The sequence below is a fragment of the Halomicrococcus pelagicus genome (assembly GCF_051917725.1).
In the GTDB taxonomy this organism is placed as follows: Archaea; Halobacteriota; Halobacteria; order Halobacteriales; family Haladaptataceae; genus Halomicrococcus.
The window spans coordinates 1-108,923 of record NZ_JBQBLX010000005.1; the positions used below are offsets into that span (position 1 = coordinate 1).

General features: G+C 67.6%; 117 protein-coding genes, 2 tRNA genes and 1 pseudogene (1 of these 120 running past the window's edge). 61 read left to right on the plus strand and 59 right to left on the minus strand.

What is annotated here, in order from left to right:
* Both ACTF4R_RS13950 and ACTF4R_RS13955 read left to right on the plus strand, forming a co-directional pair.
* Positions 1-927, plus strand: a 927-nt coding sequence (locus ACTF4R_RS13950; protein WP_440008499.1) for a (Fe-S)-binding protein, incomplete at its 5' end; no start/stop codon positions are given.
* A 224-nt stretch (positions 928-1,151) separates the two neighbouring features.
* A complete protein-coding gene (locus ACTF4R_RS13955; RefSeq protein ID WP_113277200.1) occupies positions 1,152-1,472 on the plus strand; it encodes a 2Fe-2S iron-sulfur cluster-binding protein in 321 nt (106 codons plus the stop codon).
* Between the two features lie 46 nt (positions 1,473-1,518).
* On the opposite strand, the gene ACTF4R_RS13960 is transcribed toward ACTF4R_RS13955, so the two are convergent.
* The 9 genes from ACTF4R_RS13960 to ACTF4R_RS14000 form a co-directional block, all read right to left on the minus strand.
* Entirely contained in the window at positions 1,519-1,752 is a 234-nt protein-coding gene (locus ACTF4R_RS13960) for a hypothetical protein (protein ID WP_440008500.1), read from the minus strand.
* Complete coding sequence (locus ACTF4R_RS13965; protein ID WP_440008501.1) at positions 1,749-1,895, minus strand: hypothetical protein; 147 nt, start codon at positions 1,893-1,895, stop codon at positions 1,749-1,751. Before ACTF4R_RS13965 ends, ACTF4R_RS13960 begins: the two co-directional genes overlap by 4 nt.
* A gap of 68 nt (positions 1,896-1,963) precedes the next feature.
* Positions 1,964-2,938 (minus strand): magnesium/cobalt transporter CorA, encoded by a 975-nt coding sequence (corA, locus tag ACTF4R_RS13970; RefSeq protein WP_440008502.1) that lies wholly within the window; start codon positions 2,936-2,938, stop codon positions 1,964-1,966.
* Positions 2,935-3,090: a hypothetical protein gene (locus ACTF4R_RS13975; protein ID WP_433633179.1), complete on the minus strand. Its 156-nt coding sequence runs from the start codon at positions 3,088-3,090 to the stop codon at positions 2,935-2,937. Before ACTF4R_RS13975 ends, corA begins: the two co-directional genes overlap by 4 nt.
* A 77-nt stretch (positions 3,091-3,167) precedes the next feature.
* Positions 3,168-3,800, minus strand: a complete 633-nt coding sequence (locus ACTF4R_RS13980) for a DUF6517 family protein (RefSeq protein WP_440008503.1) — start codon at positions 3,798-3,800, stop codon at positions 3,168-3,170.
* A 114-nt stretch (positions 3,801-3,914) separates the two neighbouring features.
* Complete coding sequence (cysS, locus tag ACTF4R_RS13985) at positions 3,915-5,402, minus strand: cysteine--tRNA ligase (RefSeq protein ID WP_440008504.1); 1,488 nt, start codon at positions 5,400-5,402, stop codon at positions 3,915-3,917.
* 69 nt (positions 5,403-5,471) lie between these two features.
* The gene (locus tag ACTF4R_RS13990; RefSeq protein WP_440008505.1) at positions 5,472-5,987 is read right to left on the minus strand and encodes a DUF7523 family protein; all 516 of its coding nucleotides are present in this window, start codon (positions 5,985-5,987) and stop codon (positions 5,472-5,474) included.
* Between the two features lie 39 nt (positions 5,988-6,026).
* On the minus strand, positions 6,027-6,581 hold the full coding sequence (locus ACTF4R_RS13995) for a DUF7524 family protein (RefSeq protein ID WP_440008506.1): 555 nt from the start codon (positions 6,579-6,581) through the stop codon (positions 6,027-6,029).
* A 25-nt stretch (positions 6,582-6,606) separates the two neighbouring features.
* Positions 6,607-6,792: a methytransferase partner Trm112 gene (locus ACTF4R_RS14000; protein ID WP_433633188.1), complete on the minus strand. Its 186-nt coding sequence runs from the start codon at positions 6,790-6,792 to the stop codon at positions 6,607-6,609.
* 243 nt (positions 6,793-7,035) lie between these two features.
* Here ACTF4R_RS14000 and ACTF4R_RS14005 point away from each other — a divergent pair, with 243 nt between their 5' ends.
* Together ACTF4R_RS14005 and ACTF4R_RS14010 are read left to right on the plus strand one after the other, a co-directional pair.
* Positions 7,036-7,989, plus strand: coding sequence for a TIGR03557 family F420-dependent LLM class oxidoreductase (locus tag ACTF4R_RS14005; protein ID WP_440008507.1), 954 nt, complete (start codon positions 7,036-7,038; stop codon positions 7,987-7,989).
* A gap of 216 nt (positions 7,990-8,205) precedes the next feature.
* Positions 8,206-9,117 carry a DUF4349 domain-containing protein gene (locus ACTF4R_RS14010; RefSeq protein ID WP_440008508.1) on the plus strand — a complete coding sequence of 304 codons (912 nt, stop codon included), beginning with the start codon at positions 8,206-8,208 and terminating at the stop codon, positions 9,115-9,117.
* A gap of 1 nt (position 9,118) precedes the next feature.
* Here ACTF4R_RS14010 and ACTF4R_RS14015 read toward each other — a convergent pair whose 3' ends face one another.
* Entirely contained in the window at positions 9,119-10,750 is a 1,632-nt protein-coding gene (locus tag ACTF4R_RS14015; protein WP_440008509.1) for a GMC family oxidoreductase, read from the minus strand.
* The gene (locus ACTF4R_RS14020; RefSeq protein ID WP_440008510.1) at positions 10,747-11,295 is read right to left on the minus strand and encodes a gluconate 2-dehydrogenase subunit 3 family protein; all 549 of its coding nucleotides are present in this window, start codon (positions 11,293-11,295) and stop codon (positions 10,747-10,749) included. Before ACTF4R_RS14020 ends, ACTF4R_RS14015 begins: the two co-directional genes overlap by 4 nt.
* A 114-nt stretch (positions 11,296-11,409) precedes the next feature.
* On the opposite strand from ACTF4R_RS14020, the gene tpiA reads away from it, so the two are divergent.
* On the plus strand, positions 11,410-12,054 hold the full coding sequence (tpiA, locus tag ACTF4R_RS14025; protein WP_440008511.1) for a triose-phosphate isomerase: 645 nt from the start codon (positions 11,410-11,412) through the stop codon (positions 12,052-12,054).
* A 1-nt stretch (position 12,055) separates the two neighbouring features.
* On the opposite strand, the gene ACTF4R_RS14030 is transcribed toward tpiA, so the two are convergent.
* Complete coding sequence (locus ACTF4R_RS14030; RefSeq protein ID WP_433633200.1) at positions 12,056-12,331, minus strand: hypothetical protein; 276 nt, start codon at positions 12,329-12,331, stop codon at positions 12,056-12,058.
* Between the two features lie 289 nt (positions 12,332-12,620).
* Positions 12,621-13,904, minus strand: coding sequence for a DNA polymerase IV (gene dinB / locus ACTF4R_RS14035; RefSeq protein ID WP_440008512.1), 1,284 nt, complete (start codon positions 13,902-13,904; stop codon positions 12,621-12,623).
* A 447-nt stretch (positions 13,905-14,351) separates the two neighbouring features.
* Here dinB and ACTF4R_RS14040 point away from each other — a divergent pair, with 447 nt between their 5' ends.
* The 3 genes from ACTF4R_RS14040 to ACTF4R_RS14050 all read left to right on the plus strand — a co-directional run bounded on the left by ACTF4R_RS14040 (position 14,352) and on the right by ACTF4R_RS14050 (position 16,022).
* Positions 14,352-14,633, plus strand: coding sequence for a DdfA family disk-determining factor (locus tag ACTF4R_RS14040; protein ID WP_440008513.1), 282 nt, complete (start codon positions 14,352-14,354; stop codon positions 14,631-14,633).
* Between the two features lie 213 nt (positions 14,634-14,846).
* Complete coding sequence (locus tag ACTF4R_RS14045) at positions 14,847-15,161, plus strand: HalOD1 output domain-containing protein (protein ID WP_113277215.1); 315 nt, start codon at positions 14,847-14,849, stop codon at positions 15,159-15,161.
* Positions 15,162-15,332: 171 nt separating this feature from the next.
* Positions 15,333-16,022: a class I SAM-dependent methyltransferase gene (locus tag ACTF4R_RS14050; RefSeq protein ID WP_440008514.1), complete on the plus strand. Its 690-nt coding sequence runs from the start codon at positions 15,333-15,335 to the stop codon at positions 16,020-16,022.
* Positions 16,023-16,039: 17 nt separating this feature from the next.
* Here the strand turns inward: ACTF4R_RS14050 and ACTF4R_RS14055 are convergent, their stop codons facing one another.
* Entirely contained in the window at positions 16,040-17,404 is a 1,365-nt protein-coding gene (locus ACTF4R_RS14055) for an adenylosuccinate synthase (RefSeq protein WP_440008515.1), read from the minus strand.
* A gap of 266 nt (positions 17,405-17,670) precedes the next feature.
* On the opposite strand from ACTF4R_RS14055, the gene ACTF4R_RS14060 reads away from it, so the two are divergent.
* Positions 17,671-17,976 carry a hypothetical protein gene (locus ACTF4R_RS14060; RefSeq protein ID WP_433633215.1) on the plus strand — a complete coding sequence of 102 codons (306 nt, stop codon included), beginning with the start codon at positions 17,671-17,673 and terminating at the stop codon, positions 17,974-17,976.
* On the opposite strand, the gene ACTF4R_RS14065 is transcribed toward ACTF4R_RS14060, so the two are convergent.
* Both ACTF4R_RS14065 and ACTF4R_RS14070 read right to left on the minus strand, forming a co-directional pair.
* The gene (locus tag ACTF4R_RS14065; RefSeq protein WP_440008516.1) at positions 17,973-20,078 is read right to left on the minus strand and encodes a DUF7527 domain-containing protein; all 2,106 of its coding nucleotides are present in this window, start codon (positions 20,076-20,078) and stop codon (positions 17,973-17,975) included. The genes ACTF4R_RS14060 and ACTF4R_RS14065 overlap by 4 nt on opposite strands.
* Before the next feature lie 280 nt (positions 20,079-20,358).
* The gene (locus ACTF4R_RS14070) at positions 20,359-21,597 is read right to left on the minus strand and encodes an RNA-guided endonuclease TnpB family protein (protein ID WP_440008517.1); all 1,239 of its coding nucleotides are present in this window, start codon (positions 21,595-21,597) and stop codon (positions 20,359-20,361) included.
* A gap of 197 nt (positions 21,598-21,794) precedes the next feature.
* On the opposite strand from ACTF4R_RS14070, the gene ACTF4R_RS14075 reads away from it, so the two are divergent.
* On the plus strand, positions 21,795-22,559 hold the full coding sequence (locus ACTF4R_RS14075) for a PHP-associated domain-containing protein (RefSeq protein ID WP_440008518.1): 765 nt from the start codon (positions 21,795-21,797) through the stop codon (positions 22,557-22,559).
* Positions 22,560-22,582: 23 nt separating this feature from the next.
* Here ACTF4R_RS14075 and ACTF4R_RS14080 read toward each other — a convergent pair whose 3' ends face one another.
* From ACTF4R_RS14080 to ACTF4R_RS14090, 3 genes are all read right to left on the minus strand, one after another.
* Complete coding sequence (locus ACTF4R_RS14080; RefSeq protein ID WP_440008519.1) at positions 22,583-23,062, minus strand: metal-dependent hydrolase; 480 nt, start codon at positions 23,060-23,062, stop codon at positions 22,583-22,585.
* A gap of 148 nt (positions 23,063-23,210) precedes the next feature.
* Positions 23,211-23,690 carry a 50S ribosomal protein L11 gene (locus tag ACTF4R_RS14085; protein WP_440008520.1) on the minus strand — a complete coding sequence of 160 codons (480 nt, stop codon included), beginning with the start codon at positions 23,688-23,690 and terminating at the stop codon, positions 23,211-23,213.
* 252 nt (positions 23,691-23,942) lie between these two features.
* Positions 23,943-24,146: a VNG_1110C family protein gene (locus ACTF4R_RS14090; RefSeq protein ID WP_113277222.1), complete on the minus strand. Its 204-nt coding sequence runs from the start codon at positions 24,144-24,146 to the stop codon at positions 23,943-23,945.
* Between the two features lie 110 nt (positions 24,147-24,256).
* On the opposite strand from ACTF4R_RS14090, the gene ACTF4R_RS14095 reads away from it, so the two are divergent.
* Positions 24,257-25,366 carry an OBG GTPase family GTP-binding protein gene (locus ACTF4R_RS14095; RefSeq protein WP_440008521.1) on the plus strand — a complete coding sequence of 370 codons (1,110 nt, stop codon included), beginning with the start codon at positions 24,257-24,259 and terminating at the stop codon, positions 25,364-25,366.
* On the plus strand, positions 25,363-25,776 hold the full coding sequence (locus tag ACTF4R_RS14100) for a TIGR04206 family protein (protein ID WP_440008522.1): 414 nt from the start codon (positions 25,363-25,365) through the stop codon (positions 25,774-25,776). Before ACTF4R_RS14095 ends, ACTF4R_RS14100 begins: the two co-directional genes overlap by 4 nt.
* Positions 25,777-26,224: 448 nt before the next feature.
* Here the strand turns inward: ACTF4R_RS14100 and ACTF4R_RS14105 are convergent, their stop codons facing one another.
* A complete protein-coding gene (locus ACTF4R_RS14105) occupies positions 26,225-27,607 on the minus strand; it encodes an ATP-binding protein (protein WP_440008523.1) in 1,383 nt (460 codons plus the stop codon).
* Between the two features lie 261 nt (positions 27,608-27,868).
* On the opposite strand from ACTF4R_RS14105, the gene ACTF4R_RS14110 reads away from it, so the two are divergent.
* The 3 genes and pseudogenes from ACTF4R_RS14110 (at position 27,869) to ACTF4R_RS14120 (ending at position 31,527) form a co-directional block, all read left to right on the plus strand.
* Entirely contained in the window at positions 27,869-28,627 is a 759-nt protein-coding gene (locus ACTF4R_RS14110) for a VOC family protein (protein ID WP_440008524.1), read from the plus strand.
* Positions 28,628-29,229: 602 nt separating this feature from the next.
* Positions 29,230-29,322: pseudogene (locus tag ACTF4R_RS14115) on the plus strand (surface glycoprotein); the annotation flags it as partial.
* Positions 29,323-29,499: 177 nt separating this feature from the next.
* Positions 29,500-31,527: a DUF7827 domain-containing protein gene (locus ACTF4R_RS14120; protein ID WP_440008869.1), complete on the plus strand. Its 2,028-nt coding sequence runs from the start codon at positions 29,500-29,502 to the stop codon at positions 31,525-31,527.
* A gap of 313 nt (positions 31,528-31,840) precedes the next feature.
* Here the strand turns inward: ACTF4R_RS14120 and dph5 are convergent, their stop codons facing one another.
* The gene (gene dph5 / locus ACTF4R_RS14125) at positions 31,841-32,620 is read right to left on the minus strand and encodes a diphthine synthase (RefSeq protein WP_440008525.1); all 780 of its coding nucleotides are present in this window, start codon (positions 32,618-32,620) and stop codon (positions 31,841-31,843) included.
* 1,217 nt (positions 32,621-33,837) lie between these two features.
* Here dph5 and ACTF4R_RS14130 point away from each other — a divergent pair.
* Together ACTF4R_RS14130 and ACTF4R_RS14135 are read left to right on the plus strand one after the other, a co-directional pair.
* Positions 33,838-34,827, plus strand: a complete 990-nt coding sequence (locus ACTF4R_RS14130; protein WP_440008526.1) for a class I SAM-dependent methyltransferase — start codon at positions 33,838-33,840, stop codon at positions 34,825-34,827.
* 101 nt (positions 34,828-34,928) lie between these two features.
* A tRNA-Thr gene (locus ACTF4R_RS14135) sits at positions 34,929-35,003 on the plus strand.
* Between the two features lie 465 nt (positions 35,004-35,468).
* On the opposite strand, the gene ACTF4R_RS14140 is transcribed toward ACTF4R_RS14135, so the two are convergent.
* A complete protein-coding gene (locus ACTF4R_RS14140) occupies positions 35,469-36,353 on the minus strand; it encodes a DUF8172 family protein (RefSeq protein ID WP_440008527.1) in 885 nt (294 codons plus the stop codon).
* A gap of 183 nt (positions 36,354-36,536) precedes the next feature.
* Here ACTF4R_RS14140 and ACTF4R_RS21195 point away from each other — a divergent pair, with 183 nt between their 5' ends.
* Complete coding sequence (locus ACTF4R_RS21195; protein ID WP_473965266.1) at positions 36,537-36,908, plus strand: DUF8118 domain-containing protein; 372 nt, start codon at positions 36,537-36,539, stop codon at positions 36,906-36,908.
* A 200-nt stretch (positions 36,909-37,108) separates the two neighbouring features.
* A complete protein-coding gene (gene katG / locus ACTF4R_RS14145; protein WP_440008528.1) occupies positions 37,109-39,286 on the plus strand; it encodes a catalase/peroxidase HPI in 2,178 nt (725 codons plus the stop codon).
* A gap of 141 nt (positions 39,287-39,427) precedes the next feature.
* Here the strand turns inward: katG and ACTF4R_RS14150 are convergent, their stop codons facing one another.
* Positions 39,428-39,721, minus strand: a complete 294-nt coding sequence (locus ACTF4R_RS14150; RefSeq protein ID WP_440008529.1) for a hypothetical protein — start codon at positions 39,719-39,721, stop codon at positions 39,428-39,430.
* A 228-nt stretch (positions 39,722-39,949) separates the two neighbouring features.
* On the opposite strand from ACTF4R_RS14150, the gene ACTF4R_RS14155 reads away from it, so the two are divergent.
* Positions 39,950-40,255: a cupin domain-containing protein gene (locus ACTF4R_RS14155; RefSeq protein WP_440008530.1), complete on the plus strand. Its 306-nt coding sequence runs from the start codon at positions 39,950-39,952 to the stop codon at positions 40,253-40,255.
* 57 nt (positions 40,256-40,312) lie between these two features.
* Here the strand turns inward: ACTF4R_RS14155 and ACTF4R_RS14160 are convergent, their stop codons facing one another.
* The 5 genes from ACTF4R_RS14160 to ACTF4R_RS14180 all read right to left on the minus strand — a co-directional run bounded on the left by ACTF4R_RS14160 (position 40,313) and on the right by ACTF4R_RS14180 (position 43,293).
* The gene (locus ACTF4R_RS14160; protein WP_440008531.1) at positions 40,313-41,092 is read right to left on the minus strand and encodes a GHMP family kinase ATP-binding protein; all 780 of its coding nucleotides are present in this window, start codon (positions 41,090-41,092) and stop codon (positions 40,313-40,315) included.
* A gap of 45 nt (positions 41,093-41,137) precedes the next feature.
* Positions 41,138-41,650, minus strand: a complete 513-nt coding sequence (locus ACTF4R_RS14165) for a hypothetical protein (RefSeq protein ID WP_440008532.1) — start codon at positions 41,648-41,650, stop codon at positions 41,138-41,140.
* Positions 41,650-42,153: a DUF7342 family protein gene (locus ACTF4R_RS14170; RefSeq protein ID WP_440008533.1), complete on the minus strand. Its 504-nt coding sequence runs from the start codon at positions 42,151-42,153 to the stop codon at positions 41,650-41,652. Before ACTF4R_RS14170 ends, ACTF4R_RS14165 begins: the two co-directional genes overlap by 1 nt.
* A gap of 236 nt (positions 42,154-42,389) precedes the next feature.
* Entirely contained in the window at positions 42,390-42,869 is a 480-nt protein-coding gene (locus tag ACTF4R_RS14175) for a hypothetical protein (RefSeq protein WP_440008534.1), read from the minus strand.
* 79 nt (positions 42,870-42,948) lie between these two features.
* Entirely contained in the window at positions 42,949-43,293 is a 345-nt protein-coding gene (locus tag ACTF4R_RS14180; protein WP_440008535.1) for a DUF7344 domain-containing protein, read from the minus strand.
* A 225-nt stretch (positions 43,294-43,518) separates the two neighbouring features.
* Here ACTF4R_RS14180 and ACTF4R_RS14185 point away from each other — a divergent pair, with 225 nt between their 5' ends.
* Positions 43,519-44,418, plus strand: coding sequence for an ArsR/SmtB family transcription factor (locus ACTF4R_RS14185; RefSeq protein WP_440008536.1), 900 nt, complete (start codon positions 43,519-43,521; stop codon positions 44,416-44,418).
* A gap of 27 nt (positions 44,419-44,445) precedes the next feature.
* Entirely contained in the window at positions 44,446-44,736 is a 291-nt protein-coding gene (locus ACTF4R_RS14190) for a hypothetical protein (protein WP_440008537.1), read from the plus strand.
* A gap of 139 nt (positions 44,737-44,875) precedes the next feature.
* Here ACTF4R_RS14190 and ACTF4R_RS14195 read toward each other — a convergent pair whose 3' ends face one another.
* Positions 44,876-46,132 carry a threonine synthase gene (locus ACTF4R_RS14195; RefSeq protein ID WP_440008538.1) on the minus strand — a complete coding sequence of 419 codons (1,257 nt, stop codon included), beginning with the start codon at positions 46,130-46,132 and terminating at the stop codon, positions 44,876-44,878.
* 112 nt (positions 46,133-46,244) lie between these two features.
* Between ACTF4R_RS14195 and ACTF4R_RS14200 the strand changes: the two genes are divergently transcribed.
* Positions 46,245-46,574 (plus strand): GerW family sporulation protein, encoded by a 330-nt coding sequence (locus ACTF4R_RS14200; RefSeq protein ID WP_440008539.1) that lies wholly within the window; start codon positions 46,245-46,247, stop codon positions 46,572-46,574.
* 81 nt (positions 46,575-46,655) lie between these two features.
* Complete coding sequence (locus tag ACTF4R_RS14205) at positions 46,656-47,609, plus strand: phytoene/squalene synthase family protein (RefSeq protein ID WP_440008540.1); 954 nt, start codon at positions 46,656-46,658, stop codon at positions 47,607-47,609.
* Here the strand turns inward: ACTF4R_RS14205 and cruF are convergent.
* The 3 genes from cruF to ACTF4R_RS14220 are packed head-to-tail and all read right to left on the minus strand — an operon-like array spanning position 47,606 to position 50,791.
* On the minus strand, positions 47,606-48,460 hold the full coding sequence (gene cruF / locus ACTF4R_RS14210; protein WP_440008541.1) for a bisanhydrobacterioruberin hydratase: 855 nt from the start codon (positions 48,458-48,460) through the stop codon (positions 47,606-47,608). The two genes, ACTF4R_RS14205 and cruF, sit on opposite strands and share 4 nt — an antisense overlap.
* Positions 48,453-49,313: a prenyltransferase gene (locus ACTF4R_RS14215; protein WP_440008542.1), complete on the minus strand. Its 861-nt coding sequence runs from the start codon at positions 49,311-49,313 to the stop codon at positions 48,453-48,455. Before ACTF4R_RS14215 ends, cruF begins: the two co-directional genes overlap by 8 nt.
* Complete coding sequence (locus ACTF4R_RS14220) at positions 49,310-50,791, minus strand: phytoene desaturase family protein (RefSeq protein ID WP_440008543.1); 1,482 nt, start codon at positions 50,789-50,791, stop codon at positions 49,310-49,312. The genes ACTF4R_RS14215 and ACTF4R_RS14220 overlap by 4 nt, the downstream gene beginning before the upstream one ends.
* A gap of 333 nt (positions 50,792-51,124) precedes the next feature.
* On the opposite strand from ACTF4R_RS14220, the gene ACTF4R_RS14225 reads away from it, so the two are divergent.
* Entirely contained in the window at positions 51,125-51,469 is a 345-nt protein-coding gene (locus ACTF4R_RS14225; protein ID WP_440008544.1) for a hypothetical protein, read from the plus strand.
* An 11-nt stretch (positions 51,470-51,480) separates the two neighbouring features.
* Here ACTF4R_RS14225 and ACTF4R_RS14230 read toward each other — a convergent pair whose 3' ends face one another.
* Both ACTF4R_RS14230 and btuC read right to left on the minus strand, forming a co-directional pair.
* Positions 51,481-52,746 (minus strand): heme ABC transporter ATP-binding protein, encoded by a 1,266-nt coding sequence (locus tag ACTF4R_RS14230; protein WP_440008870.1) that lies wholly within the window; start codon positions 52,744-52,746, stop codon positions 51,481-51,483.
* 23 nt (positions 52,747-52,769) lie between these two features.
* Positions 52,770-53,786 carry a vitamin B12 ABC transporter permease BtuC gene (btuC, locus tag ACTF4R_RS14235; protein ID WP_440008545.1) on the minus strand — a complete coding sequence of 339 codons (1,017 nt, stop codon included), beginning with the start codon at positions 53,784-53,786 and terminating at the stop codon, positions 52,770-52,772.
* Between the two features lie 61 nt (positions 53,787-53,847).
* Here btuC and ACTF4R_RS14240 point away from each other — a divergent pair, with 61 nt between their 5' ends.
* Positions 53,848-54,930: a PGF-CTERM-anchored ABC transporter substrate-binding protein gene (locus tag ACTF4R_RS14240; protein ID WP_440008546.1), complete on the plus strand. Its 1,083-nt coding sequence runs from the start codon at positions 53,848-53,850 to the stop codon at positions 54,928-54,930.
* A 9-nt stretch (positions 54,931-54,939) separates the two neighbouring features.
* On the opposite strand, the gene ACTF4R_RS14245 is transcribed toward ACTF4R_RS14240, so the two are convergent.
* Positions 54,940-55,512, minus strand: a complete 573-nt coding sequence (locus tag ACTF4R_RS14245) for a GNAT family N-acetyltransferase (RefSeq protein WP_440008547.1) — start codon at positions 55,510-55,512, stop codon at positions 54,940-54,942.
* A 90-nt stretch (positions 55,513-55,602) separates the two neighbouring features.
* Here ACTF4R_RS14245 and ACTF4R_RS14250 point away from each other — a divergent pair, with 90 nt between their 5' ends.
* Positions 55,603-56,172, plus strand: a complete 570-nt coding sequence (locus ACTF4R_RS14250; RefSeq protein ID WP_440008548.1) for a class I SAM-dependent methyltransferase — start codon at positions 55,603-55,605, stop codon at positions 56,170-56,172.
* Positions 56,173-56,222: 50 nt separating this feature from the next.
* Positions 56,223-56,636: a DUF3054 domain-containing protein gene (locus ACTF4R_RS14255; protein ID WP_440008549.1), complete on the plus strand. Its 414-nt coding sequence runs from the start codon at positions 56,223-56,225 to the stop codon at positions 56,634-56,636.
* On the opposite strand, the gene ACTF4R_RS14260 is transcribed toward ACTF4R_RS14255, so the two are convergent.
* Positions 56,633-57,274 carry an SdpI family protein gene (locus tag ACTF4R_RS14260; RefSeq protein WP_440008550.1) on the minus strand — a complete coding sequence of 214 codons (642 nt, stop codon included), beginning with the start codon at positions 57,272-57,274 and terminating at the stop codon, positions 56,633-56,635. The two genes, ACTF4R_RS14255 and ACTF4R_RS14260, sit on opposite strands and share 4 nt — an antisense overlap.
* 142 nt (positions 57,275-57,416) lie before the next feature.
* Between ACTF4R_RS14260 and ACTF4R_RS14265 the strand changes: the two genes are divergently transcribed.
* Together ACTF4R_RS14265 and nucS are read left to right on the plus strand one after the other, a co-directional pair.
* Positions 57,417-57,920, plus strand: coding sequence for a DUF6735 family protein (locus ACTF4R_RS14265; protein WP_440008551.1), 504 nt, complete (start codon positions 57,417-57,419; stop codon positions 57,918-57,920).
* Between the two features lie 78 nt (positions 57,921-57,998).
* Positions 57,999-58,751, plus strand: coding sequence for an endonuclease NucS (gene nucS / locus ACTF4R_RS14270; protein ID WP_433633793.1), 753 nt, complete (start codon positions 57,999-58,001; stop codon positions 58,749-58,751).
* A gap of 54 nt (positions 58,752-58,805) precedes the next feature.
* On the opposite strand, the gene ACTF4R_RS14275 is transcribed toward nucS, so the two are convergent.
* Positions 58,806-59,390, minus strand: coding sequence for a DUF420 domain-containing protein (locus ACTF4R_RS14275; RefSeq protein ID WP_440008552.1), 585 nt, complete (start codon positions 59,388-59,390; stop codon positions 58,806-58,808).
* A gap of 173 nt (positions 59,391-59,563) precedes the next feature.
* Here ACTF4R_RS14275 and mutS point away from each other — a divergent pair, with 173 nt between their 5' ends.
* The gene (mutS, locus tag ACTF4R_RS14280; protein ID WP_440008553.1) at positions 59,564-62,242 is read left to right on the plus strand and encodes a DNA mismatch repair protein MutS; all 2,679 of its coding nucleotides are present in this window, start codon (positions 59,564-59,566) and stop codon (positions 62,240-62,242) included.
* A 115-nt stretch (positions 62,243-62,357) separates the two neighbouring features.
* Here mutS and ACTF4R_RS14285 read toward each other — a convergent pair whose 3' ends face one another.
* Positions 62,358-62,627 (minus strand): HAH_0734 family protein, encoded by a 270-nt coding sequence (locus ACTF4R_RS14285; RefSeq protein ID WP_113277254.1) that lies wholly within the window; start codon positions 62,625-62,627, stop codon positions 62,358-62,360.
* A gap of 180 nt (positions 62,628-62,807) precedes the next feature.
* On the opposite strand from ACTF4R_RS14285, the gene ACTF4R_RS14290 reads away from it, so the two are divergent.
* From ACTF4R_RS14290 to ACTF4R_RS14310, 5 genes are read left to right on the plus strand one after another with little or no spacing between them, the layout of a single operon-like run.
* The gene (locus ACTF4R_RS14290; protein ID WP_113277256.1) at positions 62,808-63,089 is read left to right on the plus strand and encodes a 50S ribosomal protein L44e; all 282 of its coding nucleotides are present in this window, start codon (positions 62,808-62,810) and stop codon (positions 63,087-63,089) included.
* A 2-nt stretch (positions 63,090-63,091) separates the two neighbouring features.
* Entirely contained in the window at positions 63,092-63,265 is a 174-nt protein-coding gene (locus ACTF4R_RS14295; protein WP_113277257.1) for a 30S ribosomal protein S27e, read from the plus strand.
* Complete coding sequence (locus tag ACTF4R_RS14300) at positions 63,262-64,062, plus strand: translation initiation factor IF-2 subunit alpha (RefSeq protein WP_440008554.1); 801 nt, start codon at positions 63,262-63,264, stop codon at positions 64,060-64,062. Before ACTF4R_RS14295 ends, ACTF4R_RS14300 begins: the two co-directional genes overlap by 4 nt.
* Positions 64,059-64,241: an RNA-protein complex protein Nop10 gene (locus tag ACTF4R_RS14305; RefSeq protein ID WP_113277259.1), complete on the plus strand. Its 183-nt coding sequence runs from the start codon at positions 64,059-64,061 to the stop codon at positions 64,239-64,241. The genes ACTF4R_RS14300 and ACTF4R_RS14305 overlap by 4 nt, the downstream gene beginning before the upstream one ends.
* Before the next feature lie 5 nt (positions 64,242-64,246).
* Positions 64,247-65,008, plus strand: a complete 762-nt coding sequence (locus tag ACTF4R_RS14310; RefSeq protein WP_440008555.1) for a proteasome assembly chaperone family protein — start codon at positions 64,247-64,249, stop codon at positions 65,006-65,008.
* Positions 65,009-65,018: 10 nt separating this feature from the next.
* Here the strand turns inward: ACTF4R_RS14310 and ACTF4R_RS14315 are convergent, their stop codons facing one another.
* From ACTF4R_RS14315 to ACTF4R_RS14325, 3 genes are all read right to left on the minus strand, one after another.
* A complete protein-coding gene (locus tag ACTF4R_RS14315) occupies positions 65,019-65,555 on the minus strand; it encodes a DUF7344 domain-containing protein (RefSeq protein ID WP_433633803.1) in 537 nt (178 codons plus the stop codon).
* Positions 65,556-65,720: 165 nt separating this feature from the next.
* Positions 65,721-66,032 (minus strand): hypothetical protein, encoded by a 312-nt coding sequence (locus tag ACTF4R_RS14320; protein ID WP_440008556.1) that lies wholly within the window; start codon positions 66,030-66,032, stop codon positions 65,721-65,723.
* Positions 66,029-66,838, minus strand: a complete 810-nt coding sequence (locus ACTF4R_RS14325; protein ID WP_440008557.1) for a succinylglutamate desuccinylase/aspartoacylase family protein — start codon at positions 66,836-66,838, stop codon at positions 66,029-66,031. The genes ACTF4R_RS14320 and ACTF4R_RS14325 overlap by 4 nt, the downstream gene beginning before the upstream one ends.
* A gap of 131 nt (positions 66,839-66,969) precedes the next feature.
* Between ACTF4R_RS14325 and coaBC the strand changes: the two genes are divergently transcribed.
* Positions 66,970-68,139 (plus strand): bifunctional phosphopantothenoylcysteine decarboxylase/phosphopantothenate--cysteine ligase CoaBC, encoded by a 1,170-nt coding sequence (gene coaBC / locus ACTF4R_RS14330; RefSeq protein WP_440008558.1) that lies wholly within the window; start codon positions 66,970-66,972, stop codon positions 68,137-68,139.
* Positions 68,140-68,165: 26 nt separating this feature from the next.
* On the opposite strand, the gene ACTF4R_RS14335 is transcribed toward coaBC, so the two are convergent.
* Positions 68,166-69,644, minus strand: a complete 1,479-nt coding sequence (locus ACTF4R_RS14335; protein WP_440008559.1) for a DHH family phosphoesterase — start codon at positions 69,642-69,644, stop codon at positions 68,166-68,168.
* A gap of 168 nt (positions 69,645-69,812) precedes the next feature.
* On the opposite strand from ACTF4R_RS14335, the gene mvaD reads away from it, so the two are divergent.
* From mvaD to leuD, 8 genes are all read left to right on the plus strand, one after another.
* Positions 69,813-70,787 carry a phosphomevalonate decarboxylase MvaD gene (gene mvaD / locus ACTF4R_RS14340; RefSeq protein WP_440008560.1) on the plus strand — a complete coding sequence of 325 codons (975 nt, stop codon included), beginning with the start codon at positions 69,813-69,815 and terminating at the stop codon, positions 70,785-70,787.
* A 370-nt stretch (positions 70,788-71,157) separates the two neighbouring features.
* Positions 71,158-72,369, plus strand: coding sequence for a LeuA family protein (locus ACTF4R_RS14345; RefSeq protein WP_440008871.1), 1,212 nt, complete (start codon positions 71,158-71,160; stop codon positions 72,367-72,369).
* Between the two features lie 406 nt (positions 72,370-72,775).
* On the plus strand, positions 72,776-74,596 hold the full coding sequence (gene ilvB, locus ACTF4R_RS14350) for a biosynthetic-type acetolactate synthase large subunit (RefSeq protein WP_440008561.1): 1,821 nt from the start codon (positions 72,776-72,778) through the stop codon (positions 74,594-74,596).
* Positions 74,593-75,294, plus strand: a complete 702-nt coding sequence (gene ilvN, locus ACTF4R_RS14355) for an acetolactate synthase small subunit (protein WP_440008562.1) — start codon at positions 74,593-74,595, stop codon at positions 75,292-75,294. Before ilvB ends, ilvN begins: the two co-directional genes overlap by 4 nt.
* A gap of 7 nt (positions 75,295-75,301) precedes the next feature.
* On the plus strand, positions 75,302-76,348 hold the full coding sequence (gene ilvC / locus ACTF4R_RS14360; protein ID WP_440008563.1) for a ketol-acid reductoisomerase: 1,047 nt from the start codon (positions 75,302-75,304) through the stop codon (positions 76,346-76,348).
* Positions 76,341-76,646, plus strand: a complete 306-nt coding sequence (locus ACTF4R_RS14365) for a DUF7989 family protein (protein WP_440008564.1) — start codon at positions 76,341-76,343, stop codon at positions 76,644-76,646. Before ilvC ends, ACTF4R_RS14365 begins: the two co-directional genes overlap by 8 nt.
* Entirely contained in the window at positions 76,643-78,061 is a 1,419-nt protein-coding gene (leuC, locus tag ACTF4R_RS14370) for a 3-isopropylmalate dehydratase large subunit (protein ID WP_440008565.1), read from the plus strand. The genes ACTF4R_RS14365 and leuC overlap by 4 nt, the downstream gene beginning before the upstream one ends.
* Positions 78,058-78,675 carry a 3-isopropylmalate dehydratase small subunit gene (gene leuD / locus ACTF4R_RS14375; RefSeq protein WP_440008566.1) on the plus strand — a complete coding sequence of 206 codons (618 nt, stop codon included), beginning with the start codon at positions 78,058-78,060 and terminating at the stop codon, positions 78,673-78,675. The genes leuC and leuD overlap by 4 nt, the downstream gene beginning before the upstream one ends.
* A gap of 120 nt (positions 78,676-78,795) precedes the next feature.
* Here the strand turns inward: leuD and ACTF4R_RS14380 are convergent, their stop codons facing one another.
* A complete protein-coding gene (locus ACTF4R_RS14380) occupies positions 78,796-79,497 on the minus strand; it encodes a class I SAM-dependent methyltransferase (protein WP_440008567.1) in 702 nt (233 codons plus the stop codon).
* 86 nt (positions 79,498-79,583) lie between these two features.
* Positions 79,584-80,132 (minus strand): NUDIX hydrolase, encoded by a 549-nt coding sequence (locus ACTF4R_RS14385; RefSeq protein WP_440008568.1) that lies wholly within the window; start codon positions 80,130-80,132, stop codon positions 79,584-79,586.
* Between the two features lie 389 nt (positions 80,133-80,521).
* Between ACTF4R_RS14385 and ACTF4R_RS14390 the strand changes: the two genes are divergently transcribed.
* Positions 80,522-81,502 (plus strand): isocitrate/isopropylmalate dehydrogenase family protein, encoded by a 981-nt coding sequence (locus tag ACTF4R_RS14390; protein WP_440008569.1) that lies wholly within the window; start codon positions 80,522-80,524, stop codon positions 81,500-81,502.
* 347 nt (positions 81,503-81,849) lie between these two features.
* Here the strand turns inward: ACTF4R_RS14390 and ACTF4R_RS14395 are convergent, their stop codons facing one another.
* The 7 genes from ACTF4R_RS14395 to ACTF4R_RS14425 all read right to left on the minus strand — a co-directional run bounded on the left by ACTF4R_RS14395 (position 81,850) and on the right by ACTF4R_RS14425 (position 90,941).
* Positions 81,850-83,160 (minus strand): aspartate aminotransferase family protein, encoded by a 1,311-nt coding sequence (locus tag ACTF4R_RS14395; protein WP_440008570.1) that lies wholly within the window; start codon positions 83,158-83,160, stop codon positions 81,850-81,852.
* 24 nt (positions 83,161-83,184) lie between these two features.
* Complete coding sequence (locus ACTF4R_RS14400) at positions 83,185-84,519, minus strand: dicarboxylate/amino acid:cation symporter (RefSeq protein WP_440008571.1); 1,335 nt, start codon at positions 84,517-84,519, stop codon at positions 83,185-83,187.
* 333 nt (positions 84,520-84,852) lie between these two features.
* A complete protein-coding gene (gene ilvD, locus ACTF4R_RS14405) occupies positions 84,853-86,568 on the minus strand; it encodes a dihydroxy-acid dehydratase (RefSeq protein WP_440008572.1) in 1,716 nt (571 codons plus the stop codon).
* A gap of 66 nt (positions 86,569-86,634) precedes the next feature.
* Complete coding sequence (locus ACTF4R_RS14410; RefSeq protein WP_440008573.1) at positions 86,635-86,925, minus strand: DUF8152 family protein; 291 nt, start codon at positions 86,923-86,925, stop codon at positions 86,635-86,637.
* A 401-nt stretch (positions 86,926-87,326) separates the two neighbouring features.
* Positions 87,327-88,838 (minus strand): Hvo_1808 family surface protein, encoded by a 1,512-nt coding sequence (locus ACTF4R_RS14415; protein ID WP_440008574.1) that lies wholly within the window; start codon positions 88,836-88,838, stop codon positions 87,327-87,329.
* 160 nt (positions 88,839-88,998) lie between these two features.
* On the minus strand, positions 88,999-90,006 hold the full coding sequence (sppA, locus tag ACTF4R_RS14420; RefSeq protein WP_440008575.1) for a signal peptide peptidase SppA: 1,008 nt from the start codon (positions 90,004-90,006) through the stop codon (positions 88,999-89,001).
* A gap of 71 nt (positions 90,007-90,077) precedes the next feature.
* Positions 90,078-90,941 (minus strand): coiled-coil protein, encoded by an 864-nt coding sequence (locus tag ACTF4R_RS14425; RefSeq protein WP_113277283.1) that lies wholly within the window; start codon positions 90,939-90,941, stop codon positions 90,078-90,080.
* A 361-nt stretch (positions 90,942-91,302) separates the two neighbouring features.
* Here ACTF4R_RS14425 and ACTF4R_RS14430 point away from each other — a divergent pair, with 361 nt between their 5' ends.
* From ACTF4R_RS14430 to ACTF4R_RS14445, 4 genes are read left to right on the plus strand one after another with little or no spacing between them, the layout of a single operon-like run.
* Positions 91,303-91,455, plus strand: coding sequence for a hypothetical protein (locus ACTF4R_RS14430; protein WP_433633845.1), 153 nt, complete (start codon positions 91,303-91,305; stop codon positions 91,453-91,455).
* A gap of 52 nt (positions 91,456-91,507) precedes the next feature.
* Positions 91,508-91,930: a DUF371 domain-containing protein gene (locus tag ACTF4R_RS14435; RefSeq protein WP_440008576.1), complete on the plus strand. Its 423-nt coding sequence runs from the start codon at positions 91,508-91,510 to the stop codon at positions 91,928-91,930.
* A 47-nt stretch (positions 91,931-91,977) separates the two neighbouring features.
* Positions 91,978-92,475 (plus strand): hypothetical protein, encoded by a 498-nt coding sequence (locus tag ACTF4R_RS14440; protein ID WP_440008577.1) that lies wholly within the window; start codon positions 91,978-91,980, stop codon positions 92,473-92,475.
* Positions 92,476-92,513: 38 nt separating this feature from the next.
* On the plus strand, positions 92,514-93,317 hold the full coding sequence (locus ACTF4R_RS14445) for an endonuclease III domain-containing protein (protein ID WP_440008578.1): 804 nt from the start codon (positions 92,514-92,516) through the stop codon (positions 93,315-93,317).
* Between the two features lies 1 nt (position 93,318).
* On the opposite strand, the gene ACTF4R_RS14450 is transcribed toward ACTF4R_RS14445, so the two are convergent.
* The gene (locus ACTF4R_RS14450; RefSeq protein WP_440008579.1) at positions 93,319-93,645 is read right to left on the minus strand and encodes a hypothetical protein; all 327 of its coding nucleotides are present in this window, start codon (positions 93,643-93,645) and stop codon (positions 93,319-93,321) included.
* Positions 93,646-93,789: 144 nt separating this feature from the next.
* Here ACTF4R_RS14450 and ACTF4R_RS14455 point away from each other — a divergent pair, with 144 nt between their 5' ends.
* Positions 93,790-94,698, plus strand: a complete 909-nt coding sequence (locus ACTF4R_RS14455) for a beta propeller repeat protein (protein ID WP_440008580.1) — start codon at positions 93,790-93,792, stop codon at positions 94,696-94,698.
* A 42-nt stretch (positions 94,699-94,740) separates the two neighbouring features.
* On the opposite strand, the gene ACTF4R_RS14460 is transcribed toward ACTF4R_RS14455, so the two are convergent.
* The 3 genes from ACTF4R_RS14460 to ACTF4R_RS14470 all read right to left on the minus strand — a co-directional run bounded on the left by ACTF4R_RS14460 (position 94,741) and on the right by ACTF4R_RS14470 (position 97,995).
* The gene (locus tag ACTF4R_RS14460) at positions 94,741-95,904 is read right to left on the minus strand and encodes a sialidase family protein (RefSeq protein ID WP_440008581.1); all 1,164 of its coding nucleotides are present in this window, start codon (positions 95,902-95,904) and stop codon (positions 94,741-94,743) included.
* Between the two features lie 71 nt (positions 95,905-95,975).
* Complete coding sequence (locus tag ACTF4R_RS14465; protein ID WP_440008582.1) at positions 95,976-97,373, minus strand: NAD-dependent succinate-semialdehyde dehydrogenase; 1,398 nt, start codon at positions 97,371-97,373, stop codon at positions 95,976-95,978.
* An 82-nt stretch (positions 97,374-97,455) separates the two neighbouring features.
* Complete coding sequence (locus ACTF4R_RS14470; RefSeq protein ID WP_440008584.1) at positions 97,456-97,995, minus strand: DUF7097 family protein; 540 nt, start codon at positions 97,993-97,995, stop codon at positions 97,456-97,458.
* A 61-nt stretch (positions 97,996-98,056) separates the two neighbouring features.
* On the opposite strand from ACTF4R_RS14470, the gene ACTF4R_RS14475 reads away from it, so the two are divergent.
* Positions 98,057-98,398 (plus strand): DUF192 domain-containing protein, encoded by a 342-nt coding sequence (locus tag ACTF4R_RS14475; protein ID WP_440008585.1) that lies wholly within the window; start codon positions 98,057-98,059, stop codon positions 98,396-98,398.
* On the opposite strand, the gene nikR is transcribed toward ACTF4R_RS14475, so the two are convergent.
* Positions 98,395-98,823: a nickel-responsive transcriptional regulator NikR gene (nikR, locus tag ACTF4R_RS14480; protein ID WP_440008586.1), complete on the minus strand. Its 429-nt coding sequence runs from the start codon at positions 98,821-98,823 to the stop codon at positions 98,395-98,397. The genes ACTF4R_RS14475 and nikR overlap by 4 nt on opposite strands.
* A 184-nt stretch (positions 98,824-99,007) precedes the next feature.
* Here nikR and ACTF4R_RS14485 point away from each other — a divergent pair, with 184 nt between their 5' ends.
* The 5 genes from ACTF4R_RS14485 to ACTF4R_RS14505 all read left to right on the plus strand — a co-directional run bounded on the left by ACTF4R_RS14485 (position 99,008) and on the right by ACTF4R_RS14505 (position 103,086).
* Positions 99,008-99,994: a DUF4129 domain-containing protein gene (locus tag ACTF4R_RS14485; RefSeq protein WP_440008587.1), complete on the plus strand. Its 987-nt coding sequence runs from the start codon at positions 99,008-99,010 to the stop codon at positions 99,992-99,994.
* Complete coding sequence (locus ACTF4R_RS14490; RefSeq protein WP_440008588.1) at positions 99,991-100,560, plus strand: DUF7269 family protein; 570 nt, start codon at positions 99,991-99,993, stop codon at positions 100,558-100,560. The genes ACTF4R_RS14485 and ACTF4R_RS14490 overlap by 4 nt, the downstream gene beginning before the upstream one ends.
* Positions 100,557-101,828, plus strand: a complete 1,272-nt coding sequence (locus tag ACTF4R_RS14495) for a DUF58 domain-containing protein (protein WP_440008589.1) — start codon at positions 100,557-100,559, stop codon at positions 101,826-101,828. Before ACTF4R_RS14490 ends, ACTF4R_RS14495 begins: the two co-directional genes overlap by 4 nt.
* A complete protein-coding gene (locus tag ACTF4R_RS14500; RefSeq protein WP_440008591.1) occupies positions 101,825-102,328 on the plus strand; it encodes a DUF7519 family protein in 504 nt (167 codons plus the stop codon). Before ACTF4R_RS14495 ends, ACTF4R_RS14500 begins: the two co-directional genes overlap by 4 nt.
* A 161-nt stretch (positions 102,329-102,489) precedes the next feature.
* Positions 102,490-103,086 carry a class I SAM-dependent DNA methyltransferase gene (locus tag ACTF4R_RS14505; RefSeq protein ID WP_440008593.1) on the plus strand — a complete coding sequence of 199 codons (597 nt, stop codon included), beginning with the start codon at positions 102,490-102,492 and terminating at the stop codon, positions 103,084-103,086.
* A gap of 15 nt (positions 103,087-103,101) precedes the next feature.
* Here ACTF4R_RS14505 and ACTF4R_RS14510 read toward each other — a convergent pair whose 3' ends face one another.
* Together ACTF4R_RS14510 and ACTF4R_RS14515 are read right to left on the minus strand one after the other, a co-directional pair.
* Complete coding sequence (locus ACTF4R_RS14510) at positions 103,102-103,281, minus strand: hypothetical protein (protein ID WP_440008594.1); 180 nt, start codon at positions 103,279-103,281, stop codon at positions 103,102-103,104.
* A 1-nt stretch (position 103,282) separates the two neighbouring features.
* Positions 103,283-104,233 (minus strand): AAA family ATPase, encoded by a 951-nt coding sequence (locus tag ACTF4R_RS14515; RefSeq protein WP_433633877.1) that lies wholly within the window; start codon positions 104,231-104,233, stop codon positions 103,283-103,285.
* Between the two features lie 102 nt (positions 104,234-104,335).
* Here ACTF4R_RS14515 and ACTF4R_RS14520 point away from each other — a divergent pair.
* Together ACTF4R_RS14520 and ACTF4R_RS14525 are read left to right on the plus strand one after the other, a co-directional pair.
* Positions 104,336-104,420 (plus strand) — tRNA-Ser (locus tag ACTF4R_RS14520).
* Positions 104,421-104,757: 337 nt separating this feature from the next.
* Entirely contained in the window at positions 104,758-105,159 is a 402-nt protein-coding gene (locus tag ACTF4R_RS14525; RefSeq protein WP_433633879.1) for a CBS domain-containing protein, read from the plus strand.
* A 27-nt stretch (positions 105,160-105,186) separates the two neighbouring features.
* Here ACTF4R_RS14525 and ACTF4R_RS14530 read toward each other — a convergent pair whose 3' ends face one another.
* Positions 105,187-105,585: a hypothetical protein gene (locus ACTF4R_RS14530; RefSeq protein WP_440008597.1), complete on the minus strand. Its 399-nt coding sequence runs from the start codon at positions 105,583-105,585 to the stop codon at positions 105,187-105,189.
* 174 nt (positions 105,586-105,759) lie between these two features.
* On the opposite strand from ACTF4R_RS14530, the gene ACTF4R_RS14535 reads away from it, so the two are divergent.
* Together ACTF4R_RS14535 and mbhE are read left to right on the plus strand one after the other, a co-directional pair.
* Positions 105,760-106,812: a S66 family peptidase gene (locus ACTF4R_RS14535; RefSeq protein ID WP_440008598.1), complete on the plus strand. Its 1,053-nt coding sequence runs from the start codon at positions 105,760-105,762 to the stop codon at positions 106,810-106,812.
* Positions 106,813-106,930: 118 nt separating this feature from the next.
* A protein-coding gene (gene mbhE, locus ACTF4R_RS14540; protein ID WP_440008599.1) for a hydrogen gas-evolving membrane-bound hydrogenase subunit E crosses the window boundary here: on the plus strand, positions 106,931-108,923 show its 5' portion. Its footprint extends 395 nt past the window's final position; 1,993 of the gene's 2,388 nt are visible here — the first part of the coding sequence; it begins with the start codon at positions 106,931-106,933; the stop codon falls past the right edge of the window.

Consider the following 108,923-nt stretch of genomic DNA (forward strand, 5'->3'; position numbering starts at 1 on the left):
TGGGCGTCGAAGGTGCCGGGGGCCCGCGCCGTCATGGAGAAAGCAGTCGGCGTCGCCCGCGAGCGCTCGCTGCCCACGTTCCACCGCGAGAGCCTGGAGGACTGGTTCGACGCCCGCGGGGGCTGTCGGGTTCAGGCCGGCGACGCCGACCGCCGCGTCCTGCTCTTTCCCGACACGTACACGAACTACAACCACCCCGACGCGGGCAAGGCCGCGGTTCGCGTGCTCGAGGCCGCGAACGTCCACGTCGCGATTCCCGACGGGGTCACCGCCAGCGGTCGTCCGGCCCACTCGAAGGGCTTTCTCGACGTGTCCCGCGAGCGCGCCCGGCGGAACGTCGAGGCGCTCGTCCCCCGCGTCCGGGACGGCTGGGACGTGGTCGTGGTCGAACCCTCCGACGCCGTCATGCTCCAGTCGGACTACCTCGACCTCCTGGGCGCGTCGGAGCCGTCGGGTCGGTCCAGCGGGCAGTACGACGAACCGCGAAGCGCCGACCCCGACGCCGGCGGGATTCGGACCGCTGCGGAACGCCTCGCCGCGAACACCTACGGCGTCTGCGAGTACCTCGACGCCTTCGAGTTCGACCTCTCGCTCGACGGCCGGGGGTCGCTGACCTACCACGGCCACTGCCACCAGAAGGCGACGAAGAAGGACCACCACGCGGTCCGCGTCCTCCGGACGGCGGGCTACGACGTGGACGAACTCGACTCCGGGTGCTGTGGCATGGCGGGCAGTTTCGGGTACGAGGCCGAACACTACTCGATGAGCCGCGCCGTCGGCTCGATACTGTTCGACCAGGTCGCGGCCAGCGACGGCGAGGAAGTCGTCGCGCCCGGCGCGTCCTGTCGGACGCAACTGGACGACAGCGAGGTGGTCGGCGAGGAGCCACCACATCCCATCGAGAAGGTCGCCGCGGCGCTGGAGTAGCCGTCCTCGACGGCCGACCAGGACCCGAAGTACGACGTCGACGCCCACGTCGACCCGAGCGACCTGGAGGTGTACGCCTGCGGAATCAACGTGATGGTCGGGACGCTCGTCGACACGGTCGCTGGGAGTGCCCGACGAGCACGTCGAGTTCGAGGGGGTCGGGTAGTCGGCGGTCCGGCCTCGACGTGGGAACGCATATCCCCTCACGGACCGTAGCGCGTTCCATGCCGACAGTCCACTTCCGCGGGCGCGAACTCGACTGCGAGGAGGGAATGATACTCCGGGACGTGCTGCTCGAAGCGGGCGAGTCGCCACACAACGGGACGTCGAACTACCTCAACTGCCGCGGCCACGCGACCTGCGGCACGTGCGCGGTCGAGGTCGACGGCGAGGTGGGCGAACCGACGAGCGACGAACGGCGCCGCCTCCAGATGCCGCCCCACGACCCCGACGCCGGCCTGCGACTGGCCTGCCAGACCGCCGTGTACGGCGACGTCTCCGTCGAGAAACACGACGGATTCTGGGGCCAGAAGGTGAACCGCTGAGCGCCGGCGCCGGCCGCGCCGTCGGGTCGCCGGCGACGACCCGGCGTCAGTCGCTCTCGGCCCACTCGATGGCCCGTTCGACGGCGTCCGCCTTCGAGTCCGTCTCGGCGACGGTGGTCCACTCGTCCGCGCTCACGTCGTACTGGTAGACGGCGTACCCCTCGTCGCGGTACGTGAGGTTCTCGACGTACAGTTCCACGTCATCGTCCTCGCCGAGCCAGACGCGAATCTGCTTGCCGCCTTCGAGGTCCTCGCGGCGTCGCCACCCCGAGACGCTCACGTGCTGGACCCCCAGTCCGAGATTCCCAGGACCGAGTCACAGTCCGGGCAGGTCCACACCTTCGGCGTGCTCGCCGCGGACGCCTGTTCGAGTCGCTCCGCCCACTCCGTGATGTTCGATTCGCAGTGCGGGCACGTGGCCATGGGACGGTGTGACGAGGGGACGGAGTTTGTAGTTTCGGGCCATCCCCCTGCCGGCCGGCGACGGGTCCCTACAGCCAGCCCGACTCGCGGAAGTACGCCACGAGGACGACGGTCACGCAGAGCATCCCCAGCATCACCGCGGGATAGCCGAACTGCCAGCCGAGCTCCGGCATGTTGTACGGGCTCCCCTCGAAGTTCATCCCGTACACGCCGGCGACGAAGGTCAGCGGAAGGACGATGGTGGCGACGACGGTCAGCCTCTTCATCACCTCGTTGGTCGACATCGACAGGGAGTTGAGGTAGATGTCGCGCGCGCCGCTGGCCAGGTCCCGGTACGTCTCGGTCAGGTCGACGAGCTGGACGACGTGGTCGTACGCGTCCCGGAAGTACTTCTCCGTCTCGGTCCGCACCTGGTCGGGGTCGCCGCGAGCGAGGACGCCGACCGCCTCCCGCGTCGGCCACAGGAGCTTCCGGAACGACAGCAGCTCCCGACGGACCCCGTTTATCGCCTCCAGGGTGGCGACGTCGATGTCGTCGATGATGGAGTCCTCGACCTCCTCGATTCGGGTCTCGATCTGGTCCAGTTCCTCGAAGTACGCGTCGACGATTCCGTCGACGATGCGGTAGGCGGCGAAGTCCGGGCCGTACGAACGCAGACGACCGTCCCGTTCGACCGCGTTCCACGCCCGGTCGACCGTCGCTATCTCGTGCTTCGAGAGGGTGACCAGCCAGTCGTCGCCCACGAACAGGCCGACCGATTCGGTGCGTATCTCCTCGTCGAACGTCGTTTCGCCCAGTACCAGGTCGGCGGTCTTCAGCAGGACGAACGCGTGGTCGTCGAACTCCTCGGTCTTCGCCCGGACGCCGTTGCGCACGTCCTCGACGGAGAGGGGGTGGATGCCGAAGACGTCTGCGACGCGGTCGAGTTCCTCCGGGGTCGCCTTGGTCGCGCGCACCCACGCGGTCCCGGGCGCGTCGCGGGCCGCCGCCGGGTCGTCGAACCGCCGGACCTCGTCGGCGGTGTACGTCAACGCCGTTATCATCGCTTGCCGCTCCCGACGGCGACGAGCGTGACGCCGACCATGACGCCGGTGACGGACAGCGCGCGGCCCGAGTACGGTGCGACGATTCCCGCGACGTAGCCCGCCAGCCCCGCGAGCGTGAGCGCGAGACCGGCGGCGAGCGTGCGATTCATACGGGACCTGCGGCGGGGGCGAGAAATAAACGTTGGTGCGCTCGCGAGCGTTCCGCGGTCGACGACGCCATCGTCGCTCAGGACCCGTGCTGGACGCCCTCTATCAGGCGGAAGACGTCGTCTTCCATGTCGGCGAGCGACGGGTAGACGCCCATCGCCACGACCACGTCGTCACCGTGTTCGACCTTGGCGACGTGGATGGTCACGTCGACCTCGCGGCCGGCGACGGTCGCGGTCGCCTCGAACTTCGAGACGGAGGTCTCCTTGCCGAGCATCGTCGCGTTGCGTCCCCCGACCTTCCGGACGTCCTTGACGCCGTCGTACCGCTGGACGAACTTCTCGACGAGCTTTCGGTCGCTGTACCGGGCCAGCGGGTTCACGGACTCGCCGGCGATCTCGAACCGCGGGCTGCTGAGCGTGGCGAACGAGGCGACCGTCTTCTGTCCGGTGCCCTCGACGCTGAGCCCCTTCTCGTACTCGGCGACCCAGTTCGTCACCTTCACCTTCCGCGACTGGCCGCCGGCCTCGAACGTCCGGTTCTCGACCACCTTGTCGACCCGCTTCTGTTCGTACCCGGCGTCCGAGAGCGCCGCGTCGCTCACCGTCGCCTTCGACGCGCTGAACGCGAGCGTGTCGCCGAGCAGAAAGCCGACGCAACCGCTCGTGAGGACGACGACGAGCACCGCGACCGTGAGGGACTTCCGTCGCATACAGCCCCCCGGTTTACCCCGCCAAGGGATAAAAGCGACGGCCCGGAGCGACGAAAACGAGTGGGGCCGCGCCCGGAAGAAAACGGCAGCGCGACGACCGGAACGGAGACCGCGCTACGGCAGGCGGAACTCCGGTCCGGAGTCGGTGTCCTGGACGTCGACGCCGACGGCCTCGAGTTCGTCCCGGAGTTCGTCGGCCCGCTCGTAGTTCCCCGCCTCGCGCTCCCGTTCGCGCACGTCGAGGACGAGTTCGACGAGGTTCTCGGCGAGGCGCACGTCGCCCTCCGTCTCCCCGCCGAACGCGAACCCGAGGACGCCACTGCCGAACGCGTCGAACGTCTCCACGGTCCGCCGGAGGCCGACGTAGTCGAACGCCTCGCGGTCGTCGAGGTGACGGTTGGCCGCGGTCACGAGGTCGAGCAGCGCGGCGAGTGCCCGGCGCGTGTTGAAGTTGTCGTTCATGGCGTCCGCGAACGCCTCGCGGGCGTCCTCGACCGCCGCCCGGAGGTCGGTGTCCTCGACCTTCGTGCCGGCGTCGGGGCCGTCGAGCGCGTCCACCGCCCGGTCGTAGCCGGCCGAGAGGCGCTGCCAGCGGTCCTCGGCCTCCGCCACGGTGTCGTCGCTGTACGTCTGGCGGTTGTCGTAGGCGGTCGACAGCAGGAACATCCGGACGACGTTCGCGCCGAGTTCGGCGACTGCGTCCCGGACCGTGAAGAAGTTCTGCAGGCTGGAGGACATCTTCTCGCCCTCCGTCTCGAGCAGGCGGACGTGCAACCAGTAGCGGACGAACTGCTGGCCGGTCGCGGCCTCGCTCTGGGCCACCTCGTTCTCGTGGTGCGGGAAGACGAGGTCCTGGCCGCCGACGTGGACGTCGATGGTCTCGTCCAGGTGCGTCATGCTCATCGCCGAGCACTCGATGTGCCATCCGGGGCGGCCCTCGCCCCAGGGCGAGTCCCACGTCTCGCCCTCCGGGTGGTCGACGGCGTAGTCGGTGTCCGGGTCGCGGTGCTCCTCGACGGACCCTTCGTCCACGCCGTCGGCCTTCCAGAGCGCGAAGTCCGCGGGGTGGCGCTTCTCGGCCAGTTCGCCGTCCGCGCCCTGGGCCTCCATCTCCTCGACGTCCTGGTTCGATAGCTTGCCGTAGTCGTCGAACGCCGTCACGTCGAAGTACACCGAACCGTTCGACTCGTAGGCGTAGCCCTTCTCGACGAGCGTCTCCACGAGGTCGATTATCTCGGGGACGTGCTCGCTGACCCGGGGGTACACCTCGGCGCGCCTGAGGTTCAGCGACCGCATGTCCCGGATGGTCTCGGTGACGAAGCTACGGGCGACCTCGCTCTCGCTGTCACCGAGGTCGTCCTCGCCGACCCGGGCGGTTATCTTCTCGTTCACGTCCGTGATGTTCTCGACGTGGTGGACGTCGTAGCCCAGGTGTTCCAGCCAGCGATGCATCACGTCGACGTGCACCCAGCCGCGAGCGTGGCCGAGGTGGGCGAAATCGGAGACCGTCAATCCGCAGTAGTAGAGCAGGACCGAGTCGGGGTCCTGGGGCTCGAACGGTTCCCGCTCGCCCGTGAGCGTGTTCGTCACCGAGAGTGTCATGGACAAGGGTAGTAGCACCGGCTGTTTTAAACCGTCGGAAGCGTCACTCGTCGCCTCCGACGGGGCGAGCTACCCCGTCGCCGGCACTGCCGAGAGCGCGTCCTCGACCACGCGGACGGCGTCCGCCCCGTCCCGGCGCTCGACCACCACGACCAGCGCGTCGCCGCCGACCGCCGCCGCGACGACGGCGACGCCCGCGGCGTCGAGCCGCGAGAGCGCGTGGGAGAGCGCCACCGCGTCCACCTCGCCCGTGGCGACGACGCCCGTGAGCGATCCGGCCCCGGGTTCGAACGCCGCGTCACCGACCGCGAGCAGGGCGTCACCGGCGCGCTCGGACGTCCCGTCGACCGCCCCCAGGCCGCTCTCCATGGCGACCCGGACCGACCGCGACTCGGAGTCTTCGTCCGGAAGCTCCTCGGCGTACCGCCGGAGGGCAGTCGCGATGGCCTCGGTGTCCCCCGTCAGGTCGGTCGTCGACTCGAGATATCGGGCGGCGGCGGTGTAGTTCACCACGCCGGCGCGCAGCGCCGCGAGCAGGAACGGCCTGCTGTCCGCCGCCTCACGGGTGACTGCTGCGAGTGACATCACCCGGGGAGACGGCGAGTCGCGTGAAAAGGGATGCGGTTACTCCAGGAGGAAGTAGGCCGCGACGCCGACCCCCACGAGGACGACGAGCGTCCCGAACAGGGCGGCGAGACCGTTCACGAGCAGACCGGCGGTGACGGCCAGCGCCAGGGCCGCGACGCCGAGCGCGACGAGCGGGAGGTTGCGCCGGAGTTCGCCGGGGTCGTCGTTCCGTTCGGTCGTCCGTCGCCGTGGCGTGGTGAGGTCGTCGTCCACCGGGATGGCGTCGCTGCGTTCCTCGGGTTCGACGACGTTCACGTCGACGTACGCGCTCTCGGCGCCGTACCCCGTGACGACCTTGAGCCGGCCGCTCGCCGGCAGGTCCCCGTGGAGTTCGACCCCGACCGACCGAGTCGAGCCCTCCTCGACGTAGTGGTTGCTCGCCTCGAGCGTGGCGACCTCGCCCAGTTCGTCGTCTAACCGGAGGTGGACGTGAACCGGTGCGCCGTGGTTCTCCAGCGTGACTGCGAACGAGCCGTCGGCCTCGAACGACGCCGGCACGTCGACGTCGTGGAGGCCGTCGCGGTTGAGGTCGACGGGAAGGGTCTCCGACACGGTGTCCTCCTGTCAGTGTCTACCGTCAGGCCTCACGCATGTCCGGCGGCAGGAGGTTCGGGATGCCGTCCTCGATGGGGTAGCGCTCGCCGCACTCCGTGCAGGTGAGCGTACCTTCGAGGACCTCCTCGTCGTCTTCGACGTCAACGTCGAGTTCGAGTTCCTGCTTGTCCAGCGGACAGCAGACGATGTCCATCAGGGACTGCTTCATGTCCGGGGGGACGGAATCGGAGGGCAAAAGCCTACGGATTCGACGCCGCCGTTCGCGCCACACGCGCCCTTCCGGCCGTTCGCACCGTCCGCGTCGACCGCCGGGACGGTAGTGCGACCGCTTTCGCGCCGACCGAACCGGCCGCCGGCGGCCGACGTTCCGTCGCGGCCACAGCGTTGATGCGCGCAGTGACGGAACAACGGGTGTGCGGATGACAGAACAGACGACCACCAGGAGGGACGGATGAGCCAGATCGGCTACACGCTGTCCAGCGAGGAGCACGGCCCGATGGAACTCGCGGACTACGCCGCCCACGCCGAGGAGGTCGGCTTCGACTTCGCGTCCATCTCGGACCACTTCCACCCCTGGACCAGCCAGCAGGGGGAAGCGCCGTTCGTCTGGTCGACGCTCGGGGCGGTGGCGCGCGCGACCGACGACCTGCCGGTCGGCGTCGGCGTCAACTGCCCGATCATGCGCATCCATCCGGTCAACGTCGCGCAGGCCGCCGCGACGACCGCGGAGATGTTCGACGGGCAGTTCTTCTTCGGCGTCGGCACCGGCGAACGCCTGAACGAGCACGTCACCGGCGAGCACTGGCCGGAACACAGCGTTCGCATGGAGATGCTCGAAGAGGCGGTCGAGATAATCCGGAAGCTCTGGCAGGGCGGCCAGCAGAGCTACTACGGCGACCACTTCACCGTCGAGAACGCGCGGCTGTTCACCCTGCCCGACGAACTGCCACCCATCGTCGTCTCGGCGTTCGGCGAGAAGGCGGCGAAGGCGGCGGCCGACATCGGCGACGGCTTCTGGAGCGTCGGCCCGCAGGACGTGGTCGAGACGTACGAGGAAGCCGGCGGCGAGGGGCCGCGCTACAGCCAGATGACGGTGTGCTACGCCGAGGACGAGGAGGAGGCCATCGACACCGCCCACGAGTGGTGGCCGAACTCGGCGCTGTCCGGCGAACTCAACTCCCAGTTGCCGACGACGACCCACTTCGAGCAGGCCTGCGAGATGGTCTCCCGAGAGGACATCGCCGAGGGCAGCATCGTCACCGACCCCGACCCACAGACCCACGTCGAGAACCTCCGCGAGTTCGTCGACGCGGGCTACGACCACGTCTACGTCCACCAGATCGGTCCCGACCAGGAGTCGTTCTTCGACTTCTACGAGGAGAACGTTCTGCCCGCGTTCGACTGAACTCGCGGAGTTCGCCGACGACGCGACGCTTCGCGTCGGACGACCCGCCACGAAGCTATCCCACTCACGGCGTCCGCGCGACCGCGACCGGACGTCGGTCCGTCGGCCTCTCTCGGCGGACCCACGGTCGAACGCCCGCGTCTCCCGCCCCGGAAGGGTGAAACGATTCTTTCATCCTACCGAACAATTTTGTCATCTGTCGTACCAGATGGCTGCATGCCGACTCGCAACCGACGACTCCTTCTCGCGCTCGCGCTGGCGAGCCTCGTCGTCCTGGCGGGCTGTTCGGGCGGGAGCAACGACGCGGCGGCCCCGGCGAACGGCGACGGGGCCGCAACCGATGGGGCCGGCGCACCGCAGAACGAGGACGACCGGGCCGGCGACGAGACGCGGTCGGCGCTCGACGTACGGCAGCGCGCGCTCGTCCGGACGGGGAACGTGACGCTCCGAGTCCAGTCGTTCGACGCCGCCCACGACAATCTGACGGAGGTGGCACGCTCGCGAGGTGGCTTCGTGAGCGACTCCAGCGAACAGGTTCACCAGCGCGAGAACCGGACCTGGACCTCCGGGACGCTCGTCCTCCGGGTGCCGTCGGAGAACTTCTCGACCGCGTTCCGACGGGTCGAACGCGAGGGGAACGTGACGAAGTCGAACACGGCGACGACGGACGTGACCGACAGGCTGGTCGACCTGAACGCGAGACTGAAGAACCTGCGCTCCCAGCGCGAGCGCCTCCGAGCCCTCTACGAGAACGCGAGCGACACCGGAGCGGTGCTCGAAGTCCAGAAGCGCCTCTCGACGGTCCAGTCCGACATCGAACGCCTCGAAGCGAAAAAGCAGTCCCTGGAGCGGCGGGTCGCCTACTCGACGATAACGGTAGAACTCGCGGAGCCGAAACCCGATCCCGAGCCGACCGCGACCGGCGACGAGCGAGCGTGGTACGAGACGGATGTCGTCGCCGCGTTCGTCGACTCCGCAGGGGGAACGCTGGTCGTTCTCCGGGCACTCGTCGTCGGCGGTGCGTACCTCCTGCCGTACGCCGTCGTGTTCGGCGTCCCGGTCGCTGGCACGGTGGTCCTGTGGCGGCGACGGCGGACGGCCACCGAGGCGGCGACGGAAGAGAACTGACTCACAGACGCTCGTCGACGTGGTCCGCGGCCTTCAGCGCGAGCGCGGCGATGGTGAGCGTGGGGTTCAACGCGCCGCTCGTGACGAAGACGCTGCTCGAGGCCACCGAGAGGTTCTGCAGGTCGTGCGTCCGGAGTTGGGGATTCACGACGCTAGACGTCGGGTCGGTGCCCATCCGGGTCGTGCCCATGTGGTGGAACGCCGGCCCCGTGTTCCCGGGACCGACCCGCCAGGTCACGTCGGCCCCGAGTTCGTCCAGTATCGCGCGTTGAATCTCGTTCGCGCGTCGCAGGGTGGCCAGCGTCCGGTCGTCGACGCGCCAGTGAATCGCCGGAACGGGGTTGCCGTGGTCGTCCGTGGTCGAGGGGTCGAGTTCCACGCGGTTCTCCTTCCGGGGACGCTGTCCCGCGAGTGCGCCCATGCCGACGCTGTTGCCGTACGCCTCTCGCATCGACGCCAGCAACGAGTCGCCCCACTCGTCGGCGTCGAGCGCGAGGCCGACCGGCGTCGGGCCGGCGTAGTTCAGGAACTCCAGTTTCAGCGATCCCGGTTCCGGCCCGTCGCCGGACCACGCCGGGATTCCGCCCTCGGTGCCCGAAGTGGCCCGCGTCGGGTCCTCGTAGAACTGGTGGCACTCGCTGGTCATGAACCCGACGTGGTGCTGGCGCGTCCGCCGGTCGACGGTGCCGCCCATCCCCGCGAACAGGTGGTCCATGAAGTAGCGTCCCACGGCACCGCTCCGGTTGGCGAGACCGTCCGGATACCGCTCGGAGCGCGAGAGGAGGAGGAGGCGAGGAATCTCGACGCCGCCGGCGGCGAGCACGAACTCGCGGGCCGTCTGGCGGTGCGTCCGGCCGTCCGGCGTGGCGTAGACCGCCGCCGTCACGCGGTCGCCCGCGTCGTCGTGGACGAGTCGCTGTACCGGGGCGCGGTCGACGACCCGTGCCCCCTCCGCCTCGGCCTTGCGGACGTGGACGTCGGCGCTGTACTTCGCGCCGGAGGGACAGACCGGTTTGCAGGTGCCGTAGCCGACGCACTGGCCCCGGCCGTCGTTCGGTTCCGAGTTGCGAGCGTTCGGCACCGAGTGCATCGCGACGCCGAGGCGCTCGCACGCGTCTGCGAAGACGGAGTCGCTGTGCGAGGGCGGAAACGCGGGGAGGGGAAACGGCTCCTCGCGCGGCGGTGCGAAGGGGTTGTCGTCCGCGCCCGCGACGCCCATCTCCCGTTCCGCCTTGCCGTAGTACGGCCGGAGGTCGGCGTAGTCGAGCGGCCACGACGCGAAGTCCGACTCGTGGAACCGGAACACCATCCCCTGCCAGTGCAGCGTCGTCCCGCCGACGCCCTTGACCCGGGCGGCGTTGAGCGGGTAGTGGCGCTCCCCCGGAGCCGTGTAGGCGTCTCGCGGCCCGCCCATGTCCCAGACGGAGAGCGGACCGTAGCCCGGCCGGAGGTGGCGTTCCATGCGTCGCTCCTCGCTCGCGGGGTCGAACCGCTCGCCCGCTTCGAGGACGACGACGTCGTGTCCGCGGCGCGCCAGCGAGTGAGCGACCAGCGCGCCCGCCGGCCCGGCCCCGACGACGCAGACGTCCGCGCGTTCGCCGGGCGTGCGGTCGGTCGTCGCGCTCTCGCTCACGACTCCGGCCCCCGCTGGTAGCTGTCGAGTCCGCCGGGGTGGCCGGGCGGGTTCTCGGTTCCGACGAGTTTCCCGCCCGTCGGAGACGTGTAGAGGGCGTACAGCAGGTCGTCGACGAGGAAATGACGGATTCGCTCGGCGTCGGTGCCCTCGGGGTCCGGGTCGGCGGTGTGGACCGCCATGTCGTGCAGGAGGTCGTCGCGTCCGCCGGGCGAGAGCGCCGCGAACTCGGCGTCCTCCCACGTGGTCGCGTAGTCGTCGAGCGTGGCGAGCGCGTCGCTCATCCCGCGACGGTACGCCTCGCGGTTCTCGACGCGACCGACGGAGTAGGTCTGGACGAACGCCGGGATTCCAGTCACGTCGGAGGGGTAGAGGACCCCCGCGAGCGCGACGAGCGTCTCGACGTCGGCGTCGCCCAGCGGTGGTTCCTCCGCGTTCCAGGGTGCGCGATCGAGCAAGGCGGTCCCCGCGCCGGCCCCCGCCGCGGCCCCGACGGTGGCGAGCGCGGCCAGCGCGTCCCGGCGCGTCAACTCCCTTTCGCCCATCTCGACGATGGTTAGGCAAGCCTAAAACTTCAGGCTTGCCTTCATCGCCGAGCCGGAACCACCGGACGACCGCTTCTCACAATCTATTTGGGTGCACGGACAGTCGCTCCGGGTATGTTCGTCCTTGTCAACCTGAAAGCGTACCCCTGTGACCCCGTGGAAATCGCCGAGGCCGCCCGCGACGTGAGCGAGAACAGCGACGCGGACGTCGCCGTCGCACCGCAGGCCGCCCACCTCCAGCGCGTCGCCGAGACGGGAGTCGAGACCTGGGGACAACACGTCTCCCCCGTCGAGCACGGCAGCCACACCGGGTCGACGCTCGCGGAGGCGGTCGCGGACGCTGGCGCGACCGGAACGCTACTGAACCACTCCGAGCGCCGCCTCAAGCTCGCGGACATCGACGCTGCGCTCGATGCCGCCGAGCGCGCCGGCCTGGGAACGACCGTCTGTGCGAACAACCCCGACCAGATAGCGTCGGCCGCCGCGCTCGGTCCGGACGCCGTCGCCGTGGAACCGCCGGAGCTCATCGGCACCGGGACGCCGGTCTGCGAGGCCGATCCGGACGTGGTGACGGACGCCGTCGACGCGGCCGCCGGCGTCGACGACGACGTGGACGTCTTCTGTGGCGCAGGCATCAGCACCGGGGAGGACCTGGTCGCCGCACGGGAACTCGGTGCGGACGGCGTCCTGCTCGCCAGCGGCGTCGCCAAGGCCGACGACCCTCGCGCCGCCCTCGAAGCGCTCGTCGAACCGCTGTAGCTCACTCCGGAACGACGACGAAGTGGTCCTCGTCCTGGGCTTCGAGCACCGAGCGTTCGCGCATGCTGAGAACGTAGCCCGTCACCGTGTGCTCCTGCTCGTGGTCCGCGCGAACGCGGACGAGATTCCCGATTAACTGCGCCGACGGCGACTTCTGGGCGGCCCCGCAGTCGTAGATGGTGAGTAGTTCGTCGCCCCGCCCGGACTCGTAGACGACGACGTGCGCGTGTCGGGGGAGGTGCCAGCGACCCTCGCCGGCCTCGGCGAGCTTGTTCATGCTCGACGGTCGGGGTGGCGGTCTCTTAGCGGTTGTGGGGCGGCAGGGACGACGCCCTGGTCGACGCGTTCGCCGGATACGGAAGAGCGAACAGGCGACGCCCGGGTGTGATTCGGTCGCGAGGGGGTGCGTCGCGCTCCAGCCTCGGCCCCGTCGCGACGGTCGGTCAGGTCACGGCGGGAGGTGGCCGCGTCCTCCGTTTTAAATGCTCGCGTCGACGGGCCGTCGGGAGGGACCCGCGTCGTGCGAGGGGGACGACGGGCGTCGACTGGCTGGCCGTTCGTCGGTCTCAGAAGTCGGAGAGCGACACCTGCCCCGAGGGGTCCGGGTCGTCTCCGGCGCTCCCCTGCCTCGCGTCGTCCGGTTCGGTCGCCGCGTCGGCGTCGCCGGCCCCGTCCGTCCTGCTCGCGTCGAACCCGTCCAGACTGGCCTGATCGTTCTCGGTGAACTGGAGGTTCGAGACGCGCACCCCGACCTTCCGGACGGGGTCGTCCCGGAACTCTTCGAGCAGTTCGAGCGCGACGTCCTCGACGAGGTCGGGGTCGTCGACGGGGCCGGGAAGGGAGCGCTCCCGGGTGTTCACGTCGTACGGCGGCGTCACGACCTTGATGCCGATGGTGCGGTACATCGCGTCCTTGCTCTTCGCGCGCTCGGCGACCGCCGCGGCGAGCGTCGTCACGCGCTGGCGCGTCTCCGCCGCGTCGGTCGTGGGGTCGGTGAACGCGGATTCCCGGGAGAGGCTCTTCGGGCGGCCCCTCGGGGTCACGTCGCGCTCGTCTGCGCCGCGAGCGCGCCGGTGGAGCTCGCGGCCGCGCTCGCCGAACTCGTCCTCGAGTTCCCGGGGGTCGGCGTCGGCGAGGTCGCCGGCCGTCTCGACGCCCATCTCGCGGAGCGTCCGGGCGGTGACGGGGCCGACGCCGTGGACCTCCTCAACGTCGAGCGGCGCGAGAAACGTCTGGACCTCGTCGGGGTCGACGACGACTAGTCCGTCGGGCTTGTCGTAGTCGCTGGCGATCTTCGCGGCGCTCATGTTCGGCGCGACGCCGACGCTGGCGGTGACGCCCACCTCGCGGTCGATGCGCTGCTTGACGTGGCGGGCGAACCCCTCCGCGACCTCCCACGCGGTGCGGTCGGTGACGTCCAGGTACGCCTCGTCGACGCTCACCTCCCGGACCGTCCCGGCCGAGTCGTGGAGTATCTCGCGAACGTCCTCGCTGACCGACTGGTAGTACTCCATGTCGACCGGGCGGTAGTAGCCCGCCTCCGCCGGGTCGTGGTCGGTGTCGGGGACGTCGGCGGTCGCCTTGCGCGGGAGACGCTCCAGCGCGGTCGAGATGGCCTGGGCGCTCTCGACGCCGTACTCGCGGGCCTCGTAGCTCGCGGTTGCGACGGCACCGTGGGTCGCACCGTCCTCGTAGCCCATACCGACGACGACCGGTTCGCCCCGCAGTTCGGGCTCTCGCAGGCGCTCGCAGGCAGCGTAGAAACAGTCGACGTCGACGTGGAGGACGATGCGGTCCTCCTCGTCCTCGTCGTCGAGCCCCGGCAGATTCGAACCGCCGTGGTCCGTCATCGTCCGTACCTGTCGCGCCGGGCGGATTAAACTGTCCGAACCGCGGTGAAAGTGACGTCGGCGTCAGACGTTGTTTTCTCTCCGTGAAAAGTTTGAAATAGATGGTGTGTGAACGGTCGGCCATGAGCCGCTTCAATCGGCGGTGGGTCTGTGCGGACTGCGGGAAGAAGTACAAGACGCGCCGAACCCGGTGCAAGATGTGCGGCAGCACCGACTTCGAACGGCCCCACATGCGGAGTTGACCGCGGCGCTGGTACGCGATGGCTCGGCGCTGGACTGCCACCGCCGACGCGGCGCTTCCGTTCGTCTCGGCGGAGTCACTGCCGACGGAGCGCCGTCTCGGCGAAAACGCCGGTCGGGAGTCGGGTGCTCGGCCGTACTCGTCGGACGAGGTATGCGACATCGTTCGACATATTTATTTGAGGAGGTGTGAAAGAGCCGGGTGAGATGGGCTCACACGTCTCGGGCGGCGACCGGCTCAGCATCGCCGTGATCGAAGCCGTCGCCGAGTTCGAAGGGACAAGTCCGACCGACGTTCGGCCCGTGCTGTACGAACTCGTCGACCCCGACGCGCTCGACGCGCTGTTCGGGCCGACTCGTTGCGGGACGCCGCGAGCGGAGGGTCACGTCGCCTTCGACTACGGTGAACACGAGGTCACCGTCTACAGCGACGGACGAGTCGAGATAGAGGGCGTCGGCGAGTCGCAGGTCGACGCCGGCAGCGACTGACCGGACGAGATTCCTCCGGCCCGCTTCCGGAAGTGCGTTCGACCGACGCGGGTGCGCTCGCGAGCGGACCGGTTCGTCACGAGCCCTCGCTGGGGAGGTCGAAACCGTGCGACCGTCGTACCATCGGGTTGTACTTCCAGCTTGCGACAGCTATATGAATCTCTCCCTCTGAATGAGAGTAGCAATCACCGGAATCGTCCGGGCTGATACCGAATGGACATCGAAATCGAATCCCAGAGCGACGAAAACCCAGCGGAGTCAACGAAGACGTACGTGTTCGACATCGAGCGAGAGATGCGCAACGGGCAGACCTGCGCGGGCGTCGTCCGAGCGCTTTCCACCGTGATGGACGCCGCCCCGAACGAGATGAAACCACTGCACTCCGTCGTCAACTGTGACGCTCTCGACGCCCTGTTCCGCGCTCGCCGGTACGGGGAGTCGCGCGACAACGTCTCGGTCACCTTCACCTACGAGATTTACGACGTGACGGTCGACGCCAGCGGACAGGTCGTCGTCAGCGAAGAGTAACGAGCGTCGACGGTTTCCTTTTCCGCAGCGTTCGCGAGACCGTGCGAGCAGGGCGACGTGGCGACGAGCGGTTGCCGTGATCTCTCTCCCGGCCATGCACCGCGAGCATAGATGGTCCGACTGGCATAATCGCCGACAAAGCATTACTCCGTTTGGCTCCTACAGCGGTCCATGACGAAGCCAGGCGAGGTGTTCGAAGACTCCCGCGTGTACGACCCCGGCATCGAGGCCATCGTCCCGCGGTACGACGAACTCCACGACGCCATCCTGAACGCACCTCCGCAGGAGCGCTCGGCCTCGGTTCGCGTTCTCGAACTCGGCGCGGGCACGGGGGAACTCACGGCGAAGCTCCTGACGCGGTTCCCCGAGAGCACGGTGCTCGCGGTCGACCACAGCGAGAACATGCTGACGGAAGCCGAACGCAAACTGGAGACGTTCGGCGACCGTTTCGAGATCGCCCGGGGCGCGTTCCCGGACGACTACCCGACCGAGCGTGCGGAGTACGACCTCGTCGTCTCCTCGCTGGCGGTTCACCACCTCGACGGCGAGGAGAAGCGGGCGCTGTTCGACGCGGTCTACGACGCGCTCGTTCCCGGCGGCTGGTTCGTCAACGGTGACGTGGTGCGGTTCGACGCCGACCACCTGGAGACGCTCGCCGACACCATGATACAGAACTGGGTGCGCTCGAAGGGGTGGGAGGAAGAGGAGTTCATGGACCGCTGGGAGGCGAGCGACGACTACGACGACCCCGACACGCTGACCGACCAGCTGGTCTGGCTGCGGGAGGCCGGCTTCGAGTCCGTCACCCCCGTCTGGCAGTACTACAACTTCGCGGTGTTCGGCGGCGGCAAGCCGCAGTAGGAAGCGCGAGAACGGAGTTACTCGAAGGGGTCTTCGAGCACGACGGTCTGCTCGCGGCCCGGCCCGACGCCGACGGCGTAGACGTCCGTGTCGAGCTGGTCGCTCACGTAGTCGAGATAGCGTCGGGCGTTCGCCGGGATGGCGTCGTACCCTTGCTCGGCGACCGCGTCCCAGTCGACGTCCTCCCAGCCGTCGAAGCTGCGGAGGTTGGGTTCACAGCGTCCCCAGCGCTCGGTGGTCGCGGGCATCGTGAACAGTTCCTCGCCGTCGAGGTCGTAGCTGTGGCCGACCTTCACCTCGTCGAGGCCGGCCAGCACGTCGACGTGGTTGACGGCGAGGCCGGTGAAGCCGTTGGTGCGCGCGGCGTGACGCAGCATCGGGACGTCGAGCCAGCCGACTCGCCGTGGGCGACCGGTGACGGTGCCGTACTCCCCGCCCTCCTCGCGGATGTACTCGGCGAGTTCCTCGTTCTCGCCCTCTCCCTGCTCGTCGTAGCCGGGCGTGTCGCCGGCGACGCCGCCGAGTTCGGTCGGCAGCGGGCCGCTGCCGACCCGAGTGAGGTAGGCCTTGACGATGCCGATGACCTCGCCGCCGCCGACGACGCCGGGGCTGACGCCGGTTCCCGTGGCGGCCCCGCCCGCGGTGGGGTTCGAGGACGTTACGTAGGGGTAGTTGCCGTGGTCGATGTCGATGACGGTGCCCTGTGCGCCCTCGAACATGACGTTCTTTCCTGAATCGATGCGGTCGCCGAGGAAGTCGCCGGCGTCGACGGTCATGTCCTCCTCGGCCAGGCGCTCGCCGTACTCGCGGTACTGCTCGTAGAGGGCGTCGACGTCGAACTCCTCGCCCGTCTCGACGCCGTACACCTCCTCGGCGAGCGCGCGCTTCTGCGGGACGACGTACTCCAGTTTCTCCCGGAGGACGTCCGGGTCGAGGAGGTCGCCGACGCGGACGCCGCGCCGGCCGACCTTGTCCTCGTAGGTCGGGCCGATGCCTCGTCCGGTCGTCCCGACTTCGGCGTCCGAGTCGCTCTTGGCCTCCTCCTCGATGCCGTCGAGCGCGCGGTGATAGGGAAAGATGACGTGCGCGCGACGGGCGAGACGGACGTCGGGGTCCAGCCCCCGCTCGCGGAGCGCGTCCATCTCGTCGAACAGCGTCTCGGGATTGACGACGCAGCCGTTGCCGAGCACGCCGACCTTGTCGCGGACGGCCCCGCTCGGAACGAGCGAGAGCTTGTACTCCTCGTCGCCTTCGACGACGGTGTGGCCGGCGTTGTCGCCGCCCTGGTACCGGACGACGACGTCGGCGGCGTCGCCGTAGAGATCGACGACGCCCCCCTTGCCCTCGTCGCCGAGTTGCGAACCGACGATGGTTACGGTCATACCGACGGTGGATTCTCCCGCACTTCCTAAACCGGTTACGGTATCTCGCCCCGAATGATGCACGGACGTGTACAACTTCGGAACGTCGCCGACGGAATACCGACACGGCCGAGGATATTCCGGCGCTCTGACGACCGGCGCTTCTCCGGTGACTCCGTCCGCCAGCCGCAAGTGTTAACCCGTCCCACTTCGAAAGCTCGACTCACTGTCGATTTTGAGCCCGGACAATAACATTTAAAAGCCTCTAAGACAAGTTAACAAGTGCCATGATAGACCGACTTGAAAAGGAAGTCGATATGCTCGAACGGCACTTGCAGGTGCTGAAGATGGTCATCGAGAACGAACCCATCGGCATCGTGAAGATGTCGAACGAGACCGGCTACCCGCACCACAAGGTCCGGTACTCCCTCCGCGTCCTCGAAGAAGAGAACCTCATCTCCCCCTCCAACCAGGGCGCTATCACCACCGACCGCACCCAGGAGTTCGTCGCCGAACTCGACGAGAAGCTCTCCGAGATCACCGACAAGCTCGACTCGATGAAAATCGGCGACATGGCGGAAGCCGAAAGCTAGAGTTCGGGAACGTTCAGGTGGAACTCGCCGTCGCGCGACTCCACGAGGCAGAGATGATACCCTCGTTTGCGCGATAGTTTCACGAAGCTCTTGCGCTTTTCTCTGGTCAACAGACCGCCGCTCGTCACGTCTTCCGTCGTCTCCAGCGCCGCCGGTTCGAAGAAGCTTCGCGTGACCTCGAACGCCCCGCAGAGTTCGTCGTTGGCCTGGCCGACCGCGGACGCGGCGTCGACGAGCGACCCCAGCATCTCGCCGGTGGCCGGGTCGCGGGAGTCGTTGAGGTTCGCCACCGCGAGCGGATTCCCCATCCGGTCGCGGAACACCACGTCGAACGTCTCCTCGTAGACCTCGCCGTCGTCGTCGGCCGCTTCGACCATGCCGCGAAGCTCCACGCGGTCCACGTCCGGGATGGCCTCGAAGACGTCGTTCATGCCACGTTCGTTCCCCGTATCGACGATCTCGTACAGGAGGTCGGACACCAGCCAGTTCGCGAACTCGTACTCCATGGAGTCGGAGAGGAACTCCTCGAACGGTTCGCCGTCGACCGTGACCGAGTCCGCGTCGAACTGGGTGTGGTGTTCGAGTTTCAGGTTGGCGGCGACCTCCTCGCGACTCGCTTCGCCGACCGCCGCGTCCTCGAGCGTCCCCTTGCCTTTCGAGCCGTACCGGACGAACAGGTTCGTCCCGTCGAGCGCCTGCTGGCGCGTCAGGTCGCGGTCGGCGGTCGGTGCGCTCTCGCCCGCCGCCCGCGCTGTCTCGAGTTGCTCGCGGAGACGCTCGACCTCCGCCTGGAGGTCGTCGCGCTCCTCGCGGAGGCTGTCGCGCTCGTCTTCGACCGTCGAGAGGCGCTCGCGCAACTGCTGTATCTTCTCGCCGCGCGACTCCAGTTCCGCCTTCAGTTCCTGCGGGCTCGGGCCGTCGCCGCCCTGACTCTCGGAACTGGCCGCCTTCGACGGCTGCCGCTTGGACCCCCGAGGCTGGCGCTGAGACGCCGGTCGGGACTGTCCCTTCGACCGCGACCCGGCCTGCTTGCCCGCGGTCCTCGCTCCCTTCGGGTGTTCGCTGCTCCGTTCGGGGTCGAGCGAGGGGATGGTGGTGGTCTCGCGCCACTGCTGTTCGTCGGCGAGCGGCCCCTCCTGGTCCGCTCCGTCGGCCTCCTGGGACGCCGCCGGTCCGCCCTCGTCGGGAACCTGGCGCTGCTTTCCGGCCGTCTCCCCGGCTGCGTCTCGGGTCCGCTGGCCGTCCGGCCGGTCGCGGTCGACGTCCGCCGACGCGGACTCGCCGGGTGACCGTCCAGTGTCGACTCCACCCGCCGCGGCGTCGGACGGGGGCGTCTCCGACGGCTGGGACGCCGCCGCGTCGGTCGCTCCGGCGTCCGGACCGCCACCAGCCTCCGCCGCTCCCGCGTCGGTCGCGGCCGTCCCGGTCGCTTCCGGAGAGCCGCCGTCGTCGCCCGCGTCGCGAGACGCCGGCGTCGACTCCTGGCGGTCCCGGAACCCGGAGTCGTCTCGCGCGTCGGCGGCCGCCCCCGCGGCGGCCCCGCCGTCGTCCGTCGACGATTCGGGTTCCGGAATCTCGGTCACCTCCACGTCCACGTCGACGACCTCGTAGATGCCGACCTCGTCGTTGGCGCGCTCGAAGGCCTCCTCGCCAGCGATGAGTTGTTCGCTCTCGCCGACGAAGGCGACGCTCATGGAGCGTCCGCCGTGGTAGACGACGTAGTAGTCCCCGCTCAGGACGTTCTCGCTGAGTTCGACGTAGCCGGTGAACCCCTTCTCGGAGAGGGTGTCACTGGCCTCCGAGAGCGGCGTGTCGTTCGTGTAGTACTTCGCCTGCGTCCGCCCGCCCCGTTCCTGCATCGCGTAGAGCAGCGGCAGCGACGGATGGGGTGCCTCGAACGCCGTTCCGTCCGCGGCGTCGAAGTCGGCGAGTTCGCCGTCGAAGACGCCGACGACTCGACCGTTGAGCATGAACAGCCACGACCCGCCGGCGCGAACCGCCCCGGCGAACTCCGAGTCGGCCAGGTCCCGGAGTGCGTCGAAACCTCCCGAGAACGGGCGGGAATCCCAATCTTTCACCTGTTCGACTGTACGCGCATCCATGTTACGTCAAAGCCGCAACCCATTCAAATACTTTCGGGTTGGCGTAATCGAATGCGAGAGCGCCGTCGAGTCGCGCTGACTCCCCGCGGGCGCGACGTTGCCGGACCGGAACCGGGTGTGAGATATTTTATACGTCGGGGTGTCTGTCGACGCCGACGTCCGTCACTGCGTGTGAAACGACGGGGAGTCGAACAGTGTCGGATTGACCTCCTTCCGCGTCAAAAGACGCGGGAGTCCCACCACGGGATGTTAGGCCGAGCGTTTACCCGACCCTGTGGTTTCAAGACGCATACGTTCCACGCGTCTCCTGCTGGATTTCAGCATCGGCGTGGCTGTCTTGTGGCGCGGTCAAACGCGCCCCATCCGCAGCCGAGTCATCGTCGTTCTCGTGTTCTCTGGAACGACTCTCTCCGCTACGGTAGCGGTCTGCAATGTTTATTGCCCCGTTCACGTCCGCCTGGTATTCGCCCATCCAGCAAGCGTCGTTCGAGCATTTGAACGTTGCCTGTCGCGGACGATACCCTACCTCACCGCAAACATGACACTCCTTCGACGTGTTATGCGGGTTCACCGTCTCGACGGGAATCCCTTTCTCGACGGCCTTGTAGCGTATCTGAGCGTGGAGTTTGGCGAAACCCCACCCGTGGAGACGGCGGTTCATATACTCCCCATAGTCTATCGATTCTCGGATGTACGTCAGGTCTTCCAAAACTAGCACTGGGTTCTCGACGGACTCAGCGTATTCCACTACTTCACGAGTCACACGGTGGAAGACATCGTCAATCTGTGTCCACAAGTCATCTCCGAACGACTCTGCGATACGCTCGCCTCTGCGTCTCTGGAGTCGCCGTTTGGCGGTGAAATAGGTCTTGCGGAGCCGACGAACGGTCTTGCCGTCGTCGGCCCACAGTTCGGGAGCGGTCGGGCAACCGTAGTCGTCGCGGTGACACACCGTGACGAGCGACGCTTCCCCGATATCGACACCGATGGGTGTCCGTTCCTCGGCGGACACCTCGGAACCGTCCTCCACGTTGCGGGTCGCGGTGACGTGGAGATACCACGTCCCATTCCGCTTGAACAGCCGACTCTCGCCCATTTCCGCGTCACCAGCATGTAACGCTTCCAGCCAGTCCCGCTGTTCGGGATTCGGTTGTGCTGGCATCCAGAGGTGGTAGTCCTCATGGTGCGGAATTTTGATGTACCACTCGATTTCGTTCTCGGGCTTGTGATCGAGACGTAGCCCCTCGTTCGTGAAGCGGACGGGGTGGTCGTCGTGAAGCTCGTCCGCGTCGTAGGTCGTCGTCAACTGCGGAATGTACTTCTTGAGTGCGTTTTTTGCGTACCCGCTCAAGTCGTAGTTGACCACCACGTCGTTCGCTTCAGTTTGACTTGTACAGCCAGCGTCGAAGGCGTCGTGAAGGGCGTGCTGGTACGCCTCTCGCGTTTCTCGGAGTTTCTGTCGCTTGTGGGCGTTCGGCGCGACCAGTTTCAGTTCTAGTGTCTTCGTGAATTCGGTCACGATCCGCTCTCCCTTCCGTGTTGTACACTATATTGTTCACGTATTTTAATACTATTGGTGTGGTGTAAGGAATCTATCAATGCCGAGATTAGCGGGACATCACACCATTTTACTGCTAGACCTCCGCCTGAAGACGGAAGTATACGCTACTGGTCTGTATCAGAACCCCTAAATTCCGACCGTGGAAACGAGATATCGTGACCGCGCGTGACGAGTTCCGGGTCGACATGCACGTGAAAGTGCTCGACGAGCGCGCAGTCGAGCGCGCGAAGGCCCGCGGCATCGACGTCCTGGTGTACGCCCCCCACTTCGTTCCCTACCCGGAGATAGAGCGACGAGCCGACGAGTTCTCCGACGACGACCTGCTCGTCGTGCCGGCCCGGGAGGTGTTCACGGGGACCTGGCGCAACCGCAAACACCTGCTCGCGGTCGGTCTCGACGACCCGATTCCCGACTTCATCTCCCTGGCCGGCGCGATGGCCGAACTGAAGCGACAGGACGCCGCCGTGCTCGTTCCGCATCCCGAGTTCATCAACGTCGGCGTTTCGGAGGCCGACATCAGGGTGCACGCCGACGTGGTCGACGCCGTCGAGACGTACAACCTGAAGAACCTCGAACGACACAACCGCCGGGCGAAGGAGATCGCCCGCGACACGCGCAAGCCGACGTTCGCCTCGTCGTACGCCCACACGCGGTGGGCCATCGGGGAGGCCTGGACGGAGCTGGCCGAGCCGGTCGCGTCGACGGACGAATTCGTGGACAGCATCCAGTCCGGCGACCTCGGGCGGGTCGTCCACCGGACGGGCCGCTCGCACGAACTGCTCCGCAAGTCCGAGTTCGCCCACATCGGCTGGGAGAACACGTGGAAGAAACTCGACCGCATCGTCCTCTCGGGGACGGAACCCACCCATCCCGACGCCGAGACGTACGACGGGCGGTTCGACGACGTGAGCGTCTACTGACGCGGTCGACGCGGTCGAACTGATTACTGGATTCCGAGCGCCGCGAGCCCCGCGTCGACGACGAGTCCGCGATAGACGACGAGCGCTGCGACGGCCAGTTCGACGCCCGTCACCACGAGCGTGACCGTCGTCGCCAGGGAGCTACTGACGGAGACACCGAGGGGCGCGCCGAACTCCTTCTCGTAGGGGTAGAACAGCGCGAGTCCGCGCTTGCTCCCGAGCATGTCCAGCGCGTAGTGGGTCAGCACGCCGATCCAGACGAACTGGAGGTTGCCGAAGTAGAAGGGGAAGACGTAGAACAGCGCCAGCACGGGCAGGTTGTGCAGCGTCTTCCGATGTTTGCCGAAGGCGGTGTCGACGTCCGGAAACAGCGCGCCCAGCACGACGGGGACGCCGACCTCGACGATGCTGACGAACGTTTCGACGTCGCCCGAGGGGTGGAGGACGTACCCCAGGCCGATGCTCAGAAGTGCCGCGTTGAGGACGTGTTCCTTCCGATTCATCCGGTCGGAACTCACACCGTCGCGTATCAAGGCTTTCCTTTTCTGTCGAGCGACGGTCAGATGGAGCCCGGCCGTGGTGCGCGTCCGGAGCGCCGCGGGCGGACGCATCGCTCGGCGGTGGTCGCGAATCGACAGGAGGAACTCCGCGTTAGGCTTCCGCGAGCTCGTCGTCGTACTCGCCGTCGTCGACCTTCTTCTTGAACTCGCGGGGGTCTTCGCCCTCGATGGTGACCCCGAGCGAGGTGCAGGTGCCGACGACTTCCTTCGCGGCGTTCTTCGTGTCGTAGGCCAGCAGGTCCGGCTTCTTCTGTTCGGCTATCTTCTTGATCTGGTCGACCGAGAGGTCGGCGACGAACTCCTCGTGGGGTTCGCCGCTGCCCGTGTCGAACCCGGCCTCGTCCTTGACGAGCGCCGCCGTCGGCGGAACGCCGACCTCGATCTCGAAGCCACCGTCGTCTTCGACGGTGATGGTGACGGGCACCTCGGTGCCGTCGAACGCCTCGGTCTGGTCGTTGATCTCGGTGACGACCTCCTGTACGTTGACCGCGGTCGGCCCGAGTTCGGGGCCGAGCGGCGGCCCGGGGTTCGCCTCTCCACCCGGAACCAGCACTTCTATCGTATCAGCCATAGGTGAACGAAGTCCCGCGGCAGTTTTAAGGATTTTCTTTTGGTGCCTCGCCGTAGACCCGCCGGGACCGCGGACCGGCGAAACGTCGCGACTTCGACGAGTCGAGGGTCGACTACCGCCTCGTCCGGGCCCGCGACGACCGGGCGTCGCCGGCGAGGAGGTCTCGGCGGAGGCATCGGCGTCGTCGGCGAGGGCGTCGACAGCGGGCGTCGCCACCGACCGTCGGGTCACCTCGGCGGCGACGCGGTCACGTCACGGCAGGTTGACGCCGTGTCGTCCGAGAAACTGGCTGACGTCCTGTATCTCCACCGGGCTGCCGACGATGCGGAGATACTCCTCCTCGACCGGCACGATGGTCACCGTGAACTGTCGTTCGAGCTCCTCTCGTACCCCAGCGAGCGCCTCGTCTGGAAGGACGATCTGTGTGCTGTCACGTAACGTCGCGGGGTCCGGCATCTCTCGTCGTCCGTTCGAAGGCCAGTAACTATTAACGTATCGAAACCGGAGGACCGCCCCGCTCGAACGAAGGAAAGGCTTTTTCGGCAGTCGTAGCGGAGTTTCCCGTGATGGGACTGGAGGAGGAGATAGAGGACCTCCGCGAGGAGATCGCCGAGACGCCGTACAACAAGTCGACCGAGGAGCACGTCGGACGGCTGAAGGCGAAGCTCGCGGAGAAAAAGGAGAAGCTGGAGAACCAGTCCTCCGCTGGCGGCGGTCAGGGCTACGCCGTCGAGAAGACCGGCGACGCGACCGTGGCGTTCGTCGGGTTCCCCAGCGTCGGGAAGTCCACGCTGCTGAACGCCCTGACCGCCGCGGAGAGCGAGGTCGGGGAGTACGAGTTCACGACGCTCGACGTCAACCCCGGCATGCTGCAGTACAACGGCGCGAACATCCAGGTGCTCGACGTGCCGGGGCTCATCGAGGGCGCGGCCAGCGGACGCGGCGGCGGCCAGGAGGTGCTGTCGGTCGTCCGCGCGGCCGACCTCGTAGTCTTCGTCCTCTCGGTGTTCGAGATCGACCAGTACGACCGCCTCAAGGAGGAACTGTACAAGAACAAGATTCGACTCGACCAGGAGCCGCCGAGCATCCACATCTCCAAGAAGGGGAAAGGCGGTATCAGGGTCACCTCCAGCGTCGACCAGGACCTCTCGGAGAACGTCATCAAGGAAGTGCTGCGCGAGCAGGGGTACGTCAACGCCGACGTCACCCTCCGGGAGCAGATCGACATCGACCGCCTCGTCGATGGCGTGATGGACAACCGGGAGTACCTCCCCTCGATGGTCACCGTGAACAAGGTCGACCTCATCGAACCGGACTACGCAGAGAAGGTGCGCGATGAACTGCGCGACCGCGACATCGACCCCGACGAGGCCGTGTTCATCAGCGCCGAGAAGGAGAAGGGCCTGGAGTCGCTGAAGGAGAGGATCTGGTCGGAACTCGGCATGATGCGGATATACATGGACAAGCCGGGTCGCGGCGTCGACTACGAGGAACCGCTCGTCGTCCCACAGGGCAGCACCATCGAGGACGCCTGCGAGCGACTCGGCGGCGACCTCAAGCAGCGGTTCCGGTTCGCGCGCGTCTCCGGCTCGAGCGCGAAACACGACGAACAGCAGGTCGGCATGGACCACGAACTCGCGGACGAGGACGTGCTCCGGCTCATCGTCCGGAAGTGAGACGACTCGCGCTGCTGGCGCTACTCGCCGTCCCGTGGACCGTCCTCCTCGCGCCCGGCGGGACGACGCTCGTCTTCCCCTGGGGGCTGGTGAACCCCGCGACGGGCCACGTCACGACCCTCGCCGACTACCTCCTCGTCTACACCGCCGGCCTCCCGCAACGACTGCTGGCGTGGCCCGTCTCCGTCCTGCTGTACCTCGCCGGCGTGGTCAGCGCGTTCGCCGGCCGGTTCGAGGACCGCCGGGTGACGGGCGGCCTGCTCGTCATCGCCGGCGCGAGCAACGCCGTCTTCGCCTCCGGGTTCGTGCGCCGCGGCGGCCCGGTGGTGCCGCTCGGAACCCTGCTGCTCTGGGCCGCCGCCTGGTGGTTCTACCGGTCGGACCTTCGCGAGTCACTCGACAGAAGGTAGTGTAGTTTCGCTCGTTTCACAGCGCACGCACGCAACGCGTGCATAATGTGAAGTACCTCGGGGACAAGCCCCCGAGGCTTCACCGTTTTGTCCGTGTCGTCCAAAAATGGACGAACGGACGCAGGCGAATTCAATTCCCCTCGACCTCTCTCTTGCGAGGTCGGCTGGAAGTAACACCCGAACACCTCGCTGGTGTCCGTGAGGGTCGGTCGCTCCACCACGACCCGACAACTCCCGTCTCACCACGCCACGGACGCGGATTTTGAGAGGAGTCGCATTTCCAAACCTTCGAACGACCACTTCGGGTTAAGGTCTTTAACCCGCGTCACGGTCGTTAAACCACGATACGAAACGTGGAATGTTAAGCCTTTTCACGGGCTTCACCCTCGGGGTCGAGCCCCGAGGCACTCACCCTGCTCCGCCTGTAGACTAAACTACGGCAGGGACGTCAGGCCGGTTCGACGATTCGTTCGAGGTCGAACAACTGTAGGTCGTCGCGATCGGTCGCCGCTTCACGAACCGACTGCGTAAACCCGTTGCGAGCGAAAAGTGCGTACTCATGCGTCACCTCATTGCCGTCTGGTGACCACCGAATCTCTTCCGTGTGCTTCTCGAGCGAGTCGAGGGCACTGTAATCGAGTGGGGCCGTCGTGAACTTGCACTCGCCAGTTACCATCGTTCCATCTGCGGTGAATCCGACGACGTCCACCTCGTACTCGTTGTACCACCACCGACCGATATCGACGAACGTCTTGTCGGGATACAGGTCGGGAAGGACATCCTGACACCGGGTTTCGAACTCCTGGCTCACAAAGTCAGCCATCTCCGGTTGAATAACAGTCTCATAGGCGTCGTCACCCAATCGCTCGTACCGGTCTTCGTTTCCGTAGACGAACCGGAACCAGAACCGAAACAGTGGATCGAGGATTCGGTACCGACCCCGGCGCGACTTCGTCTTGTCCTCCGTGATCGGCACCTCACGTTCGACCAGTCGCAGTCGCTCTAGCTTCTGCGTATACGTCGAGATCTGCTTTCCGTCGATTCCGACCGTTTGCGCAATTTCGTTCGCGGTGGTGTTTCCGGCAGCAATTGCTTTCAGGATGCCGAAGTACCTGTTCGGCTCGGTTAGCTCGGTGCGGAGGACGTACTCCGGTTCGTCGTGCAGAAACCCTTGTCGTGATAGAATCGATTGCTGAACGACTCGTCCCAGATCGCCGTCCAGATCGATACCGTCCAGATAGTATGGTGTCCCCCCGAACACGCCCCACGCGAATATCAGCTGTTCGGGCGAGTAGGAATCGGGGAAGAACTTGCGCGCAGCGTCAAAGTCTAGCTGTCGAAGGTCGATTTGCTCGGTGAACCGGCCGTAGAGCGGACTGTTCCCGAGGAGGGTCGCCTCCTCCATCATACTGATCGAGGAGCCAACGAGCACGAGCGTTACCGCAGTGTCGCGTAGCTCCTGGTCCCAGAGTCGCTGAATGACCGAGGGGAGACTGCTATCTGCATCGATGAGGTACGGGAACTCGTCCAGTACGATGATTGCATCTTGTTCGGCGAGATACCCCAGGACCGACTCCCACTCGGTTTCGATTCGGTCGATACCGGGAAACGATTCCGACGCGACCTCGACGAACTCGTTCAGTTGTATCTGTCGCGTGGTTTCGGTCGCCTGGTACAGCACAGCGTCATCAGGGTCGGACAACGACTCTCGGACGAGTTCGGTTTTCCCAAGCCGTCGACGTCCGAAGACGACGACTATTTCGGCGGTACTCGACCCGTAACAGTCCCGGAGCCGCCCAATCTCGTCCGCACGGTTCACGAATCGCTCCATAGTCCGTAGCTATCGCGAATCCAGATAAAACTCCCGAGTAGTAAAATCTGAAATAGGCTAATTCAGAATTGGCTATTTTGAGGTAGTCTCGTAGACCGAGTGTCCGTGAGGAGGCCTTGCCTTTGAAGCGTCACCAATGGACGAATCACTCGGAAAGGAAGTTCACGGCCTGAAGCCGTGGGAGGAAGTCACCTCGTCGCCCAGTCTCGGCGTTCCGCGAGCGGTAGCCTTAACGCTCCGGAGGGGATGCCCTAGAACGCAATGAGCGGGACACTCGACCACGTCATGATGCGCGTGGAGGACCTGGAGGAGACGCTGGACTGGTACCAGGGACACCTGGACTACGAGGAGACGGGTCGGTGGGAGGCGGACACCTTCACCAACGTCTACCTCGGCCCCGAGGACCTCCACGAGGAGGGGGCGGTCCTCGAGATCACCTACAACCACGACGACCGCTCGTACGACCTGGGCGACGGCTGGGGGCACATCGCCGTGCGCGTCGACGACGTGTACGACGCCTACGAGCAGTTGATGGACGAGGGCGTGGAGGACTACCGCGACCCCGACTCCTGCGGCGGTAGCTACGCCTTCGTGAAGGACCCCGACGGTCACGAGGTCGAGATCGTCGAGCGCGACCACGGCGCGCCGTGGAGCCTCGACCACACGATGATCCGCGTCGAGGACGCCGACGAGGCGCTCGGCTTCTGGACGCGGAAGTTCGAGTACCAGCACACCGGCCGCTGGGAGTCGGACACGTTCGCCAACTACTTCGTGAAGCCCGAGGACGCCGCCGAGGAGGCGATGGCGGTCGAGCTGACCTACAACTACGACGGGCGCTCCTACGACCTGGGCGACGCCTGGGGGCACCTCGCCGTGCGCGCGGACGACCTCCACGACTACTGGGAGACGCTGCTGGAGCGCGAGGCCGAGGACTACCGCGACCCCGAATCCTGCGACGACCGCTACGCCTTCACCAAGGACCAGGACGGCCACGAGATAGAGATCATCTCGCGGGACTGACCGCGCTCGCCCACCCACTGTTCTTCACGCGCGAATCGACCGTCGCGTCTCACGCGAGCTGACCAGTTGCGTCTCGCGCGAACGGACCGCCGTTTTCTCGTTCGAACCGACCTCCGGCTCGCGCGCTAATCGCCCGTAACGTCTCAACCAGATTGACTCTTTCAATTACAATTCCCTGCCGAGATAGCGCGGCCGAGGTCGAACTACCACTTTATAATCATACCTGAACGCATCCTCCCATAACCTATCTTAGAACTTCGGGGCGGAGAGAACTACTTAAAGGCTGTCGATGTGAACCGGCGTCTTGAAGCCCCGAACGAAATTTCCGTCCCGGGAGGGTTCGGCGGTAGTGGTCCGTAGGATTACGTATCACCTATACGCCACTGAATCCAGGATTAGCTGTATTTCGGCGATTGAGGCCGTGAGATGGCGTTTCAGACCACAAAGCATATATAACGAGGGCATAACGTTTTCAGTGTACCCCTACCCATGGTGGCAGGACGAGTACCGCTTCCCTGCTCGGTCGGTCCGAGTTACACAAAGTATTCAAAGGGTCGTGGGAAAGATGCTGTCGCCGAACAACAACCAAAGAAAGACAAACTATGACAGGAAACGCAGACAAAATCCGCAGCCTGTTCCTGACAGCGCTGATGGTCATGTCGGTTTTCGCCGGCGCGACCGCATTCGCAGGGTCGTCCGTCGCAGCTAGCGACGACCCCGCGTCCAGCGTTGCCCAGGGACCTGTGGAATACTACAACGGTAGCAGCGACACTAACAATATCAGCGTGGTATTCGCCAATAAGATTGATACCCCGGGTGACTACAGTTTCAAGGTTTATAATCGATCTGGGTCGCCTGACGGTAACTACGTAGTGAAGTCTCACAACGTTGACGCCGACTCGGGGACGACACAGTTCAACCTCGCAGGTGGCGCCGACCTGAGTGGTGAGGCAACTCTCGCAGTCTACAACGGGACTGCCAGTGAGGACAACCACGTCAAGAACTTCACGGTGACGACGACGTCCACGACCATCTCCGGTAGCACGACTGCGTACGCCGGTGAGAAGGTCGCTGTGCTTGCTGACAGTACCGACACGGACTACGACATCAACGGTGTCGATAGCGACTACTCCCGCTCGTTCAGTACGGGCGCTAACAGCAAGGTCGCAGTCTTCGACACTGCGGACCTCAACTCCGATGTCGACTACAACTTCACCATTGGCACTAACGACCCGGTGACGCTCGACATCAAGGACCTTGGTCTGGACATCAGCGCCGGGAACGTCTCGAACGCAGAGAACGCCACGGCAACGGCCACGGCGTTCAAAAGCAGTCGCACTGTCGACGTGACGCTGTTCGACAGCAGTGGTAGCGAAGTCGAGACGAAGAGCGGTGTTGAACTCAACAGTCAGGGTGAACTGACTGTCGACTTCGGCGAACTGGACACCGGTTCCTACACCGTCGAAGTGACTGACGTCAACACGGGTATCACCGCCGAGACGTCCATCGACGTCGAGGATGCTGCCGATAGCACGTCCTCGTTCACGGACAGCGTGTACAACGTCGAGCGCGGTGACATCGCCGCTATCACGGTGAACCTCGACAACAGCAAGGAAGCGGAAGTCGAAATCGGTACGAAGTCGTCCGACTTCTTCCAGGTCAACGCGACCGTTTCGGACGATGACGAAGACGGTCAGGTTACGGTTTACCTGAACACCTACCGCACGGACCAGGACAGCATCAGCGCTGACGATAGCGAGGTCGTGTACGCCTCCGAGGGTGACTCCATCAGCCTCGACAGCGACAACGAGAAGATCTCCGGCCCGCTCGGTCAGGGCGACTACGAGATTCGTACGTGGGTGAACAACGAGAACGACAAGGCAGTCTCCGCACTGTCCGTCGGTCCGCGTAGCCTCGACAGCGCCCAGACGTGGGTCCAGTCGGGTGACGTCGACTCCGGGGGCAACCTCGCCGACCTCACCGACTCGATCAACCAGCGCAACACCGTCGCGAAGGGCGACGACAAGGTCGTCGTGCAGGTCAAAGGTAACGGCATCTTCGGCGCACTGTACGACGGCAGTGACGTTCCGATCGATTCCGTGCCTAGCGAAACTAACGCTAGCGGCATGACGATGACGGTCACCGAGACCGGCTCCAACGTCGAAGCCAACACCGACGCCGACTCGTTCAACTCGAGCGAGTTCGACCTCGTGAAGGACGGCGAGAACGGTACGTTCTACGCCGTCATCCCGGTCGATACGCTCGAACAGATGGACGACCACGGCGATGCCACTGGTGAGTGGGAAGTCGCCTTCACGCTCTCCGAGGACTACGCTCTCGTTGACGAAGAGCAGTCCGTCTCGACCACCGTCACGGTCGAAGAGGCAGAGACCGAGCTGAACGGTGGAGACAGCGTTCAGGTCTCGGGTGAAGAAGGCACCATCTCCGGCGAGACGAACCTCGCCCCCGGCACCGAGCTGACTGTGGTTGCCAAGAGTACTGGTGTCTTCTACATGAACCAGGACGTTACGGTTCAGGAAGACGGTACGTTCTCGGCCACCTTCGACTTCACCGACTACGAGGAAGGCACTGAGTTCAAGGCCAGCCTTCAGAACTCCGACATCTCTGTCGACGGTGTCGTGAAGGCCCAGGACGACGACCCGACGACGACGACGACGTCGACCACGACGACGACGACGTCGACCACCTCGACGACATCGACCACGTCGACCACCTCGACGACGTCGACCACGTCGACCACGTCCTCGGACCCGTCCGAGACGAGCACGACGTCGACCACCAGCACGACCACCAGTGACGGTCAGCCTGGCTTCGGCGTCGCCGTCGCCCTCGTCGCGCTGATGGCCGCCGCGCTCCTCGCACTCCGCCGCGAGAACTAAATCGGAGTAGCTGACTCCGATTCCACACGATACTGACTTTTCTTTCGCGCTCGACCGGTGAGCGACAGCTGTAGCGATACGGACTACTCCGCGTACCGCAACGGACTGTTCTAACCCGAGCGGAGACAGAACCGCTTGACCCACGACGTGACAGAACCGTTCTACCCCGCGACGAGACGAACCGTTCTAATCCGAGACGGAACTGCTCCGCGCTGAGAAAGAGCAAGACACGTCCCACCGCTGCACCGAGTACTGCAGAGAAGGAGCGGACGCGGACGATTCTACTCGACGACGACCTATCGAGAGCCGCGGGCTACGCCAGCTTCTCGTCGAGCAGGTCCGGCGGCGCGTCGGCGAGCGTCGCCAACGCGTCGCGTTCGACGTGATGCAGGTCGCCGGGGACGACGAGCAGGTGGAGCGGGTCGCCGAAGTCCCGCGTCGCCAGTTCCGACACCGGGGCGGCCTCGACCACCGGACTCGGACTGCCAGCGCGCACGACGGCAACGGCGAGGACGTCCTCATAGCCGGACGCGAGCATGTCGGCGGCGGTGCTGGCGGTCATGTAGTCGCCGCGGTCTTCCTTGATGTCGAGGTAGACGAGCGTGTGGAGGCCGCGCTCACGGTTCTGGTCGAGCGTGTCGGTGACGCTGGCCGGGAGGCCGTCCGCGCCGTGGGCGTAGTCGAATGGAAGCGTCGTCGCCTTACCGAACCGGTAGTTCTGGAGGCCGGTCAGGCCGGCGGCTGCGGACTGGGCGGTCGGCGCGTGGACGACCCGGGTGTCGATGCCGCGCTCCTCCCCGCGCAGTCGCAGGTCGACGTGGGTCGTCGATATCATGCTGTCCCCAGCGGTGACGAACGCGGCATCGCCGTCCTCCGCGGCCGCGAGGATCTCCTCGGGGTCCTGCTCGACGCCGGCACGGTCCCGGACCTCGATGTCGGCGTCGTGATACCGTTCGAGGTCGTCGACAGTCGCGCCGACGAGATGGCTGGTGTAGAACTCCGCGAAGACGCGGTCGGCCGACCGGAGCGCGTCGCGGCCCTCGACCGTGATCGAGCGCTCGTCGTACAGGCCGAGCCCGATGAAGGTGAGCATACCCGCCTCTCGTCACGCACGGGAGTTAAGCGGCGCGCTTGACCTCCTCCCGCGCTTGAAGACACGGGAATCCCGCCACGGGATTGCAGTCCGAACTACCGACCCGTTGCGGTTCCAAGACCAATACGGGCCACGTGTCCGCTGCTGGGTATCAGCATCGGCCAGACTGTCTCGAGGTCCGGTCAACGAGGCCCCGTCCTCAACAGAGTCATCGCCACCCTTTCCGACCGGAATCTCCGACCGGAATCCCGGTCGCTTCGGGACCGACGCTCTCCACGACGGTAGCGACCGTCGATGCCGGCTCGGTTCATAATCGAAACCGCGGGACGAGAACCGATTATGAGAGCTCTCCCCCGACATCGGGGCGTCGAACCGGGTTCATAATCGGCCCAGATGCCCGGTAATAGATTGTGAGAAGAGGGTGAAAAACGGAGTTAGGGAAAGGAATGAGAGGCGTCGCGAATCGGTTGAAGCCGCGCGTATCGCGGGATAGACCGCCGTTCTACGGGTTCAGCGCCCACCGGATGTGAGCGGACCGCCTCCGATTTAGCCCGTCTCATTCTTCATAATCGGTTCCCGTCTGGCGATTACGCGGTCGTAAACTCCCTATCACTCGGAGCGACTACTCCCCACGGAAATCACCAGACGCAACTGCATTCGCTCGCTCCGAATCGCTCGTCCACCCTGCTCGCAGACTCCTTTCGCGTACTCTCGCCTCATACTCCGCTCACGAACACCACTCTCACTCCTCCTTGCGGGCTTTGACGCCGATTATGAACCGGAATCGAGGCCCGCTCGCCGCTGGACGGGCGCTTTCGTCGCACGAGCAACCGTCTTCGCGATCATGATTCGGACTCCGCGTCGAGGCGGTCACGCGACCACTCGGCCGGATACGTCGCAGTCATCCCGGGCGTATCGGGACGGAACTGCTGTGGTGGCGTCGTCTTGCAATCGGTCCTCTCAACGCGTGGCCCGCTCTCGCTGTCGGCACCTGGTTCCCGAACCCAATCGGAAAACTCCTGGCACGGATGCTCGGGTTGCGCTTCGGCGGTGATTTCGACAGCGCGGACCGGGTGGACCAGAATTCTGTCGGCCCGAACCGAGAGCTCGATTCGTCTCTCGACGCTCTGTGCCCGAGCGGTCATCTCGATCAGCTATCCGGTCGCCGCGGTCCCCAAAGCGTCAGGGTTAACGCCCGCTCGGGGGAACAGGGAACCATGGAGACGCCGTGCGTGCGCGTCGAGCGCGAACGCGGGGAGGCGACGCGCCGCGAACTCGCGGACGCCAACCTGGTGGCCGAGAACCGCGAGATAGTGGTCGAGGACGGATGGCTGTACGTCCCCGTAACGGATCCTGAGGCGGTCCCCGACGGATTCGAGGTGGTCGAACGCGACGTCCCCGCTCGCGAGACCCAGACGATGCCCGCGGATCTGCTCGGCGAGGAGCCGAGCTACGAGCGCCTGGGGGACATCGTCATCGTCGACGAGGACGACCCGGAGCGCGCCCGCGAGGTCGCCGACGCAATCGCGAACTCCGACCTGCCGGTGAAGACGGTGCTCGACCGGGCGTCGAAGGTGAAAGGCGACCGGCGCGTTCGCGACTGGACCGTGCTCGCGGGCGACGGCACCGAGACGGTCCACCGCGAGTACGGCTGTGAGTTCCTGCTCGACGTCGCGCAGGTGTACTTCTCCCCCAGGCTCGCCACGGAACGCCACCGCGTCGCGGAACAGGTCGGGGCGGACGAACGCACGTTCGACATGTTCGCGGGCGTCGGCCCGTTCGTCGTCCCGTTCGCGAAGCGGGGAGCCGAAGCCGTCGGCGTCGACATCAACGAGGCGGCCATCGAGTACCTCCGGGAGAACGCACGCCGGAACGGTGTTGCGGACCGCGTGACCGCGATTCACGGGGACGTCCGAGACGTCGCGTCGGACTACGGGAACTGGGCTGACCGCATCGTCATGAACCTCCCACACAGCGCCGACGAGTTCCTCGACACCGCGGTCCTGCTCGCGAGCGACGACTGCACACTCCACTACTACGACATCCAGCACGAGGACGACCCGTTCGGTCCGGGCGAGGACGCGATTCGCGCAGCGGCGGAGTCGGGAGACCACGCGTACGACGTGACGGTCGAGAACCGCCGCGTCGTGCGCTCGTACGCACCCCACGAACTGAACGTCTGTCTCGACGTTCGCCTCTCGCGGTAGCTCTCCCTCTGGTTTCGCGTAGCCCGGCGGCGATTCCGCAACCCTTAAGCCGTTTCTGGCGAGAACATTCGAGTGCAGAGAGCGCAGGTGACCCTGAGCGTGCCGGTGTAGCTCAGACTGGCTAGAGCGATTCCTTCGTAAGGAATAGGCCGAGGGTTCAAATCCCTCCACCGGCTTTTCCTTCGCAATAGTCCAACTGGACAGATTTCTTCAACCGACGTTACTGCACACATCTCATAACCAGACAACAAGAAAGGACAGCCGGCCGTGGTGAGTGGGCCTGATATCGGTGTAATCGAGGAGCAACACCGTGTCATTCGCCGGTGATACTCTCGGTAACAGTCAGGCTGGCGAAAGCACCGGCGAGACGACTGACGACCGAGATGATGTGGTGACGCGTTGGAAAGAGACGGGTCTTCTCGACTCACGGCGAAGGCCGACTGTCGTCTCTCCCGACAGCAAGTGCGGTGATACGATATTGCGGGCCATCTCGTCTCTGCAGTAGGTTTATACTGCTCGATCGGCTTTCTTCATGTATGAGCCTCGAAGAGACCGTTGACCATCTCGCTGAGGAGCTTGATCTTGAGCGCAGTGAGCATGTGCGCGAGGTTGGCCACTCGGTTGCGAAGCTTCGCGACTGATTAGAGTTCACTGAAGTCCCGTTCGACGAGACCTGTCTCTAAATATTCGACGAAGGCGGCTTTTGACGGGCCAGGCTGTTCTGTGAAATCCGCCTGATCTGTACGGCTGAGTACTGCCTGGGCAAAGTCAATACAGTGTTGTTCATGCCGTATCACATACGTCGAGAGAGCGTCTCGCCAATGCATATCCAACTCAAACTCGGCTAGCGCGATCTGGATCCCATCCTTCCGTTCAACGATATCAACATCAAGCTCTCGAAGCTGCTTGAATCGGACGTTGTTGCGGCGGACCGTGATCAAGCGCTTTGAGTCAACAATGTATGGGTCAACCCAGTCACGCCACGTATGGTCGTCAACGTGAGTGCGTGGCATTTCGAAGTCTGGAGCGACACTTTCGATACAGAACTGCAGCATTGCAATCGCCGTCCGATGATTTGCATTCGGAAGTGAATGGCGCAGAATCAGGTTCGACATCAACTCACCAGCAACCTGCGATAGCCCTGTCCCCCACGAGACGTGATCAAGCGCCTGCTGGATTTTCTGCGGTTCGAACTCTTTGTATAGACGAAACTCTTCGTTATCGTGTGCGTCAACGGCCGCCTCAAGCAACTCGACTAATCGGAAGGCAGTCACTTGTCCAGCACGCGGAAGATCGCTAATCCGCTCGCTAAGCCACTCACTATTGAATTCGACATCACTTGTAGCTTCGATTCCCGTCTCCCCTTCATAGAGAATGTAGACTGGTTCATCAAATGGATAGCCGATGAACTTCGTAGCCCCCTCTACCTCTTCTTGGCGGGAAAGAAGGTCTGCTGGAGAGACTGAGCTATATTTGAGCGAGAACTGCTCAGCCTGGGGATGATGGTAGTGGACGACACGAGCCATTTGCAAATACTATTCGCTTAGCAGGGTTAAAACCCGCTTTTCGTGACTCGTGTAACTGCTCTTTCTATACTTTCATTACGTCCGCTACACGCACATGGCTGCTGTTGAATCGCGTCCGCTGACGGCTCGACTGGGGCCTTCCCCGCTGACGACACTGAGAGCGACGACGCCGCTGAGACGCACGTGACTTGGCCGCACGTCGGCCAGGACAAGTACGGCAAGGTTGACCATAGTTGCTGGCGATGTGAGCACTGTGGGGCGGAGACGACCGTCAAACGCGCTCAATCACTGCTGCTAACCTCGCCCTCCTCTAGTTATGGCTCGTCAACAGACCCTAACGCAAGTCGCCGAACAGGCCACGCTCGCGACCGCCGGCCGATGTCCGCACTGCAAAACGGCGGTTACGGCGACGACTGTCCGGGGTCCCTCAACGATGGTGTTGCATTCGTGCAGACGTGCAATCGCGTCAGAACCGCTGCTGCTCGAATTCGGCGTCCTCTCGCCCAACGCCCGACGAGTGGCTTATGGCCTTCCTCCGATACTGCCTACGACTGACGGCCGCTGATGCATTTGACTCTCCATCTTTGCTCTCTTGAAACCTTCAATCAGTGATGATTTGGCGAGGGCGTGCTGAATACAGGGCGCGAATCCATCACCGTCGAGAGTTCATAGATTAATAAGAATATTTCGGATATAGCGAAGCTTCATCGCTGGATTAGAAAAACTTAATATGCGAAAGTGGCAACTGCCCGTAGATGAACGGGTCCAACCAAGACTGGTGGCCGAATCGATTGAACCTGGAAATTCTCGACCAGAACGCTCGCCACGCCGATCCGATGGGCGAGGAGTTCGACTACGCGGAGGAGTTCGAGACACTCGACTTCGAAGCCGTAAAGGCGGACATCGAAGAGGTGATGACGACGTCGCAGGAGTGGTGGCCGGCTGACTACGGCCACTACGGGCCGCTCTTCATTCGGATGGCGTGGCACAGCGCCGGCACGTACCGCACCAGCGACGGCCGCGGCGGCGCGTCCGGCGGCACGCAACGCTTCGCGCCCCTCAACAGCTGGCCCGACAACGCGAACCTCGACAAGGCGCGCCGGCTGCTCTGGCCGGTCAAGCAGAAGTACGGCCGCAAACTCTCGTGGGCCGATCTGATAGTCCTGGCCGGGAACGTCGCCCTGGAGTCGATGGGATTCGAGACGTTCGGGTTCGCCGGCGGACGCGAGGACGACTTCGAGCCCGACGAGGCCGTCGACTGGGGTCCCGAGGACGAGTGGGAAGCGTCCGAGCGCTTCGACGAGGACGAGGAACTCGAGAATCCGCTCGCCGCCACCGTGATGGGGCTCATCTACGTGAACCCAGAGGGACCGGACAGCGAGCCGGACCCGATGGGGTCGGCGGAACGAATTCGAGAGTCGTTCAGCCGGATGGCGATGAACGACGAGGAGACGGCCGCGCTCATCGCCGGCGGACACACCTTCGGGAAGGTCCACGGCGCCGACGACCCCGACGAGCACGTCGGTCCCGAGCCCGAGGCGGCCCCCATCGACCAGCAGGGTCTCGGCTGGGAGAGCAGCCACGGCTCCGGCAAAGGGTCCGACGCGATCACCAGCGGGATAGAGGGGCCGTGGAACGCCACGCCGACCCAGTGGGACATGGGCTACCTCGACAACCTGCTCGAGCACGAGTGGGAGCCCGAGAAGGGTCCCGGCGGTGCGTGGCAGTGGACCACGAAGGACGACGCGCTCGATGGCGTCGCACCCGGCACCGAGGACCCGTCGGAGAAGGAAGACGTGATGATGTTGACGACGGACGTCGCCCTGAAGCGTGACCCGGACTACCGGGAGATCATCGAGCGCTTCCAGGAGAACCCACGCGAGTTCCAGGAAGCCTTCGCGAAGGCGTGGTACAAGCTGATCCACCGCGACATGGGCCCGCCGTCCCGATTCCTCGGCCCGGAGGTTCCGGACGAGGAGATGCTGTGGCAGGACCCCATCCCCGACGTCGACCACGGACTGATCGGGGACGAGGAAATCGCCATGCTGAAAGAGGAGATTCTCGCTTCGGACCTCTCCGTCTCCCAGCTGGTCAAGACCGCCTGGGCGTCCGCGTCGACGTACCGCGACAGCGACAAGCGCGGCGGAGCGAACGGAGCCCGCGTTCGCCTCGAACCGCAGAAGAGCTGGGAGGTGAACGAGCCGGAGCAGCTGGAGACGGTGCTTTCGACCCTCGAAGAGATTCAGGAGGAGTTCAACGGCTCGCGATCCGACGGGACGAGAGTCTCGCTGGCCGACCTGATCGTTCTGGGCGGCAACGCGGCCATCGAGAAGGCCGCGGCGGACGCCGGGTACGACGTGGAGGTTCCGTTCGAGCCGGGCCGTACCGACGCCTCGCAGGCACAGACCGACGTCGAGTCCTTCGAGGCGCTCGAACCGGAAGCCGACGGGTTCCGTAACTACCTCGGGGACGGTCACGACCAATCGGCGGAGGAGCTGTTGGTCGACAAGGCCGACCTCCTGGATCTGACGGCCGACGAGATGACGGTTCTGGTCGGCGGCATGCGCGCGCTGAACGCGAACTACCAGGATACCGATCTCGGCGTCTTCACCGACCGGCCGGAGACGCTGACCAACGATTTCTTCGTCAACCTCCTCGACATGGACTACGAGTGGGAAGCGTCCTCGGAGTCCAAGGACATCCTGGAGCAGGAAGCGTCCTCGGAAGCCCACGATATCTACGACCTGCGCGACCGTGAGACGGGCGAAATCGAGTGGACGGGTACCCGCGTCGATCTCGTCTTCGGTTCGAACGCCCGGCTTCGAGCCATCGCGGAAGTCTACGGCAGTGACGACGCGGAGGAGACGTTCGTGCGTGACTTCGTGGACGCGTGGCACAAAGTGATGACCCTCGATCGCTTCGACCTCGAGTGATCTGAGCCGAGAGTCCGGGCCGGTGACCGTGTCCGACGTCTCGACGGCGTGTGGCCACGGTCCCCGTCCGGTCTCGCAAACGTGTCGCGAAGAAGTGCCGAACGCAGTGGGGTACGACTGTTTCCTTGGCGACTCGCGCTACTACAGGTGAGTCCCGCTCTGGAGCTTCTTCGGCAGATTGGCGAAGAAGACGCCGGCGATGACGAGCATCAGCCCCGGTACGCCGGCGGCGATTCCGTTCTGGAGAAGGATAGAGAGCGGATGGCCCTTCGGCAGTGCTATCGGTATCGAGACGAGGAACAGCACCACGGAGATGGCGCACAGCCCTGCTCCGGCGGCGTACAGCCCTCTGACGATCTGATACCTGGACACCGAGCGAAGCGACACCCGTCGATGCGTCCCCGATTTGAGCGATGTCCTGTTGCGGTCAAGCATACCGCACGTCGTCCTCCGGTTCACGTAATAGTATCTGATAAAAGATGATACTTCGACCGGCCTCGACGACCTCACCTGTCGAGTCCGGTCCAAATGCCCCTCGCCCTCGGAGGTCCTTCCGTCACGATTCCGCGGTCCTTGCATCACGATTCCACGGCCCTTCCTTTCGGCGAACGACCGACTGCACCCGCCGAAACCGTTCTGGGGTCGCCGGGCGAACGTCCGGACATGGAGCGAACGCAGGCGTCCTCCGACCGCTGGTTCGACGTGGTGCTGACGAACGACGACGCGCAGGCGGCGGTGATGACGCTCGACCCCGGGGAGTCGACCGGCGGGCCGGACAACTACCACGCGGACAGCGACCAGTGGTGCTACGTCGTCGACGGCGAGGGCCGGGCGACGGTCGACGACCGCGACGTCACCCTCGCGGCGGGCGACCTGGTTCTCATCGAGGCGGGCGAGACCCACGAGATAGAGTGTACCGGCGAGCGAGCGCTGGAGACGCTGAACCTCTACGTGCCGCCCGAGTACTGACCGACGGGGACGGCGCGTCCGACCGTCGGGACGTCGGCTCTCGGGGTCACGCCCCCGTCAGCGGAGCCGAGCGCCCTCGGACGCGACCCGCGTTCGCTCGTCGAGCACGCCCTCGACGCCGACGGCGAACACCGTCTCGCCGAGCATCGCCATGCTGGCGGCCCCGCCCGCGGCCTCCACCTCGGCGACGGCGTCGCGGACCCGGTCCGTCGGCAGGCCGATCTCCCGGGCGAACTCCCAGGCGCGGGTGGTGAGATAGGGGAGCGACGGGTCGGCGGGCAGGTCGTCGAGCACCGTCCCGCCGACGCGTTCGACGTCGGCCATCAGGTCGGCGTCGCCGAGCGCGTCGCTCGTCGCCATCCCGCCGAACGAGACGTACTCGACGGGGTCGTCGCGGTCGTGACGCTCGATACCGTCGCCGTAACTCGTCACCAGTCCGCCCATCGACTGGATGAACACGTCGCCGAGACCGGTGCCCGCTGCGACCTCCGCTCGGTGGGCGGCCTCGACGAGTTCCTCGCGCGCGTGTCCGAGACCGAACCGCTCGTCGACGGCGAGCGCGGTGGCGAGCGTCGCGGCCCCGCTCGCGCCGAAGCCGCAGCCGACCGGTACCTGAGCGGTGAGGTCGACCCGCGCCGTCACGTCGAGGTCCTCTAGCAGCAACTCGACCGGTTCGAACGACGTCTCGTCGCCGTCGAGGGTGACGACCCGTCGGTCGGCCGACGCCACGCTGGCGACGACGCCGTCCTCGATTGCCACGCTCGCACCCCTCGACTCGTCGCCGGACTCCGCGGGCGCGAAGACGGCGGTCACGCTTCCCGGAGCGTACGCCTCCATGCGGGAAACCAGACGCGAGACGACCTTCAATGCTGGGAGACGGCATCAGTACTCGACGACAGACGCAGATGTATCGAGTCCAACGGGCCGTCCCTGCTCCCACTCGACGCCCAATACTACCTCTTGGAGAGATGCGAGTCTGCGTTCGACGACGTCGAGCGGATGCGAGTCGATGAACTTGGCTGGCTGATGGTCGATAGCCGTCGAGCCATCGTTCACTTGCAGATGTACCGGGCCGAGATCGCCGTGCGTATCGTCTCGATGCCACCCGACGAGCAGACTGCGGTCTGGCTCGATCCAATTGAACCAGTAATACTCGTACGGATCACTCGTTCGCAGTTGGAAGCCGATCTCAACCCGGGCAGTCGTCACTGAGTACTCGTCGTCGCCAAGGAACTGTCGCGGGTTCACGTCACCAACGACCCGGTGTGAGCCGGCTTCGCGCGGCTCGGCACGCCGTCGACGGACGTCGTTGAACTCAGCGCTGAGTTTGTTCTGGATGCGGTCGTGGAGCCGTTTGCTCTGCAAGTTCGTCCGGTTAGCGAGAAAGACGACCATCAGGCGAGCGTCGAGTGCGAGTCAGTCCGTGGTGAGGAGAGTTCCACCACATCCCTGTACAGCTGAAGAGCATGCTTCACGAGTCCGAGTTCCGTGTTGATCGCCTCCCACGTGGCGATCACGTTGCGACGCTCGCGGAGTTCTTTCGCCGATAACTCGTCTTCGACGAGTCGTTCTCGGAACTCGTCGAGCGAACTGACGTCGTACTCCGCAGCCAGTTCCTCTTGTTCCTCCTTTAGCTCCGTGAGCCGGTTCTCTAACTCGTCGCGTGAATGCTCCTCAATTAGGTCAGTCACTTCGTCGAAGAGCATCCGCACCGGATTCAGATCGTACGCTTTCGTCCCGTCGACGGTCGTCTCGGTGACCCAGTCGTCACTCTGCAGTCGCTGGAGCTCATCGTCGGCCGTTGCGCGCGAGACATCTGCCCGGTCTGCGATATCCTGCACCGGCGTGGGCTCCTCCAGCAACTCCACGACGTGTCGGACACGCTCACGCCCGCTCATACTCTCCGTCCACGATCCCGAATTCGATTCAGCCATCGTACTAGCTCTTGCACTGCGTGGTTCAAATAATTTGGTCTCGTTCAAATATTCAAACAGCAGTAGCGGTAGCAGGGCGACGTGTCGTTCAGGAGACAGGGTAGAAACACGGCTTGAGAAGATGTAACCCCAAAGGATAGCCGGACGTGGTTCAATGCCGGGGTTCGGCAATTCAGCGCCCCCGTCCGACGACATCGCCGTCACAGGACGAGAGAGTCGTCGTTCCCCCGACCCGGATTGCCGTCCCCCTCGCCGTTGCCGAGACCCTCGTCGTCGTCCTCGTCATCGCTTTCGTCGTCGTTCTCCCCTTCGTCTTCGTCCTCACCCTCGCCGCCGTTCTCGTCGTCACCCTCGGAGTCCTCCTCGCTCTCATCTCCCTCGTCTTCGTCCCCGTCACCCGCCTCGCCTTCGCCCTCGCTCTCGCCTCCCTCGTCTTCGCCGGCGTCACCGTCGTTTCCTCCACCGTCGTCCGAACTCGCCGATTCGGCGGTCGCCCGCCCGGCGTCACCGTCTTCGGAGTCAGTTGCGCCGCCGTCCTCCGGGACGACCGTGGTCGAGAGCTGGTCGGACGACGGAGTCGTCGATTCCACGCCGGTGTCGAACACGCCCGCGATAGTCGACATGCCGAGGAGGAAGAACACGATCCCGACGACGACCAGCGTCCGCTGCAACTGCTCCATTGCAGCCGCCAGTTCACCCGGTAGGGCCTTAATTAGTAAGCGATTAAACCGCGAGACGAACCCCGATTGACGGCACAGGTCAGGTCTGACTGGAGTCGAACTCCAGGGTCACGTCGAGCAGCTTCTCGAAGACGTCGGGAAACTCCGCCGTCTCGACGCGCTCCTCGTCCTCGTCGTACCGTATCAGCCCCGCGGCGGACAGTTTCGGGACGTCGGTGTGGTGGAGGTCGGTGTAGATTCGGACGTGTCTCTCGGCGGGGAGCGGCTCCGACCGGTCCGCGTTCATCCAGCCGGCGACGTTGTCCGCCAGCCGCGTGACCGTCGCCGTCTCGTGGCGGCGGAGGTGGTAGAGCGCGTACCGACGGCGAGGCTCGGCGAGTATTTCGAGGAGGATGCGCAACGAGTCTGGAGCCGTATCGGCCATCGTGGGGGACTGCGAGAGCGTTGGCATTCTGCTGTCTTAAAACGACTGATTGGCGGCTGCGAGCCGCTTCTCGTCTCTCCGTCGACCGGCGCGACGCTCGGCCGTGGCGTCGAGAACGCGCCAACATCGGGCAATTCTGGCGTCGCCCGAACCGGTCGTTCGGGTCCCGGTAGCGTCGGCGACGTCGAGGGAGAGGTTTATGTTCTCCGTCCGGTATGTTCGGGCATGGTCGACTTTCTGCCCTCCAGCGTCGACCCGGGGGACGCGGCGGACCGCGACCCGCGGGTGGTCGGTGTCGACAGCGAGGACGCCGACGACCTGATGGCCGCGCTGTCCTCGGACACCAGCCGCGAGGTCCTCGCCGCGCTGTACGAGGAGCCGGCGTCGCCCGCCGCACTCGCCGACCGCGTCGACACCTCGCTCCAGAACGTCCAGTATCACCTCGGAAAACTGGAGGACGGCGACCTCGTCGAGGTCGTCGACACGGTGTACTCCGAGAAGGGCCGCGAGATGGACGTGTACGGTCCGGCGGCGGAGCCGCTGGTCCTGTTCGCCGGCAACGAGGAGCGGACGGTCGGTCTCCGGTCCGCGCTGACGAACCTCCTCGGCGGCGTCGGCGTGCTCGGCCTCGCCAGCCTCGTCGTCCAGCGCCTCTCGACGGGCGAACTGCTCCCGTTCGGCGCGACGTCGAACGGGGGCGGTGACGGTGCGCCGGTCGACTACGACGGAGGCTCGAACGCGGCCGACGGCGGCGCGAACTCGACGACCGAATCTCCCAGTACCGCGCTCGGCGGCAACGACTCGGGCGGAACGGAGGTGAGCACGACGGTCGACTCGTCTCGACCGAGCGAGACCGTCACCGCGTCCGTCGACACCGCGGAGAGCACGACGTCGGCGGCGTCGACCACGACGGCCGAGCAGGTCCGGACGACCGCCGACGCGGCGTCGACCGCGGCGACCGACGTCGCGCGGACCACCACGGAGGCCGTCACGACGGTCGGTTCGGACGGAGCGGCGGCCGTCGCGGGGCTGCCGCCCGGCCTGGTCTTCTTCGCCGGGGGTGCGCTGGTGCTCCTCCTCGGGTTCGCGGTCTGGTACGCCCGGGCGCGGCCCGGACAGGTCTAAGGTCCGGGCTGCCGAACCTCGACGGGAATGGAGCCCGGACGACTCCACGCGCTCGGGACGGCCTCGCTCGCGGCCGGAACGACGCTGCTCGTCCTCTCGCTGCCGGTCATCGTCGCCAGCGTCGCGGGAATCGCCGACGGCGCGCCGACCGTCGACAGCGCGATCCGGACGCTGACGAGCGTGCTGTCGACCGAGTACGCCGGGCTGGACGGAACGAAGCGACTGCTGTACCTCGGCGTCGTCGGCGTCGGCGTCTCGCTGTGGCTGCTCGGGGCGGGACTCCTGTTGCAGGCCCGGGCCGAACGCCGGGAACGATAGCGGAGAGCGGGGACGTGGCGTGTGCTCTGACTGGCGGTCGAGGGACGGCCGACACTGCGGTGGCGTCGCCGGTTCGCACGCCGCGTGCCCGACGAGCGTCCGAACCGTGAAAAGCGGTGCTAATCGCGGTACGGAGGTCTCAAGAGCGCTCCCCCGACTCCGCGACGTCCACCGGCAACGCGTCCAGTCGCGGTTCGACCCGCGGCGTCTCGCCCACGACGTCGGTGACGATGTCGGGCCACTTGCTGCCGGGACCGGTCGCGACGGCGACGACCGTCTCGTCTGGGGCGACGACGCCGTCGGCGACCGCCGGCGGGACGGCCGCCGCGGAGAGCGCCCCGGCGGGTTCGACGAAGACCCCGTCGCGGCCGCAGCATTTGAGCGCCCGCTCGACGCCGGACTGTTCGACGGCGTACGCCGCCCCGCCCGAGGCGCGAACGGCGTCCAGCGCGTGGGACCCCGACCACGACCCCTTCGTGGAGACGCTGATGGGCATCGGACCGTCGTCCCGGCCGACCGTCTCCGCGCCGGACTCGTAGGCTCGCGTCAGCGGCGCGCGCTCGGCCGTCTCGCCCGCGACCATCGCCGGCAGACCGTCTATGACGCCGGCCTCGCGGAGTTCGCGGAAGCCCTTCCAGATGCCGTAGAGGCCGTCGCCGGACCCGACCGGCACAGCGACGGCGTCCGGGACGCCGTGGCGTTCGACGACCTCGAACGCGATGGTCTTGTACGCCTCGTAGACGTACGGCTGGGCGGCGTAGGCGTCCGCGACCTGGTAGGTCGGGAACCAGCCGCGGTCGGCGAGGGCCGCCAGCAGGTCGAGGCGGCGGTCCTCGGTCAGCGTCACCGCCTCGGCCCCGTGAGCGCGAATCTGGGCGAGATGCGGGCGGTCGCTCTCGTCGGCGACGAGCACGAGCGTCTCCTCGACGTCCGCGGCGCTGGCGTAGGCGGCGACGCTCGCGCCGTGATTGCCCGTGCTCGAACAGGCGATACGGTCGTGGCCGAACGCGGCGACGTGCGAGAGCACGACCGCGTTCAGGCGGTCCTTCCACGACCACGTCGGGGCGACCGTCTCGTTCTTCAGGAGGACGGTCGGTCCGGACGCCCCGTCGGCGGCGGCCGCCGAGCAGTGCTCGCCCTCGACCAACGGCGTCCACCCCTCGCCGAGCGTGAGCGGTTCGAACGCCGCGTCTTCGGGCGCGTCGGTCGGCAACCAGTCGCCGTACCGCCAGACGTCGTATCGGTCGGCGTCGGTCGGCAGGTCGGCCGGCGAACCGACGTCGGTCGGCGGGTCCAGCGCGACTTCGAGGCGGCCGTCGCAGGCGGGACACCTCGGCGGCTGTCGGGCCGGCGAGACGCGCTCGCCGCAGTTCCGGCAGACGAACTCGTGGTCCATGTCGCCCGGTTCGTTCGACCACCGAAAAGTCGTTGGGGAACCGGCTCGGACCGCTGGAATCCGGGGAGTAGGTCCCCGAAGGACTTTACGCGGCGTCGTCGTCGGTCGGCCCATGGACGCCATCGAGCAGTTCGAGGACCTCGTCGAACGGCTTCGCCAGAGCGCGACCGTCGAGACGGTGTACGGCGAACAGATAGAACGCGAGGGGAAGACGGTCGTCCCCGTGGCGACCGTGGGCTACGGCTTCGGCGGCGGCTGGGAGATGGAGGAGGACGAGACCGGCGGCGGCCTGGGCGGTGGCGTCAGGGCGACGCCCGTCGGCGCGCTCGAGGTCACCGACGAGGAGACGCAGTTCGTCCGCTTCGACGAGGACTCGCGCGCCGGGGCGGGACTCGTCCTGTTCGCCGGCCTCGTGCTGGGATTCCTCCTCGGCCGTCGATGACAGCCGTCCCGACTTTCTCGCGCTCCAACGATTTATGCGCCCCCGCGTCGTAAGGGTATGGAAGCGTCGGGCGATTCACGAATGGTCACCGAACGGCAACTCTCCACCAGCAAGACGATTCAGCGGCAGACGGGGCGGACGTTCTACGTAGCCACGCGGCTGCTGCCGGAGCGAGTCCGTCACCCGACGTACGTGCTCTACGGGTTCTTCCGGGTCTGCGACGACGTGGTCGACCACCCGGGCGAGGCGACGCCCACCGAACAGCGCGAGCGCCTCGCCGCGTTGCAGGCGCAGGCGCTGGGCGAGCAACCGGCGGACGGTCCAGTACTCTCGGCGTTCCGGGAGGTGGCCGACCGACACGGCATCGCCGACGCGGAGGTCGAGACGTTCGTAGCGGCGATGGCGACCGACGTCGACAAGCGCCGGTACGCCGATTACGCCGAACTGGAGGCGTACATGGACGGGTCGGCCGCCGCCGTCGGTCGGATGATGCTCGCGGTGATGGGCGGCGACGACCCCGAGCGTGCCCGGCCGCACGCGACGGCGCTGGGGGAGGCGTTCCAGCTGACGAACTTCCTGCGGGACGTCCGCGAGGACGTCGTCGACCGCGACCGCATCTACCTCCCCGCGACCACCCTCGCCCGTCACGGCGTCACCCACGACCAGATAATCCGGTTGGAGTTCTCGGAGGGGTTCGCGGCGGCGATGCGCGAGGAACTCCGGCGCGCGGAGACCCTGTATCGCGAGGGCGTCGCCGGCATCCGATATCTCCCCGAGGACTGCCAGTTCGCCGTCCTGCTCGCCGCCGTCCTCTACGCCGAGCACCACCGGCTGATTCGGGCGGTGGACTACGACGTGCTGTCGACGACGCCCGAACTGGGGACGCTCCGGAAGCTACGGCTGGTCGCCCGGACGTGGTGGGAGTGGCGGCGGACCCGCGACCCCGAGACGGTGTTCCGGCGCGTCAGTGCCGTCGGCGAGGGCGACCGCGCGCCCGCCGGCGCGGGAACGCCGGCACCGACGCAGTCGGACTAGCGTTCGGCCGCGCCGGCCGGCCCGAACACGTCGAAGTCGAAGCGGTCGGTCCACAGCAGGCCGCCGCCGAGCAGTCCGGCGACCGCCACCGGCACCCAGTTGCCGAAGTAGGCGTTCATCGCGCCCCAGAGGAGGACGAAGCTCACCATGTCGTCGAGCATGAACTCACAGCGCCGGAGTCTGGTCCGGAGCGTCCGCCAGTCGAACCCGAGTTCCACGAGGGAGACGGCGACCGCGCCGCTGAGAATCCAGCCGAGGAAGTTAGAGAGCGGCACGCCGTAGTACGCGCCGCCGTCGGCGTACGCCCAGAACCCCAGCGCGACGGCGGCCGGGTCGAGCACGAGGTCGACGACGAGCACGACGGCGAGCGACGCCAGCAGGCGCGCCGGCAGCGAGTCGGTCCGGGGGCCGAGCAACAGCAGACAGAGCAGGTAGCTGTTCAGCACGAGCGGGAAGAAGAAGACGGGCAGGCCGATGGGGACGGTCCCGAACAGCATCGGCCCGAGCTCCAGCAGGTAGCGAAACTCGCCGTAGGGGAAGCCGGTCGTCACGCCGACGAACTCGACGGCGTACGTGTAGGCCGTCAGCGCGAGCAGGGCGATGCCGGCCCGCCGGTCGACGAGCGGCGCGAGTCCGGCGACCAGCGGCGACCGCATCACCAGCGTCCCGAAGAGGATGAGAGCGGGATTGCGCGCCAGCCACGCCGGTAGCCAGGCCTCGTGGCCCGCGACGAACAGCAGCGCGCCGACGAGCGGGAAGACGACGGCGATGGTGAACCGGTTCTCGCGGACGACCCGCGACAGGGTCGCCTCCACCTCGCGGCGGGAGACGGCAGGGAGGGGACTACCCACGGACGACCCTCCAGAGGCCGCCCAGGGTCAGCACCATCCCGACGACGGCGTTGATGGCGGGATACCACCAGTACGCGCGGTCGACGGCCACGCCGGTCGCGCGCCAGACGACGACGAGCGCGGGATAGACCAGCAGGAGCGCACCTGCCCGCGGGTCGAGCAGTCCGAAGGTCGCCGCGGCGAGCAACCAGACGACGCCGCAGTACGCGAGCGTCCTGCCCTCGCCGAGCACGGTCGCCGTGGTCCGGATGCCCGCCTCGCGGTCCGGTTCGACGTCGGGGATGGCGGAGAAGGTGTGCATCGCCATCGCCCAGAGCCAGCCGCCGGCGACGGCGAGCGCCGGAGGGTGGCCGCCGGCGAGCGTGGCGTAGGCGGCCGCCCCCGGCAGGACGTACAGGCCGTTCGACGCGGAGTCGAGTAGCGGCGTCGTCTTGAACCGCAGGGGCGGCGCGCTGTACGCCGCGCCGAGCAGCAGGAAGCCGACCAGCCACGGCCACGCGACGCGCGGGGTGACGGCCACGAGCGCGACCCCGAGCAGCGCCGCGACCGCGACCGCGACCGGAACGAGGCGGTCGCCGCCGTACCGCACCTCTCGCCGTTCCTTCTTCGGGTTCTCCTCGTCCACGTCGGCGTCGAACACGTCGTTGATGCCGTAGAGGAAGACGTTCGCCGGGAGGAGGAAGTACGCGAACAGCGCGAGCGCGAGCGGGGAGAACAGCTCCGCTACCGACGACGCGCCGTAGGCGACGCCGACGACCACCGGCCCCGCGAGGTAGAGCCAGAACCGCGGGCGCGACAGCTTCAGGAGGTACCGCAACGTCGTCGGTCGTCGGCTCTGGCCGGTCGTCGTCATTCCTGGTAGTCTTCGATCATCGCGTCGGCGGTGTGCTGGCCGCTGATGAGACACATCGGGACGCCGATGCCGGGCGTGGTGTACGACCCGGTGAAGTAGAGACCGTCGACGGCGGGCGAGCGACGCGCCGGTCGCAGCGGACCGGTCTGGCGCAGCGTGTGCGCCAGTCCGAGCGCCGTCCCCCTCTTGCTGTTGTAACGGTCCGCGAACTCCGAGACGGCGAACTGCTCCTCGAAGACGATGCGGTCGCGCAACTCGACGCCCGTGTTCGCCGCCACGTCGTCGAGAATCCGCTCGCGGTACCGTTCGCGCCGCTCCGGGCCGTCGTCCAGGCCGGGCGCGACGGGGACGAGCACGAACAGGTTGCTGTGTCCCTCGGGTGCGACCCCGTCGTCCGTCTCGCTGGGGACGCAGAGGTAGTACGCCGGGTCGTCGGGCCACTCTCCCTCCTCGAAGATCTGGCGGAAGTGGCGGTCCCAGTCGGTCGGCAGGACGAGCGTGTGGTGGGCCAGCGGTTCCACGTCGCCCTCGACGCCGAGGTACAGGAGGAACGCGGACGGGGCGTAGGTGCGAGAGTCCCAGTAGTCGGCGTCGTACGCGCGGTGTTCGGGCGGGAGGAGTTCCTGCTCGGTGTGGGCGTAGTCGGCGTCGCTGACGACGAGGTCAGCCGGCATCGTCCGCTCGCCGGCGTGGACGAGGAAGTCGCTCTCGTGGCCGGTGATGGCCGTCACCTCGTGGTCCGTACGGTACTCGACGCCGAGTTCGGCTCCGAGTTCGGCGATGCCGTCGACGACGCCGCCCAGTCCACCCTCCGGATAGTGGACGCCGAGGTTGAAGTCGACGTGGCTCATCAGGTTGTAGAGCGCGGGCGTGTTGTGCGGCGACCCTCCGAGGAAGACGAGGGTGTACTGCATTATCTGCTGGAGCTTCGGGTGGTCGAAGAACCGCTCGACGTGGTCCTGCATCGTCCCGAGCAGGCTCAGCCCGCGGGCGTTCTTCGCCACGTCCCACGAGACGTAGTCGCGGAACCGACTCCGGTCGGTGTAGACGAACTTCGACATGCCGACGCCGTAGTTCGTCTCGGAGCGCCGGAGGTAGTCGTCGAGCGCGTCGCCCGCCCCGTCCTCGTAGGATTCGAAGACGGCGCGGTTGTGCGCCATGTCCGGTCGGATATCGACTTCGTCGCCGTCCTTGAAGAAGATGCGGTAGTGGGGGTCGAGCTGTTGCAGTCCGTAGTAGTCGGTCGGCTCGCGGTCGAAGTGGCCGAAGAACCGCTCGAACACGTCGGGCATGAGATACCACGACGGCCCCATGTCGAACTCGAACCCGTCGGCCTCCAGCCGGCTGGCTCGCCCGCCCAGCTGTTCGTTCTTCTCCAGTACCGTCACGTCGGCCCCGGCGTCGGCGAGGTAACACGCCGTCGACAGGCCGCCGAATCCGCTCCCGACCACGGCGACGGACTGGTCAGCGAGGTCCATACCGATTTCTGGGGCGCAACCCCAATAAAAGCGCTACACTGGGGCGTCCTCGGCGCTATCGCTGGGAATTTGCCAGTGGTATCGGTTCCGGGACCGGTCGTTTAGCAGGTGTATAACAAAGGGCTTGCCTCTCCAACGTCGAAGTGCGCCCACCCTGACTCGGGCGCGACAACGTGCCAGTGTGAACGCGTATCCCGGCGGCGCCAGGGGCTCTGGCGATGGGCTGGCCTCCCATCACTGTGTCACCAACCCCCTCACGAAAGTTCTCATCCCGGGGTACCACAGACCCCGCACGGCACATCTCTACTCTCTGACCTGTCCTCCGGTAGACTTATGTCTTCGTGCCGCCCGCTCACGGGCAAGGAGTTCATGCGCGTCGTACCGTTCGTCCTGCTCGTCGGCGTCGCCGTGCTCTCCCTTCTCGTCGTCATCACGTTGTACGTCGTCTGGTCGCGACTCGTCGGCCTCGACCCGACCGTCGCCAGGGAGTTCACGTCGCTGTCGGGTCTGCGACGGACGCTGCTCGCGCTCGTCTCCGGGGCGGTGCTCGGCGGCGGTGCCCTCATTGCCCCGTCCGTGCCGGTCGGGATAGCCGCAATCGTCATGCTCGCAGCGAGCACGTTCGCGGCGCTGATGGCGTTCGAACTCGTCAACGGCCGCCAGCGGACCGACGGGTAGGTTTCTCCCGTCTACACCGCGTCCTCGACGGCGGCGAGCAGGTCGTCGGAGTCGACGACGGTGCCGCGCTCGCAGAGTTCCCGGTAGGTCGCGGCCGCCTCGCTGCCGGCGTAGTTGCGCTCCGCGAACGGTCGCTCCTCCACGACGACCACGTCGTCGGCGGCGCGGGCCGCGTCGAGGTTCGGAAGGTTGCCCGCGCCCACCTCGACGTCGGCGAGCACGGTCACGTCGGCGTCCCGGACGTACCGCTCGACCACCTCGCGGGACTCGCCCGCGATGGGGGCGAACGGCTCCTCGGTCACGACGTCGAGGCCGAGCGTGCGGGCGGTTTCGAGGTCGGAGTCGCCCTCGTTGAGCACGCCGACCGACACCTCGTACCCCGCCGCCGACAGCAGGTAGAGGAGTCGCGAGACCGTGCCGCCCCCGCCGACGACGTGGACCCGACCCTCCCGGGGGTCGGGGCGGTCGGGGAGCGCGGTGACGTACGTCGACCCCGTCACGGGGTGGCGGGAGACGACGGCGTTCGCGTCGAACGCCGCCTGGAGCGTCTCCTCGGCGAGGACGTCCCCGGGCGGTCCCTGGGCGACGAGTTCGCCGTCGGAGAGCAGGAGGAGTTCGTCGCAGTAGTGGGCCGCGAGGTTGAGGTCGTGGATGGCCGCGACGACCGTCTTGCCGTCGGCGACGAGGTCGTCGACGAGTTCGAGCGTCCGGACCTGGTGGTTGATGTCGAGGCTGGCCGTCGGTTCGTCCAGCAGGAGGACGGGGGCGTTCTGGGCGAGCGCCCGGGCGAGCAGGACGCGCTGGCGCTCGCCGCCGCTGACGGCGGTGATGGGGCGGTCGGCGAACTCGGCGACCGCCGTGCGCTCCATCGCGTCCGCCACGGCGTCGCGACCCTCGCGGTCCTCACCGCCGAACCGCGACCGGTGGGGGTGGCGGCCCATCGCGACCACGTCGCGCACGGCGAAGTCGAACGAGAGGGAAGTCTCCTGTGGCACCGTCGCGACCAGCCGACTGGCCGCCTTCGAGGAGAGGTCGTGGACGTTCCGGCCGCCGACCGTGACGCGGCCCGACTCGGGGGCGAGCACGCCGGCGACGGTCCGGAGCAGGGTCGTCTTCCCCGCGCCGTTCGGGCCGACGAGGCCGACGAACTGCCCGTCGTCGACGGTGGCGTTCACGTTCCGGAGGACGGCCGCGTCGCCGAGCCTGACCGTGACGTCCTCGACGGCGATCGCCGCGTCGCCGCCTCCAGTGCCGTCGCTCTCGTCCTCGTCCGCCACACCGCGCGCGTCGGCGTACCGGCTCACAGGGCCGTCACCTCCCGGTTCCGGAGCAGGTAGAGGAAGAAGGGCGCGCCGAGGAAGGCGGTGACGACGCCGACGGGGAGTTCCGCGCCGCCGACGGCCGAGCGGGCGACGGTGTCGGTCGCGACGAGGAAGGTCGCGCCGGCCAGCGCGCTCGTCGGCAGCAGGATGCGGTGGTCGGGGCCGACGAGCAGGCGCATGACGTGTGGGACGACGAGACCGACGAACCCGATGACGCCGGAGACGGCGACCGCGGCGGCGGTGACGACGCTGGCGACCGCGAGCAGGAGTCGCTTCGTGCGCTCTACCTCGACGCCGAGCGTCTGGGCGTCCTCCTCGCCGAGGAGGAGGACGTTCAGGTCCTCGGCGTACGCGAACAGGACGACGAACCCGACCAGCGACACCGGGAGTGCGACGAGTATCTTGTCCCACGAGGAGTAGTTGAGGTGTCCCATGAGCCAGAAGACCGCCTCGCGGAGGCTCTCGCCGCTGTGCAGCAGCAGGAAGGAGACGACCGCGCCGAGCAGCGTCTGGACCGCGACGCCGGCCAGGAGCAGCGTGGCGACGGGCGTCCGGCCGTTCTCCGTGGCGAGCAGGTAGACGCCGAACGCGGCCACCAGCGCGCCGACGAACGCGAAGAGGGGGAGCGCGAACGGGACGGCGACGGAGAAGGCGATGGTCGTCACCGCGCCGACGGCCGCGCCGGCGGAGACGCCGATGATGGAGGGGTCCGCCATCGGGTTGCGGAAGAACCCCTGCATCACGACGCCCGCGGTGGCGAGGGCGAACCCGACCACGGCGGCGAGCGCGATGCGGGGCAGTCGGAGGACGACGACGATGCGCCGGGCGACGTCCGGGACCTCGTACGAGAGGACGGGAAGCGCGTTCAGCACCGCCTTCCCGACGACCACGTAGTCGATGCTGACCGGCCCCGTCGCGGCGCTCGCCAGCATCGTGACCGCCAGGGAAAACAGCAACCCCCCGCACCACAGCGTCGTCCGCGCACCCAGTCGCATGTAAGCAACTCTACTTGCTTTAGGTAAGTATTTATTGAATCCCTCCGATACGTCGACGTGCATGAGACGCGCGACATTTCTGGCGACGATACTCATCGTCGCCGTCGTCGCACCCGTCGCGTCGGCGGGTGCCGTGGAGGACGTATCGACGAACGGACCGAGCACAGTACAGCAGACCTGTTCGTTCCCGGTCACCGAGACCGACGCGACGGGAACCGAAGTGACGGTGGAGGGGGAACCGCAGCGAATCGTCACGCTCTCGCCGAGCGCGGCACAGACGATGTGGGAAATCGGGGGTAAGAGCAAGGTCGTCGGAGTGACGAAGTACGCAACCTACCTCGACGGCGCGGAGGCGAAGACGAACGTCTCCGGTTCCGGGATGACCACCGTCGTCGCCGAGAAGGTCGTCTCCCTGAAACCGGACCTCGTGCTCGCCCCGAACGTCGTCCCCGACCAGACCGTGAAGCAACTCCGGTCGGCCGGACTGACGGTCTACAAGTTCGAGGAAGCGAAGTCCCTCGACGACGTCTACGCGAAGACGAACCTCACCGGTCGGCTCACCGGCGAGTGCGGCGGCGCGAGCGAGACCGTCGCGTGGATGCAAGACCGGGTCTCGACCGTTCGCGAGGCGGTGAAGGGCGAAGATAACCCGCGCGTCCTGTACACCATGGGCGGCGGCTACACCGCCGGCGAGGGGACGTTTATCAACCAGATAATCGAGACGGCCGGCGGCGAGAACGTCGCCGCCGAGGCCGGCATCCAGGGCTACAAGAAGATCAGCAACGAGGTCGTCGTCGAACGGAATCCGCAGTGGATTCTCACCCCCACCGGCATCGAAATTCCCGACGCCTACGGTTCGACCGCGGCCGTGAAGAACAACCAGGCGGTGACGCTCGACACCAACTACGTCAATCAGCCGGCGCCGCGCGTCGTCTACCCCATCACGAAGCTGGCGAAGACGTTCCACTCCGAGGCGTACCAGCAGGCGAACGTGACGACCACCACGACCTCGTCGACCGGAAGTGACGGAACGACCACCGACACCACGACCGCCACGACGGAGTCGACCGGCCAACCCGGGTTCGGTCCCGGCGTCGCCGCCGCCGCGGCCGCCGCCGTCGCGCTGCTCGCCCGGCGCGAGTAGCGACTCTTTTCACGGGGACTCCAGCGGGTCGGGCGGTCGCTCGCCCGCTTTCTCGTTCAGGAACGACTCCTCCCGCTCGGAGAGGTCGCGGTCCCGGAACACGTCGAGGCCGGCCTGGTACGTCTCCCTCGTGCGCTCTCCCGGCCGTTCGAGCACGAGTTCCGCGATGCCCGTCTCCTCGCCCGTGAATCCGAACCCGGCCTTCGAGAGCGCGTGGAACGCGAAGGGGTTGTTGACCGCGATGCGGACGCGGTCGTACCCCCGGTCGCGGAGTCGCTCGGTCGCGAACGCCGCGAGGCGTGCGCCCACGCCCTCGCCGCGCCGGTCCGCCCGGACGGTGACGTACCGGAGCCACGCCGTCGTCGGGTCCGTCCGGTCCTCGTTGAACGCGACGGCGGCGACGGGGCGGTCGTACTCTTCGTCGGCGTCCGCGCCGCCCGTATCGCCGGCACCGCCAGGCTCCTCGCGTGCGACGGCCTTCCCCGTGTTCGACATCACGAACTTGCCGGCGTAGCTGAACCGCTCGTGGTCGAGACGGAGCGTCGGCCCCTCGTCGGGCCAGCCCAGCAGCGCGTACTCCATGCCTCTGCTTCGCACGCCGGAGCCAAGACGCTTGTTACGGACGTCGGACCACTCGCCGGACTTTTGCTCGCGCGGCGCGTCGGTCGGTGCATGACTCACGCCGGAGACGTGGCCATCTTCGACCGATTCGCCCGATTCTACGACTACCTCACCCCGGACGCGGACGCCGACCTGCTCGCGGAGGGACTCGCGCAGGCCGAGCGCCCGGTCGAACGCGTCGTCGACCTGGCCGGCGGGACCGGGAGAGCGGTGCGAGCCATCGACGCGCCGGAACGCATCGTCCTCGACGCTTCCCTGGAGATGCTCCGGCAGGCCAGGAAGAACGGCCTCGACTGCGTCCAGGGGGACGCCGCCCGGCTTCCGCTCGCCGACGAGTCCGTCGACGCGCTCGTCATCTCGGACGCGCTCCACCACGTCGGAGACGTGGACGGCGCACTCGCGGAGGCGGCGCGGGTGCTGCGACCCGACGGCGTGCTCGTGGTCCGGGAGTACAACCCGGCGACGCTGCGCGGCCGGTTACTGGTCCGGGGCGAGCACGCGGTCGGCTTCGACTCGTCGTTTCTCACGCCCGACGACCTCGCTCGGCGCCTCCACGACGCCGGACTCACGCCCCGCGTGCGGAACCGCGGATTCGACTACACCGCGGCGGGAATCAGGTGAGCGGTCGTCCGAACCGGGAACGACTTGACCCCGGCGAGCCGAGTGGGGGTATGAGCAGTGCGTTCGGCGCTCGACGATTCGACCGCTCGCCCGCTACCGCGGCGCTCGCGCTCGGAGACCTGGCCGTCCTGACCGGACTCCTCGCCGCCGGGTTCCTCCGGCACAACGAGAGCCTGGTCGAGGCTCCCGTCCGCTTCGCGGACACGCTCGCCCCGTTCCTCGTCGGCTGGGTTGCCGCATCGCTGGTGGTCGGCGCGTACAGCTTGCGGGCCCGAAGCTCCGTCCGCAGTGCGGTGCTGGTCGGCGGCGCGACGTGGCTGGTCGCCGTCGTCGTCGGGGCGACGCTCCGGGCGACCGACCTCTTCCACGGCGACGCGCCGCTGTCGTTCGTCGCCGTCGTCGGCGGTCTGGGGCTCGTCGCGTTCGTCACCTGGCGGAGCGTCTTCGCCGTGGTCAGCGGCTAGACGGTCGTCCGGCGATACTCGACGTAGGAGTACGCGACGAGGTACAGCGACGCGACGACCGCGGGTGCGACGACGAAGAGGATGGCGTGCTGCGGGACGAGCACGCCGACGAGCGCGGCGACGGCCGCGAGTCTGAACAGCGTTCCGGCGCGCTCGTGCGTCCGCTCCCAGACCGTCTCGCTGGTGAGCGTCCACGGCGTCCGGACGCCGAGAAACCAGTTCCGCTCGACGTGGTCCATCGTCGTCCCGAGGAGGTAGTACAGCGCGGCGAACGCCGGGACGAGGACGGTCGTGAACGCGAACCGGTAGCCGAGATTCCACAGCAGCACCAGCGCGTGGACGTACAGCATGAACGCCGTGAACGCGACGACGAACAGCCCGTACTGGCGGTCGAACGCCCGGACGTTCTCGCCGAAGGGGTCTATCTTCGGCAACCCCACGAACAGCCCGAGGATGGCGGCGCTGACGGCCGGAAGCAGGAACGCGCCCCAGCGCTTGGGCATCGTTCCGTCGGCCTGACCGCTGGCGTTCCAGTGGGTCGCTATCGTCTCCGGCAACTGCGGGTAGTAGTACGCGCTCGATGCGAGCGCGACGACGACCAGCGCCAGCGCGACCAGATACTGGTTCCGGAGCTTCATGTCCGATATTCGAGCGCTTTCGCTCATAAATCTGTGCGTCAGCCCGCCGGCGGCGGTCGAGACGCCCCCACGGCGGGCGAACGCGCCGTCCGTCGTCCGCGGCGTACCTTTTTGTACGGGGACGGGACCATGCACCGCCGCCGTGGGACACCGAGCACTCGTCGCCTACGAGCGACCCGATGGCCGCTACGACTGCCACTACGCCCACTGGGGTGCGGCCGACCTCGTACTCCGCCGGGACGTCGCACCCGGGACGCCGTTCGCCGGGGGAGACGACGACCGCTGGCGGCCCCGCGTCGACCCCGCCCCGCGAGCGCGTGCCGTCCCGTTCGAGGACCTGACCGACCACCTCGATTTCGAGCAGGTCGAGGCGCTGTACGTGGTTACGCTGGCCTGGGTCGTCACGACCTACCTGCCGCTGTGGTTCGGCCCGACGCCGGACAGCGACCGGCACGCCGGCGCGCTCGTCACCGTCGAAGACACCGACGACGCCAGACGAGTCCGCCGCTGGTTCCGTGCCACCCGCGCCGTCGTCCGCGACATGGTCGCTCGCGACGCCCTCGCCGAAGACGACGCGACCGACTATCTCGCCGCCCGTGTGACCGAGTGGGCCGGCGACCGACGGGCGGTGATACTCGCCGACTGAACGGAACCGTTCGGCTCCGCGGCCGTCCGCACGTCCGCGGACGGTCGGCTTAACTGTCCGCGTCGCCTATCGCCGCCAGTGACATCGACGGACAGCGGGGACGCTCCCGCCACGTTGCTCTCGCCGACGCACGAGGAGGCGCTGGTCCAGGTCGAGGCCGCAGTCGAACGGGGCGACCTCGTGACCGTCTTCGGTCGCTGTACCGTCGAGTACGACGGTCGGGCGAGCAGCCACCTCGGTCCGGGCGACCGACTCGTCGTCCTCAAGCCGGACGGGACGGCGCTCGTCCACACCGAGGAGGGTCACCAGCCCGTCAACTGGCAACCGCCTGGAGCGACGGCCACCCCGCGTCTCCGCGACGACCGGCTCTGCATCCGGAGCGAGCGGACGAACCCCGACGAAACGCTGTCGGTCGAGTTCGAGAGCGTCGTCCAGACGTCGGCGTTCGACGTGACCGACGCGAACGACCTGTCGCTGGCGGGTACGGAGGAGGACCTCCGCCGGCGCATCCTGGACGACCCCGACCTCGTCGAACCCGGATTCACGCCGCTCGCGACGGAGCGGGAGACGCCCGCTGGCGCGGTCGACATCTACGGCGAAGACGCCACCGGAACGACCGTCGTCGTCGAACTCAAGCGTCGGCGCGTCGGTCCGGACGCGGTCGGACAGCTCTCGCGCTACGTCGACGCGCTCGGACGCGACCTCCACGCCGCGGCGACGGTGCGCGGGATACTGGTCGCGCCCTCGGTCACCGAGCGCGCGCGCCGCCTGCTCGCGGAGAAGGGACTGGAGTTCGTCTCGCTCGAACCGCCGGCGGAAGCGGGCGAGTAACCCGGGGCTGGTGCGGCGGTGGCGCTCGGGGACCGAAGCGAGTCCGTTCCGGCGTTACGGGATGTACCAGCTGTAGACGTGGTTGAGGAGGACGTACGTGACGACGCCGAGGGTGAGCGAGAGAATCCACGCGGACGCGGCGATGCGGCCGACTCTCCTGTGGACCGTGTCACGCAGTTCGGTCGGGGTGTGGGTCAGGCCGAGCACGAGCGCGTAGAGCACGACCGGGACGGAGACCACTGACAGCAGGATGTGGACCGCGAGCATGAGCAGGTACGCGTAGTAGACGATACCCTCGACCCGGATGTGTTTCTCGCCGCCGCTCCCGCCGACCTTCAGGAGGTACATCGCGAGGAAGACGAGGATGAGCGCGAACGCGGTTATCATCGCCGTGCGGTGCTTTCGCACCTCGCCGTTGCGAATCCAGTACCACCCGAGCACGAGCGTGACGGTGGCGACGCTGTTGACGACCGCGATGGCGTCCGACAGGAGGTTCACGGTCCCGACGTCGATGGAGGGGTAGATGGGCAACACCCCGGCGAACGTCCCGAGCACCAGCACGTAGCCGACGACCGATAGCAGGGCGGTGACCTTCAACGGGTTCTCGCGGGCGCGTTCGCGGGCGTTCGCCGTGGCCATGTCCGGCGCTTGGAACCGGTGCCCCAAGTGCGTTCGCTTTCGTCCCGTCGTCCACCACCGACCGGACGTCCGTGCCGACCGTGCGGCGGCGGAACGCTCCGCGAGCGGTCGAAGTCCCGGTTCCGTCGCTCGGTTCCGAGGGGTATTTCGGGCAGCGGAACCAGACGCTACCTATGGACGCGGCGCTGGGGCCACCGGAGAAGATGGCCGAGCGGAGCGACGAACTGACGCCGATGATGGCGCAGTACTTCGAACTCTGCGAGCGATACGAGGACTCGCTCGTCCTCTTCCAGGTGGGGGACTTCTACGAGACGTTCTGCGAGGCCGCCGAGACGACGGCGCGACTGCTGGAGATAACGCTCACGCAGCGCGAGGACAGCACCGGCGAGTACCCGATGGCGGGCATTCCCATCGACAACGCCGAGTCGTACATCGAGACGCTGCTCGACGCGGGCTACCGCGTCGCGGTCGCCGACCAGGTGCAGGAACCCGAGGAGACGACGGGCGTCGTCGACCGCGCCGTCACCCGGGTCGTCACGCCCGGCACCCTCACGGAGGACGAACTGCTCGACACCGAGGACAACAACTTCGTCGCCTGCCTGACGCACGAGGCGAGCGACGGGGGGAGCTACGGTCTCGCGGTGCTCGACGTCTCGACCGGCGACTTCTACGCCACGACGGTCGAGAGCGAGAGCGCAGCCCGCGACGAACTCAGCCGGTTCGCCCCGGCGGAGGCCGTCGTCGGCCCGGACGCCTCCGCCGACCCCTTCGACGCCGGCTGCGTGGTGTCGACGTACGACGAGGACGCCTTCGAGCGCGACGCCGCCAGCGACCTCGTCGCGGACTACTTCGGCCCGCCGGAGCGCCTGCTCGCCACCGACGCCGAGGTGCGGGCCTGCGGCGCGCTGCTGGCGTACGCCGAGTACGCCCGGGGCGGGGCCGACGAGGACGCGGACGTGGGGGGCGAGCACGGCCACCTCGACTACCTCAACCACCTCACCCGCTACGACCCGCGGTCGTACGTCCTGCTAGACGCCGTCGCGCTCCAGAGCCTCGAACTGTTCGAACCGCGTGCGGTCCACGGCCACGAGGACGCGACGCTGGTCGGCGTCCTTGACGAGACGGCCTGCGCGCTCGGTAGCCGGAAGCTCAAGGACTGGCTGCGCAGACCGCTGCTCGACCCCGAGCGCATCGATGCCCGCCTCGACGCGGTCGAGGAGTGGACCGAGCGGGTCCGCGCCCGCGAGGAGATTCACGACCTGCTCCGTGACGTCTACGACGTCGAACGGCTCATCTCGCGGGTTGCCCGCGGCCGGGCGAACGCTCGCGACCTCCGGTCGCTGAAGGACACCCTCGACGTGGTTCCGGCTGTCGCCGACGCGATGGACGGCGTCGAGTCCGAGAAGCTCCGGGACCTGCGCGCCGACCTCGACGAGATGGCCGACGTACGCGACCTGATCGGCCGGGCCGTCCGCGAGGAACCGCCCATCGAGGTCACGGACGGCGGCGTCATCAGGGAGGGGTACGACGACGAACTGGACGACCTCCGCGAGACCGAGCGCGCGGGCAAGGCGTGGATAGACGACCTGGAACAGTCCGAGCGCGAGCGCACCGGCATCGACTCGCTGAAGGTCGGGTACAACCAGGTCCACGGCTACTACATCGAGGTGACCGACCCCAATCTCGACCGCGTGCCGGACGACTACACCCGCCGCCAGACGCTGAAGAACTCGGAGCGGTACGTCACGCCCGAACTGAAGGAGCGGGAGGACGAGATCGTTCGCGCCGAACAGCGCGCCGACGACCTGGAGTACGACCTCTTCCGCGAGGTCCGGAGCGCCGTCGCCGAGGAGTCCGAGCGCGTGCAGTCGCTCGCGGACGCCCTCGCGGAACTGGACGTGCTCGTCGCGCTCGCCGAGGTCGCGGCCAGGCACGGCTACTCCCGCCCCGAGGTCGGCGGCGAGGGCGTCCACGTCCGGAACGGCCGCCATCCGGTGGTCGAGCGCACCGAGTCGTCGTTCGTGCCGAACGACACGCAACTCGACGACGACGCGCTCGCGGTCATCACCGGCCCGAACATGAGCGGGAAGTCGACGTACATGCGCCAGGTCGCGCTCATCGTCATCCTCGCGCAGGTGGGGTGCTTCGTCCCCGCCGACGAGGCGCGGGTCGGCCTCGTCGACCGTGTGTTCACCCGCGTCGGCGCGAGCGACGACATCGCGGGCGGCCGTTCGACCTTCATGGTCGAGATGACGGAACTCTCCGACATCCTCCGGAGTGCGACCGAGGACTCGCTGATTCTGCTCGACGAGGTCGGCCGAGGCACCAGCACGGCGGACGGGTTCGCCATCGCGCGCGCCGTCACCGAGTACGTCCACGACGAAATCGGCGCGAAGACCCTCTTCGCGACCCACCACCACGACCTCACCGACGTCGCCGCGGAGCTGGACGACGCGGTCAACCTGCACTTCTCGGCCACCCAGCGCGACGACGGCGTCGTCTTCGAACACGAGGTCGCGCCCGGCGCGACCACCGCCTCCTACGGCGTCGAGGTCGCGAAGACCGCCGGCGTCCCCGAGCGCGTCATCCGGCGGTCGCGCGAACTGCTGGACGCGGAGGAGAAGCCGGCCGACCGCGACCGCTCCGACGGTGACGGGAGCGGCGAGGCCGGGGCGACAGCAGGCGAGCGGACGGCCGACGACGCGGCGAGAGACGAGACGCCGACCGACGACGCGACGGCGGAACTTCCGGCGGCGGTCGCCGACGAACTCCGGCGGACGAGCGTCGCCGACACGACGCCGCTGGAGGCGCTCCAGCTTCTCGACCGACTGAAGCGACGGCTGGACGAGTGAGGCGACGGGAGAACCGGTGTGACACGACGGGTCGGCTCGGGCGACGGCGCGGGTCCGTCGAGTGGGGAGCCGCGGCCCGTCCGGACCGAGAGAACCGCTGGACGGAGACGACCGACTACGAGACCGCGGTCTCGTCGGCGCGCCGGACGATTTCGAGGGCCTCGGCGTCGATGGACTCGGTGTCGAGGAAATGCGGAACGTAGTTACGCCGCTCGAAGTCGTCGCGTTCGTCTTCCGTGCCGATGACGCACCAGAGCTGGGGCTCGTCGGGGCCGTGCCAGTCGCCCTGGCGGTTGATCGAGAAGCAGACGCGCTCGCCGCCGTCGTAGTCGATGACCGCGTTCTTCCGGATGCCCGGGTCCCCGTGAATGATGAGCCGCTTCATACCCGGCGATTCGGAAGGCGGTCAATTAAGCGCTTCGAAGGGTACTACGCGAGCGCTCGCCTCGGGACGGTCGGAACTCGAGTCCGTCCGGACGACGGGGTTTCCACGGAGAGCGAGGACGCCCGAAACCAAACGGGTTTTAAGCCCCGAAGCGCAACCTCTCCGTAAGGTCGATACTCTATGCAGATGCCACGCCGATTTAACACGTACTGTCCGAACTGTCACGAGCACAACGAACACGAGGTCGAGAAGGTCCGCAGCGGTCGCCAGACGGGCATGAAGTGGAACGCCCGCCAGCAGAAGCGCGGCACGAGCGTCATCGGGAACGCCGGTGGCTTCTCGAAGGTGCCCAGTGGGAACAAGCCGACGAAGAAGACCCACCTGAAGTACCGCTGCAGCGACTGCGGCAAGGCCCACATGCGCGAGGGATGGCGCGCCGGTCGACTGGAGTTCCAGGAGTAACCATGGCGGGGAGCTTCTACCGGGTCCAGTGTCCGGACTGCGAGAACGAACAGACCCTCTTCGGCAAGGCCGCGGACGAGGTCAACTGCGTGGTCTGTGGACATCGACTCGCCTCGCCGACCGGCGGCAAGGCCGCAATCGACGGTGACATCGTCGAAACAGTAGAGTCCCGATGAAATACAGTGGCTGGCCCGACACCGGCGAACTCGTCGTCGGCAAGATCGACGAGATAGAGGACTTCGGCGTCTTCGTCGACCTCGAGGAGTACGAGGACAAGCGCGGCCTGGTCCACGTCAGCGAAGTCGCCAGCGGGTGGATCAAGAACGTCCGCGACCACGTCAGCGAGGGCCAGACGGTCGTCTGCAAGGTGCTCGACGTGGACACGTCGTCCCAGCAGATCGACCTCTCGCTGAAGGACGTCAACGAGCACCAGCGCAGCGACAAGATACAGGACTGGAAGAACGAGCAGAAGGCCGACAAGTGGATGACCCTCGCGTTCGGCGAGGACATGAGCGACGACCTGTACGGCCGCGTCGCGAACGAACTCCTCTCCGAGTTCGGGAGCATCTACGACGGGTTCGAACAGGCGGCCATCCACGGCCCGGAAGCGCTCACGGCCACCGACCTCGACGACGAGGAAGTCGAGTCGTTGGTCGCCACCGCCCGCGAGAACGTCTCGGTCCCGTACGTCACCGTCACGGGGTACGTCGACCTCCAGAGCTCCGCGAGCGACGGCGTCGACGCCATCAAGGAGGCCCTGCAGGCGGCCGAGGGCAACGGCGAGATTCCCGACGAGGTCGAACTCGACGTCACCTACGTCGGCGCGCCCGAGTACCGCATCCGGGTGAAAGCGCCGAACTACAAGACCGCCGAGGCGCAACTCGAGGAGAGCGCCGCTCGTGCCGAGTCGGCCATCTCGGAGGCCGGCGGCACCGCCGACTTCCACCGCAGCCGACGCACCGACGAGGAATGAAATCCGACATCCGGGTGTGTTCCGACTGGAAGACGGAACACGACCGTCCCGTCTACACTCTTGCCGATTCCTGTCCCGACTGCGGAGCGCCCGCCGTCAACAGCGCGCCCGCTCCGTTCGACCCCGAGGACCCGTACGGAGAGTACCGACGCGCTCTTAAGCGGCGCACCCACGAGTAGTTCCTATGGACGAAGTAGATATCGAGACCGTCGCCGACCCGGAGCTACAGGACCCGGTACTGATAGAGGGACTGCCGGGCGTCGGCCACGTCGGGAAGCTGGTCGTCGAACATCTCCTCGAAGAGAACGAGAGCGAACTCGTCCGTCGCGTCTACTCCGAGTATCTGCCGCCGCAGGTGAGCGTCGCGGACGACGGCATCGCCGACCTCGTCTCCGCGGAACTGTACGCCCTCTCGCTCGGCGGGCAGGACGTGCTGGTGCTCACCGGCGACCACCAGGCCCAGGACACCCGAGGTCACTACCGGCTGACGGACGCCTTCCTCGACGTGGCCGAGTCGTTCGGCGTCGAGCGCGTGTTCGCGCTCGGCGGCGTCCCGACCGGCGAACTCATCGAGGAGTACTCCGTGCTCGGCGCGGCGACGACCGAGGAGTTCGTCTCGGAACTGGAGTCCGTCGGCGTCGAGTTCCGCGGGGACGAACCCGCGGGCGGCATCGTCGGCACGAGCGGTCTCCTGCTCGGCCTCGGTGACCGACGCGGCCTCGAAGCGACCTGCCTGATGGGCGAGACGAGCGGCTACCTCGTCGACCCCAAGAGCGCCCAGGCGGTACTCGAGGTGCTCCAGTCGGTGCTCGAGTTCGAGGTCGACTTCGAGTCGCTGGAGGAACGCGCCGACGAGATGGAGGAGGTCGTCAGCAAGATCGAGGAGATGGAGTCCCAGCAGGTCGGCGGCATCGGTGCGGACGAGGACCTCCGGTACATCGGATAGGGCAGACCGTTCAGGGAGCCAGCCCCTTCTCGCGGCCGCGATAGACGTGGTAGCTCGCCGAGACGATGAAGAGCGCGAGGAAGAACCAGGCCCAGACTCGAACGGTCAGCGCCTCGACCGAGAACAGTCGGAGTTCCGTGGCCACCAGCGCCACCAGTTCCAGGACGCCGAGTCCGAGGTAGTACGTCGCCCACGACACGTCGTATTCGGGGACGACCTCCATATACACCTCGACCTCCCGGGCGCGGTCGGTGAGTTGCAGTTCCTTCGACCGCTGGTCGTACTCGACGATGTCGAGGTCGTCGAGTTTCGGCAGGTGCGTCTGGTGGAGCGAGACGTAGACGCTCTTCCGGACGTTCCGGGGCGGCGGCGACTCGTCCGTCTCCAGCGTGGCGATGTGTTCGGCGAGTTCGTCGACGGTCAGCGTCCCGTCGATCTCCCGGAGATGCTCGATGGTGCGCCGTCGCCGCTCGTTACGCAGAACGTTGTGTATCTCGCTCTCGTCGAGCGTCGACGGACTTTCGCTCTCCGGGTCGCTTAATTTCATGGATTGGCCGGGGCGGCAGTGTGAAACACATCTGAAGCTGTAAGTATTAAGTTTATCATTGGTTCGGTGGTACCAGCGACTGAACAATCAAAGCATCGGTGAACGAGAAGGTATCCGCGATTCCGACGTCGGAGCGGCCGGCCGCCGGTGGGACGCGGTGCTTCGTCACGCCGGCGATTCGGTCGACACTTGCGTTCGGACCGCCCGGTATGCGCCGGCCAGCGCCACGGCGACGGGGTACGCGCCGGCGAGGAAGGGCACCCAGAACACCCACAGTTCCAGCGTCGGGAATAGTCGGCTGCCGACGGCGCTGCCGAGCGTGAACGCGACGTACCCCGGCAGCGCCAGCGGCGTCATCAGTCGAGCGTCGACGGCACCGGCGGCCAGCGGCCCGACCAGGAGGACGTAGACGGCCCAGACGGCGCGCCCGGCCAGCACCCGCCGCAGGTCCGACCGCGAGACGCGGCCGGTACTCATCGTTTGCCTCCCGCCGGTTCGACGCCGTGGCGCGCCAGCAGGTCGGCGGCGGCCCGCTTCGTCCACCTGACCTGGGTCCCCTCGTCGAGCAGGAAGTCGGTCGTCTCGACGATGTACCCCGGCCTGTCGAGGTCGCCGGCGACCTTGTGGACCAGCATCGGACTGCCGCCGGTGAGTCGCCCGCCGACCCGGTAGTCGTGGTACGGCATCGACCACGGGACGACGGCGTCGTTGAGGTACGCGGCGGTCCGGTCGGCGTACGTCGCTGCCTTCCCGTCGTCGGTCGGCCATAGCATCTGTCCGACGGAGTCCGTGTGGAGGCGGTAGATGCCGACGGAACTGTGCAGGTCGAGCACGACGTCGGGGTCGTGGCGCTCGACGACGCTCCAGATGGCGCGAGCGAGCTTCGTCGTCGGACGCTCGCCGGTCGGGAACGTCCGGTTCAGGTCGCCGTGTGCGCCCTCGCGCCGGTCGTTGCGGATGGCCACCTGGTTGGCCCGCGGAATCGCGACGAGCGTTCCGGACCGCAGGGGCCACTGAGCGACGTCGCCGGCCGCGCGGTAGCCGCTCTCCTCGTCGCCGTGCATCCCGCCGACGACGAGCGCGGTCGGACTCGCCGGGTCGGCCCTCCGGACGAACACCTTCGTCGCGTACCTCGTTCCGGAGAGGACGGTGTACGACGAGGTTTCGTCGTCGCCCTCGGTCGCCGCCGAGACGTCGTCGCCGGACTGCGACGCCGCCAGCAGTCCCGTCGCTCCGAGCGCGGCCGCGCCGCCCGCACGGGCGAGGAACCGTCGCCGTTGCATGGCCGAACCACCACACCCGGCCCACATCAATTTTGTCGCCAACCGCGAGGAGGAGTCCGGACCGGTCGATTCCGCGACCGACGCGCCGCAATCCGTGACTATTTACGCGACGCCGTGCCCAACTCCGGGTAATGCTCACCGGAGTGAACGTTGCGCTGGGGGTGACGGGCAGCATCGCGGCGGTGAAGGTCGTGGAACTCGCCCACGAACTGCGACGCCGCGGTGCCTCGGTCAGGGCCGTGATGACCGGGAGCGCGCGAGGCATAGTCCACCCCTGGGCGGTCGAGTTCGCCACGGAGAACCCGGTCGTCACCGAGATAACCGGGTCGGTCGAACACGTCGAACTCTGCGGACGCGACGGCTGGGCGGACGTGCTCCTGGTCGCCCCGGCCACCGCGAACACGGTCGGGAAGATGGCCGCCGCGGTCGACGACACGCCGGTGACGACCTGCGCGACGACCGCACTGGGGGCCGACGTGCCGGTCGTCGTCGCGCCGGCGATGCACGAACCGATGTACGACCACCCCGGCGTGCTCGACGCCATCGACCGCGTCGAGGAGTGGGGCGTCGAGTTCGTCGACCCGCGCGTCGAGGAGGGGAAAGCGAAGATAGCGACCGCGGACGACATCGCGCTCGAACTGGCCCGGGTCGCCACGCCCTCCCCCCTCGACGGCGAGTACGTCGTCGTCACCAGCGGCGCGACGAGCGAACCGCTCGACCCCGTGCGCGTGCTGACCAGCCGGGCCTCCGGGAAGACGGGGCGGGCGGTCGCCCGCGCGTGCTACGCGTACGGCGCGAACGTCGCGCTCGTCCACGACGCGCCCGACACGAGATACTCCACCGGTCGGCGCGTCGAGACCGCGGAGGAGATGCTCCACGAGGTGCAGGACCTCATCACCGCGCTTCCCATAGACGCGCTGATCTCCGCGGCCGCCATCAGCGACTACACCACCGACGCCGCCGACGAGAAGATTCGCTCCGGTCAGGACCTCACGCTCGACCTGGAGCGGACACCGAAGCTCATCGAAACCGTCCGCGAGGACAATCCCGACCTCCCTATCGTCGGGTTCAAGGCCGAGACGAGCGGCGACGACGACGCGATGGTCGCGGCCGCCCGGGAGACGCTGCACCGGGCCGACCTCTCCTTCGTCGTGGCCAACGACGCGAGCGTGATGGGCGAAGACGAGACCCGGGCGCTGTTCGTCCACGAGGGGAGCGTCCGCGAACATCGCGGAACGAAAGCGGACCTGGGATTCGCGGTCGCCGACGAACTCGTCGAGGAACTCGCGACCGAGGCGTAAGAGCGGCGTCTGGGTCGACGTTTCCCCTACTCCTCGTCGGCCAGTTTGATGTCGAACGACGCGATTTGCTCCGGGTCGGGGCCGAAATCGTCGCCTTCCGGAAGCGACCGCATCGTCTCGAAGAACCGTTCGGTGACGAGGTCGCGGACGACGTTCGACAGCGACTCCTCGGCTTCCTCCTCGACCTCGCCGAGCAGTCCGAGCGGAATCTGTGCGCCGGCCATGTCCGCGTGACCGCCCGCGCTCCCGATGCGGCCGAACGCGGCGCGCATCGTCTCGCCGAGGTCCACGTCGGTCCCGCGAGCGCGTGCCGAGACGTAGACGGTCTGGTCCATGAACCCGAACACGAGCGTGGTCGTGACGTCCTCCAGGTCGAGCAGTCGGTCGGCCGCCTGCGCGAGCGCGTCCCGGTCGGAGAGCGCGCCGACGCAACTGGCGAGCACGCTCCCGTCGAGTTGCCGGTTCCGGATGGCCCGGGCGATGGTGTCTATCGTGTCGTGACTGATCGAGGGGCTCTCGACGCGCTCCAGGACGTCGGTGTCGGCGTGGGGAAGCAGGAACGCGGCCGCCTCGAAGTCGGCCGTCGACGCCTCCCGCGTGAAGTCTTTCGTGTCCACGCGGATGCCGTACAGCAGCCCCGTCGCCACCGACTCGGCGGGTTCGACCCCGAGCTGCTGGAGGTGGTCGGCCATGAGCGTGCTCGTCGCGCCGACTGCGCTCCGGAGGTCGACGAAGGTAGCTTCGACCGGCATCTTCGGGGGATGGTGGTCGACGACTATCTCGATGGGCGTGTCCTCGGGCAACTGGTCGTTGACGCCCGGTCGGGAGTGGTCCACGAGCGCGATGGCGTCGAACTCCGAGAGGTCCGCGCCCGGTTCGAAGTTCCGCAGTTCGAGGTCGAGCAGGTTGACGAACGCGCGGTTCTCCTGGTGGGAGATGGCGCCGAAGTAGCAGACCTCGGCCTCGGTACCGACCGCCTCGGCGATGCGTTCGAGCGCGATTCCGCCTGCGATGGCGTCCGGGTCGGGGTTGTCGTGCATGAAGATGCCGAGCTTTCCGTCGACGCGTCGGAGGACGCGCTGGAGGTTCCGGGTCCGGAGTGCGCCCTCGCTCTGGATAGTCGACAGCAGGTGCTGGGCGACCGTCCTCCCGGGATCGATGACGTCGTCCGCGAGCGCCCGGAGGTCGTCGCGGTCCTCGGGCGACGGGGACTCGCCCGCGTACACGACCAGATGGACGTCCGGGTGGACCGACCGGAGCGCCTTCGCCGCGGCCAGGTTACGGTCGGCGTCGTCGCTGGCAACGAGCGCCAGGTCGGCCCGGAGGTCGGCGAGCAGGTCCGGGTCGGTAGGGTCGCCCTGCCGCGCCGACACGTTCTCCGTGCGGAGCGTATCGACCCGGCCGCCGTTGTCGTCCACGACGACGACGCTGCCGGGCCAGTCGGCGAGCTCCTCCACGAGAGCGTGGCCGACCGACCCGCACCCGAGTACGAGCCGGGATACCATTCTACCCGCGATTGCTGTCGCGGGGCCTAAAACCTACCGGGACCACTCGTCACTAAATTCCCGGAGATAAGCGCTCTGAAACGCCGCTAGAGGCCGATACCGTTTCGACCGGGGACGTTCGAACCGCGTTCCAGAGATTTTAAACCCCGCTCTCGCCCCCTTCACGGTATGAAAGCGACCGCGAAGGCCCACCCGATACAGGGACTCGTCAAGTACCACGGGATGCGCGACGAGGAGCGTCGCTTCCCGTATCACGACAGCATCAGCGTCTGTACCGCGCCGAGCCACACGAAGACCACCGTCGAGTTCGACGCGGACCGCGACGAGGACGCGTACGTCGTCGACGGGGAGGAACTCTCGGGCCACGGCGCCGACAGGGTTCGCGCGGTCGTCGACCGCGTTCGAGACCTCGCGGACGTCGACGACCGCGTCCGACTCGAGAGCCGGAACAGCTTCCCGTCGAACGTCGGGCTCGGGTCGTCGTCGTCGGGCTTCGCGGCTGCGGCGATGGCCTGCGTCGCCGCCGCCGGACTCGACCTCTCCCGTCCCAAGATATCGACGATTGCCCGCCTCGGTTCGTCGTCCGCGGCGCGGGCCGTCACCGGCGGCTTCTCGGACCTCCACACCGGACTGAACGACGACGACTGTCGCTCCGAACGCATCGAGTCGCCACTCGAAGACGACGTGCGCGTCGTCGCCGGGCTCGTCCCGTCGTACAAGGAGACCGAGCAGGCTCACCGCGAGGCCGCGGACAGCCACATGTTCGAGGCGCGACTCGCGCACGTCCACGACCAGCTGGTCGAGATGCGCGACGCGCTCCGGGAAGGGAGCTTCGAGCGCGTGTTCGAGACGGCGGAACACGACTCGCTGTCGCTCGCCGCGACCACGATGACGGGGCCCGCAGGCTGGGTGTACTGGCAGCCGGACACGCTGGAGATATTCAACGCCGTCCGTCGGCTCCGCCGCGAAGAGTCGGTTCCGGTCTACTTCTCGACCGACACGGGCGCGAGCGTCTACGTCAACACCACCGACGAGTACGTCGACCGCGTCGAGGAACTCGTCGCCGACTGCGGCGTCGAGACCAGCGTCTGGGAGGTCGGCGGCCCGGCGACGGTGCTGTCCGAGGACGAGGCACTGTTCTAGTTCTCCGCGACGGACGACGCGGCTGCCGACGGCGGTTCGCGAACGCCCGTCGGTCCCGCACTGGATTCTGCCGAGTTTCGTGGTCGTGGAGAGCGACGGCCGAACCGGAAGGTCACATGCAAGGTCGCGCCGGACCGCGCGCGAGTTAAGTTCTAAAGTTATGTGGCGAAATCAACCCCTCGAGCACCGACTTGTAAACACTCGAGCAACTACCGTCAAAGGGCGTATAAGGAATTAAATCACTGATGGGGTCGACGATGTCTGGCGATTTTCCGAACGTGACAGCCGACAGAGTGGTCCGGACGAGTGAGAGTACCTGTCTCACCACCACGCTTAAATAGGAGGTCGGCACTGGGACCGAGTGTAATGTCTGACCACGACGCACGCTCCTCCGAAAGGGGGGGTCGAGTTCTTCCAGGGCACGTTAGCTCACTCCCACGAAATCGATAACGTTCGGATTTTCGACACGACGCTGCGAGACGGCGAGCAGACGCCACGAACATCGTTCTCGCCAGCCGAGAAGCGCGAGATAGCGGCGACGCTGGACGAGATGGGGACCCACGTCATCGAAGCCGGGTTCCCCGTCAACGGCGACGCCGAGTTCGAGGCCGTCCGCGACATCGCCGAATCGACCGACGCGACCACCTGCGGGCTCGCGCGCGTCGTCGACGGCGACGTCGAAGCAGCACTCGACGCGGGCGTGGAGATGGTCCACGTCTTCGTCTCGACAAGCGACGTACAGATCGAAGACTCGATGCACGCCACCCGCGAGGAGGTGAAAGCGAACGCGGTCGAGGCCGTCGAGCGCGTGAACGAGGCGGGCGCGATACCGATGTTCTCGCCGATGGACGCGACCCGCACCGACGACGACTACCTCGTCGAGGTGGTCGAAGCGGTCACCGAGGCGGGCGTCGAGTGGATAAACGTCCCCGACACCTGCGGAGTCGCCACGCCCGCCAGGTTCGCCGACCTCATCGCTCGGATCAACGAACACACCGACGCCCGCATCGACGTGCACACGCACGACGACTTCGGGATGGCCACCGCGAACGCGATGGCCGGTCTCGAAGCGGGCGCGGAGCAGGTCCAGGTGAGCGTCAACGGCATCGGCGAGCGCGCCGGCAACGCGGCGTTCGAGGAGGTCGTCATGGCCGCCGAGAGCGTCTACGGCGTCGACACCGGCGTCGACACGCGAGGCATCGCCGACCTCTCGGAGATGATAGAAGCCTGGAGCGACGTCACCGTCCCCGTCAACAAGCCGGTGGTCGGCGACAACGCCTTCGCCCACGAGAGCGGCATCCACGCCGCCGGCGTCATCGAGAACAGCGACACGTTCGAGACGGGCGTGATGACGCCCGAGATGGTCGGCGCAGACCGGGAGTTCGTCCTCGGCAAACACACCGGGACCCACGCCGTCCGCAAGCACCTCGAACAGTCCGGGTTCACCCCCACCGACGCCGAGGTGCGCAAGGTCACCCGACGGGTGAAAGACCGCGGCGCGGAGAAAGAGCGCGTCACGGTCGCCGACCTGCGCCGGATGGCCCGCGAGATGGACGTCGACAGCGAGGAGGTCCGGGCGTAACCATGCCCGCCTGCCGCCGTTCACCCCCTCGCCAGCCGCAGGTGGTGCGAGCGAACCGCCGAACGACGCGCAGGACGCGACCCACGGGTCGCCGCAAGAATTACCCGGCGCGCAAGAGCTATGTGCGTGGATGTGCGAAGAGCACCCACACGAATGCGACAGCTACTCGCCGTCGACGGTTCGCAGGCAGGGTGCCGGCGTACCGCGAGGACTGTCGAGAGCGCGCGTATCGTAGGGGCGTAGCCCCTGCACATTCCTTCTCCACCGACTCCGCCGCACCGTCTCCGACCAGCACCGACAACGCGCTCCAACCGATGTCCCAGTCACGACCCGACGACCACGAAAACGACCAGCAACGACACGACCGAACAGTTCGCCAGCCGACTCCGACGGAGGTGGGTCGCCGATGAGCGAACCCGCCGTCTCCGGCTCCCGCGAACCCCGTCCGGACGACGCCGAGGAGACGCCGGACGCCGCCGACTCGGAAACCGACGCCGAATCGGCCGACGCGGCGGACGCCGCCGGCTCCGAGGCCGCGACGAAGACGACCGGCGCGGCGGCCGTCGTCGCCGCGCTCGAATCGAACGGGGTGGAGACCCTGTTCGGCGTGCAGGGCGGTGCCATCATGCCCGTCTACGACGCGCTCGGGCGGTCCAGTCTCCACCACGTCACGATGGCCCACGAACAGGGTGCCGCTCACGCCGCCGACGCGTACGGCGTCGTCGCCGGCGAACCGGGCGTCTGTCTCGCCACGTCCGGTCCCGGCGCGACGAACCTCGTCACGGGAATCGCCGACGCGGACATGGACTCTGACCCCGTCGTCGCCCTGACGGGCCAGGTGCCGACGGAGTTCGTCGGCAACGACGCCTTTCAGGAGACGGACACGACGGGCATCACCACGCCCGTGACGAAGGAGAACTACTTCGCGGGTGACCCGGACACCGTCGGCGACACGGTCGGCGAAGCGTTCGCCCTGGCCGGCGCGGGCCGCCCCGGGCCGACGCTCGTCGACCTGCCGAAGGACGTGACGCTCTCGGAGACCGAGGCGCGCGAAGCGACCTCCGAGACGCCCGAGCACTACGACCCGCAGGAGGTCCCCGACGCCGACGCGGTCGAGGCGGCGGCGCGCACGCTGGAGGACGCGGACCGTCCGCTCGTCCTGGCCGGCGGCGGCGTCGTCAAGGGCGAAGCGAGCGACGAACTCCGTGCGTTCGCCACCGAGCACGACGTTCCCGTCGCCACCTCGATGCCGGCCGTCGGGACGTTCCCCGAGGACCACGACAACTCGGTCGGCATGATCGGCATGCACGGCACGGGACCGGCGAACATGGCCGTCACGCACTGTGACACCCTGTTCGCGGTCGGGTGCCGGTTCGACGACCGCCTGACGGGCGGCGTCGAGACCTTCGCCCCCGAGGCCGAGGTCGTCCACGTCGACATCGACCCGGCGGAGATATCGAAGAACGTCCACGCCGACGTGCCGGTCGTCGGCGACGCCGGCACCGCAATCGCGGCCATCGCCGACGAGATGGACGAGTCGCCAGACGCGGACGACTGGCGCGAGCAGGTCGACGACTGGCAGGCGGAGTACCCGATGACCTACCACGCCTCCGAGGACGGGCCCATCAAGCCCCAGTTCGTCGTCGAGGCGTTCGACGAGGCGACGGACGACGACGCCATCGTCACGACCGGGGTCGGCCAGCACCAGATGTGGGCGGTGCAGTTCTGGACGTTCACCGAGCCCCGGACCTGGGTCTCCTCGCACGGACTCGGCGCGATGGGGTACGGCCTCCCGGCAGCCATCGGCGCGCGACTGGCGGCCGACGACGACCAGGAGGTCGTCTGCTTCGACGGCGACGGCTCCTTCCTGATGACCGTCCAGGAGCTGTCGGTGGCGGTCCGTGAGAGCCTCGACATCACGGTGGCGGTCCTCAACAACGAGTACATCGGCATGGTCCGCCAGTGGCAGGACGCGTTCTTCGACCGGAACCGGGTCGCCTCGGAGTACGACTGGTGTCCCGACTTCGCGACGCTGGCGGAGGCGTTCGGCGCGAAGGGGTTCACCGTCGACCACCCCGACGACGTGGCCGACACGGTCGAGGCCGCCATGGCGTACGACGGCCCCTCGGTCGTCGACTTCCACATCGACCCCGACGAGAACGTCTACCCGATGGTGCCGAGCGGCGGCGCGAACGGGAAGTTCGCCCTCTCGGAGGGCCAGCTATGAGCGGGGAGGACGACCAGCCGGTCGATGCCACCCCGCCCGGGATGCCCGGGTCAGCGCCCGAGGAGCGACCCCATCCCGAGGGGCGGCGCGACGCCCAGGGCGTCCGCGTCGGAGCGGGCGACGACGAACCCAGACAGCGGACCGCGGTCGTCTCCGCGCTCGTCGAGCACGAACCGGGCGTCCTGTCGAGCGTCTCCGGGCTGTTCTCCCGGCGGCAGTTCAACATCGAGAGCCTGACGGTCGGCCCGACGACGGTCGACGGTCACGCCCGCATCACGCTCGTCGTCGAGGAGACGGACCACGGCATCGACCAGGTGAAAAAGCAACTGGCGAAGCTCACCAACGTCATCCAGGTGGGCGAACTGGGCGACGACGCCGTCCGCGCGGAGCTCGTCCTCCTGAAGGTTCGGGGGGACAGGCCGGACGAGGTCCACGCCATCACCCAGATGTACGAGGGCCAGACGCTCGACGCCGGGCCGCGGACCATCACGGTCCAGATAACGGGCGACCAGCAGAAGATCGACGACGCGGTCGACGCCTTCCGGCAGTTCGGCATCATCGAGATAGCACGGACCGGCCAGACCGCGCTCGCCCGCGGCGACACGCCGACCACGCCCGGCGAGGAGCCGGGCCACTCCAGCGAACCGGCCGACGACCACGACGGAGCACAGAGCGAAACGACAGCCGCGAACGACTGAGATTTCCATGACAGACGAAACTGCGACGATACACTACGACGACGACGCGGACGACGGACAGCTAGCAGAGAAGACGGTCGCGGTCCTGGGATACGGCAGCCAGGGTCACGCCCACGCCCAGAACCTCCACGACAGCGGGGTCGACGTGGTCGTCGGCCTCCGGGAGGAGTCTTCGTCCCGCGACGCCGCCCGCGAGGACGGACTGCGCGTAGCGACCCCGGCAGAGGCGGCGGGCGAGGCGGACGTCGTCTCGGTGCTCGTCCCGGACACCGTCCAGCCCGCGGTGTACGCCGACATCGAGTCGGAACTCGACGCGGGCGACACGCTCCAGTTCGCACACGGGTTCAACGTCCACTACGGCCAGATAGAGCCGCCCGAGGACGTGGACGTGACGATGGTCGCGCCGAAGTCGCCGGGCCACCTCGTCCGCCGGAACTACCGGAACGACGAGGGGACGCCGGGGCTGCTCGCCGTGTACCAAGACGCGACCGGGGACGCGAAAGACGAGGCGCTGGCGTACGCGAAGGCCATCGGCTGCACCCGCGCCGGCGTCGTCGAGACGACGTTCCGCGAGGAGACCGAGACCGACCTGTTCGGCGAGCAGGCCGTCCTCTGTGGCGGCGTCACCGAACTCATCAAGGCCGGGTACGAGACGCTGGTCGACGCCGGATACTCCGAGGAGATGGCGTACTTCGAGTGTCTCAACGAGATGAAGCTCATCGTCGACCTGATGTACGAGGGTGGCCTCGGCGAGATGTGGGATTCGGTCTCCGACACCGCCGAGTTCGGCGGGCTGACCCGCGGAGAGGTCGTCGTCGACGACCACGCCCGCGAGCAGATGGAGCAGGTCCTGGAGGAGGTCCAGAACGGTACGTTCGCCCGCGAGTGGATAACCGAGAACCAGGCCGGCCGGCCGTCGTACCGCCAGCGCCGGCAGGCCGAGAAGAACCACGAGATAGAGGCAGTCGGCGAGGAACTGCGCGACCTGTTCGCGTGGGCCGACGACGCCGACGGCGAGGGCAACGAGAAGGAGGAGGTGCCCGCCGATGACTAGCGAGGAGTCGAACGGCGTCGACGGCGAGACGATGGCCGACGTGAGCCACACCCACCCGTACGTCGACCGGGGAACGGTCAACCGGCCGTTCGAGCGTGGCCCGACGATAGCGGCCGACGGCGGTCGGCGAGGGGCCGCGGAGCGTCCGTCGAACGAGCGCGCTCCCGGGGAAGACGCCGACGAGGAGTCGAGCGGCGTAGACGACGAGACGATGGCCGACGTCGACCACACGCCGCCCGTGGGCGCTCCGAGCGCGGACGGCGTCTTCGAGCGTGGCAACGAACACGGGGAGCCATGAGCGAGGGCACGCTGTACGACAAGGTGTGGGACCGCCACGCGGTCACCGAACTGCCGACCGGCCAGACCCAGCTGTTCGTCGGCCTCCACCTCATCCACGAGGTGACGAGCCCGCAGGCGTTCGGGATGCTGCGCGAGCGCGACCTCGAGGTGGCGTACCCCGAGCGAACGCACGCCACGGTCGACCACATCGTGCCGACCGCCGACCAGTCCCGGCCCTACGGCGACGAGGCGGCCGAGGAGATGATGTCCGAACTGGAGCAGAACGTCCGGGACGCGGGCATCGAGTTCTCCTCGCCGGAGACGGGCGACCAGGGCATCGTTCACGTCGTCGGCCCGGAGCAGGGGCGCACCCAGCCCGGGATGACGGTCGTCTGCGGCGACAGCCACACCGCGACACACGGTGCGTTCGGCGCGCTGGCGTTCGGCATCGGGACGAGCCAGATACGGGACGTGCTGGCCACCGGGACGGTAGCGATGGAGAAACAGAAGGTGCGCCAGGTCCGCGTCACCGGCGAACTCGGCGCGGGCGTCACAGCCAAGGACGTCATCCTCGAGATAATCCGTCGGCTCGGTACCGACGGCGGCGTCGGGTACGTCTACGAGTACGCCGGCGAGGCCATCGAGTCGCTGGACATGGAGGGTCGGATGAGCATCTGCAACATGTCCATCGAGGGCGGCGCGCGAGCGGGCTACGTCGAACCGGACGAGACGACCATCGAGTACCTCCGGGGTCGCGACGCCGTGCCCGAGGGCGAGGCGTTCGAGGAACTCGCGGAGTACTGGCGCTCCGTGCGGAGCGACGACGACGCCGAGTACGACGACGTGGTCGAGATAGACGGCAGCGCGCTCGAACCGATGGTGACCTGGGGGACGACGCCCGGCCAGGGCGTCGGCATCACCGAGCCGATACCCCATCCGGACGAGCTCCCCGAGGACAAGCGCGAGACGGCCCGCCAGGCCCAGGAGCACATGCGCGTCGAACCGGGCGAGACGATGGAGGGGTACGAGGTCGACGTCGCCTTCCTCGGCTCCTGCACGAACGCGCGCCTGCCGGACCTCCGGCGGGCCGCCGAGGTCGTCGCCGGCCACGAGGTCCACGACGACGTGCGCGCCATGGTCGTGCCGGGCAGTCAGCGCGTGAAGGCCGCCGCCGAACGCGAGGGTCTCGACGAGCAGTTCCGCGAGGCCGGCTTCGACTGGCGCGGCGCGGGCTGTTCGATGTGCCTCGGGATGAACCCCGACCAGCTCGAGGGCGACGAGGCCTGCGCGTCCTCCTCGAACCGCAACTTCGTCGGCCGCCAGGGGAGCAAGGAGGGCCGGACCGTCCTGATGAGCCCCGAGATGGTCGCCGCCGCGGCGGTCCGCGGCGAAGTGACCGACGTGCGCGAGATAGCGGAGGTGGCGACGGCATGAGCGAGATAGAGACGGTCGAGCACGTCTCCGGCAGCGGCGTCCCGGTCCGGGGCAACGACATCGACACCGACCAGATAATCCCGGCGCGGTTCATGAAGGTCGTCACCTTCGACGGCCTGGGCGAGTACGCCTTCTTCGACCAGCGGTTCACGGACGACGACGAGCCCAAGGACCACCCCTTCAACGAGGAGCGGTTCCGGAACGCGTCAGTGCTGGTCGTCAACGCCAACTTCGGCTGCGGTTCCTCGCGCGAACACGCCCCGCAGGCGCTCGCGCGCTGGGGCATCGACGCCATCGTCGGCGAGAGCTTCGCGGAGATATTCGCGGGCAACTGCCTCGCGCTCGGCATCCCCACCGTCACCGCCGACCACGAGCAGATCACCGCGCTCCAGGAGTACGTCGACGAGCACCCGGACGCCGAGATAGCGGTGGACGTGGCCGAGGAAACCGTGCGCTACGGGGACCGCGAGATCGACGCGACGGTCGACGACGCCCAGCGGAAGGCGCTCGTCGAGGGCGTCTGGGACACGACCGCCCTGATGAAGTCGAACGAGGCGGCGGTCGCGGAGACCGCTGCCGACCTGCCGTACGTCGAGAGCAGCGAGCACGTCTAGCTCTGACGTGACGCGGCCGGCGTCGTCGGACGCTGTCCCGGTCGTTCGTCGAGACTCTTCCCGATTCCGTTCTCACGCGGCGATTCGCACTGCGACCGGCCGGTCTCCCGCGTCGAGTCGTCACTTCGGCACCCAGACCGACGGGACGTGGTCCCACGCCCACCGCTCGTCCGGCCTGTCCGTGAACTCCCAGAAGCTCCGCGGCCAGGTGCCGAGCGCGTCGTGGATTGACCTGTACGAGAGCGTGCTCTCGCCCTCTACGACCAGCCGGAATCGCTCTTCGAAGCGCTCGGGGTCGAACGACTCGTCGGGATGGTCGTCGGGTGCGTCGAGCCATCCCTGGTAGGTCGCCCGTCCCTGGTCGTTGACGTACCCTAGAACGAGGTACCCACCGGGGGCGACGGCCCCGTACAGGTTCCGGAGCGCCGGCGCGGACTCGGCGACGTAGCAGAGCGTCCCGTAGCAGAACACGACGTCGAACTGCCGGTCCGGGTCGAACTCGGGCAGCACGGCGCGCTCGAACTCGGCGTTCTCGACGTTCTCCTCGCGTGCCCGCTCGCGGTTCTCCGCGAGTATCGACTCCGCGGCGTCGTAGCCGACCACCGTGGTGTCGGGGTGGCGCTCGGCGACGTCGAACGCGACGACGCCGGGACCGCAGCCGACGGACGTAAAGGAGTCGGGCACCCCCTTCGCTTCGAAGAGGTCGGCGAGCAGGTCGCGCATGTGGTGTGCGCTGGGGGTCGCGCTAGCGCGAGCCTCCGCGTCCGCCTCGGACCAGTAACGGTTCCAATCGACGGTCTCCGGATGGGTCTGGTCTGGCATTCGTAGGGTGAACTGTCACAGTCGCGACGACGTGAGGGCCGTCGCGATGCAGTCGTGCGTGGCGAACGTCGAGTAGTCGGTCGCCCTCATTCGAGGAACAGTCGAGCGTCGTCGACGGCGGGGCCGCCGCAGGCGCCGAACCCCTCCGGGAGGGCGTCGAACCAGTCGACGGACCAGTCGTCGGCGTCGTCGGGGTCTCCGACCTCCGTGGCGTCGCCGGCCGGTGCGGCCCGGAACACGACGTGGGTGGTCGTCTGGAACGGCGTCTCCTCGCCGTCGACGACGTGCTCGGCTCGCCGGACGCGTTCGACGCCCTCGACGTCGACGTCGAGACCGGTCTTCTCCGCTACCGCCCGCTCGGCTCCGGCGACCCAGTCGTCGCCCTGGTGGACCGTGGCGTTCGGCAGGACCAGCATCTCCTCCTCGTCGTGGACGCGGAGGAGGAGTTCGTCCGCGTCGTTCACGACGCCGACGATGGCCCTGCCGGCCACCCCGGCCTCGCAGTGGTCCTCGCTCTCGTGGGGAAACTCGCTCGTGCAGTGGTCGACGTCGTCTTCGTCCGCGAGTCGGGCGGGGTCGGTCAGCGAGTCGATCGCGGTCGATTCGGCCGGGTCGGAAGTCGTGTTTTCTGTCATGATCGTCGTCGTCGCGGCGTTCGGAAGCGATGCGACTTCGGGTGGTCGTCCGGTACCGGCGGGGTCGGCGACTCGTGTCCGTTCGACCGGAGTCCGTGGGGACACCGGTGGCTGGTCGCGTCGCTGTTCGGGCCGATTCGAACGCGTGAGCCGCCAAACCGCCGGTGTTCGAGCGCCGGAGAAGTATCTATGGGAAACTGATACAAGAAAGCAACGATTTAATTTCTGCTACTTTCTATACTTAATAATTCGTTGCCAGGGGACAAAAACCTTTGGGTGCAGGTAGATCCACGGTGGCCGGGCGCGTCACCCGTCGGCGGCGGTGCCGACCACCAGAACACCTGCCGTAACCGAATCCCTTTCCACCCATTACGCCCTCTGGGGAGACGATGACCGACCAGATCGCAGTTATCCCGGGCGACGGCATCGGACAGGAAGTCGTCCCCGCCGCGGTGCAGGTGCTCGACGCGGTCGACCCAGAGTTCGCGTTCGTCGAAGCCGACGCCGGCGACGCCGTGAAGGAGTCGACGGGCAGCGCGCTCCCCGAGGAGACGCGGGAACTCGCGGCCGACGCGGACGCCACGCTGTTCGGCGCGGCGGGCGAGACGGCCGCCGAGGTCATCCTGCCGCTCCGACGCGCGGTCGACTCGTTCGTCAACGTGCGGCCGGCGCGGGCCTACCCCGGGACCGACGCACTGCGCCCGGAGACGGATCTCGTCTTCCTCCGGGAGAACACCGAGGGCGTCTACACCGGCCACGAGTCGCGGCTGAGCGACGACGTGAGCACGCTCACCCGGGTCGTCACCGAGTCCGCCTCGGAGCGCCTCGCCGAGTTCGCCTGCGAGTACGTCCGGGACAGGGGCGAAGACCGGTTCACCGTCGCCCACAAGGCCAACGTGATGAAGGAGACGGACGGGCGGTTCCGGGACGCCGTCGTCCGCGTGGCCGACGAGCGCGGCGTCGAGACCGACGAGGCGCTGATGGACGCGCTGGCGACCCACCTCTGTCTCCGCCCCGAGGAGTACGACGTGGTCGTCTGCCCGAACCTCGCCGGCGACGTGCTCTCGGACCTCGCCGCCGGCCTCGTCGGCGGCCTCGGTCTGCTGCCCAGCGCCAACGTCGGCCCGGAACGCGCCCTGTTCGAACCCGTCCACGGCACCGCCCCGGACATCGCCGGCCAGGGCGTCGCCAACCCCAGCGCGACGATACTCTCGGCCGCGATGCTGCTCGAATATCTGGGCCACGACGCCGAGGGCCAGCGCGTCCGCGACGCGGTCGAGGCGACGCTGGAATCGGGTCCGTGCACGCCCGACCTCGGCGGGTCGGCGTCGACCGCGGACGTGACCGAGGCGGTCATCTCGCGGCTCTAACCGACCTTTTTACTTCGTCGGGTATCCCTCCGACCTTTTTACTTCGTCGGGTGTCCTCGCTCGCGTCGCTCGCTGCGGGCACCCTCCTCGCAAAAACGTCGATGAAAAACGTCCCGCTCGCTCCCTGCGGTCGCTCACGGGGAAACGGCGCGCCCCGCGCGCCGTACGTTCCGCGACCACCGCCCCGCCACCGCACCGCCTCCGTCACTGCACTGTCTCGGCTACCGCATCGACTCCGCCACTGCATTGCCTCCGTACCACCGACTCGAACGTCGCGCCGAAGAGAAGGGGTCCTGCGACCGTCGACGGGCCGCGTGGCTGGCGTCAGCGGTTCCTTTCTCCGCGAGTCAGAGGTCCGCCAGCACGTCGTCCGCGTCGTCGAGGTACGACGAGAGGTGCTCGTCGTCGTGCGCGAACGAGAGGTGGTGGCGCTTGTACGGATTCGGCGTGAAGAAGTGGCCGCGCTCGCGCATCCCGGCGGCGAACGCGCGGAACCGCTCCTCGTCCAGACCGAGCACGTCAGCGTACGACTTCGGCTCGCCGGTCACGCCGAACTGCGGGCTGAAGATGGACCGGTGGCCGACGACCCGCCCCTCGACGCCGTGGTCGGCCATGAGGTCGCGGAGACCGTCGCGGTAGCGGTCGCCGAGGTCGGTGAGATAGCCCTGAACGTCCTCCTCGACGATGGTGTCCAGCGTCTCCCTGGCGGCCGCCAGTCCGGGCAGGTTCCCGGAGTAGGTCCCGCTGATGACAACGCCGGACTCGTTGTCGCCGCCGGCCTGCGCGAGCAGGTCCTCGCGTCCGCCGACGGCCGCGACGGGGTAGCCGTTGCCGAGCGCCTTGGCGACGCAGGTGAGGTCCGGTTCGACGCCGAACTCGCCCTGCGCACCGTGCGGCGAGTGCCGGAAGCCGGTGATGACCTCGTCGAAGACGAGCGGGACGTCGCGCTCGCGGGTCTCCTCCCGGAGCGTTTCGAGGAACTCCTGGTCGGGAAGCAGACAGCCGACGGAGTGTGGGACGGGTTCGAGGATGACCGCCGCGAGGTCGTCGCCGTGTTCGCGGAGCACCTTCCGGACCGCGTCGGCGTCGTTGAACGGGGCGACGAGCGTGTTCTCGACGGCGGCCGAGAGCATCCCGTCCGACTCGGGATACTGCTCGCCGAGGCGTTCCTCCGGCGGGTAGACGCTCACGTCGACGTAGTCGTGCCAGCCGTGGTAACACCCCTCGAACTTCAGTATCTTCTCGTTGCCCGTGAACGCGCGGGCGAGCCGGATGGCGTGGTACGTCGCCTCGGAGCCGGAGTTACAGAAGTTGACCATCTCGACGCTCGGCAGGAGGTCGACGAGGCGCTCGGCCACCTCGACCTCCAGTGGTGCAGTGCCGGCGCCGTAGAGGACGCCGTCGTCGATGGCCCCGTGGGCCGCCGCGTCGACGTCCTCGTGGGCGTGCCCGAGGACGATGGGACCGAACCCGAGGTGGTAGTCGACGAACGTCTCGCCGTCGACAGTGGTCAGGGTCGCCCCCGATGCCGACTCGAAAGCCACGTCGCCGGTGTCGTACGCCTGCGCTCGCAGGCCGGTCTGGGCCCCGCCCGGAACGACGTTCCGGGCGCGGTCGACGAGTTCGCTACTTCGCTCCGTAGTGTCACGTTCGCTCATTGTCGAAAATCTCCAGCTTGGACCTCAATCGTCGCCCGTCGTGCTCGACGGGATGTCGCGTAGCGATTCTGTCTCGCCCGCCCAGACGCCCGTGGTGAAGTCGATGGCGTCGTTCCACTTCGCGACGAGCGTCGTCACCGCCAGGTCGCCCGTCACGTTGTTCATCGTGCGCATGCGGTCCAGCAGCGGGTCGATACCGATGACGAGCGCGATGGCTTGGATGGGGAGGCCGACCTGCGTGAACACGACCGTCATCATGACGATGCTCGCCCCGGGAACGCCGGCGGTCCCGATGCTGGCGATGAGCGCGGTGACGAGGACGCTCACCTGCTGGGTGATCGTCAGCGGTTCGCCGACGACGTTGGCGGTGAAGATGGCGGCGATTCCGAGGTACATCGCCGTGCCGTCCATGTTGATGGTCGCACCGAGCGGCAGCGAGAAGCTGTAGACGCCCTCGTCGACGCCGAGATTCTCGTCCGCGTTCGACATGGTCACCGGCAGCGTCCCGCTCGACGAACGGATGCTGAGTGCCGTCACCATCGCCTCACGGCCGCCGCGCAGGAAGTCGATCGGCGACCGACCGACCAGCCCCTTGACGATGACGAGCAGGTAGACGAGGGTTATCTGGAGCGTTATCGCGATAGCGAGCGTAGCGAACAGCTTGACGAGCGAGAGAATCGCTTCCGGGCCGGTCTTCGCGAACAGCGCGGCCATCAGCGCGAACACGCCGATGACGCCGAACTCCATCACGCCCCAGACTATCTTGAACATCACTTCCGCGCCGGCTTCGACGATGTCGAAGGTGGTCTGGACGCCGTTGTACACCGCCGATCCTTCCTCGGCCTCGTCGCGGACCACCGTCAGTCCGATACCGAACGCCAGCGCGAAGAAGATGACGCCGAGTATCTTCCCCTCGGCCATCGCGCTGAACGGGTTCTCGGGAACGATGCCGAGCAGGACCTGCGTGAGGCCGGGCGACTGCTTGCTCTCGACGGCCTGTTTCTTCATGGCGTCTTCGAGCAGCAGTCCGGTTCCGGGGTCGATGAGGTTGCTCACGCCCAGTCCGATGGCGATGGCCACCATCGTGGTGAAGATGTACAGCAGGACGACCTGCCCTCCGACCTTTCCAAGGTCCTTCGGCGCGAGGGTTCGCGCCGCCATCACCAGGGTGAAGACGACGATGGGGACGATGACCATCTTCAGCAGTCGAACGAACAGGTCACCGAGCGGTTGTAGGTTCGTCGCCGGTTCCCCGACGACCAGTCCGACGACGGAGCCGAGAACGAACGCGGCCGCGATACGGTAGACGATTGGGACGGAACGGTACCGCTGCCACGTTTCTCTAATGGTGTTCGACATACCCTAACACAGACGAGGAAATAGTAACTAAAAATCTTTCCGGAATTTCGGCAAATGTATATTCTGAATCCAATAATATGGAATACTATAGGATATCTATGTATGGTTTCCCGTGTCGCGTTATAGATTGTCATAATGAAGCTTTCTGACCAGTTAGCGAACGTCGACCCTCTCCCCGAACCGGATTCGCGTCGCTAACCGTTCGGAGCAGGTTGTTCGGCCGATTAAACAACGTAGCGCCGTCGCTCTCCCCGGAAGCACCCGCGATGCCCCACGCCCCAAAGCGTCGTCCGGAACAGCCGTCAAACGGCACTCTCCCGCCGGCTCCGGATGCTACTGCTCTTTCGCGCCGGGATTGGTGACAGCGCCGTTGGCGGCCGAGCCGAACGCGGCCCCGTACTTCGCCAGCACGCCGGTCTCGTAGGCCGGTCCGTCTGGATCGCGCTCGTCGAGACGCCGCTGGAGTTCGTCCTCGGAGAGGTCCACTTCGAGCGTCCGTTCGGGGATGTCGACGGTCACCTCGTCGCCGTCCGCCAGCGCCGCGATGGGACCGCCGCCGCGGGCCTCCGGCGCGACGTGGCCGATCATCGGGCCGCGGGTCGCCCCCGAGAACCGGCCGTCGGTGATGAGCGCCACGTCGTCCTCGTGTCCCTGGCCGACGACGGCCGCAGTGACGCCGAGCATCTCTCGCATCCCGGGCCCACCCCGCGGTCCCTCGTTGCGGATGACGATGACGTCGCCGCTCTCTATGTGGCCCTCCTGGACGTACTGCATCGCGTCCTCCTCGTTCTCGAAGACGCGGGCCGGTCCCTGATGGTGGAACTTGTCGTCACCGGTCACCTTCAGCACCGCACCGTCAGGCGCGAGGTTACCGGTGAGAATCTTGATAGCGCCCTCCTCGCTGAACGGGTCGTCGACGGGCCGGATGAAGTCCGCGTCGATCTCCTCGTCTGCGGGCAGCTCGAGGTGGTCCAGTTCCTCGGCGAGCGTGCGCCCGGTGACGGTCGCGGCGTCGCCGTCCACGAGGCCGGCGTCGAGCAGTCGCCGGAGGACGACCGGGACGCCGCCCACGTCGTAGAGGTCCTTCATCACCCTCGTCCCGCCGGGCTGAAGGTTGACTATCTTCGGCGTCCGGCGCGCTATCTCGTCGAACTCCTCGATGTGGAGGTCGATGCCGGCCTCGGCGGCGAGCGCGAGCAGGTGGAGGACGGCGTTCGTCGACCCACCCATGGCGACCTGAAGCGCGATGGCGTTCTCGAACGACGCCTTCGAGAGCACGTCCGAGGGCCGGCGGTCGTTCTCGACGCAGTCGAGGACGAGTTCGCCCGCGCGCTCGGCGACCTCGTAGCGCTCATCGGATTCCGCGGGCGCGCCGGCCGACCCCAGCGGGGCGAGACCGAGCGCCTCGCTGATGGAGGCCATCGTGTTCGCGGTGAACATCCCGCCACAGGAGCCCGCGCCGGGGCAGGCGTCGCGTTCGAGGCTCTCCAGTTCGTCCTCGCTCATCTCGCCCTGGGCGTAGGTGCCGACGCCCTCGAACACGTCCTGGACGGTGACGTCGCGGCCCTCGTGTCGTCCCGGGAGGATGGAGCCGCCGTAGAGGAAGACGGTCGGCAGGTCGGTGCGGATGGCGGCCATCATCATCCCCGGGAGGTTCTTGTCACAGCCCGCGACCGTGACGAGGGCGTCCATGCGCTCGCCGAACGCGACCAGTTCGACGCTGTCGGCGATGACCTCCCGCGATATCAGCGAGGCCTTCATCCCCTCGGTCCCCATCGAGATGGCGTCGGAGATGGTGATGGTCCCGAACTCGATGGGCATCCCGCCGTCGGCGTCGATGCCCTCGATGGTCGCCGCGGCCACGTCGTCCAAGTGGACGTTGCACGGCGTGATGTCGGCGGCGGGGTTGGCGACGCCGACCATCGGCGAGGAGAGGTCCGCGTCGTCGTACCCCATCGCCCTGAACATCGCCCTGTGCGGCGCGCGCTCCGGTCCCTCGGTGACCTCGCTACTTCGCAGCTTCTCGTCTTTCCGTGGCGGGTTTCCCATGACCACCTGTATCGGGGACGCGCTCGGTTAAAACCACCTGAAGTGACAGAGCTTGCTGTCGCCCCGTCAGCCGTCGTCCAGCCGTTCCAGCACGCGCTCTACCAGGTCGCGCGCCGCGTCGACGTGCTCGTCGGCCTCGTCGCTTCCCGTCGCCTCGACGTGCGAGAGCAGATCCCGGGCCTGTTCGACCCGCTTCGCGACGACCGACGCCGGCGGGTCGCCCCTCCTCGCGTCGCCGACGACCGCCTCGGCTTCGCCCAGCCAGCGACTCGCCTCGGTCGTCACCGGGAGTTCCGCCGTCGCTTCGAGGTGACCGTGCAGTTCGGCGACCATGTCGCGGCTCTCGGCGTCGACCATGCGTCAGGTTGGTCGCCCGGCGAGTATAACCGTTCGGCCGCCGCGACGGGGACTCGGACCCCCGGAACGTCCCCGGGTCTGAAGTTCCGTGCAGGGGTCCGCAGTGCGAGACGTCCTGCGACAACGATGTCGCGGGCGCGGCTCGACTCCGCTGGAGCGAATTCGTAGCTGTGTCTGGTGACGGATCGGCTCGGCACGGGAGTTCGTCACGCGTTCGCCTCGACTCCTCGTGCGGTAGTTCTCAGGTCACGCCGGGGTTGGCTTCGCTTCGATACTTGAACGTTCGCACCGACACGCCGCGGGACGACAGCGCCCACCGCCCTCGACTCCGGCGCGGCTACAGTCGCGGAGGGGCGGATGCAGGTCTCGGTTGCGGTCGCGACAACTGAACCGTGCGACCGCTACTGTCCACAGTCGCAGCCGTCCTGTGCCGCCCGAATCTCGATGCTCGGTCGGATTTCCGTCAGGCTCTCGACGGTCGGCCCGTTCACGATCGTGACCCTCTTCCCGTCGCGGACCACGTGGAAGGCGTCCTCGAACCCGCCCTGCCGAACCACCCACGTGTTCCGCCCGACGCGGGTCGCGTTCTGGCCGGCGAGCAGTTCGCGGTACGCCCGCTCGAACTCCACGGCGTCCTCGTCGGTGTCCCACGTAGTCCGCCAGACGTACCCCCGCTTCTCACCGTCGTGATACGGCCAGAGGCGGTCGTTCCCCCAGCCGTCGGAGGGCTCGCTCGTGTAGTTGAACTCGTCGAGCGGGCCGTCGGCGGTGTCGAACTCTCGCCAGGGGATGACCTGGTTGTCGTACGCCCGGCCCTGGTACCAGAACATCGTGTAGATGCCCGCCTCGCCGACGGTCTGGGAGCCGTTCTCGCCCCGCTTGCCGTACAGTCGCCATCCGTCGGTCGCCTGTTCTCCGAGTCTGAGCGTCGGCGGCGGGTCGGCGTCCGTCGCCGGGTCGATGACCTGCTCGGACCCGAACGGCGGACGACGGTAGTCGAGTCCCGACCAGTTCTTCTCCGACGCGTTACCGTCCGTACCGTCGGTTTCGTTCGCTCCTATCCGGGCGGCGACGTACGGCGGTCCGTCGGAGTACGGCTGGATGGTCGCCACCTGCATCGCGAGGTTGTAGTCCGGGAGCGGGCCGCCCTCGTAGGGGGCTTCCGGCGGGTCCGGACCGGGCGTCGTCACGCACTCCCACCCGGACCGACAGCGGTGCTCGTACAGTTTCTCGACGTACATCGCCTCGCCCTCGACCAGGCCGTCGACGCCGCGCCGCCCGTCCATCGTCTGCGCTCGCAGCGACGGCGAAGCCAGGCCGACCTGCTGGTCCTGGAGCGCGTGGGTGAGTTCGTGAATCAGCGTCGCGTTGTCGACGACGGGCTGGTCTTCGGACTCGGCGACGACGTAGATGTCGTTCGTTCCGGGAAGGTAGAAGCCGGCGATGCGCTCCTGGCGCAACTGGACCATTTCGGCGGCGGCGTCGGTCGATTCGTTCACGGCGAACAGCGCCTCCCAGACCTGGTTCTCCCAGGCGCGCTGAGCGGGGCCGAACTCCGCGTCCGCCTGCGCCCGGACGATGCGCCGGTACTGCTGGCGCGACAGCACCTTCAGTTCGACCCGCTCCTGGAACTCCTGGCCGCGCAACCGCTCGACGCGGGCCATGGCGCGGCCGACGTACGCCCGGCGCTCGGCCTCGGTCAGGCCGTCGCTCTGGTCGACGGCGATGGGTTCGTCGTACCAGTATCCGTCTTCCCAGCCGACGACGTCGTTCTTCGGGTCGGCCTGTTTCTTCGCGTCCTGCGCGCCGGTCGCGTCGGACCCTCCCGTCCCGACGACGCCCCCCGGCGCGACGAGCACGACCGCGACCGCGACCAGCAACACCCCCAGTTTGCGTGCGCCGACTCCGTGCATACCACTGGCACGGACCTGACGACAATAACGGTTGGCCGTTCCGTACCGCGACCGCAGCCGTCGATTTTGGCCCGCACGGCGCGAAACCGCCGCGGGTAGTCGTCGCCGTCGACCGGAACACTGTACTGAGGCGGATTCCGGGAGCGACCGCCGTCGCTCGCTACCGCGCCCGGAAGCGGAACCCGTTCGCGTCGCCCTCGTCGTCGAACACGCTCGCGACGCCGGCACCGAACGAGTACGCCACCGAGCGCACGCCCGTCTGGAGTCGTTCGCGCAGACCGCGCTGGGGCTGGAACTCCTCGACGGTGACCGACTCGACGCCGAGGCGGTCGGCCAGTCGCGCTTTCACCTCCTCGCGAGTGCCGAGTTCGTCGACGAGGCCGATCTCGCGGGCCCGGTCGCCGAGGTAGACGCGCGCCTCCGTCTCCCGGACCGACTCCGCGTCCATCTCCCGGCCCTCTGCTACGCGGTCGACGAACGTCTCGTAGTAGCCGTCGATGATGCCCTGGAGGTACTCGCGTTCGTCTTCGGTCATCTCCTTCAGCGAGACGCCAGCGTCCTTGTACTCGCCCGCTGCGAGGCGTTCGTACGAGAGGCCGAGCTTGTCCGCCAGTCCCGTGGCGTTCACCCGCGAACCGATGACGCCGATGCTCCCGACCAGACTCCCCTCGCGGGCGTACAGTTCGTCGCAGCCGCTGGCTATCCAGTATCCGCCGCTGGCGCAGACGTCGGTCGCGTACGCCACCGTCGGCCCGTCGAAGCGCTCGGCGGCGAGGCGGATGTCGTCGCTCGGCACTACCTCGCCGCCGGGCGTGTTCAGGCGAAGCAACAGCGCCTCCGCCGCGTCGTCGTCGTCCGCGCGCCGAATCTGCTCGACGATGTCGTCCGTCGGCGTCCCGGTCGGCGTCGGAACCCGGCCACCGTCGCGGCGGGTTATCGGCCCCTCGACGGCCACCTCGGCCACGTCGTAGTCGGGGAAGAGTCCGCGCGCCACGCGACCAGCGACCCGCGCACCGACCACGCCCACGAGCAGGACGGCGACGACGCCGAGCAGTTCCGCGAGGTCGGTGGGCAGTTCGACGAACAACAGCCAGCCGAGCGCGACCGCGACGATCGCGCCGACCAGTACGACGACCCGGCGTGCGAGCCGCGAACTATCGTCAGCCATACGGACACCTCGTCATGCGCTATCCGTGTGCGGGCGTCGGCGTTAAAACTTCGGCAGAGAGAACAGTCCGTCTACAGGAGCCCCGTCTTCTGGAGCTTCATCAGGTCCTCGGTGTCGAGGGTTTCGCCTTCCTTGAACTGCTGGTAGATCTCCTCGGCCTCCTCTTTGGCCTTCTCGCGCTCTTTCTCCTTCTCGGACTTGCGCTCTTTCTCCTCTTTCTTGTCGAGTTCGCGCAGGCGCTTCTGGACGCGCACGAAGTCCTCGTGGTGCTGGTCGGCCGACTCCTGGGCCTCCACGAACTTCTCGTGCATCTCGTCGGCCTCGTCGCGGATGTCGTCGGCCTCGCGGTAGGCCTCGATCATCTGATTGTGGTGCTGCTGGGCCTTGTCGGCGAGTTCGGTCACCTTCTCGTGGTGACGGCTGGCCTCGGCGCGGACCTCCTCGGCCTCCTCGACGAGGTCCTCGAGTTCGTCGCTCTGGTCGAGTTTCTCCTTTCGCTGCTGGTACTCCTCGCGCTTGGCCTCGATCTTCTCGATGAGCTCCCGCTCTTCCTCGGTGGAGAGAACTTCGGTCTGCTGTTTGAACTCCAGGTCCTCGATCTCGTCTTCGAGCTCCTCGAGGTCCTTGCCCTCGTCGAGTTCCAGGTCCTCTTTCATCTCCTCGACGCGGTCGAACAGCTCGTTAGCCTTCGCGTTGAGCTCGTTGCGCTGCTCTTTGTGTTCCTGGACCTGCTCGTTGAGCTCGTCGCGCTTCTCGCGGTGTTCCTGGGCTTCGTCGACCTTCTCGCGCGTCTTCGCGTTTAGGTCGTCGCGCTTGGATGCGCGCTTGCTAGCCTTCTGGTTCAGCTCGTTTCGTCGGTCTCGAAGCTGTCCCGCGAGTTTGATGAGTTCGCCTTTCGACTTGTTCTGGAGTTCCTCTTCTGTTACACTTACCATGCGTAGTTAAACCTCGGTGCCTTCCGCCCCGATCGTCGGGTAGCGTCGTCACTTTGCATCTTCGTATCAACCAGCCGGTTACAATATTCCCGTATCATCGGTTGACGCGCTGTTCTCCCGTGACGCCGGAGGCGTTCAGGTACTACTTCATATTCGGCATAGCTATTTAAAGTTTGTCCCTCCAATCATGTGGAAACCGTTGTCACGCGCCCCAGAACGCGTGGAAACGCTTCACACGCTCTCCGGGAGTGGATATAAAAGTCACCTGTCCTCCCGGGCGCGTCTGCAGGCCGCCGTCGCCACTTTCACTTTCACTCCGCGGACGGCGCGCTTTGACGGTGGTGGGGGCGAGAGAACTCGTATGAAAGAACAGCTCCGCTGTGCCTGTGAGGCCGCCGGCTGTGACCGCGAACTCGGCCCGGACCAGTTGATGCTGGCGATGACGGTGGACGCCGGCACCCGCCGCGCCTACGAGTGCGATTGCGGAGCCGTGACGGTGACCGTCTCGCGGTGAGCGCCGCCCCGAAGTGAACTCCTGAAGTACGTCCGCTCGAAAGCGACCCACGATGAGAGAGACGATTCGCGCACGCGGCCACGAGAACGTGAGCGCGGCGCACGGAAGCACCTTCGAGGTGACGACCGACGACTTCCTCACCCCGGCGGGCGACTGCATCCTCGGCATCGAGGCCGACCGCGCGCCCGCGGACTTCGACTCCGAGTTCGTCGCCGCCTGTCGAGACGCCGACGCGGTCGTCACCGCGACGTTCGCGGCGGGCGACCACGAGGAGACGGTGACCGGCCGCGGCCATCCGGACCTCACCTTCGACAGCGACCGAAGCGCCGTTGGTCGGACCAGCGACTACGTGGACGACCGCACGGTTCTGGTCGGTGCCGAGTTCGCCGCGGAGGGGTTCGACCGGGAACTGGTCGCGGCGCTCGCCGACGGGGCCGAACTGACGGTGACGCTGACGGTGGAGCACGACGACTGACCGACCGAACACCTTTATCAGTAGAACGTCACGTCCCGGGAGTGAACGTGGCCGACTCCCTCCTCGCGGCACTCGTCCTCGGGGGAGTGTGGCTGTTCGTCGTGCCGGTGCTGACGCTCGTTCACGAACTGGGGCACGCGGCCGCGACTCTCGCGTTTACCGATGGAAGCGCCACGGTCGTCGTCGGTGGCGAACGCTGGCGGTGGGCGCGCGGCCGCCTGGCGGTCGTGTTCGACCTCTCGGGGTGGCGTCGATGGTGGTACGGATTCTGTCGATACGAGACCCTTCCGGACGGACGGTGGCGGGAACTCGCCGTCCACGCCGGGGGGCCCGCGGCGACCGGGCTCGCTGCTCTCCTCGTCGGTCTCGTCGTCGGCCTCGCCGACGGACGGTGGACGCGGTTGAGTCTCTACGCCGCGTTCTGGAACTGCCTGTTCACGCTGGCGGTGACGGTCTCGCCGATTCGCTACCCCTCGTCGTGGGGGGCGTACGGAGGGCACCCCAGCGACGGGCTGCAGGCGTGGCGGGCGCTCGCGGACGAGTAGCCGACCGTTTTTATCCGCTCCGGCCCCAACGGCGTCACATGAGCGACGACCCGGAACCCGCGGAGAACATCAGCGGCGGTAGCGCCGGCGGCGGGGTGGCGACCACGTTCGACCCCGGCGACGCCGACACGCGCGCCGAGGCGGTGGTCGACCGCCTCGGAGAGCTCTACTGGCAGAAGACGTACGGCGGCCAGGACGCCTTCGAGTGTCTCGTCCGCACTATCCTGAGCCAGAACACGAGCGACGTGGCCAGCCAGCCGGCCCACGACGCGCTGATGGAGAGGTACGGGCCGGAGAATCTCGCGGACGCACTGGCGCACGCCGACCGCGCGGAACTCGCGGACACCATCCGCCCGGCCGGCCTCTACAACCAGAAGGCCGAGGTCATCGTCGCCGCCGCCGAGCGCGTGCTCGCGGAGTACGGCAGCGCCGACGCGTTCGACGAGTTCGTCCGGGAGCGCGACCCCGCGGACGTGCGAACGGAACTGCTGGACATGAACGGCGTCGGGCCAAAGACGGCGGACTGCGTCCTCCTCTTCTCGGGCGGGCGCGGCGGCGTCTTCCCGGTCGACACCCACGTCCACCGCATCTACCGCCGCCTCGGCGTCGCACCGCCGGACGCCGACCACGAGGACGTCCGGGCCGTGCTGGAGCGCGACGTACCAGCCGAGAAGTGCGGGTTCGGACACACCGCCAGCATCCAGTTCGGCAGGGAGTACTGCTCGGCTCGCAGGCCGGCGTGTCTCGACGGCCCCGAGGCCTGTCCGCTGTACGGCGTCTGCGACAGGGTGGGCGTCGACCCGGAGAGCGGTGCGGTCGTCGACCCCGCGGACGCTGAGTAGGCTACTCGTCGGTCGAGACCGACTCCGTAACGTCGTTCACCGTCTCCGTCATCTCCTCGGTGGCCTCGCCGGCGGCGAGTTCCGTTCGCCGCTCGATGCGGTCCCACCAGACGAACGCCGCGACCGAGACGACGAACAGGCCGACCCAGGCGAGCAGTTGTTTGCTCACTTCGCCGGCGAACGCGACCACGACGGTCTTCTCGGTCGCCTGCGTCGCGGCCGTCCCGACGAAGACGGCTCCGAGCATCTTGCGGCTGAACACCTTGTCGATGCGACGCCGGACGAACGGCTCGCCGAGTCCGGGAACGAGGTCTTCCAGTCGGACCATACCACCGCTACGACCCGAACCCGCCTAAGAGTGGACGACGTGCCGGATTTCCGCACCGTTCGGACGTGCTGATTCTCCGGCCGAACGGACCGAATCGCCGCACCGTTTCCGGGGTTGATGGACGGGGACGCCGTACGTCTCCGCATGTGGCAGTTCGAATCCGAGACGAGCGTGCGGACCTGGCGCCCGGTCGACGTACCGGCGTCGGGCACGCTCTACGACGTGACCGACACGGCCGCGGGGCCGTGCGCGGTCGGGGACGCCGGCGCGGTCGTCGGGCGCGCCAGCGACGGGACGTGGGGCGTCGTCCTCGATAACGGTCCGGCGGGCAGGGGCGAGACGCTCCGGGCCGTCGCCGCCACCGACGACGGGGAGCGGGTCTGGTTCGCGGGGTCGAACGGCGCGCTCGGGTACTACGACCCGGCGTCGGGGGACCGGGGTAACTGCTCCGCGCCGGTCGGCGTCGAGAACACCTTCCGCGCGCTCGTCGTCGCCGGGTCCCGGGGGAACGAGCGGGTGCTGGTCGCCGACGGGAGCGGGAACATGCTCGTCGGAAACGGTGCCGGCACCGCGGTGGAGTGGGACCGCTGGAGCGCCCCCGGCGGCGCACCGACCGCGCTGGCGACCGACGCGGGCGAGACCTGGTACGCGGTGGACGGGAGCGGTGGCGCGTGGATGACGACGGACGACGAGTGGGAGCGCGTCGGCGTCGCACCGGCCAGCGGCAGCCTCTACGCCGTCTGCGTCGCCGAGTCGCCGTGGGTCGGCGGCGACAACGGGCGCGTCTTCGAGTCGACCAGAACCGGGCTGAAACCGGGCCGCAGTGCGTCGTGGACGCCGTTCGCGCTCGGCGACGGAGCGGTGCGCGCGCTCGACGCGAGCGGTAACCGCCTGCTGGCGGGGGGCGAGAGCGGCGGCCTGTTCGTCCGGAACGGCGACTGGACGGCGCTCGACTGGAGTGGAAGCGCGACGATTCACGGCGTGCTCGCGGGCGTCGGCGTCGCCGTCGGCGCGAACGCGACGGTGCTCGAAGCGCGAAAGAAAAGCGAGTGAAGCGGCGGCGCACGCCCCCGTAAAGTCGGGAGCGAGGACCGGTCAGCTACCGGTCGTCCCGTCGCTCGACGTGGTGTCGTCGGTGGATTCGTCGGCGGAAGAGCCGTCGCCGGAAGAGCCGTCATTCGTGGACCCGTCGCTCGTAGACCCGCCGTCCGTCGACCCACCGTCGGAGGAGCCGCCATCGGAGCCGCCGTCGGCGGAGCCGTCGTCCGTCGGATTCGGGTCGCCGTCGTAGTGCTCGCCACGGCCGTCGAACTGGTCGTCGTCGGGGCTGGTGCCCGCGTGGCGCGTCTCGCCGCGGAGTCGCTGGAGGATGGTCCCGGACGCACCGACGGCCACGTCGGGGTCACCGAGCGCGATGTCGTACAGCGTGTTCCCCGTCGGGGAGTGGACGGCCTCCCACCGTTCCTCGCCGGAGCGTTGGAAGATGCTACCGCCGTTGCCGAGCACGACCATCTGGTCGCCGTGGACGTCGAACGACCGGAGCGAACTCTTGTCGGTGATTCCGATGGGCGTCCAGTCGTGGTAGGAGTCGTCGTACCGGTAGATGCGTCCGTCGCCGGCCGCGACGTAGACGCGCTTGCCCTTGCCGGCGTAGATGTCGTAGAACTTCACCTGCGCGTTGACGATGCCGATGTCCTCCCAGCCGTCGTCTTTCGTCGTCTTGAACGCGTTCCCGCTGGTGTCGATGGCGTACCCGTACCCGTCGGGCGACGCGGCCAGCGCCGCCACCTTCGAGCCCTTCTTCGCCGGCTTGCTGACGACGCCCCAGTTCTCGTCGAACCCGTCGACCGTGAAGGGCTTGATCTCGCCGGAGCCGTTGGCCACGAGCACCTTCTCGGAGCCGCGCTGACCGGAGACGGCGATGCCCTCCCAGGTGCTGGTCATCTCGTTGGGGTTGGAGTAGTCGAACTTCCGGCGGGACTCCACGTCGTAACAGCCCAGCGCGCCCGAGGAGCCGGCGAACCAGACCCGCTCCCCGTCGTCGGTGACGGCCAGCCCGCGGAGCTGGTTGTCGCGAGTGCGCGGGCCGTCGTCGAGGACGACCTCCCACTCGCCGTCGCGGTTCGCCAGCAGCGTCCCGCCGTCACCGATGGCGTACGGTCCGGCGGCCGTACTCACTACCTCGTAGATGGACTTCTCGAACGGACTCTCGACTTCGTACCACTCCGGTTCGTCTGCGTCGGGACCGAGTTCCCACATGCACCCCGACGTAGGGCCGGAAGTGACATCAAACCGAGAGAAATGTCGGAGATACAGTCCGAGTCGTCGGACTATTCGACGCCGCTATCGCGTTTCTCCGAGGGGAAGTCCGCCAGCCAGGTCATCTTCCGGTTGACGAACTCCCGGATGCCGTGTCTCGACAGTTCGCGGCCGTAGCCGGAGTCCTTGACGCCGCCGAACGGGACGCGCGGGTCGGACTTGACGAGTTCGTTGACGAACACGAGACCGGCTTCGATTTCGCCCGCGATGCGGCTCCCCCGTTCGCGGTCCTGCGTCCAGATGCTCGCGCCGAGACCGAACCTGATGTCGTTGGCGCGCTCAATGGCCGACTCCTCGTCTTCGACCTCGAAGACGGCCGCCGCGGGGCCGAACACCTCCTCGTTCGCCGCGGGGGCGTCGTCCGGCACGTCCGTGAGGACGGTGGGCGGGTAGTAGTTGCCCTCGCGGTCGAGCGGTTCGCCGCCGAGTTCGAGCGTCGCGCCCGCGTCGACGCTGTCCCGAACCTGCTCGTGGACGTCCTCCATCAGGTCCTCGCGGGCCTGCGGACCGACGTCGGTGTCGTCGTCGGTCGGGTCGCCGACCTGCAGGGACTCCATCTCCGCGAGGAACGCGTCCAGGAACTCGTCGTACACGTCGGTGTGCACGATGAAGCGCTTCGCGGCGATGCAGGACTGCCCGGAGTTGACGGTCCGCGACTGCGCTGCGGTCTCCGCGGCGTCCTGGACGTCCGCGTCCGGCATGACGACGAACGGGTCGCTGCCGCCGAGTTCGAGCACGGTCTTCTTGAGTTCGCTTCCGGCCGTCTCGGCGACGGCGCGCCCGGCGCGGTCGCTGCCGGTCAGCGTCACTCCGGCCACGCGGTCGTCCCGGATGACGTCGTCGGCCTTGTCGGAACCGATGAGTAGCGTCGTGAACGCCCCCTCGGGGAAGCCGGCCTCCTCGAACACCTCCTGGATGGCCGTGGCGCAGCCAGGGACGTTCGAGGCGTGTTTCAGCAGGCCGACGTTGCCCGCTGCGAGGTTCGGCGCGGCGAAGCGGAACACCTGCCAGAACGGGAAGTTCCACGGCATCACAGCCAGGACCGTCCCGAGCGGCTCGTAGGAGACGTACGAGTCGACGCCCGGTTCGGAGCCGATGCGTTCGTCCTGGAGGTGTTCGCCCGCGTGCTCGGCGTAGTAGTCACAGACCCACGCGCACTTCTCGACCTCCGAGACGGCGCTGTCGATGGGTTTCCCCATCTCCTTCGTCATCGTCTCGGCGTACTCCTCCTTGTTCTCCCGGAGCACCTCGGCCGCCGACGCCATGAGTTGCTGTCGGTCCTCGACCGACCGTCGGTGCCACTCCTCGTAGGTCTCGCTCGCCCGCTGGAGCTTCTCGTCGACGGACGCCTCGTCGTCCGTCTCGTACGTTTCCAGCACCTCCCCAGTCGCAGGATTGCGACTCTCCATGGTCTCAACCAGGTCGCGAGTACTGATGTAATCTCTGGCGGCTTCGCCCCGACCGTCGTCGCGCCGGCGGCGACTCGACCGGTTACTCCTCGCCCTCTCCGCCAGGGTCGTAGCGCTCGGCGGCGGACTCGAAGGCGGCCTCGCGCCGTTCGCGGCTCCGCCGCCCCTCCTTCTCCGCGATGGCTTCGGGGACCGGGTTGGCGTCGTCGTCGATGCGCGCCCACGACCCGTGGACCTTGGCGTGACACCACCGGCAGAGGTAGACGGTTATCTCGTGGCCGAGCGTCTCGCCCCGGTCGGCGTACGAGAGATGGTGTTCCTCCAGGAGCGGGCGCTCGTCGGAGTGTGCCATCCGGCGCTCTTCGAGGCCACAGCGCACGCACTCGCGGTCGCGGTTCCGGCACCGGTAGTGCGGGCAGTCCTCCCAGTCCCACTCGCCCTGCGGGTCCGCCGCGGGACAGCGGAACTCGTCTTCGCGGCGCTCTCGCGCGAACTCGAGGTCCTGCTCGGGGTGTTCGAAGGCGTACCGACACTTGCCCTCGTCCGTCAGGTGGTCGCAGAGCCCGGCGTGGTCGTAGGGGTCGTCCACGCCGACGGAGGTGCCCGACGGGGTCTTCTCCATGCCCTTCTCCTGGGCGCGCCATCGCACAAAAGTTTTGCCTCCCCGATGCGCACCGCCGAGCGTGCGCGTCGTACACGAAGACCGGTCGAAGACGCTGGCAGCCGACGTCGAGACGGCGGACTCGTTCCTCTCGCGGGCGCGGGGACTGATGTTCCGGCGGTCGATTCCGGACGACTACGCGCTCGCGTTCCGGTTCGACGAGGCCGCGCCACGGGACGTCCACATGGTGTTCGTGCCGTTCCCCCTCGACGCCGTCTGGACGGTCGAGGACGAGGTCCAGCGCGTCGAACGCCTGTCGGCGTGGACCGGGACGGCGAAGGCGGCGGCCGACACCCTGTTCGAACTCCCGGCCGGGAGCGCGGGCGACGTGTCGGTCGGCGACACCGTTCGGCTGGTCGATTAGCTCGGCTCAGCCAGCGGCCCGAAGCTGTCCACGGGAATCACGGAGTAGTCGACCGTGAGCGTGTTCTTCGTGGCGCGAATCTTCCCGACGAACGAGGATATCTCCTCGAGCGTCCCCTCCAGCACGAACAGTTCCATGCAGTAGTGGTTGCCCACGTGGTTGTGGAAGTTCGACGCGACCAGCCCCTCGTGTTCGTGACGCAGATGCATCATCCGTTCCTCGACGTTCGTCGTCTCGAAGTCGAACAGGACCGTGACGACGCCCATCAGCTCCCGGTCCTCCAGTCGCTTGTCCTCGAACTCGCCGAGCAGGTTCCGGGCGGCCTCCCTGACGACCTCGCTCCGACCGGTGTACCCGTGGTCGTCGGAGAACTCGTCGATTCGCTCCAGCAGTTCGTCGGGCATGGAGACGCTGACGACAGTCATATATTAATCGAAGGGGCCTGAGTTATTAGAACCTTATTATAATTCCGCCAGCGGCGGTCCGTCGGTAGCGGTCCGACGAACGACCGGACCGGGACCCTCCTCGTCCAACGGCCCACAAGAACCGCCGAACGCCGCCCGCGAACCAGACAGAAAACCTAAGTTAGCTTTCACGCTATACGGGACTGTGGACCTGGATAACGCCCGCCCCATCGCAGTGGCCCTCCTCTGCGTGTTAGCGATCGCGCTCGCCGCCGCGACGCTGAACACGGCCGTCACGACCGAGAACTCCGGTGGAAGCGGTCTCGGGTGGGGCGACGGCGGAGCCGGTGTCAGCGAGTCGACCGGCAACGAGTCGGGGTCTCTCGGGGACGGGAAGCCGATAGGGGTACCCATCGACATCCCCTGCTTCCCGGTTTTGAACACGCTTCCGGCGGTCCTGTCCATCCTGTTCGGGTTCGCGGCCCTCGTCGGAGTCGCCTACCGGTGGAGGGGGTGGCTCGGAGCGTTCGCGGTCATCGGCCCCGTCGGCGTGCCGACGCTGTTCCTGCACGCGATCCTGTCCGCGTGTTCGGCGCCACCGTTCGACCGGCCCGGTAGCTTGCTGCCCAACGGGTCGAACGGCACCTCCCTCCCGTCGGGCGGAACCGGCGGGATGGGCGACGGCGGTGCGACGACGGTCACGCCGTCGACCGTCCTCCTGCTCGTGCTCGGCGTGGCGCTCGTCGGCGCGCTCGCCCTGCTCGTCCGGACCTCCGGCGGGAACGAACTCGACGAATCGGAGGCCGAGACCCCGCCGGACGACCCCGACGTGGCCGCCGTCGGTCGCGCCGCCGGCGACGCGGCCGACCGCATCGAGTCGAACGCGTCGGTCGAGAACGAGGTGTACCGCGCCTGGCGCGAGATGACCGAGCACCTCGACGTGGCAGCTCCGCAGTCGAGCACGCCCCGCGAGTTCGCCACCGCGGCCGTCGAGGCGGGGATGGACCGGTCGGACGTCGACGAACTGACGAACGTCTTCGAGGTGGTGCGCTACGGCGGCGAGTCGCCGACCGGCGAGCGCGAGCGGCGCGCCGTCGAGGCTCTCCGGCGCATCGAACGCGAGTACGCCGACGCCGATTCCGACGGCGACGCGACCGGGGGCGAGGGGAGTCCCGTCGGAGGGGAGCGATGAGCGACCGTCCGTTGCTCACCGCCGCCGGCGTCCTCGCGGCCGCGTGGGGAATCGCCGCCCTGTTCGCACCCCAGCTCGCGGCGGTCGTCAGCACGGACTACCTGTTCGTCAGGCTGGTCGGGGTGCTGGCACTGCTCCAGGGCGTCCGGGTCGTCCAGGAGCGCCGCCGGGGTTCCATCGACCAGGCCGAGACGGGCGACCCCGAGACGACCGTCTCCGTCCCGACGCCCGGCGGGGAGTTCGACGAGTCCCTTCGGCGCGTCCACGACGGCGCGCGCAAGTCGCGGTTCGAGTCGCGCAAGCGCATCCGGAAGCGACTCCAATCGACCGTCGTCGACGCCATCGCCCAGCGCGAGGGCTGCTCGTCCGACGAAGCCCGGGAGGTCGTAGAGAGCGGGGAGTGGACCGACGACCCGTACGCCGCGTCGTTCGTCGGCGGGCCGGACCCGCCCCGACGCCCGCTGCGCAAGCTGTTCCATCGGTCGTTCGACGGCGAGACGAAGTACCAGCGCCGCGCGCGCCGAACCGCCGACGCCGTCGCCCGCTACGTCGAGGAGGGACGATGACGCCGTACGAGACCAACCGCTGGCAGGGCGTCAGCGCCGTCGCCCTGCTGGCCGGCGGTGTCGGCGTCGTCGCCGGGAGTCCGGTGGTGCTGCTCGTCGGCGTCGTCGGCGTCGCGTTCGCCGCGTACGCCCGGTCCGGGTCGCCGCCGTCGACCGACGTGACCCTCTCGCGGTCGGTCAGCGACCTCGACCCGGCCCCGGGCGACGAGATTCGCGTCGAGGTGACCGTCGAGAACGCCGGCGACAGGACCCTGCCCGACCTCCGGGTCGTCGACGGCGTCCCCGGGGCGCTCCGGGTGGTGGACGGGTCGCCGCGGCTCGGCACCGCGCTCCGGCCCGGCAAGCAGGCGATGTTCGCCTACACCGTCGAGGCCGTCCGTGGCGAGCACGCGTTCGACCCGGCGACGGTCATCGCCCGCGACTTCAGCGGCGCGAGGGAACGGGAGTTCGAGGTGAAAAACGACACGACCGTCGCGTGCACGCCGGAGCTGTCCGCGACCGCCGAGGACGTTCCGCTCCGCGAGCAGACGACCCGCCACACCGGTCGAGTGACGACGAGCGAGGGCGGGGCCGGCGTGGAGTTCTACGCGACGAGGGAGTACCGGCGCGGCGACCCCGTCTCGCGCATCGACTGGAACCGTCGGGCGAAGACCGGCGAGTTGACCACCGTCGACTTCCGCCAGGAGCGGGTCGCGACCGTCGTCCTGCTCGTCGACGCCAGAGAGCAGGCGTATCTCGCCGCCGCCCCCGAATCGCCCAGCGCCGTCGAGTTCGCCGTCCGGGCCGCCGGCAAGACGTTCGCCGCGCTGCTCGACGGCGGCGACCGGGTCGGCCTCGCCGCGCTCGCCCCCGAGAACCTCTGGCTCGCGCCGGGCGCGGGCGACCACCACCGGGCCGAGGCGCGCGAACTGCTCGCGCGCTCGGAGACGCTGTCGCGCACACCTCCCGAGGAGCCGTTCTACTCGACCATCACGATGCGGTGGCTCCGGCGGCGACTCCCGACGAACGCGCAGGTGGTGTTCTTCTCGCCGCTCTGTGACGCCTACGCGCCGGAGGTCGCGCGCCGCCTCGCCGCCGCCGGCCACGCGGTCACCGTCGTCAGTCCGGACCCGACCACCGACGACTCGCCGGGCGCGCGCCTGGCGGCCGCCGAGCGCACGCGACACCTCCGGTCGCTTCGCGCCGGCGGAGTTCGGGCGGTCGACTGGGACACCGACGACGACCTCGGCGTCGTGCTGGCCCACGCAGACAGGAGGTGGCGGTCGTGAGCGGAGCGACCGTCGACCGCTCGCCGGCGCGCACGAGCCGGTTGCTCTCGCTGGTCGCGGCGTCGGTCGCCGTCGGGGCGGCCGCGCTGGCGAGTTCGACCGGCGCGCTCGCCGCGGTCGGCGGCGTCTTCCTCGTCGCCGTCGGCCTCGTTCTCGGCTCGCGCCGGTTCGTCACCGTCGGCAGCTTCGTGGCCCTGCTGGGCGTCCTCTACGGGGGTCTCTTCGCCGCGCCGCCGGAGTTCCTCATCCTCGGGACCGCGGCGGTCGTGCTCGTGTGGGACTTCGCCGAGCAGGCCATCAACGTCGGCGAGCAACTCGGCCGCGAGGCGGACACGGAGCGCCTGGAGCTGATGCACGCCGCCGGGAGCACCGCCGTCGCCGCGTCGGCCAGCGGGGTCGGCTACGGCATCTACCTGCTCGGTGCCGGTGGCCAGCCCGTGACCGCGCTCGTGTTCCTGCTCGTCGCCGCCGTGGCGCTCACCTCCGCACTCCGGCGCTGACTCGGGGACTCGCCGGTTCCCGGGCGCGAGCCGGCGCTCGCGCGGTCGGAACCGGCCGCGTCCGCGAGGGACCGGTCCAGGGGCCGGTTCCGGTGACGCTCTGGTTCGATACGGCCCCTGTCGTGACAAGATTGATTAACGTCCCGCCGCCTCGTTCGGTCGTGACGGACCCCGACACGGTCGCCACCTACCAGTCGGTCGCCGACGAGTACCGCGAGCGCCACGCCGACCGCTCCGCCGTCGCGGACCTGGTCGACCGGTTCCTCGACGCCGTCGAACCGCCCGAGGGGCGCGCGACAGCCCGGGTCGCGGACGTGGGCTGCGGCCCCGGCTGGGAGTCGGCCACGTTCGCCGAGCGCGGCCACGACGCGGTCGGCGTGGACCTCACCCCCGCCTTCCTCCGAACCGCGCGCGAGCGCGCCGGCGGCGCCGCGTTCGCCCGGATGGACATGCGACGGCTCGGCCTCGCGGCTGCGGCGTTCGACGGCCTCTGGGCCTGCGCCTCGTTCCTGCACGTGCCGCGGGGGGACGCTCCCGGAACGCTCGCGGAGTTCCGCCGCGTCCTCCGGCCGGACGGCGTCCTCTGCCTGTCGGTCAAGCGCGGCGAGGGGACGGTGGAGGGCGACACCTACGACGGGGACGCCCGGCGGTTCACGCTCTACCCGCCCGACGAACTGCGAGCGATGGTCGAGAACGCGGGCTTCGCGGTCGAGTGGCTCGGAGACGGTTCGTGGGTGCAGGTGGTCGCGCGGGCCTGACGCCGACCTCACGAGTTACTCGTCGGCTTCGGCGTCGGCGGTGAGATACCATCCGAGGCCGAGGCCGACGCCGATGGCGGCCCCGAGGGCGAGCGCGCGCGGGAGGGGGACGTCGAAGAGGAACAGTTCCACCGCGGTCGCGACGAGGAAGCCGACGACGAACTGGCCGACCGCCCTCGCGCGGCGGGACGCCACGCTACTCCACGGTCGGTACCGGCACGCTGTCCAGCACCGCCTCGACCACGTCGTCTTTGTTCACGTTGTTCACCTTCGCGTCGGGCGTGAGGACGACCCGGTGGGAGAGCACTGGGTAGGCGACGCGTTTCACGTCGTCCGGGGTGACGAACTCGCGTCCGACCATGGCGGCGCGAGCGCGGGACGCCTCGAAGAGGCGCTGGGTGCCCCGCGGCGAGACACCGACCTCCACGCGGCGGTCCTCCCGGGTCTCGCGGGCGACGGCGGCCATGTACGAGAGCAGGTCCTCCTCGACCCGGACCGTCTCGGGGACGGACTGTAGCTCCTCGACCTCGCCGTCGTCGAGGACCCGTCCGGCGGACGGGCTCTGGCTGTGGCGGTCGCCCCGGCGGCGCAGCAGTTCGACCTCGCCCTCCTCGTCGGGGTAGCCGAGGCTGGTCTTGACGACGAAGCGGTCGACCTGCGCCTCCGGCAGGGGGAAGGTCCCCTCCTGCTCGACGGGGTTCTGGGTGGCGATGACGAAGAACGGCTTCGGAAGCTCGTGGGTGTCGCCGTCTACCGTGACCTGTCGCTCCTCCATCGCCTCCAGCAGGGCGGCCTGGGTCTTCGGCGGCGCGCGGTTTATCTCGTCGGCGAGTACGACGTTGGCGAAGATGGGGCCCTCGTTGAACTCGAACTCGCGGTCCTGTTCGTTGAACACGTGCGTCCCGGTCACGTCCGCCGGGAGGAGGTCGGGCGTGAACTGTACGCGGGAGAAAGAGAGGCCGAGCGCGGCGGCGAAACTCCGTGCGGTGAGGGTCTTGCCGGTACCGGGAACGTCCTCCAGCAGGACGTGTCCCTGGGCCATGATACCCAGCAGGACGGTTTCGAGGAACTCGCGGTCGGCGATGACGGCCGTGCCGACGGCGTCGAGGACGGAATCGGACCGGGCGCTCGCGTCTGTAACGTCCATGAAATATTCGGCGACGGCCAACGGTTTTAATTTGGTGGTCAGATAGGTTCGAGTTCGGCGAATCGAAACGCATAAAATGACGACTGCAGTAGTTAGACCTGAGCCGAGGTAGCCTAGCCCGGCCAAGGCGGTTGCTTCGAGAGCAACTGTCCGTCAGGACTCAGGAGTTCAAATCTCCTCCTCGGCGCTTCTACCACTCTCACCCCCATGAGCGGCCCGCATACCTCTCGACGGACGTGAGCGGTCGCCGCGTCGAGGAGAGTCGAGTAGCCGGGTCGCGGACCCGGACAGCGCGCGAAGCGAGCGAGCAGCCCGGGGTCTCGAGGAGGGACCCCCTCTGGGGCGTCCGCTCTCGGAATCGACCGTCCGGGACCCCGCCGGACCCTCCAGTGCTCGACAGTGGAGACCGAACGCCGACTCCACGCCGTCGCTTCGACCCCGTCGAGCGCTTCGAGCGGGCGTCCCTGGCGGGAGGTAGTTCGCTGACGACAATTCTTATACCGAGCGCGACACTACAGTACCCCATGGATATCTCAGTTGCGCGACTCATGACGTCCGACCTCCAGACGGTCTCCCCCGACACCCTCGTCGAGGACGCGGCGGAGACGATGCTCGAACACGACATCGGGTCGGTCATCGTCGTCGACGACGACAACCGGCTACGGGGCATCCTGACGTCCACGGACTTCACCCAGATAGTCGCGGAGCGGTCCCCGAAGGACGAGACGCCGGTCTCCCGCTACATGAGCGAGGACGTGCTGACGGCGTCGGCGCAGGACGACATCCGCGACGTCGCCGACGCGATGATCGAACACACGATTCACCACGTGCCGGTCGTCGACGACACCGAGGGGGTCATCGGCATCATCACGACGACCGACCTCGCGGCCTACCTGTCGCGCGTCCAGACGCCGAGTCCGTCGTAACCCCGACGCCGAGACGAGGCCGCCGGGCTACAACAGCAGCGAGAAGTTGTTGACCCCGAGGTACGCGTACCAGACGCTGGCCGCGAGGTACGTCGTCGTCCGGAACGCCGCGGGGTAGCCGTCCGGCGTCCAGTCGTCGGGCGTGACGCGCCGGATGAGCAGGCCGCTCTCCGCGAGCAACGCCACCCCGACCACTGCCACCACGACCGTAATCAGCGACCCGCCGACCGTCCCGAACTTCGCCATCAACGTCCGGGTGAGCCACACGGATTCGAACACGTCGTCGCGGAGTCCGAGGACGACGACGGTGCTCACGGCGTCGAGCAACTTCCCCCCGACGAGGAGAGCGAGCAACTGGAGTCGGGTCGGCGCGAGTCGGGGCAGCCCCACGCCGGACCAGAGGTCCCCCACTGAACTGTTCGACATACGCGGGTTAACGGCAGAGCCTGTCTTTGTTATGGTACGGTTAACCACTGCGCAGCGACCCGCTGTCCGGCGCAGGGACGGCTTAACGGTTCGTTAGCCGGGGCGAGCGTCGACGGACGGCCCACGACGCGGCGGACGAAAAGGTACTTCAGGTGACCGGACGACGCCACGGACATGAGCGAGTGGGTCGTCCCGCCGAGCCTCGAACCGGGCGATAAAGTGGCCGTCGTCTCCCCGGGCACGAGTCTGGCGGAGAAGTACCCGCACGTGTACGAACTCGGTCTCGAACGTCTCGAGGAGCGGTTCGGCCTCGACCCCGTCGAGTTTCCGACCGCGACGGCGGACCCCGAGTGGCTGTACGACAACCCCGAGGCGCGCGCGAGAGACGTGATGGACGCCTTCGCCGACCCCGACATCCGGGGCGTCGTCACCACCATCGGAGGATACGACCAGGTCCGCATCCTGAAACACCTCGACCCCGAGGTGCTCGCCGAGAACCCCACGAGATTCTACGGGATAAGCGACAACACGAACGTCGAGACCGTCCTGTGGAACGAGGGCGTGGTCTCGTTCTACGGCGGCACCCTCTTCACGGAGTTCGCGATGCAGGGGTCGATGCACGACTACACCGTGGAGTACCTCGAACGAGCGCTGTTCTCGGACTCGCTCGGGGAACTCCGACCGGCCGAGCGGTTCACCGACGAGGACCTGGACTGGGCGGACCCGGAGACGCTCGACGAGCGTCGCGAGATGGAGCCGAATCCGGGCTGGACGTGGCGCGGCGGCGACGAACGCGTCACCGGCCGAACGTGGGGTGGCTGCCTGTCGGTGGTCGACCAGCAGCTCTCCGTGAACCGCTACGTGCCCGACCCCGACGCCCTGGACGGTGCGGTGCTCCTGCTCGAGACCTCGGAGGAGCTACCGAGCGCCATGGACGTGCGCTGGACGATGACGGCGATGGGCGAGCGCGGCCTGCTGGAGCGGTTCGACGCCGTCCTCGTCGGCCGCGCGAAGGCCCGTTCTCTCGACGTCGAGCGGTCGCCAGAGGAGCGGGCAGCGTACCGCGAGCGCCAGCGTGAGACCGTCGCGGAGGTCGTCGCGGAGTACAACTCCGACGCGCCGGTCGTGTTCGACCTCGACTTCGGCCACACCGCGCCCGTCGCACCGGTGCCGGTGGGCGGCGAGGTGACCGTCGACCCGGGCGACGAGCGCATCGAGTTCGCCTGACTGCGGGCCGGTCGGGCTCGCCAGCCGGGTCAGTTCGGGCGGAACTGCGCCGATTCGAACCTCCGCTGGCTCCGGAGTTTGAGAACTGTTAAGTCAGGTCCGCGGTTCACTCTCGAACGTGCAACCGACATCGGAACCGGCAGCCGTGGTTGTACTCGCGCTGGTCGTGCTCCCGTTCGCGGCGGCGGCGGTGACGCCGCTCGTCTACCGCGTTCTCGGCGAGCGCACCGCCTACTACGCGGCGGCGGTGGCGCTGGCCTGCTTCGGGCTGGTCGCCAGCCAGTACGGTACTCACGGGTCGGTCTCGTTCGACTGGATTCCCGCGCTCGGCGTCTCCCTGCGGTTCTACGTCGACGGCCTGTCGCTGCTCATCGGCTTCCTGGCCAGCGGCGTCGGCGTACTCATCCTCACCTACTCCAGGGGGTACATGCACGACGAACCGGGCAAGGCGAAGTACTACACCGCGCTCCTGGCGTTCATGGGGTCGATGCTCGGCGTCGCGTTCGCCGCCGACCTCGTCGCGCTGTTCGTCTTCTGGGAGCTGACGAGCCTGTCGTCGTTCATCCTCATCGGCCACTACAGCGACCAGGCGTCCTCGCAGTACGCCGCCCGGAAGTCGATGCTCATCACCGTCTCCGGCGGCCTGTTCATGCTCGTCGGCTTCCTGCTGCTCGCGAACGTGACGGGCACGTTCGACCTGTCGTGGATAGTGAACCACCCCGAGCAGGTGCGTGAGTCGCTCCACTCGGCCGGGCTGTTCGTCCCCGTGCTCGGTCTCGTCGCTATCGGCGCGGCGGCCAAGTCCGCGCAGGTGCCGCTCCACGTCTGGCTGCCGAACGCGATGGAGGCCCCGACGCCCGTCTCGGCGTTCCTCCACTCCGCGACGATGGTGAAAGCCGGCGTCTACCTCGTCGGCCGTTTCCGGCCCGTCTTCCTGCCGGAGGGCGTCCACGGGATTCCGGAGTGGTCCGCGGTCTTCACCGTGCTCGGCCTCGCGACGATGACGATAGCCGCCATCCTCGCCGTCGCCGCCACCGACATCAAGGAACTGCTGGCGTACTCGACGGCGAGCCACCTCGGCCTCATCGTCGCCGGGTTCGGGTTCGCCTCCGACCTCGGCGCGGAGACGGGTGCCTTCCACATCCTCAACCACGCGCTGTTCAAGGCTGCGCTGTTCCTCGTCGCCGGCATCATCGCCCACGAGGCGGGCACCCGGAAGATAGCCGAACTCGGCGGCCTCTGGGACGACCTGCCCGTGACCGGTGCCATCACGGTCGTCGCCGCGCTCGGGATGGCCGGCGTCCCGCCGTTCAACGGCTTCTACTCCAAGGAGTTCCTGTTCGACGCGGCCTACCACGCCGCGGAACTGCAGGGCGGCCTGGCGTGGCTCTACCCCGTCGTCGCCGTCTTCGGGAGCGTCTTCACCTTCCTCTACTCGATTCGGTTCCTGATGCTCTTCTTCGGCGACAAGCCCGACCGACTGCACGTCCACAGCCCGCCGAAGGCGATGCTCGTCCCGCCGGCGATCCTCGGCGTGCTCGCCGCGCTCGTCGGTCTCGGCGGGGTCACCGCCACGTTCGGCGTCGCTCCCGCGGCGCTCGACCACTTCGTCGCCGAGGTGATGGGGAGCGTCTCCCCGCCGGGTACCGAGGTGCACTTCAGTTACTACCTGCCGGACCACGTCACGCCGCCGGTGCTCATGAGCGCGATAACCATCGCGGTCGGGGCGGCGGCCTACCCCTTCTACGACGACCTCCACCGGGGCATCAACCGCCTCCTGTCGGTGGACCCGCTCCGGGCGAACTGGTGGTACGACGGCACCGTTGACGGACTGAACGAGGCGAGCGCGACCGCCGTTCCCCGGATCCAGACCGGTCTGCTCCGGACCTACGCGACGTGGACGCTGGCGGGCGTCGTCGCGCTCGCGCTCGGGGGCTACCTCGCCGCGAGCGTCGCGCTGCCGGCGTTCGAGTTCGCGCCGGACATGACGCTGCCGCTCGCGCTCGTGCTCGGCGTCGCCGTCGTCGGCGCGACGGCGGTCGCCCTCGCACCATCCCACATCTCGGGCGTGCTCACCCTCTCCATCCTCGGGTTCATGGTCGCCATCTTCT

Coding starts and splice junctions, on each gene's coding strand:
- ACTF4R_RS14385 (WP_440008568.1), bottom strand. CDS start 80,132: ATGACAGAAAACACGACTTCCGACCCGGCCGAATCGACCGCGATCGAC.
- ACTF4R_RS14165 (WP_440008532.1), bottom strand. CDS start 41,650: ATGGTCGTCTTTCTCGCTAACCGGACGAACTTGCAGAGCAAACGGCTC.
- leuC (WP_440008565.1), top strand. CDS start 76,643: ATGAGCGAGGGCACGCTGTACGACAAGGTGTGGGACCGCCACGCGGTC.
- mvaD (WP_440008560.1), top strand. CDS start 69,813: ATGAAAGCGACCGCGAAGGCCCACCCGATACAGGGACTCGTCAAGTAC.
- leuD (WP_440008566.1), top strand. CDS start 78,058: ATGAGCGAGATAGAGACGGTCGAGCACGTCTCCGGCAGCGGCGTCCCG.
- coaBC (WP_440008558.1), top strand. CDS start 66,970: ATGCTCACCGGAGTGAACGTTGCGCTGGGGGTGACGGGCAGCATCGCG.
- ACTF4R_RS14465 (WP_440008582.1), bottom strand. CDS start 97,373: ATGGAGAGTCGCAATCCTGCGACTGGGGAGGTGCTGGAAACGTACGAG.
- cysS (WP_440008504.1), bottom strand. CDS start 5,402: ATGACACTCTCGGTGACGAACACGCTCACGGGCGAGCGGGAACCGTTC.
- ACTF4R_RS14535 (WP_440008598.1), top strand. CDS start 105,760: ATGAGCGAGTGGGTCGTCCCGCCGAGCCTCGAACCGGGCGATAAAGTG.
- ACTF4R_RS14130 (WP_440008526.1), top strand. CDS start 33,838: ATGGAGACGCCGTGCGTGCGCGTCGAGCGCGAACGCGGGGAGGCGACG.
- ACTF4R_RS14395 (WP_440008570.1), bottom strand. CDS start 83,160: ATGAGCGAACGTGACACTACGGAGCGAAGTAGCGAACTCGTCGACCGC.
- ACTF4R_RS14240 (WP_440008546.1), top strand. CDS start 53,848: ATGAGACGCGCGACATTTCTGGCGACGATACTCATCGTCGCCGTCGTC.
- ACTF4R_RS13955 (WP_113277200.1), top strand. CDS start 1,152: ATGCCGACAGTCCACTTCCGCGGGCGCGAACTCGACTGCGAGGAGGGA.
- ACTF4R_RS14020 (WP_440008510.1), bottom strand. CDS start 11,295: ATGGGCGAAAGGGAGTTGACGCGCCGGGACGCGCTGGCCGCGCTCGCC.
- ACTF4R_RS14215 (WP_440008542.1), bottom strand. CDS start 49,313: ATGACGACGACCGGCCAGAGCCGACGACCGACGACGTTGCGGTACCTC.
- ACTF4R_RS14245 (WP_440008547.1), bottom strand. CDS start 55,512: ATGGAGTACGCGCTGCTGGGCTGGCCCGACGAGGGGCCGACGCTCCGT.
- ACTF4R_RS14195 (WP_440008538.1), bottom strand. CDS start 46,132: ATGGACCACGAGTTCGTCTGCCGGAACTGCGGCGAGCGCGTCTCGCCG.
- katG (WP_440008528.1), top strand. CDS start 37,109: ATGAACGGGTCCAACCAAGACTGGTGGCCGAATCGATTGAACCTGGAA.
- mutS (WP_440008553.1), top strand. CDS start 59,564: ATGGACGCGGCGCTGGGGCCACCGGAGAAGATGGCCGAGCGGAGCGAC.
- ACTF4R_RS14225 (WP_440008544.1), top strand. CDS start 51,125: ATGTCTTCGTGCCGCCCGCTCACGGGCAAGGAGTTCATGCGCGTCGTA.
- ACTF4R_RS14050 (WP_440008514.1), top strand. CDS start 15,333: ATGACGAAGCCAGGCGAGGTGTTCGAAGACTCCCGCGTGTACGACCCC.
- ACTF4R_RS14400 (WP_440008571.1), bottom strand. CDS start 84,519: ATGTCGAACACCATTAGAGAAACGTGGCAGCGGTACCGTTCCGTCCCA.
- ACTF4R_RS14090 (WP_113277222.1), bottom strand. CDS start 24,146: ATGCCGGACCCCGCGACGTTACGTGACAGCACACAGATCGTCCTTCCA.
- ACTF4R_RS14250 (WP_440008548.1), top strand. CDS start 55,603: ATGACTCACGCCGGAGACGTGGCCATCTTCGACCGATTCGCCCGATTC.
- ACTF4R_RS14045 (WP_113277215.1), top strand. CDS start 14,847: ATGGACATCGAAATCGAATCCCAGAGCGACGAAAACCCAGCGGAGTCA.
- ACTF4R_RS14390 (WP_440008569.1), top strand. CDS start 80,522: ATGACCGACCAGATCGCAGTTATCCCGGGCGACGGCATCGGACAGGAA.
- ACTF4R_RS14110 (WP_440008524.1), top strand. CDS start 27,869: ATGAGCGGGACACTCGACCACGTCATGATGCGCGTGGAGGACCTGGAG.
- ACTF4R_RS14030 (WP_433633200.1), bottom strand. CDS start 12,331: ATGAACAAGCTCGCCGAGGCCGGCGAGGGTCGCTGGCACCTCCCCCGA.
- ilvD (WP_440008572.1), bottom strand. CDS start 86,568: ATGGGAAACCCGCCACGGAAAGACGAGAAGCTGCGAAGTAGCGAGGTC.
- ACTF4R_RS14530 (WP_440008597.1), bottom strand. CDS start 105,585: ATGTCGAACAGTTCAGTGGGGGACCTCTGGTCCGGCGTGGGGCTGCCC.
- ACTF4R_RS14320 (WP_440008556.1), bottom strand. CDS start 66,032: ATGAGTACCGGCCGCGTCTCGCGGTCGGACCTGCGGCGGGTGCTGGCC.
- ACTF4R_RS14460 (WP_440008581.1), bottom strand. CDS start 95,904: ATGTGGGAACTCGGTCCCGACGCAGACGAACCGGAGTGGTACGAAGTC.
- ACTF4R_RS14380 (WP_440008567.1), bottom strand. CDS start 79,497: ATGCCAGACCAGACCCATCCGGAGACCGTCGATTGGAACCGTTACTGG.
- ACTF4R_RS14260 (WP_440008550.1), bottom strand. CDS start 57,274: ATGAAGCTCCGGAACCAGTATCTGGTCGCGCTGGCGCTGGTCGTCGTC.
- btuC (WP_440008545.1), bottom strand. CDS start 53,786: ATGCGACTGGGTGCGCGGACGACGCTGTGGTGCGGGGGGTTGCTGTTT.
- ACTF4R_RS14470 (WP_440008584.1), bottom strand. CDS start 97,995: ATGGAGAAGACCCCGTCGGGCACCTCCGTCGGCGTGGACGACCCCTAC.
- ilvN (WP_440008562.1), top strand. CDS start 74,593: ATGAGCGGGGAGGACGACCAGCCGGTCGATGCCACCCCGCCCGGGATG.
- ACTF4R_RS14095 (WP_440008521.1), top strand. CDS start 24,257: ATGGGACTGGAGGAGGAGATAGAGGACCTCCGCGAGGAGATCGCCGAG.
- ACTF4R_RS14140 (WP_440008527.1), bottom strand. CDS start 36,353: ATGGCTCGTGTCGTCCACTACCATCATCCCCAGGCTGAGCAGTTCTCG.
- ACTF4R_RS13980 (WP_440008503.1), bottom strand. CDS start 3,800: ATGCGACGGAAGTCCCTCACGGTCGCGGTGCTCGTCGTCGTCCTCACG.
- ACTF4R_RS14445 (WP_440008578.1), top strand. CDS start 92,514: ATGAGCGACGACCCGGAACCCGCGGAGAACATCAGCGGCGGTAGCGCC.
- ACTF4R_RS14085 (WP_440008520.1), bottom strand. CDS start 23,690: ATGGCTGATACGATAGAAGTGCTGGTTCCGGGTGGAGAGGCGAACCCC.
- ACTF4R_RS14525 (WP_433633879.1), top strand. CDS start 104,758: ATGGATATCTCAGTTGCGCGACTCATGACGTCCGACCTCCAGACGGTC.
- ACTF4R_RS14495 (WP_440008589.1), top strand. CDS start 100,557: ATGACGCCGTACGAGACCAACCGCTGGCAGGGCGTCAGCGCCGTCGCC.
- ACTF4R_RS14180 (WP_440008535.1), bottom strand. CDS start 43,293: ATGGCCGATACGGCTCCAGACTCGTTGCGCATCCTCCTCGAAATACTC.
- ACTF4R_RS14275 (WP_440008552.1), bottom strand. CDS start 59,390: ATGGCCACGGCGAACGCCCGCGAACGCGCCCGCGAGAACCCGTTGAAG.
- ACTF4R_RS14190 (WP_440008537.1), top strand. CDS start 44,446: ATGGAGCCCGGACGACTCCACGCGCTCGGGACGGCCTCGCTCGCGGCC.
- ACTF4R_RS14290 (WP_113277256.1), top strand. CDS start 62,808: ATGCAGATGCCACGCCGATTTAACACGTACTGTCCGAACTGTCACGAG.
- ACTF4R_RS14450 (WP_440008579.1), bottom strand. CDS start 93,645: ATGGTCCGACTGGAAGACCTCGTTCCCGGACTCGGCGAGCCGTTCGTC.
- dinB (WP_440008512.1), bottom strand. CDS start 13,904: ATGACGGACCACGGCGGTTCGAATCTGCCGGGGCTCGACGACGAGGAC.
- ACTF4R_RS14305 (WP_113277259.1), top strand. CDS start 64,059: ATGAAATCCGACATCCGGGTGTGTTCCGACTGGAAGACGGAACACGAC.
- ACTF4R_RS14425 (WP_113277283.1), bottom strand. CDS start 90,941: ATGGTAAGTGTAACAGAAGAGGAACTCCAGAACAAGTCGAAAGGCGAA.
- nikR (WP_440008586.1), bottom strand. CDS start 98,823: ATGACTGTCGTCAGCGTCTCCATGCCCGACGAACTGCTGGAGCGAATC.
- ACTF4R_RS14170 (WP_440008533.1), bottom strand. CDS start 42,153: ATGAGCGGGCGTGAGCGTGTCCGACACGTCGTGGAGTTGCTGGAGGAG.
- ACTF4R_RS13975 (WP_433633179.1), bottom strand. CDS start 3,090: ATGAATCGCACGCTCGCCGCCGGTCTCGCGCTCACGCTCGCGGGGCTG.
- ACTF4R_RS14490 (WP_440008588.1), top strand. CDS start 99,991: ATGAGCGACCGTCCGTTGCTCACCGCCGCCGGCGTCCTCGCGGCCGCG.
- ACTF4R_RS14365 (WP_440008564.1), top strand. CDS start 76,341: ATGACTAGCGAGGAGTCGAACGGCGTCGACGGCGAGACGATGGCCGAC.
- ACTF4R_RS14310 (WP_440008555.1), top strand. CDS start 64,247: ATGGACGAAGTAGATATCGAGACCGTCGCCGACCCGGAGCTACAGGAC.
- ACTF4R_RS14000 (WP_433633188.1), bottom strand. CDS start 6,792: ATGAAGCAGTCCCTGATGGACATCGTCTGCTGTCCGCTGGACAAGCAG.
- ACTF4R_RS14200 (WP_440008539.1), top strand. CDS start 46,245: ATGGACGCCATCGAGCAGTTCGAGGACCTCGTCGAACGGCTTCGCCAG.
- ACTF4R_RS14285 (WP_113277254.1), bottom strand. CDS start 62,627: ATGAAGCGGCTCATCATTCACGGGGACCCGGGCATCCGGAAGAACGCG.
- ACTF4R_RS14255 (WP_440008549.1), top strand. CDS start 56,223: ATGAGCAGTGCGTTCGGCGCTCGACGATTCGACCGCTCGCCCGCTACC.
- tpiA (WP_440008511.1), top strand. CDS start 11,410: ATGTTCGTCCTTGTCAACCTGAAAGCGTACCCCTGTGACCCCGTGGAA.
- ACTF4R_RS14105 (WP_440008523.1), bottom strand. CDS start 27,607: ATGGAGCGATTCGTGAACCGTGCGGACGAGATTGGGCGGCTCCGGGAC.
- corA (WP_440008502.1), bottom strand. CDS start 2,938: ATGATAACGGCGTTGACGTACACCGCCGACGAGGTCCGGCGGTTCGAC.
- ACTF4R_RS14410 (WP_440008573.1), bottom strand. CDS start 86,925: ATGGTCGACGCCGAGAGCCGCGACATGGTCGCCGAACTGCACGGTCAC.
- ACTF4R_RS14185 (WP_440008536.1), top strand. CDS start 43,519: ATGGTCGACTTTCTGCCCTCCAGCGTCGACCCGGGGGACGCGGCGGAC.
- ACTF4R_RS14040 (WP_440008513.1), top strand. CDS start 14,352: ATGGGCTCACACGTCTCGGGCGGCGACCGGCTCAGCATCGCCGTGATC.
- ACTF4R_RS14315 (WP_433633803.1), bottom strand. CDS start 65,555: ATGAAATTAAGCGACCCGGAGAGCGAAAGTCCGTCGACGCTCGACGAG.
- ilvB (WP_440008561.1), top strand. CDS start 72,776: ATGAGCGAACCCGCCGTCTCCGGCTCCCGCGAACCCCGTCCGGACGAC.
- ACTF4R_RS14515 (WP_433633877.1), bottom strand. CDS start 104,233: ATGGACGTTACAGACGCGAGCGCCCGGTCCGATTCCGTCCTCGACGCC.
- dph5 (WP_440008525.1), bottom strand. CDS start 32,620: ATGCTCACCTTCATCGGGCTCGGCCTGTACGACGAGCGCTCGATCACG.
- ACTF4R_RS14430 (WP_433633845.1), top strand. CDS start 91,303: ATGAAAGAACAGCTCCGCTGTGCCTGTGAGGCCGCCGGCTGTGACCGC.
- ACTF4R_RS14435 (WP_440008576.1), top strand. CDS start 91,508: ATGAGAGAGACGATTCGCGCACGCGGCCACGAGAACGTGAGCGCGGCG.
- ACTF4R_RS13990 (WP_440008505.1), bottom strand. CDS start 5,987: ATGTCACTCGCAGCAGTCACCCGTGAGGCGGCGGACAGCAGGCCGTTC.
- ACTF4R_RS14055 (WP_440008515.1), bottom strand. CDS start 17,404: ATGACCGTAACCATCGTCGGTTCGCAACTCGGCGACGAGGGCAAGGGG.
- ACTF4R_RS14325 (WP_440008557.1), bottom strand. CDS start 66,838: ATGCAACGGCGACGGTTCCTCGCCCGTGCGGGCGGCGCGGCCGCGCTC.
- ilvC (WP_440008563.1), top strand. CDS start 75,302: ATGACAGACGAAACTGCGACGATACACTACGACGACGACGCGGACGAC.
- ACTF4R_RS13965 (WP_440008501.1), bottom strand. CDS start 1,895: ATGGCCACGTGCCCGCACTGCGAATCGAACATCACGGAGTGGGCGGAG.
- ACTF4R_RS14220 (WP_440008543.1), bottom strand. CDS start 50,791: ATGGACCTCGCTGACCAGTCCGTCGCCGTGGTCGGGAGCGGATTCGGC.
- ACTF4R_RS14160 (WP_440008531.1), bottom strand. CDS start 41,092: ATGGAGGCGTACGCTCCGGGAAGCGTGACCGCCGTCTTCGCGCCCGCG.
- ACTF4R_RS14155 (WP_440008530.1), top strand. CDS start 39,950: ATGGAGCGAACGCAGGCGTCCTCCGACCGCTGGTTCGACGTGGTGCTG.
- ACTF4R_RS14080 (WP_440008519.1), bottom strand. CDS start 23,062: ATGAATCGGAAGGAACACGTCCTCAACGCGGCACTTCTGAGCATCGGC.
- ACTF4R_RS14415 (WP_440008574.1), bottom strand. CDS start 88,838: ATGCACGGAGTCGGCGCACGCAAACTGGGGGTGTTGCTGGTCGCGGTC.
- ACTF4R_RS14300 (WP_440008554.1), top strand. CDS start 63,262: ATGAAATACAGTGGCTGGCCCGACACCGGCGAACTCGTCGTCGGCAAG.
- ACTF4R_RS14010 (WP_440008508.1), top strand. CDS start 8,206: ATGCCGACTCGCAACCGACGACTCCTTCTCGCGCTCGCGCTGGCGAGC.
- ACTF4R_RS14295 (WP_113277257.1), top strand. CDS start 63,092: ATGGCGGGGAGCTTCTACCGGGTCCAGTGTCCGGACTGCGAGAACGAA.
- ACTF4R_RS14060 (WP_433633215.1), top strand. CDS start 17,671: ATGATAGACCGACTTGAAAAGGAAGTCGATATGCTCGAACGGCACTTG.
- ACTF4R_RS14065 (WP_440008516.1), bottom strand. CDS start 20,078: ATGGATGCGCGTACAGTCGAACAGGTGAAAGATTGGGATTCCCGCCCG.
- sppA (WP_440008575.1), bottom strand. CDS start 90,006: ATGGCTGACGATAGTTCGCGGCTCGCACGCCGGGTCGTCGTACTGGTC.
- ACTF4R_RS14205 (WP_440008540.1), top strand. CDS start 46,656: ATGGTCACCGAACGGCAACTCTCCACCAGCAAGACGATTCAGCGGCAG.
- ACTF4R_RS14175 (WP_440008534.1), bottom strand. CDS start 42,869: ATGGAGCAGTTGCAGCGGACGCTGGTCGTCGTCGGGATCGTGTTCTTC.
- ACTF4R_RS14335 (WP_440008559.1), bottom strand. CDS start 69,644: ATGGTATCCCGGCTCGTACTCGGGTGCGGGTCGGTCGGCCACGCTCTC.
- ACTF4R_RS14005 (WP_440008507.1), top strand. CDS start 7,036: ATGAGCCAGATCGGCTACACGCTGTCCAGCGAGGAGCACGGCCCGATG.
- ACTF4R_RS14150 (WP_440008529.1), bottom strand. CDS start 39,721: ATGCTTGACCGCAACAGGACATCGCTCAAATCGGGGACGCATCGACGG.
- ACTF4R_RS14455 (WP_440008580.1), top strand. CDS start 93,790: ATGTGGCAGTTCGAATCCGAGACGAGCGTGCGGACCTGGCGCCCGGTC.